This is a genomic window from Microbacterium galbum (assembly GCF_032464915.1).
Taxonomy (GTDB): domain Bacteria; phylum Actinomycetota; class Actinomycetes; order Actinomycetales; family Microbacteriaceae; genus Microbacterium; species Microbacterium galbum.
In genome coordinates, this window is sequence record NZ_JAWDIS010000002.1 from 114,702 (window position 1) to 227,262 (window position 112,561).

The 112,561-nt window shown below is 71.1% G+C and carries 109 protein-coding genes, 3 tRNA genes and 1 pseudogene (2 of these 113 only partly in view); 52 read left to right on the plus strand and 61 right to left on the minus strand.

From position 1 onward, the window contains the following. Position 1, plus strand: a 1-nt sliver of a protein-coding gene (locus tag RWH45_RS09675; protein ID WP_315994701.1) for an acyl-CoA dehydrogenase family protein. The gene continues 1,160 nt to the left of window position 1, outside the view; only 1 of the gene's 1,161 nt is visible here; its start codon lies beyond the left edge, outside the window; the stop codon is cut by the window's left edge — 1 of its three bases falls inside, at position 1. Beyond that, on the plus strand, positions 1–1,275 hold the full coding sequence (locus RWH45_RS09680) for a DUF445 domain-containing protein (RefSeq protein ID WP_315994702.1): 1,275 nt from the start codon (positions 1–3) through the stop codon (positions 1,273–1,275). The genes RWH45_RS09675 and RWH45_RS09680 overlap by 1 nt, the downstream gene beginning before the upstream one ends. Before the next feature lie 77 nt (positions 1,276–1,352). Next, positions 1,353–1,706, plus strand: coding sequence for a gamma-glutamylcyclotransferase family protein (locus RWH45_RS09685; RefSeq protein WP_315994703.1), 354 nt, complete (start codon positions 1,353–1,355; stop codon positions 1,704–1,706). Continuing rightward, positions 1,703–2,629, plus strand: coding sequence for an arginase family protein (locus RWH45_RS09690; RefSeq protein ID WP_315994704.1), 927 nt, complete (start codon positions 1,703–1,705; stop codon positions 2,627–2,629). Before RWH45_RS09685 ends, RWH45_RS09690 begins: the two co-directional genes overlap by 4 nt. Continuing rightward, positions 2,626–3,090, plus strand: coding sequence for a SixA phosphatase family protein (locus tag RWH45_RS09695; RefSeq protein WP_315994705.1), 465 nt, complete (start codon positions 2,626–2,628; stop codon positions 3,088–3,090). Before RWH45_RS09690 ends, RWH45_RS09695 begins: the two co-directional genes overlap by 4 nt. Here the strand turns inward: RWH45_RS09695 and hutI are convergent. The 3 genes from hutI to hutH all read right to left on the minus strand — a co-directional run bounded on the left by hutI (position 3,080) and on the right by hutH (position 7,610). Next, positions 3,080–4,249 carry an imidazolonepropionase gene (gene hutI, locus RWH45_RS09700; protein WP_315995260.1) on the minus strand — a complete coding sequence of 390 codons (1,170 nt, stop codon included), beginning with the start codon at positions 4,247–4,249 and terminating at the stop codon, positions 3,080–3,082. The two genes, RWH45_RS09695 and hutI, sit on opposite strands and share 11 nt — an antisense overlap. A gap of 101 nt (positions 4,250–4,350) precedes the next feature. After that, entirely contained in the window at positions 4,351–6,054 is a 1,704-nt protein-coding gene (gene hutU, locus RWH45_RS09705; RefSeq protein ID WP_315994706.1) for a urocanate hydratase, read from the minus strand. Beyond that, positions 6,051–7,610, minus strand: a complete 1,560-nt coding sequence (hutH, locus tag RWH45_RS09710; protein ID WP_315994707.1) for a histidine ammonia-lyase — start codon at positions 7,608–7,610, stop codon at positions 6,051–6,053. The genes hutU and hutH overlap by 4 nt, the downstream gene beginning before the upstream one ends. A gap of 61 nt (positions 7,611–7,671) precedes the next feature. On the opposite strand from hutH, the gene RWH45_RS09715 reads away from it, so the two are divergent. Further along, positions 7,672–8,445: an IclR family transcriptional regulator gene (locus tag RWH45_RS09715; RefSeq protein ID WP_315994708.1), complete on the plus strand. Its 774-nt coding sequence runs from the start codon at positions 7,672–7,674 to the stop codon at positions 8,443–8,445. A gap of 253 nt (positions 8,446–8,698) precedes the next feature. On the opposite strand, the gene RWH45_RS09720 is transcribed toward RWH45_RS09715, so the two are convergent. Beyond that, on the minus strand, positions 8,699–9,703 hold the full coding sequence (locus tag RWH45_RS09720; RefSeq protein ID WP_315994709.1) for a LacI family DNA-binding transcriptional regulator: 1,005 nt from the start codon (positions 9,701–9,703) through the stop codon (positions 8,699–8,701). 229 nt (positions 9,704–9,932) lie between these two features. Between RWH45_RS09720 and RWH45_RS09725 the strand changes: the two genes are divergently transcribed. From RWH45_RS09725 to RWH45_RS09740, 4 genes are all read left to right on the plus strand, one after another. Beyond that, the gene (locus RWH45_RS09725) at positions 9,933–11,171 is read left to right on the plus strand and encodes a sugar ABC transporter substrate-binding protein (protein ID WP_315994710.1); all 1,239 of its coding nucleotides are present in this window, start codon (positions 9,933–9,935) and stop codon (positions 11,169–11,171) included. A 2-nt stretch (positions 11,172–11,173) separates the two neighbouring features. Beyond that, positions 11,174–12,289, plus strand: a complete 1,116-nt coding sequence (locus RWH45_RS09730) for a carbohydrate ABC transporter permease (RefSeq protein ID WP_315994711.1) — start codon at positions 11,174–11,176, stop codon at positions 12,287–12,289. Positions 12,290–12,366: 77 nt separating this feature from the next. Next, on the plus strand, positions 12,367–13,200 hold the full coding sequence (locus RWH45_RS09735; RefSeq protein WP_437127341.1) for a carbohydrate ABC transporter permease: 834 nt from the start codon (positions 12,367–12,369) through the stop codon (positions 13,198–13,200). After that, a complete protein-coding gene (locus RWH45_RS09740; RefSeq protein WP_315994713.1) occupies positions 13,197–15,149 on the plus strand; it encodes a glycogen debranching N-terminal domain-containing protein in 1,953 nt (650 codons plus the stop codon). The genes RWH45_RS09735 and RWH45_RS09740 overlap by 4 nt, the downstream gene beginning before the upstream one ends. Positions 15,150–15,384: 235 nt before the next feature. Here RWH45_RS09740 and RWH45_RS09745 read toward each other — a convergent pair whose 3' ends face one another. After that, a complete protein-coding gene (locus RWH45_RS09745; protein ID WP_315994714.1) occupies positions 15,385–15,861 on the minus strand; it encodes a YbaK/EbsC family protein in 477 nt (158 codons plus the stop codon). 179 nt (positions 15,862–16,040) lie between these two features. On the opposite strand from RWH45_RS09745, the gene RWH45_RS09750 reads away from it, so the two are divergent. Then, positions 16,041–17,114, plus strand: coding sequence for a Glu/Leu/Phe/Val dehydrogenase family protein (locus tag RWH45_RS09750; RefSeq protein WP_315994715.1), 1,074 nt, complete (start codon positions 16,041–16,043; stop codon positions 17,112–17,114). A gap of 62 nt (positions 17,115–17,176) precedes the next feature. Here RWH45_RS09750 and RWH45_RS09755 read toward each other — a convergent pair whose 3' ends face one another. The 3 genes from RWH45_RS09755 to RWH45_RS09765 all read right to left on the minus strand — a co-directional run bounded on the left by RWH45_RS09755 (position 17,177) and on the right by RWH45_RS09765 (position 18,707). Beyond that, positions 17,177–17,515, minus strand: a complete 339-nt coding sequence (locus tag RWH45_RS09755; RefSeq protein ID WP_315994716.1) for a histone-like nucleoid-structuring protein Lsr2 — start codon at positions 17,513–17,515, stop codon at positions 17,177–17,179. Between the two features lie 75 nt (positions 17,516–17,590). Beyond that, a complete protein-coding gene (locus RWH45_RS09760) occupies positions 17,591–18,289 on the minus strand; it encodes an acetolactate decarboxylase (protein WP_315994717.1) in 699 nt (232 codons plus the stop codon). A 70-nt stretch (positions 18,290–18,359) separates the two neighbouring features. Beyond that, entirely contained in the window at positions 18,360–18,707 is a 348-nt protein-coding gene (locus RWH45_RS09765) for a histone-like nucleoid-structuring protein Lsr2 (protein WP_315994718.1), read from the minus strand. 183 nt (positions 18,708–18,890) lie between these two features. Between RWH45_RS09765 and RWH45_RS09770 the strand changes: the two genes are divergently transcribed. The 7 genes from RWH45_RS09770 (at position 18,891) to RWH45_RS09800 (ending at position 26,822) form a co-directional block, all read left to right on the plus strand. Continuing rightward, entirely contained in the window at positions 18,891–20,390 is a 1,500-nt protein-coding gene (locus RWH45_RS09770) for an amino acid permease (protein ID WP_315994719.1), read from the plus strand. Between the two features lie 213 nt (positions 20,391–20,603). Next, the gene (locus tag RWH45_RS09775) at positions 20,604–21,656 is read left to right on the plus strand and encodes a permuted SH3 domain-containing protein (protein ID WP_315994720.1); all 1,053 of its coding nucleotides are present in this window, start codon (positions 20,604–20,606) and stop codon (positions 21,654–21,656) included. After that, on the plus strand, positions 21,653–22,531 hold the full coding sequence (locus RWH45_RS09780; protein WP_315994721.1) for an ABC transporter ATP-binding protein: 879 nt from the start codon (positions 21,653–21,655) through the stop codon (positions 22,529–22,531). The genes RWH45_RS09775 and RWH45_RS09780 overlap by 4 nt, the downstream gene beginning before the upstream one ends. Then, complete coding sequence (locus tag RWH45_RS09785; RefSeq protein WP_315994722.1) at positions 22,531–23,829, plus strand: ABC transporter permease; 1,299 nt, start codon at positions 22,531–22,533, stop codon at positions 23,827–23,829. The genes RWH45_RS09780 and RWH45_RS09785 overlap by 1 nt, the downstream gene beginning before the upstream one ends. 171 nt (positions 23,830–24,000) lie before the next feature. Then, positions 24,001–24,744 carry an ABC transporter ATP-binding protein gene (locus tag RWH45_RS09790; RefSeq protein WP_315995261.1) on the plus strand — a complete coding sequence of 248 codons (744 nt, stop codon included), beginning with the start codon at positions 24,001–24,003 and terminating at the stop codon, positions 24,742–24,744. Then, on the plus strand, positions 24,726–26,312 hold the full coding sequence (locus tag RWH45_RS09795; protein ID WP_315994723.1) for a hypothetical protein: 1,587 nt from the start codon (positions 24,726–24,728) through the stop codon (positions 26,310–26,312). The genes RWH45_RS09790 and RWH45_RS09795 overlap by 19 nt, the downstream gene beginning before the upstream one ends. Positions 26,313–26,384: 72 nt before the next feature. Further along, the gene (locus tag RWH45_RS09800; protein ID WP_315994724.1) at positions 26,385–26,822 is read left to right on the plus strand and encodes a VOC family protein; all 438 of its coding nucleotides are present in this window, start codon (positions 26,385–26,387) and stop codon (positions 26,820–26,822) included. A 144-nt stretch (positions 26,823–26,966) separates the two neighbouring features. Here RWH45_RS09800 and RWH45_RS09805 read toward each other — a convergent pair whose 3' ends face one another. The 5 genes from RWH45_RS09805 to galU form a co-directional block, all read right to left on the minus strand. Beyond that, on the minus strand, positions 26,967–27,614 hold the full coding sequence (locus RWH45_RS09805; protein WP_315994725.1) for an alpha/beta fold hydrolase: 648 nt from the start codon (positions 27,612–27,614) through the stop codon (positions 26,967–26,969). 135 nt (positions 27,615–27,749) lie between these two features. Continuing rightward, a tRNA-Ala gene (locus RWH45_RS09810) sits at positions 27,750–27,825 on the minus strand. A gap of 144 nt (positions 27,826–27,969) precedes the next feature. Then, a complete protein-coding gene (locus tag RWH45_RS09815; protein ID WP_315994726.1) occupies positions 27,970–29,025 on the minus strand; it encodes a large exoprotein in 1,056 nt (351 codons plus the stop codon). Between the two features lie 168 nt (positions 29,026–29,193). Further along, positions 29,194–29,817: a GNAT family N-acetyltransferase gene (locus RWH45_RS09820; protein ID WP_315994727.1), complete on the minus strand. Its 624-nt coding sequence runs from the start codon at positions 29,815–29,817 to the stop codon at positions 29,194–29,196. Between the two features lie 14 nt (positions 29,818–29,831). Continuing rightward, positions 29,832–30,722, minus strand: a complete 891-nt coding sequence (gene galU / locus RWH45_RS09825) for a UTP--glucose-1-phosphate uridylyltransferase GalU (protein WP_315994728.1) — start codon at positions 30,720–30,722, stop codon at positions 29,832–29,834. A gap of 63 nt (positions 30,723–30,785) precedes the next feature. Here galU and RWH45_RS09830 point away from each other — a divergent pair, with 63 nt between their 5' ends. Genes RWH45_RS09830 through mscL form a run of 3 tightly spaced genes read left to right on the plus strand, consistent with a single transcriptional unit; the run spans position 30,786 to position 32,124 of the window. Further along, positions 30,786–31,382 carry a 5-formyltetrahydrofolate cyclo-ligase gene (locus RWH45_RS09830; RefSeq protein ID WP_315994729.1) on the plus strand — a complete coding sequence of 199 codons (597 nt, stop codon included), beginning with the start codon at positions 30,786–30,788 and terminating at the stop codon, positions 31,380–31,382. A gap of 18 nt (positions 31,383–31,400) precedes the next feature. Continuing rightward, on the plus strand, positions 31,401–31,670 hold the full coding sequence (locus RWH45_RS09835; protein WP_315994730.1) for an FmdB family zinc ribbon protein: 270 nt from the start codon (positions 31,401–31,403) through the stop codon (positions 31,668–31,670). 34 nt (positions 31,671–31,704) lie between these two features. Beyond that, a complete protein-coding gene (gene mscL, locus RWH45_RS09840; protein ID WP_315994731.1) occupies positions 31,705–32,124 on the plus strand; it encodes a large conductance mechanosensitive channel protein MscL in 420 nt (139 codons plus the stop codon). Between the two features lie 436 nt (positions 32,125–32,560). On the opposite strand, the gene RWH45_RS09845 is transcribed toward mscL, so the two are convergent. After that, complete coding sequence (locus RWH45_RS09845; protein ID WP_315994732.1) at positions 32,561–36,259, minus strand: AAA family ATPase; 3,699 nt, start codon at positions 36,257–36,259, stop codon at positions 32,561–32,563. 226 nt (positions 36,260–36,485) lie between these two features. On the opposite strand from RWH45_RS09845, the gene RWH45_RS09850 reads away from it, so the two are divergent. Continuing rightward, the gene (locus RWH45_RS09850) at positions 36,486–37,019 is read left to right on the plus strand and encodes a methylated-DNA--[protein]-cysteine S-methyltransferase (protein WP_315994733.1); all 534 of its coding nucleotides are present in this window, start codon (positions 36,486–36,488) and stop codon (positions 37,017–37,019) included. A 79-nt stretch (positions 37,020–37,098) separates the two neighbouring features. Here the strand turns inward: RWH45_RS09850 and RWH45_RS09855 are convergent, their stop codons facing one another. Next, complete coding sequence (locus RWH45_RS09855) at positions 37,099–38,715, minus strand: monocarboxylic acid transporter (RefSeq protein ID WP_315994734.1); 1,617 nt, start codon at positions 38,713–38,715, stop codon at positions 37,099–37,101. Next, on the minus strand, positions 38,712–39,065 hold the full coding sequence (locus tag RWH45_RS09860; RefSeq protein WP_315994735.1) for a DUF485 domain-containing protein: 354 nt from the start codon (positions 39,063–39,065) through the stop codon (positions 38,712–38,714). Before RWH45_RS09860 ends, RWH45_RS09855 begins: the two co-directional genes overlap by 4 nt. A 140-nt stretch (positions 39,066–39,205) precedes the next feature. Here RWH45_RS09860 and RWH45_RS09865 point away from each other — a divergent pair, with 140 nt between their 5' ends. Both RWH45_RS09865 and RWH45_RS09870 read left to right on the plus strand, forming a co-directional pair. Next, positions 39,206–40,057, plus strand: a complete 852-nt coding sequence (locus tag RWH45_RS09865) for a helix-turn-helix transcriptional regulator (protein WP_315994736.1) — start codon at positions 39,206–39,208, stop codon at positions 40,055–40,057. 113 nt (positions 40,058–40,170) lie between these two features. Next, positions 40,171–40,458: a Fe-S cluster assembly protein HesB gene (locus tag RWH45_RS09870; RefSeq protein ID WP_315994737.1), complete on the plus strand. Its 288-nt coding sequence runs from the start codon at positions 40,171–40,173 to the stop codon at positions 40,456–40,458. A gap of 125 nt (positions 40,459–40,583) precedes the next feature. Here the strand turns inward: RWH45_RS09870 and RWH45_RS09875 are convergent, their stop codons facing one another. The 7 genes from RWH45_RS09875 to paaA all read right to left on the minus strand — a co-directional run bounded on the left by RWH45_RS09875 (position 40,584) and on the right by paaA (position 46,206). Further along, the gene (locus RWH45_RS09875; RefSeq protein ID WP_315994738.1) at positions 40,584–41,342 is read right to left on the minus strand and encodes a hypothetical protein; all 759 of its coding nucleotides are present in this window, start codon (positions 41,340–41,342) and stop codon (positions 40,584–40,586) included. 130 nt (positions 41,343–41,472) lie between these two features. Further along, entirely contained in the window at positions 41,473–42,243 is a 771-nt protein-coding gene (locus RWH45_RS09880; protein ID WP_315994739.1) for an enoyl-CoA hydratase/isomerase family protein, read from the minus strand. 73 nt (positions 42,244–42,316) lie between these two features. Beyond that, positions 42,317–43,492 (minus strand): 1,2-phenylacetyl-CoA epoxidase subunit PaaE, encoded by a 1,176-nt coding sequence (gene paaE, locus RWH45_RS09885; RefSeq protein ID WP_315994740.1) that lies wholly within the window; start codon positions 43,490–43,492, stop codon positions 42,317–42,319. Continuing rightward, complete coding sequence (paaD, locus tag RWH45_RS09890) at positions 43,492–43,977, minus strand: 1,2-phenylacetyl-CoA epoxidase subunit PaaD (protein ID WP_315994741.1); 486 nt, start codon at positions 43,975–43,977, stop codon at positions 43,492–43,494. The genes paaE and paaD overlap by 1 nt, the downstream gene beginning before the upstream one ends. Beyond that, positions 43,971–44,807, minus strand: a complete 837-nt coding sequence (gene paaC / locus RWH45_RS09895) for a 1,2-phenylacetyl-CoA epoxidase subunit PaaC (RefSeq protein WP_315995262.1) — start codon at positions 44,805–44,807, stop codon at positions 43,971–43,973. Before paaC ends, paaD begins: the two co-directional genes overlap by 7 nt. A 107-nt stretch (positions 44,808–44,914) precedes the next feature. Continuing rightward, complete coding sequence (gene paaB / locus RWH45_RS09900; protein ID WP_315994742.1) at positions 44,915–45,220, minus strand: 1,2-phenylacetyl-CoA epoxidase subunit PaaB; 306 nt, start codon at positions 45,218–45,220, stop codon at positions 44,915–44,917. Then, on the minus strand, positions 45,220–46,206 hold the full coding sequence (gene paaA, locus RWH45_RS09905; RefSeq protein WP_315994743.1) for a 1,2-phenylacetyl-CoA epoxidase subunit PaaA: 987 nt from the start codon (positions 46,204–46,206) through the stop codon (positions 45,220–45,222). Before paaA ends, paaB begins: the two co-directional genes overlap by 1 nt. Before the next feature lie 133 nt (positions 46,207–46,339). On the opposite strand from paaA, the gene RWH45_RS09910 reads away from it, so the two are divergent. Beyond that, complete coding sequence (locus tag RWH45_RS09910; RefSeq protein ID WP_315994744.1) at positions 46,340–47,002, plus strand: HAD family hydrolase; 663 nt, start codon at positions 46,340–46,342, stop codon at positions 47,000–47,002. Positions 47,003–47,051: 49 nt separating this feature from the next. Here RWH45_RS09910 and RWH45_RS09915 read toward each other — a convergent pair whose 3' ends face one another. Then, a complete protein-coding gene (locus RWH45_RS09915) occupies positions 47,052–47,759 on the minus strand; it encodes a helix-turn-helix transcriptional regulator (RefSeq protein ID WP_315994745.1) in 708 nt (235 codons plus the stop codon). Between the two features lie 160 nt (positions 47,760–47,919). Here RWH45_RS09915 and RWH45_RS09920 point away from each other — a divergent pair, with 160 nt between their 5' ends. From RWH45_RS09920 to RWH45_RS09940, 5 genes are read left to right on the plus strand one after another with little or no spacing between them, the layout of a single operon-like run. After that, the gene (locus RWH45_RS09920; RefSeq protein ID WP_315994746.1) at positions 47,920–48,882 is read left to right on the plus strand and encodes an ABC transporter substrate-binding protein; all 963 of its coding nucleotides are present in this window, start codon (positions 47,920–47,922) and stop codon (positions 48,880–48,882) included. 2 nt (positions 48,883–48,884) lie between these two features. Next, positions 48,885–49,859: an amino acid ABC transporter permease gene (locus RWH45_RS09925; RefSeq protein WP_315994747.1), complete on the plus strand. Its 975-nt coding sequence runs from the start codon at positions 48,885–48,887 to the stop codon at positions 49,857–49,859. Next, the gene (locus RWH45_RS09930; RefSeq protein WP_315994748.1) at positions 49,856–50,638 is read left to right on the plus strand and encodes an amino acid ABC transporter ATP-binding protein; all 783 of its coding nucleotides are present in this window, start codon (positions 49,856–49,858) and stop codon (positions 50,636–50,638) included. The genes RWH45_RS09925 and RWH45_RS09930 overlap by 4 nt, the downstream gene beginning before the upstream one ends. Next, positions 50,635–51,759: an aminotransferase class V-fold PLP-dependent enzyme gene (locus RWH45_RS09935; protein ID WP_315994749.1), complete on the plus strand. Its 1,125-nt coding sequence runs from the start codon at positions 50,635–50,637 to the stop codon at positions 51,757–51,759. Before RWH45_RS09930 ends, RWH45_RS09935 begins: the two co-directional genes overlap by 4 nt. Continuing rightward, on the plus strand, positions 51,756–52,148 hold the full coding sequence (locus RWH45_RS09940) for a RidA family protein (protein WP_315994750.1): 393 nt from the start codon (positions 51,756–51,758) through the stop codon (positions 52,146–52,148). Before RWH45_RS09935 ends, RWH45_RS09940 begins: the two co-directional genes overlap by 4 nt. Before the next feature lie 12 nt (positions 52,149–52,160). Here the strand turns inward: RWH45_RS09940 and paaK are convergent, their stop codons facing one another. The 8 genes from paaK to RWH45_RS09980 form a co-directional block, all read right to left on the minus strand. Next, positions 52,161–53,471, minus strand: a complete 1,311-nt coding sequence (gene paaK, locus RWH45_RS09945; protein WP_315994751.1) for a phenylacetate--CoA ligase PaaK — start codon at positions 53,469–53,471, stop codon at positions 52,161–52,163. Next, a complete protein-coding gene (gene paaI / locus RWH45_RS09950; RefSeq protein ID WP_315994752.1) occupies positions 53,468–54,010 on the minus strand; it encodes a hydroxyphenylacetyl-CoA thioesterase PaaI in 543 nt (180 codons plus the stop codon). The genes paaK and paaI overlap by 4 nt, the downstream gene beginning before the upstream one ends. Further along, positions 54,007–56,052, minus strand: a complete 2,046-nt coding sequence (gene paaZ / locus RWH45_RS09955) for a phenylacetic acid degradation bifunctional protein PaaZ (protein WP_315994753.1) — start codon at positions 56,050–56,052, stop codon at positions 54,007–54,009. The genes paaI and paaZ overlap by 4 nt, the downstream gene beginning before the upstream one ends. Then, positions 56,049–56,975 (minus strand): 3-hydroxyacyl-CoA dehydrogenase family protein, encoded by a 927-nt coding sequence (locus tag RWH45_RS09960; RefSeq protein ID WP_315994754.1) that lies wholly within the window; start codon positions 56,973–56,975, stop codon positions 56,049–56,051. Before RWH45_RS09960 ends, paaZ begins: the two co-directional genes overlap by 4 nt. Beyond that, positions 56,972–57,847 carry an enoyl-CoA hydratase/isomerase family protein gene (locus tag RWH45_RS09965; RefSeq protein WP_315994755.1) on the minus strand — a complete coding sequence of 292 codons (876 nt, stop codon included), beginning with the start codon at positions 57,845–57,847 and terminating at the stop codon, positions 56,972–56,974. Before RWH45_RS09965 ends, RWH45_RS09960 begins: the two co-directional genes overlap by 4 nt. After that, positions 57,840–59,030 carry a thiolase family protein gene (locus tag RWH45_RS09970; RefSeq protein WP_315994756.1) on the minus strand — a complete coding sequence of 397 codons (1,191 nt, stop codon included), beginning with the start codon at positions 59,028–59,030 and terminating at the stop codon, positions 57,840–57,842. The genes RWH45_RS09965 and RWH45_RS09970 overlap by 8 nt, the downstream gene beginning before the upstream one ends. 336 nt (positions 59,031–59,366) lie before the next feature. After that, a tRNA-Arg gene (locus RWH45_RS09975) sits at positions 59,367–59,442 on the minus strand. Positions 59,443–59,456: 14 nt separating this feature from the next. Beyond that, positions 59,457–60,191 (minus strand): NRDE family protein, encoded by a 735-nt coding sequence (locus RWH45_RS09980; RefSeq protein ID WP_315994757.1) that lies wholly within the window; start codon positions 60,189–60,191, stop codon positions 59,457–59,459. Positions 60,192–60,528: 337 nt separating this feature from the next. Here RWH45_RS09980 and coaBC point away from each other — a divergent pair, with 337 nt between their 5' ends. After that, positions 60,529–61,740 (plus strand): bifunctional phosphopantothenoylcysteine decarboxylase/phosphopantothenate--cysteine ligase CoaBC, encoded by a 1,212-nt coding sequence (coaBC, locus tag RWH45_RS09985; protein WP_315994758.1) that lies wholly within the window; start codon positions 60,529–60,531, stop codon positions 61,738–61,740. A gap of 64 nt (positions 61,741–61,804) precedes the next feature. Here the strand turns inward: coaBC and RWH45_RS09990 are convergent, their stop codons facing one another. From RWH45_RS09990 to imuA', 4 genes are all read right to left on the minus strand, one after another. Next, the gene (locus tag RWH45_RS09990; RefSeq protein ID WP_315994759.1) at positions 61,805–63,007 is read right to left on the minus strand and encodes a DUF2510 domain-containing protein; all 1,203 of its coding nucleotides are present in this window, start codon (positions 63,005–63,007) and stop codon (positions 61,805–61,807) included. A 66-nt stretch (positions 63,008–63,073) separates the two neighbouring features. Beyond that, entirely contained in the window at positions 63,074–66,604 is a 3,531-nt protein-coding gene (locus RWH45_RS09995) for an error-prone DNA polymerase (RefSeq protein ID WP_315994760.1), read from the minus strand. A gap of 66 nt (positions 66,605–66,670) precedes the next feature. After that, positions 66,671–68,215: a DNA polymerase Y family protein gene (locus tag RWH45_RS10000; RefSeq protein WP_315994761.1), complete on the minus strand. Its 1,545-nt coding sequence runs from the start codon at positions 68,213–68,215 to the stop codon at positions 66,671–66,673. Beyond that, the gene (imuA', locus tag RWH45_RS10005; protein WP_315994762.1) at positions 68,215–68,931 is read right to left on the minus strand and encodes a DnaE2-dependent mutagenesis accessory factor ImuA'; all 717 of its coding nucleotides are present in this window, start codon (positions 68,929–68,931) and stop codon (positions 68,215–68,217) included. Before imuA' ends, RWH45_RS10000 begins: the two co-directional genes overlap by 1 nt. A gap of 304 nt (positions 68,932–69,235) precedes the next feature. Here imuA' and RWH45_RS10010 point away from each other — a divergent pair, with 304 nt between their 5' ends. From RWH45_RS10010 to RWH45_RS10025, 4 genes are read left to right on the plus strand one after another with little or no spacing between them, the layout of a single operon-like run. Next, on the plus strand, positions 69,236–71,152 hold the full coding sequence (locus RWH45_RS10010) for a glycosyltransferase family 2 protein (RefSeq protein WP_315995263.1): 1,917 nt from the start codon (positions 69,236–69,238) through the stop codon (positions 71,150–71,152). Position 71,153: 1 nt separating this feature from the next. Beyond that, positions 71,154–71,489 carry an STAS domain-containing protein gene (locus RWH45_RS10015; protein WP_315994763.1) on the plus strand — a complete coding sequence of 112 codons (336 nt, stop codon included), beginning with the start codon at positions 71,154–71,156 and terminating at the stop codon, positions 71,487–71,489. Beyond that, positions 71,482–71,898 carry an ATP-binding protein gene (locus tag RWH45_RS10020; protein WP_315994764.1) on the plus strand — a complete coding sequence of 139 codons (417 nt, stop codon included), beginning with the start codon at positions 71,482–71,484 and terminating at the stop codon, positions 71,896–71,898. Before RWH45_RS10015 ends, RWH45_RS10020 begins: the two co-directional genes overlap by 8 nt. Further along, positions 71,895–74,504 carry an OpgC family protein gene (locus RWH45_RS10025; protein ID WP_315994765.1) on the plus strand — a complete coding sequence of 870 codons (2,610 nt, stop codon included), beginning with the start codon at positions 71,895–71,897 and terminating at the stop codon, positions 74,502–74,504. The genes RWH45_RS10020 and RWH45_RS10025 overlap by 4 nt, the downstream gene beginning before the upstream one ends. A gap of 58 nt (positions 74,505–74,562) precedes the next feature. Here the strand turns inward: RWH45_RS10025 and RWH45_RS10030 are convergent, their stop codons facing one another. From RWH45_RS10030 to RWH45_RS10045, 5 genes and pseudogenes are all read right to left on the minus strand, one after another. After that, positions 74,563–75,744 carry a SpoIIE family protein phosphatase gene (locus RWH45_RS10030; RefSeq protein ID WP_315994766.1) on the minus strand — a complete coding sequence of 394 codons (1,182 nt, stop codon included), beginning with the start codon at positions 75,742–75,744 and terminating at the stop codon, positions 74,563–74,565. 246 nt (positions 75,745–75,990) lie between these two features. Next, positions 75,991–76,137: pseudogene (locus RWH45_RS16280) on the minus strand (IclR family transcriptional regulator domain-containing protein); the annotation flags it as partial. 8 nt (positions 76,138–76,145) lie between these two features. Next, positions 76,146–76,643 (minus strand): HNH endonuclease, encoded by a 498-nt coding sequence (locus RWH45_RS10035; RefSeq protein WP_315994767.1) that lies wholly within the window; start codon positions 76,641–76,643, stop codon positions 76,146–76,148. A gap of 352 nt (positions 76,644–76,995) precedes the next feature. Further along, positions 76,996–77,811 carry a M23 family metallopeptidase gene (locus RWH45_RS10040; protein WP_315994768.1) on the minus strand — a complete coding sequence of 272 codons (816 nt, stop codon included), beginning with the start codon at positions 77,809–77,811 and terminating at the stop codon, positions 76,996–76,998. Positions 77,812–78,150: 339 nt separating this feature from the next. After that, positions 78,151–78,849, minus strand: coding sequence for an iron-dependent transcriptional repressor DtxR (locus RWH45_RS10045; RefSeq protein WP_315994769.1), 699 nt, complete (start codon positions 78,847–78,849; stop codon positions 78,151–78,153). Positions 78,850–78,948: 99 nt separating this feature from the next. On the opposite strand from RWH45_RS10045, the gene serC reads away from it, so the two are divergent. Next, a complete protein-coding gene (gene serC / locus RWH45_RS10050; RefSeq protein WP_315994770.1) occupies positions 78,949–80,070 on the plus strand; it encodes a phosphoserine transaminase in 1,122 nt (373 codons plus the stop codon). A 63-nt stretch (positions 80,071–80,133) separates the two neighbouring features. On the opposite strand, the gene RWH45_RS10055 is transcribed toward serC, so the two are convergent. Both RWH45_RS10055 and RWH45_RS10060 read right to left on the minus strand, forming a co-directional pair. Then, complete coding sequence (locus tag RWH45_RS10055; RefSeq protein WP_315994771.1) at positions 80,134–80,772, minus strand: DUF3027 domain-containing protein; 639 nt, start codon at positions 80,770–80,772, stop codon at positions 80,134–80,136. Then, positions 80,756–81,139 (minus strand): cold-shock protein, encoded by a 384-nt coding sequence (locus RWH45_RS10060; RefSeq protein WP_307454093.1) that lies wholly within the window; start codon positions 81,137–81,139, stop codon positions 80,756–80,758. The genes RWH45_RS10055 and RWH45_RS10060 overlap by 17 nt, the downstream gene beginning before the upstream one ends. Before the next feature lie 106 nt (positions 81,140–81,245). Here RWH45_RS10060 and RWH45_RS10065 point away from each other — a divergent pair, with 106 nt between their 5' ends. The 5 genes from RWH45_RS10065 (at position 81,246) to RWH45_RS10085 (ending at position 87,534) form a co-directional block, all read left to right on the plus strand. Next, positions 81,246–81,527 carry a multidrug ABC transporter ATPase gene (locus tag RWH45_RS10065; protein ID WP_315994772.1) on the plus strand — a complete coding sequence of 94 codons (282 nt, stop codon included), beginning with the start codon at positions 81,246–81,248 and terminating at the stop codon, positions 81,525–81,527. Between the two features lies 1 nt (position 81,528). Then, positions 81,529–83,259, plus strand: coding sequence for a helicase-associated domain-containing protein (locus RWH45_RS10070; RefSeq protein ID WP_315994773.1), 1,731 nt, complete (start codon positions 81,529–81,531; stop codon positions 83,257–83,259). Positions 83,260–83,306: 47 nt separating this feature from the next. Next, entirely contained in the window at positions 83,307–84,956 is a 1,650-nt protein-coding gene (locus tag RWH45_RS10075) for a DNA repair helicase XPB (protein WP_315994774.1), read from the plus strand. A 69-nt stretch (positions 84,957–85,025) separates the two neighbouring features. Then, positions 85,026–85,718 (plus strand): response regulator transcription factor, encoded by a 693-nt coding sequence (locus tag RWH45_RS10080; protein WP_076676776.1) that lies wholly within the window; start codon positions 85,026–85,028, stop codon positions 85,716–85,718. A 136-nt stretch (positions 85,719–85,854) separates the two neighbouring features. Beyond that, entirely contained in the window at positions 85,855–87,534 is a 1,680-nt protein-coding gene (locus RWH45_RS10085) for a sensor histidine kinase (RefSeq protein ID WP_315995264.1), read from the plus strand. A gap of 303 nt (positions 87,535–87,837) precedes the next feature. Here RWH45_RS10085 and groL read toward each other — a convergent pair whose 3' ends face one another. From groL to RWH45_RS10110, 5 genes are all read right to left on the minus strand, one after another. Further along, the gene (groL, locus tag RWH45_RS10090) at positions 87,838–89,457 is read right to left on the minus strand and encodes a chaperonin GroEL (RefSeq protein ID WP_315994775.1); all 1,620 of its coding nucleotides are present in this window, start codon (positions 89,455–89,457) and stop codon (positions 87,838–87,840) included. 172 nt (positions 89,458–89,629) lie between these two features. Then, complete coding sequence (locus RWH45_RS10095; protein ID WP_076676782.1) at positions 89,630–89,830, minus strand: cold-shock protein; 201 nt, start codon at positions 89,828–89,830, stop codon at positions 89,630–89,632. 130 nt (positions 89,831–89,960) lie between these two features. Beyond that, entirely contained in the window at positions 89,961–90,563 is a 603-nt protein-coding gene (locus tag RWH45_RS10100) for a LytR C-terminal domain-containing protein (RefSeq protein ID WP_315994776.1), read from the minus strand. Between the two features lie 35 nt (positions 90,564–90,598). Then, positions 90,599–90,853, minus strand: coding sequence for a DUF3263 domain-containing protein (locus RWH45_RS10105; protein ID WP_315994777.1), 255 nt, complete (start codon positions 90,851–90,853; stop codon positions 90,599–90,601). Between the two features lie 9 nt (positions 90,854–90,862). Then, positions 90,863–91,852, minus strand: a complete 990-nt coding sequence (locus tag RWH45_RS10110) for a DUF2332 family protein (RefSeq protein WP_315994778.1) — start codon at positions 91,850–91,852, stop codon at positions 90,863–90,865. A gap of 72 nt (positions 91,853–91,924) precedes the next feature. On the opposite strand from RWH45_RS10110, the gene msrB reads away from it, so the two are divergent. Together msrB and RWH45_RS10120 are read left to right on the plus strand one after the other, a co-directional pair. Beyond that, complete coding sequence (gene msrB / locus RWH45_RS10115) at positions 91,925–92,344, plus strand: peptide-methionine (R)-S-oxide reductase MsrB (protein WP_315994779.1); 420 nt, start codon at positions 91,925–91,927, stop codon at positions 92,342–92,344. Then, positions 92,341–92,910 (plus strand): nitroreductase family protein, encoded by a 570-nt coding sequence (locus RWH45_RS10120; RefSeq protein WP_315994780.1) that lies wholly within the window; start codon positions 92,341–92,343, stop codon positions 92,908–92,910. Before msrB ends, RWH45_RS10120 begins: the two co-directional genes overlap by 4 nt. Positions 92,911–93,052: 142 nt before the next feature. Here the strand turns inward: RWH45_RS10120 and RWH45_RS10125 are convergent, their stop codons facing one another. After that, positions 93,053–94,027 (minus strand): DMT family transporter, encoded by a 975-nt coding sequence (locus RWH45_RS10125; protein ID WP_315994781.1) that lies wholly within the window; start codon positions 94,025–94,027, stop codon positions 93,053–93,055. A gap of 103 nt (positions 94,028–94,130) precedes the next feature. On the opposite strand from RWH45_RS10125, the gene RWH45_RS10130 reads away from it, so the two are divergent. The 3 genes from RWH45_RS10130 (at position 94,131) to RWH45_RS10140 (ending at position 96,862) form a co-directional block, all read left to right on the plus strand. Continuing rightward, positions 94,131–96,020, plus strand: coding sequence for an alpha-amylase family protein (locus tag RWH45_RS10130; protein WP_315994782.1), 1,890 nt, complete (start codon positions 94,131–94,133; stop codon positions 96,018–96,020). Positions 96,021–96,034: 14 nt separating this feature from the next. Beyond that, positions 96,035–96,316 (plus strand): hypothetical protein, encoded by a 282-nt coding sequence (locus tag RWH45_RS10135; protein WP_315994783.1) that lies wholly within the window; start codon positions 96,035–96,037, stop codon positions 96,314–96,316. Between the two features lie 72 nt (positions 96,317–96,388). Further along, the gene (locus RWH45_RS10140; RefSeq protein WP_315994784.1) at positions 96,389–96,862 is read left to right on the plus strand and encodes a nucleoside deaminase; all 474 of its coding nucleotides are present in this window, start codon (positions 96,389–96,391) and stop codon (positions 96,860–96,862) included. 43 nt (positions 96,863–96,905) lie between these two features. Here RWH45_RS10140 and RWH45_RS10145 read toward each other — a convergent pair. The 3 genes from RWH45_RS10145 to RWH45_RS10155 all read right to left on the minus strand — a co-directional run bounded on the left by RWH45_RS10145 (position 96,906) and on the right by RWH45_RS10155 (position 98,409). Continuing rightward, positions 96,906–96,978, minus strand: a tRNA-Thr gene (locus RWH45_RS10145). Between the two features lie 48 nt (positions 96,979–97,026). Next, positions 97,027–97,401 (minus strand): hypothetical protein, encoded by a 375-nt coding sequence (locus RWH45_RS10150; RefSeq protein ID WP_315994785.1) that lies wholly within the window; start codon positions 97,399–97,401, stop codon positions 97,027–97,029. Positions 97,402–97,455: 54 nt separating this feature from the next. Then, positions 97,456–98,409: a DsbA family protein gene (locus RWH45_RS10155; protein WP_315994786.1), complete on the minus strand. Its 954-nt coding sequence runs from the start codon at positions 98,407–98,409 to the stop codon at positions 97,456–97,458. A 213-nt stretch (positions 98,410–98,622) separates the two neighbouring features. Here RWH45_RS10155 and RWH45_RS10160 point away from each other — a divergent pair, with 213 nt between their 5' ends. Then, positions 98,623–99,726, plus strand: a complete 1,104-nt coding sequence (locus tag RWH45_RS10160; protein WP_108317795.1) for an ABC transporter ATP-binding protein — start codon at positions 98,623–98,625, stop codon at positions 99,724–99,726. 81 nt (positions 99,727–99,807) lie between these two features. Continuing rightward, positions 99,808–101,130 carry a DUF4032 domain-containing protein gene (locus tag RWH45_RS10165; RefSeq protein ID WP_315994787.1) on the plus strand — a complete coding sequence of 441 codons (1,323 nt, stop codon included), beginning with the start codon at positions 99,808–99,810 and terminating at the stop codon, positions 101,128–101,130. 187 nt (positions 101,131–101,317) lie between these two features. Here the strand turns inward: RWH45_RS10165 and RWH45_RS10170 are convergent, their stop codons facing one another. The 3 genes from RWH45_RS10170 to cysS are packed head-to-tail and all read right to left on the minus strand — an operon-like array spanning position 101,318 to position 104,364. Continuing rightward, positions 101,318–101,959, minus strand: a complete 642-nt coding sequence (locus RWH45_RS10170) for an NAD(P)-dependent oxidoreductase (protein WP_315994788.1) — start codon at positions 101,957–101,959, stop codon at positions 101,318–101,320. 19 nt (positions 101,960–101,978) lie between these two features. Further along, positions 101,979–102,977 carry a 23S rRNA (guanosine(2251)-2'-O)-methyltransferase RlmB gene (gene rlmB, locus RWH45_RS10175; RefSeq protein WP_315994789.1) on the minus strand — a complete coding sequence of 333 codons (999 nt, stop codon included), beginning with the start codon at positions 102,975–102,977 and terminating at the stop codon, positions 101,979–101,981. Further along, positions 102,970–104,364: a cysteine--tRNA ligase gene (gene cysS / locus RWH45_RS10180; protein ID WP_315994790.1), complete on the minus strand. Its 1,395-nt coding sequence runs from the start codon at positions 104,362–104,364 to the stop codon at positions 102,970–102,972. Before cysS ends, rlmB begins: the two co-directional genes overlap by 8 nt. Before the next feature lie 68 nt (positions 104,365–104,432). Here cysS and RWH45_RS10185 point away from each other — a divergent pair, with 68 nt between their 5' ends. Further along, the gene (locus RWH45_RS10185; RefSeq protein ID WP_315994791.1) at positions 104,433–104,894 is read left to right on the plus strand and encodes a GNAT family N-acetyltransferase; all 462 of its coding nucleotides are present in this window, start codon (positions 104,433–104,435) and stop codon (positions 104,892–104,894) included. A 9-nt stretch (positions 104,895–104,903) separates the two neighbouring features. On the opposite strand, the gene ispD is transcribed toward RWH45_RS10185, so the two are convergent. Then, positions 104,904–106,103 (minus strand): 2-C-methyl-D-erythritol 4-phosphate cytidylyltransferase, encoded by a 1,200-nt coding sequence (gene ispD / locus RWH45_RS10190; RefSeq protein ID WP_315994792.1) that lies wholly within the window; start codon positions 106,101–106,103, stop codon positions 104,904–104,906. Between the two features lie 89 nt (positions 106,104–106,192). Continuing rightward, on the minus strand, positions 106,193–106,675 hold the full coding sequence (locus tag RWH45_RS10195; protein ID WP_013585821.1) for a CarD family transcriptional regulator: 483 nt from the start codon (positions 106,673–106,675) through the stop codon (positions 106,193–106,195). Between the two features lie 172 nt (positions 106,676–106,847). Between RWH45_RS10195 and RWH45_RS10200 the strand changes: the two genes are divergently transcribed. Further along, the gene (locus RWH45_RS10200) at positions 106,848–107,411 is read left to right on the plus strand and encodes a DNA modification methylase (protein ID WP_315994793.1); all 564 of its coding nucleotides are present in this window, start codon (positions 106,848–106,850) and stop codon (positions 107,409–107,411) included. A gap of 67 nt (positions 107,412–107,478) precedes the next feature. Here RWH45_RS10200 and RWH45_RS10205 read toward each other — a convergent pair whose 3' ends face one another. Both RWH45_RS10205 and RWH45_RS10210 read right to left on the minus strand, forming a co-directional pair. Next, positions 107,479–108,162, minus strand: coding sequence for a response regulator (locus RWH45_RS10205; protein WP_315994794.1), 684 nt, complete (start codon positions 108,160–108,162; stop codon positions 107,479–107,481). Beyond that, on the minus strand, positions 108,159–109,373 hold the full coding sequence (locus RWH45_RS10210) for a sensor histidine kinase (protein ID WP_315994795.1): 1,215 nt from the start codon (positions 109,371–109,373) through the stop codon (positions 108,159–108,161). The genes RWH45_RS10205 and RWH45_RS10210 overlap by 4 nt, the downstream gene beginning before the upstream one ends. 172 nt (positions 109,374–109,545) lie before the next feature. Between RWH45_RS10210 and phoU the strand changes: the two genes are divergently transcribed. Further along, the gene (gene phoU, locus RWH45_RS10215) at positions 109,546–110,229 is read left to right on the plus strand and encodes a phosphate signaling complex protein PhoU (protein ID WP_315994796.1); all 684 of its coding nucleotides are present in this window, start codon (positions 109,546–109,548) and stop codon (positions 110,227–110,229) included. A 57-nt stretch (positions 110,230–110,286) separates the two neighbouring features. Here phoU and RWH45_RS10220 read toward each other — a convergent pair whose 3' ends face one another. After that, entirely contained in the window at positions 110,287–111,033 is a 747-nt protein-coding gene (locus tag RWH45_RS10220; protein WP_315994797.1) for a phosphoglyceromutase, read from the minus strand. Between the two features lie 60 nt (positions 111,034–111,093). Here RWH45_RS10220 and RWH45_RS10225 point away from each other — a divergent pair, with 60 nt between their 5' ends. Continuing rightward, positions 111,094–111,882, plus strand: a complete 789-nt coding sequence (locus RWH45_RS10225; protein ID WP_315994798.1) for a class I SAM-dependent methyltransferase — start codon at positions 111,094–111,096, stop codon at positions 111,880–111,882. 84 nt (positions 111,883–111,966) lie between these two features. On the opposite strand, the gene RWH45_RS10230 is transcribed toward RWH45_RS10225, so the two are convergent. Then, positions 111,967–112,561, minus strand: partial view of an FUSC family protein gene (locus RWH45_RS10230; protein ID WP_315994799.1) — the 3' portion only. 515 nt of this gene lie beyond the right edge of the window; only the last 595 of its 1,110 coding nucleotides appear in the window; its start codon lies off the right edge, out of view; it ends in the stop codon at positions 111,967–111,969.

The window sequence follows — 112,561 nt, forward strand, 5'->3', positions numbered from 1 at the left end:
ATGGCCCGCACACCCACGGCCGCCCTCAGCCCGGCCGACCAGGAGCGTCGGCGCGCGCTGCGCGTGATGAAGGGAGTGGCCCTCGGGGCGCTGCTGGCGATGGCCCTCGTCTTCGCCGTCTCCTTCTCGCTGCAGCGCGAGGTCGAGTGGTTGCAGTACGTGCGCGCGGCGGCGGAGGGCGGCATGGTCGGCGCCCTCGCCGACTGGTTCGCCGTCACCGCTCTCTTCCGGCATCCGCTGGGACTGCCCATCCCCCACACCGCGATCATCCCGCGCCGGAAGGACGAGATCGGGCGGCAGCTCGGCGAGTTCGTCGAGACGAACTTCCTCGAGGGCGACGTCGTGCGCACGAAGCTCGAGTCGACCCCGCTGTCGGCGCGGGCCGGAGCATGGCTGGCCGATCCTGCCCACGCCGACCGCGTCGCCGCGGAGGGGGCCACGCTCGCCACCAGCGTGCTCACGGCCCTCGACGACGACGACGTGCAGGGCCTGATCGAAGACCTCGCGCGCGAGCACCTGCTCTCGCCCGACTGGGGCCCCTCGATCGGTGGGTGGTTGCAGCGCGTGGTCGGCTCCGGCGCGCACCACGGCGCCGTCGACCTGGCCCTCGACAACATCGCCGTGTGGCTCGCCAACAACCGCGACACGTTCCAGGGGCTCGTGTCGCGGCGTCTGCCCTCGTGGGTCCCGAGCATGGCCGCGCGCCTCGTCGACGACACCGTCTACCGCGAGGCCGTGCAGTTCGTCGACGCCGTGCGCGCCGACCCCCGCCACCAGGCGCGCGGCGCCATCGACGGCTACCTCGCGCGCCTCGCCGACAATCTGCAGCACGACCCCGCCACCATGGTGCGCCTCGAGGAGGCCAAGGCCGCCGTGTTCGACAGCCCCCGGGTGCGCCAGCTCGCCGCCGACGCGTGGAACACCGCCAAGGCCGGACTGCTGCGCTCCCTCGCCGACCCCGAGAGCGCCCTGCGCCGACGGGCCTCCGCCGCGTTGGCCGAGGTGGGCGAGCGACTGCAGCACGACGAGACCCTGCAACGGCGGGTCGACGGCTGGGTCACCGATGCGGCGGTCTTCGTCGTGGGTCGGTACCGGCACGACATCGCCTCGATCATCACCGACACCGTCGAGCGGTGGGATGCCGAGGAGACCACCGAGAAGATCGAGCTCATGGTGGGCCGCGACCTGCAGTACATCCGCCTGAACGGCACGATCGTGGGGGCCCTGGCCGGGGTCGTCATCTTCACCGTGGCCCACTTCATCTGGGGCTCGTGATGATCCGCGGCCGGGAGCGCACATTCGTGTCGCGTCGCACCGCCCGCCGACACGCCGCGCTGGGTAGCCTGAGCCTCGTGAGCGACGGTTCGGGGCCGGCGGAGTGCCTCTTCACCTACGGGACGCTGCAGCTGCCCGACGTGCAGCTCGACACGTTCGGCCGTCTGCTCGAGGGAGAAGACGACGCGCTGCCGGGCTACCGTCTCGAGTGGACCGACGTGGGTGATGAACGGGTCGCCCAGCTGTCGGGGCTCGACACGCATCCGATCCTTCGCCGCACCGACGATCCGCGCGACCGCGTGTTCGGACGCGTCCTCCGCCTCACGCCCGATGAACTCGACGCGGCCGACGAGTACGAGGTCTCGCTCTACCGTCGCGCGTCGGTCTCGCTGGCGAGCGGCCTGCGCGCCTGGGTCTACGTGGCCGCATGAGCGCGCTGTCGGTCGATCCCCTGTGGCCCCGGGCCGGTGACTGGCCGTCACCGACGGAGGGGACGGATGCCGTCCTCCTCGGCGTGCCTGCCTGGCGCACCTCTCTGTCGCCCACCGGCGCCGGCGAGACCCCGGCGGCGGTCCGCGCCGCCCTGCGCCGCTTCTCGCCGACGCTGATCGGCCCGCCCGCGATCGACCTGACCGCGCACCTGCGCATCGCCGACGCGGGCGACGTCGACGAGCCCGACGGCCGCGACGGCGAAGCTCGGGTGCGCGCAGCCGTCGCCGCGCTGGCGTCGTCGCGACTCGTCATCGCCCTCGGCGGAGACAACTCCGCGACGTACGCGGTGGCGCAGGGCCGCGGCTCACAGGGTCTCATCACCCTCGACGCGCACTTCGACCTGCGCGACGGCGAATCCAACGGCTCGCCCGTCCGCCGTCTCATCGCCGACGGTCTCGACCCTCACCGCATCGTGCAGATCGGGATCGCCGACTTCGCCAACTCGGCCGCGTACGCGCGCCGCGCCGCCGACGCCGGTATCACCGTCATCACCCTCGACGAGGTGCGCCGCCGCGGCATCGACGAGGTCGTGTCGCACGCCCTGCGCGTGGCCGGCGCGGCAGAGGCGCGCCCCACGGACGAGGACGCGGACGCCGCGGCCGCCGCCGGCGGCATCCACCTCGACATCGACGTCGACGTGTGCGACCGCGCCGTGGCGCCCGGATGCCCCGCGAGCGTGCCCGGCGGGCTGGCCGCGTGGGAGTTGCGCGCTCTCGTGCGCGGGCTCGCCCGAGACCCCGGCGTGACCAGCGCCGACATCGTCGAGGTGGATGCCACGGCAGACACCGACGACGCCCGCACGGTGCGACTCGCCGCCCTGTGCGTTCTGGAGCTCCTGGCAGGAATGGCGGAAAGACGATGATCCAACTCGTGCTCGCGCGTCACGCGAAATCCGACTGGGCCGATGAAGGCCTCGACGATCACGACCGGCCCCTCAACGATCGCGGCCGGCGCGACGCCCCGACGGTCGCGCGCGCAGTGCTGCGGGCGGGAGTGCGTCCCGAGATCCTGCTGTCGAGCACGGCCCTGCGGGCGCGCGAGACGGCTGCGGTGTTCGCGCGCACCTTCGACGCCGAGGTGACCGAGCAGGCCGAGCTCTACCTCGCCGAGCCGGATGGACTGCTGGCGGCGGCGCGCGACGCGGGTGGCGACGAGGTCATGGTCGTCGCGCACGACCCCGGCATGAGCGCCCTCGTCTCCCGTCTCGCCGATCGCGACGTGCGCATGGTCACGTGCGCGGTCGCCGTCTTCACGTGGCACGACGGAACCTGGGACGACGTGGATGCCGTCGCCCCCGACGAGTTCGAACTCTTCACGCCATAGGCCGTGGCTCCACGCCGTCCTTCCAGACACGGCGCACGAGCGGCACACCCGGCCGATAGGCGAGATGCACGCGGCTCGGCGCGTCGAGCAGCACGAGGTCGGCCCGCATCCCGGGCGCGATCGCACCGACGTCGGTGCGACGAAGCGCCCGCGCTCCCCCGGCTGTCGCCGCCCAGACCGCTTCGGCCGGCGTCATCCCCATCTCCCGCACCGCGAGGGCGATCATCAGGGGCATCGAGCTGGTGAAGCTCGACCCGGGGTTGCAATCGCTCGCGAGCGCCACGGTGGCGCCGGCGTCGAGCAACCGCCGGGCGTCGGGATACGGCTGCCGCGTCGAGAACTCCACCCCGGGCAGCAAGGTCGCCACCGTGTCCGAGGCGGCGAGCGCCTCCACGTCGGCGTCGCTCAGGTAGGTGCAGTGGTCCACGGCGGCCGCACCGCACTCGACGGCGAGCCTCACCCCGTCGCCGTGACCGAGCTGGTTGCCGTGCACCCGGATGCCGAGACCCGCCGCCCGACCCGCCTCGAGCACCGGCCGCGCCTGGCCGGCCGTGAACGCGCCGTCCTCGCAGAACACGTCGATCCATCGCGCGGCGGGTGCGACCGCAGCGAGCATCGGACCGGCGACGAGATCGACGTAGGCGTCGGCCCGGCCGTCGAACTCCGCGGGCACCACGTGCGCGCCGAGGAAGGTGACCTCCTCGGTCACCTCGGCGGCGAGGCGGGCGAGGCGCGTCTCGGTCTCGACGTCGAGGCCGTAGCCGGTCTTGACCTCGATCGTGGTCGTCCCTTGTGCACGGCACTCGTCGACGAGGCTCCGCAGGCGCACGCGCAGATCGTCGTCGGACGCGGCACGGGTCGCGGCGACGGTGGTGCGGATGCCCCCCGCGGCATACGTCTCGCCCGCCATGCGCGCCGCGAACTCCTCCGCGCGATCCCCCGCGAAGACGAGGTGCGTGTGACTGTCGACGAAGCCCGGTATCACCGCGCGGCCCCCGGCATCGATGACGGGGAGACCATCGGGGCCCGGTAACGCCGAGCCGTCGGCCCCACCCGGCCCGACCCACGCGACGCGCCCGTTGCGGACGAGCACGCCCGCGTCGCAGATCGTGCCGCAGGGATCACCGCCGACGGCGACGTTGGTCGTCAGCTCGCCGATGCCGGTGAGCCAGAACGACCCTCCGGCGTCGACGGCCCCGGCCGACTCCGTCGCCGCCGATGCACCATCGACCGGCTCGACAGTGCCCCGCGCGGACGCGTTCACCACATCGGCACCGTCAGGCCTCGTTCGGCGGCGACCTCGCGAGCGCGGTCGTACCCGGCATCCACGTGGCGCATGACGCCGGTGCCGGGGTCGTTGACGAGCACGCGCGCGAGCTTCTCCGCGGCCAGCGGCGTGCCGTCGGCGACGCACACCTGTCCGGCGTGGATGCTGCGGCCGATACCGACGCCTCCGCCGTGGTGGATCGACACCCACGACGCTCCGCTGGCGGTGTTGAGCAGCGCGTTCAGCAGCGGCCAGTCGGCGATCGCGTCGGATCCGTCGGCCATCGCCTCGGTCTCGCGATAGGGCGAGGCGACCGAGCCCGCGTCGAGGTGATCACGGCCGATCACGATCGGCCCCGACAGCTCGCCCGACGCGACCATCTCGTTGAACTTCAGCCCCGCCAGATGCCGCTCCTGGTAGCCGAGCCAGCAGATGCGCGCGGGCAGCCCCTCGAAGTGCACCTGCTCTCCGGCCTTCTCGAGCCAGCGGTGCAGGGCGGTGTCGTGCGGGAACAGTTCCGCGACAGCGCGGTCGGTCTTGGCGATGTCGTCGGGGTCTCCCGACAGCGCCACCCAGCGGAACGGCCCCTTGCCCTCGGCGAACAGCGGGCGGATGTAGGCGGGCACGAAGCCCGGGAAGGCGAAAGCGCGGTCGTAGCCGCCGAGCTCCGCCTCGCGACGGATCGAGTTCCCGTAATCGAACACCGCGGCCCCGGCATCCTGGAAGCAGACCATCGCTTCCACGTGCGCGGCCATGCTCTCGCGCGCCCGGCGGGTGAAGTCCTCGGGGTCGCGGGCCGCCTCGGCCTGCCACTGGTCGACCGAGACGCCGGCGGGGAGGTACGACAGGGGGTCGTGCGCGCTCGTCTGGTCGGTGACGATGTCGATCCGGATGCCACGGGCCAGCAGCTCCGGGAAGACCTCCGCCGCGTTGCCCGCGACGCCGACCGACCGGGCCTCGCCCGCCTCGCGGGCGGCGCTCACGCGCGCGATCGCCGTGTCGAGATCGACGGCGACCTCGTCGAGATAGCCGTGGGCGACGCGGCGGTCGAGGCGCGCGCGATCGACGTCGACGATGAGCACGGCACCGCCGTTCATGGTGACCGCGAGGGGCTGCGCGCCGCCCATCCCCCCGCACCCGGCAGTGAGCGTGAGGGTGCCCGCGAGCGACTCCCGGCCGAGCGAGCGGGCGACGGCCGCGAAGGTCTCGTATGTGCCCTGCAGAATGCCCTGCGTGCCGATGTAGATCCACGACCCGGCCGTCATCTGGCCGTACATCGTCAGTCCGAGCTCCTCGAGCCGGCGGAACTCCGGCCACGTGGCCCAGTCGCCGACGAGGTTCGAGTTGGCGATGAGCACGCGCGGCGCCCACTCGTGCGTGCGGAAGACGCCCACGGGCTTGCCCGACTGCACGAGCAGCGTCTCGTCGGGCTCGAGCTCGTCGAGCGTGCGCACGATCGCGTCGTACGCGGCCCACGAACGCGCGGCGCGTCCCGTCCCGCCGTACACGACGAGGTCGTCGGGGCGCTCGGCCACCTCGGGGTCGAGGTTGTTCATGAGCATGCGCTTGGCGGCCTCGGCTCCCCAGCTCTTCGCGGTGCGGGTCGCGCCGCGGGCGGCCCGGATCCCGGATGCCGCGCGGCCGGCAACCGCATCGGACGGGGTCGCGAGAGCCTCGGTCGTGGGGGTGTCGGTCATGCGTGATCTCCTTCGATCAGGGCGAGGGCGGTCCGGGCGACTGCTCCGGAGGCGACGAGTTCGGTGACGGCCTCGATCTCGGGCGCGACGAAGCGGTCGGGTCCCGGTCCCTGCACGCGCGCGCGCACGAGGTCGCGCACGGCTCCCGTGGCCGCCGCGGGCTGCAGCGGCGCGCGCAGGTCGAGAGCGCGGCATCCCGTGAGCACCTCGATGGCGAGCACGCGCGCGAGGCCGTCGACGGCGCGACGGAGCTTTCGGGCCCCGGCCCATCCCATCGAGACGTGGTCCTCCTGCATCGCGCTCGAGGGGATCGAGTCGACCGACGCGGGCGCCGCGAGCCGCTTGAGCTCCGACACGATGCCCGCCGCCGCGTACTGCGCGATCATCAGGCCCGAGTCGACGCCGACCTCGTCGGCCAGGAACGGCGGCAGACCATTGCTGCGCGCCACGTCGAGGGCCCGGTCTGTGCGCCGCTCCGACATGGATGCCACGTCGGCCACCGCGATCGCGAGGAAGTCGAGCACGTACGCCACCGGAGCGCCGTGGAAGTTGCCGTTCGACTCGACGCGTCCGTCGACGGTCACGACGGGATTGTCGACGGCGGATGCCAGCTCGCACTCGGCGATCTGCGCGGCGTGGGTCAGGGTGTCGCGGGCGGCGCCGTGCACCTGGGGCGCGCAGCGCAGCGAGTAGGCGTCCTGCACGCGCGTGCACTCGGGGCCGCGGTGGCTCGCGACCAGCGGTGAGCCGGCCAGCAGCGCACGGAGGTTCGCCGCGGAGGCGGCTTGACCCCGCTGCGGCCGCAACGCCATGAGGTCGGCCGCGAAGACGGCATCCGTCCCCAGCTGGGACTCGATCGAGATCGCCGCGGCGACGTCGGCCGTGGTCAGCAGCGTCTCGAGGTCGTGCACGGCGAGCAGGAGCATGCCGAGCATGCCGTCTGTGCCGTTGATGAGCGCCAGCCCTTCCTTCTCGCGCAGCACGAGCGGCTCGATCCCGGCGGCGGCGAGGGCATCGGCGGCGGGGCGGATCCGCCCCGCGGCGTCCCGGACCTCCCCTTCGCCCATCACGGCGAGGGCGACGTGCGAGAGCGGAGCGAGGTCGCCCGAGCAGCCCAGCGAGCCGTACTCGCGCACGACGGGGGTGATGCCCGCGTTCAGCAGCGCCGCGTAGGTCTCGACGACGGCGGGGCGCACGCCCGTGCGTCCGGTCGCGAGGGTCTGCAGGCGCAGCAGCATGAGGGCGCGGACGACCTCGCGCTCGACCTCCGCTCCGGTGCCGGCCGCGTGCGAGCGGATGAGGCTCGCCTGCAGCTGCGCGCGGCGGTCGTCGGCGATGAAGGTGGTCGCGAGTGCCCCGAACCCGGTCGAGATGCCGTAGTGCGGCTGCGGGTCGTCGGCGAGTGCTTCGATGAGGGCGCGCGTGTCGGCGACGCGCCGCAGAGCATCTTCGTCCACGACCACCCCGGCGCCGTGGCGGGCGACGTCGACGACGTCGTGGGGGCGGAGGGTGGTCGATCCGACGGTAACGGATCCGACGGTGAGGCTCGTGTGCATACGCCGATTCCATCGCGTCCCCTGTCGCGGAACGGCGGGGTTCTGGCATCCTGTGTCTGTCATGCCAGACAATGTCCGCCCGCAGGTGCCCGCCGCCGATCAGACGCTGCGGATCCTCTCGCTGCTCGCGCGGCAGCCGGGCCCGATGGCCGCTCAGACGATCGCGACGACTCTCGGGCTCCCCCGTTCCAGCGTCTACCACCTGCTGGCGACCCTCGAGCAGCACGGCTACGTCGTGCACCTGCCCGGAGAGCGTCGCTGGGGGCTGGGCACCGCCGCGTTCGAGCTGGGCGGCGGCTACGCCCGCCAGCAGCCGCTCGCGCGCCTCGGGCGTCCCCTGCTCGCCGCCCTGTCGGACCGCGTCGGCGAGAGCGCGCACCTCGCCGTGCTCGCCGGTCGCGACGTGCTCTACATCGTCGAGGAGCGCGCTCCGCGGCGCCCGGCGCTCGTGACCGACGTGGGCGTGCGGCTTCCCGCCCACCTCACGGCCACGGGCCGGGCGATGCTCGCCGCCCTCCCCCGCGAGCAGGTGCGGGCCCTGTTCCCGGATGCCACCGCCCTCACGCAGCGGCACGGCGTGGGCCCCGCGACCCCGCGCTCCCTGCGCGAGCTCCTGCGCGAGGTGCGCGCGGCCGGTCACGCGAGTGAGAACGGCGAGGTCACCCCCGGATTCCGCTCCGTCGCCGCCCCGGTGCTCGACCACGCCGGCTGGCCGGCCGCCGCGGTCGCGATCACGTGGCCGGCCGAGGGGCCGCTTCGCGACGCCGACGCGCTGGCGGAGGCCGCGATCGTCTCCGCCGCCGAGCTCGCCCGCCGCATCGGCCGCCCCGCCTGACGCGGCCGCACACTCCGACGAGTGTCCACGACACGCCGCAGGCACCCGCGCCGGTACGGCGTTTCTCGAACACTCGAGCGGGCTTCAAGCGATCCGCGCGGTTTCTCCGTCACGCGCGCCGACGCCCCCGGCAGCCCCACGCCCCGCACGGCGCGTCGATCGTCCACAACACCCGGACGGGTCTCGGAGACGTCCGGGGGTTCCGGACACTCGACAGCGGACTGCGGCCGCGAGACGGAAAACGCCCCGCGCGTCAGCGCACGATGAGCCGCGGCTCCACGAGCACGTGCGCGGCTCCCGCCGTCGCGGGGCGGGGCGCCACCACCGTGCCGTTCTCGCCCATCAGCAGGTCGAGGGCTCCGGATGCCACCCGCTCGGGCAGCTGTTCGACGCTCGAGAGCCCCAGGGCCTCGGCCGCGGGGGTGTTGTCGAACCCGATGACGCGGATGTCGGGGCGGCCGGTGAGGGCGGTCGCGAGGTGCGCACCGATGGCGAGAGAGTCGCTCGCGCACACGATGGCGGTGACGTCGGCATCGACGCGCAGGCCCGCCTCGACCGCGTCACGGGCGAGGGCGACGCTGTCTTCGACGACCCAGCGCGGTCCGCGCGCTGCTCCGACGCTCTCGCTCCATCCGCGCTCTCGTTCGTCGCCCGTCCCCGACCCCTCGGGCCACCCGAGGAACGCGACGCGTCCGGTCGCGCGCTCGAGCGCGTGGACGGTCGCCGCCCGCGTCCCCGCCGCGCCGTCGACATCGACCCACAGGTGGGCGGGCGCCTCGACGTCGTCCTCGCCCCACGGCCGACCGAACGACACGAACGGCAGACCCCGGGCGTTCAGCCACCCGGTGCGGGGGTCGCCGTGGAAGGTGCCGGTGATGACGACGGCATCCACCTCTCCCCCCTCCAGCAGATCGGCGAGCCGGTCGATCTCCTCCTCCGCGGTCCGCGCGGCGTACAGCAGCACGCGCATGTCTCGCTCGCCGGCGCTCTCGGTGAGGGCGTGGACGAATCGGTCGAGCACGACCCCGGCGATGCCGCCGGCGTAGGGATCGAGATGGATGCCGATGGTCGAGCTGCGCCGCGTCCGCAGGCGCCGCGCGGCGGCATGGGGGCGGTAGCCGAGCTCGGCGATGGCGGCCTCGACGCGCCGGCGAGTGGCCTCGCGGACGATGTCGGGAGTGTTCACGACGTTCGACACGGTCTGCCGCGAGACGCCCGCGATGCGCGCGACGTCATCGATGGTGGGCGCCTTGGTCATGTCTTCCTCCCCCCGGGGTGTCAGCCGTCGATCACGTCGGGCGGCCGGATCGGATGCCCTGCCGGCCCCCGTGGACGTGGCGGACGCCCGTCAGCCTAGGCCGCGTGTCGACGGCTTGACATCGCGCCCCGCCGTTCCTTACCGTAGTCGAACCGTCATTTGAACGTTCAAAAAGACGGCCCTCCGCGCACTCGGAGGGGTCGCATGCCTCATCGAAGGAGAGAGACACATGACACGGCACCCTGTCCGCCTCTGGCTCACCGCCGGCGCCCTGCTCGCCACCGGAGCCCTCACGCTCACCGCGTGCGGGTCGGGCTTCACCGACACCCCCGGCGAAGGTCAGGCCTCGGGCGGCGGCAAACTCACGCTGCTCATCGGCTCCTCAGGCGACGCCGAGACCACGGCCGTCACCGACGCCGTCGCCGCATGGAGCGAGCAGTCCGGCGTCGAGGCCGAGGTCCAGACCGCCAACGACCTCCCCCAGCAGCTCTCCCAGGGCTTCGCGGCCGGCTCGCCGCCGGACCTGTTCTACCTCGCCCCCGAGGCCCTCGCCGGCTACGCCGCGAACGGCTCGATCCAGGCGTACGGCGACGACCTGTCGAACAAGAGCGACTTCTACCCCTCGCTCGTCGACAACTTCACCGTCGACGGTCAGTTCTTCTGCGCTCCCAAGGACTTCTCCACGCTCGCGCTGATCATCAACACCGACCTGTGGGCGGCGGCGGGACTCACGGATGCCGACATCCCCACGACGTGGGACCAGTTGGCATCCGTCGCTCAGAAGCTCACCACCGACGGTCGCGTGGGTCTGGCCTTCGGCGCCGAGTACCAGCGCGTGGGCGCCTTCATGGCCCAGGCCGGCGGCGGTCTGGTCACCGACGGCACGGCCACCGCCGACAGCGCCGCCAACGTCGAGGCGTTGACGTACGTCAAGACGCACCTCAACGACGGCACCTTCGCCTTCGCGTCCGACGTGGGCGCGGGCTGGGGCGGCGAGGCGTTCGGCACCCAGAAGGCCGCGATGGTCATCGAGGGCAACTGGATCTCGGGCGCGATGTCCGCCGACTACCCCACCGTGAAGTACCAGGTCGCCGAGCTCCCCGCGGGCCCCGGCGGCAAGGGAACGCTGCAGTTCACCAACTGCTGGGGCATGGCCGCCGACAGCGCGAACCAGGAGCAGGCCCGTTCTCTCGTGGAGTACCTGACCGGCACCGAGCAGCAGCTGGCCTTCTCGAAGGCGTTCGGCCCGATGCCCTCGATCCAGTCGGCCGCCGATGCATGGTCGACCGCCAACCCCGACAAGACCGCATTCCTCGCCGGTGCCGACTACGCGCAGTTCCCGCCGAACATGGCCGGGGCGGCCGACGTCATCACCGACTTCAACGCCCAGCTGGAGTCGCTGAAGACCGGTGACCCGCAGGCGCTGCTGTCGACGGCGCAGTCCAACCTCGAGGCCATCGTCAAGTAATCATGAGCGCTCTCACCGCAGCGCCTCGTCGGGCCGGATCCCCCTCCGCGGGGATCCGGCGCGGCGAGGCCGCCGCCGGCTGGCTGTTCACCGCCCCGGTGCTGATCATCCTCGGCGTGTTCCTCCTCGTCCCCGTGCTCATGGCGCTGTGGGTGAGCTTCTCCGACTGGACCGGGCGCGGCAGTCCGTTCTCCTCGAACGTCGGCTTCGTCGGCCTCGACAACTACGCCGCCGTCACCACCGGCGGCGGGCTCGCCGAGCGCGACTTCGGCACGGCCCTGCGCAACAATGCCTGGTACGTGCTGCTGGTCGTCCCGCTGCAGACCGCCCTCTCGCTCTTCCTCGCGGTGCTCGTCAACCGCGCCGTGCTGCGCGGTCGCGGCCTCTTCCGCACCGCGTTCTACTTCCCCTCGGTGACCAGCTCGGTCGCGATCACTGTGCTGTGGCTGTTCCTCTTCTCGGCATCCGGGGCGGTCAACGAGGTGCTCTCGTGGCTCGGCATCAACGGGCCGAACTGGTTCAGCGACCCCTCGGGCGTCGTGCACAACCTTCTCGGCGCGCTGGGCGTGACGAGCGGCCCGGCCGTCCTCACCGGCAACACGATGCTGGGCGTGTCGTGGTGGGACTGGCTCGCCGGTCCGTCGGTGGCGATGTCGGCGTTCATCCTCATGGCCGTCTTCACGACCTCGGGCACCTTCATGCTCCTGTTCATCGCGGGGCTGCAGAACATCGGCGCCGACGTGCAGGAAGCCGCGATGATGGACGGCGCGAACGGCTGGCAGCGCTTCTGGCGCGTGACCCTGCCGCAGCTCAAGCCCGTGCTGTTCACCGTGCTGACCCTCGGCCTCATCGGCACCTGGCAGGTGTTCGACCAGATCTACACCGGCACCCAGGGCGGCCCCGGCAAGACGACCCTGACCCCGGCCTACCTCAGCTACTCGTCCGCGTTCCTCTCGCAGCAGTGGGGACAGGGTGCGGCGATCGCCTTCGTGCTGTTCGTCATCATCGTGGCCCTCACGATCCTCCAGCGCTTCGTGCTGCGCGACCGCCCGGTCTCGCGCCGGCGCCTCCGTCAGTACGAACTGCCCCGCGAGGGCGCGAAGGGAGCGAAGCGATGACCGCCACGGCATCCCCGCAGACGACGGTGCTCGCCGAGCAGCGCGTCGACGGCCCCACGCGCCCCGCGAAGCACCGCATGTCGGCGAAGACCCTGCGCTGGCAGATCGGCCTGTACGTGCTGCTGCTCGTGCTCGCCCTCGTGTACATCTATCCGTTCCTGGTGCAGGTGGCGACCTCCTTCAAGACGGATGCCGCCGCCGCGGCCGACCCGATCTCGCTCGTCCCGCAGCCCTTCACGTGGGCCGCGTACGAGCGCCTGTTCCTGAACTCCGACTTCCCCGTGTGGTTCGGCAACTCCGTCGTCGTGACGGTGTTCGTCACCGCGGGCCGGGTGTTCTTCAACTCCCTCGCCGGTTACGCCCTCGCGCGCCTGCAGTTCCGCGGTCGCGGCATCGTGTTCGCCGGCCTCGTCGCGGTCATGGCCGTTCCGGCTGTGGTGCTGCTGATCCCCAAGTTCCTCGTGATCAATCAGCTGGGCATGTACGACTCGTACGCCGGCATGATCCTGCCCCTCCTCGTGGATGCCGCGGGCGTGTTCATCATGAAGAACTTCTTCGAGTCGATCCCGCCGTCCGTCGAGGAGCAGGCCCGCATCGACGGAGCGGGGACCTTCCGCATCTTCTGGTCGGTCGTGCTGCCGATGGCGCGCCCCGCGCTCATCACGATCGTGATCCTGTCGTTCCAGGGGTCGTGGAACGAGCTCAGCCACTTCGTCATCTCCACCCAGTCGCCCGAGCTGACCACGCTGACCAAGGGCGTGGCATCCCTCGCCAGCGGGCAGCTCAGCCAGGGCAGCCAATTCCCCCTCAAACTCGCGGCCGCGGCCCTGATGACGATCCCGGTCGCCGTGGTGTTCTTCATCTTCCAGCGCCGCATCATGAACGCCAGCGAAGGAGCCGTCAAAGAATGACCACCGCCCCCACCACCTCGCCGAACGGGACGACCACCGAAACCATGCCCCTGCAACCGCTCCTCAACGACGCCCTCACCGTGCTGCGCGCCCCCACCCAGGTGTGGTCGGACGCGACGGGCGCCATCGGCACGGCCGCCGTTCACGGGGTCTACCACGGCGACGTGCGTCACGTCAGCGCGCTCACGGCCTCGTGCGACGACTCGCCGATCGAGTGGATCTCGACCGCCCCCGACGGCGCCTCGCGCGTGGTCTTCGGCGGGCTCCTCCGCGGAGTCGACGACACCACCCCCGACCCGAAGGTGCGGCTGGTGCGCGACCGCCGGGTCGACGACGGTCTCGTCAGCGAGTCGTGGATCATCCGCTCGCGCGTCGACCGGCCCCTCCGCACCACCCTGCGTCTGCGCCTGACGCCGGAGTTCGCCCAGTTGCACGAGGTGAAGTCGGGCCACGCCCACCCCCGGGCCGCCGAGACGGTGCCCGAGCGAGAGGGCGTGCGCGTCGACGCCGGGGCCCAGGGACTCTCCCTCCACGCCCCCGGGGCCGGGATCTCCCTCGGCGACGCGGGCGTCGAGGCCGCGTGGGACGTCGACGTGCCCGCCTTCGGCGCGGTCCAGGTGGGCTTCACGCTGAGCCTTCGCGACGACACGCTCGTCGTCGACTCGCCCGCCGTCCCGGCCCGCTGGGACGCCGCCGCCGTGTCATCCGCCGCCGCCGACCCGCGCCTCGCCCGATGGCTGCGGACGGCGCTCGACGATCTCGACGCACTGCGCCTCGTGCTCCCCGACCACCCCGACGACGAGTTCTTCGCGGCCGGTGCGCCCTGGTTCTTCACGCTCTTCGGACGCGACTCGATCTGGGCCGCCCGCCTGGCCCTCCCCCTCGACCGCGAGATGGCGGCATCCACCCTCCGCGTGCTCGCGCGTCTGCAGGGGACCGACGACGACGCCCAGACGGCGCAGGAGCCGGGCAAGATCCTGCACGAGCTGCGGGCATCGTCGCTGGAGATCCCGGGCGAGGGCATCGTGCTGCCGCCGAAGTACTACGGCAGCGTCGATTCCACCCCCCTGTGGATCTGCCTGCTCGCCGATGCGTGGCGCGCGGGCATGCCCGAGGCCGAAGTGCGGGAACTCCTGCCGGCGCTGCGCGCGGCGCTCGGCTGGATCCGCGACAGCGGCGACAGCGACGGCGACGGCTTCCTCGACTACATCGACCGCCTCGGCACCGGCCTGTCGAACCAGGGCTGGAAGGACTCCGGCGACTCGATCCAGTGGCGCGACGGAAGCCTCGCCGAGGGTCCGATCGCCCTGTGCGAGGTGCAGGCGTACGCCTATGAGGCCGCCCTCGCCGGCGCCGATCTGCTCGAGGCCTTCGGAGCGGACAGGGATGCCGACGACATCGCGTTCTGGCGCACGTGGGCGCTCGACCTCAAGGCGCGCTTCGCCGACACGTACTGGGTGCAGACGCCGGAGGGCCGGTACCCCGCCGTCGCCCTCGACAACGCCAAGCGGCCGGTCGACACCCTCACCAGCAACATCGGGCACCTGATCGGCACCGGCATCCTCTCCCCCGACGAGGAACGGCACATCGCGTCGCTTCTGCTGGGCGAGAGCATGTCGAGCGGGTACGGCATCCGCACGATGTCGACCGGCGCCGACGGGTACTGGCCCCTGTCGTACCACGGCGGCAGCGTCTGGGTGCACGACACCGCGATCGCCGCCTACGGCATGCTGCGTGCGGGCCTGACCACCGAGGCCCGGGCCGTCGTCGACGGACTCCTGGATGCCGCCGAGGGCTTCGCATACCGCGTGCCCGAGCTGCACAGCGGCGACCGGCGCACCGACTCCTCCGTGCCCACGCCGTACCCCGCGGCGTGCCGCCCGCAGGCGTGGTCGGCCGCGGCCGCCGTCGTCTGCCTCACCGCCCTCACGCCGTCCCCCCTGGCGTGAGCCCGCCGGGCGGCGCGGACCCCCCGCCGCGCCGCCCGGCCCTTCCCCCTCCGGTCGGGGCGCTCGAGGTGGCCCCGGGGCGTCGGAAATGGCCCCGGGGCCACCCCGCGACCCGCTCCATCCCGCGCCGCGCCAGCCAATCGCTCCGCCACGTGGCCCCGGGCGCCGGAACTGGCCCCGCGGCCACCCCGCGCCGCGTCGCGCTACCCTGACGCCGCGAATCTCCGGCGTGACCTCAGGCGACCCGCGCCACTGTGCCGCCCGTCAGCCGCACGAGCTCGTCGAAGGTCAGCGGGAACACCGTGTGCGGCGTCCCGCCCGCGGCCCAGATCTGCGGGAACGCGGCGAGGTCCTCGTCGACCACGGTCGTCAGCGCAGCGGGGTGCCCGGTCGGCGCGACTCCCCCGATCGGCTGACCGGTCGCGGCGAGGACCTGTTCCGGCGTCGCCCGCCGGATCACGCCGCGCCCGAGTCTCTCGGCCAGCGCCGTCGTGTCGACGCGGTGCGCTCCGCTGGTCATCACGAGCAGCGGCTCGTCGTCGCTCCAGAACACGAGGCTGTTCGCGATCGCGCCCACCGCGATGCCGAGGGCTGCGGCCGCCAGGGCGGCCGTCGATGCGGCATCCGGCAGGACGACGATCTTCCCGGGGATGCCGGCCTCCTCCAGCGACGCGGCGACGAGGCGGCTCCGGGCGGGCAGGGCGTCGGTCATGCCCGTCAGCCTAGGCCCGTCGTCGCGCCGCTCCGGCGCCGAGCGGGGGATCTCGGCGGTCACCCGCGCGCGGCGGCGTCGCGCTCGGCGGCGGCGCGCGCCAGAATGGAGGGTGGATGCCGCAACGCCGCGGCGTTCGAAACGTGCCGCCCACAAGGCGACCGACGACAAGGAACGCGATGACCAACGCCCTGCCCCTGCCCGATTTCGCTCACGAGCGCGTGGAGGTGATGACGGGGCGCCGCAGCGGCCTGTTCATCGCCGTCGCGCTGCACTCCTCGGTCCTCGGCTCCGCCCTCGGCGGAGCGCGACTGTGGACCTACCCCTCCTGGACCGACGCCCTGGGCGACGCCCTCCGCCTCTCGGCGGCGATGACGCTGAAGAACGCGGCCGCCGGACTCGACGCCGGCGGCGGAAAGAGCGTCATCGGCCTCCCCGAGGGCACGGTCCTCGACGCCGAGCGCCGCCGTGCCGCCTTCCTCGACCTGGGCGACGCCGTCGAGAGCCTGGGCGGCCTCTACCGCACGGCCGAGGACGTGGGCTCCACCACCGACGACATGCTCGTGGTGAGCGAGCGAACGGCGCACGTCGTGGGCCTGCCCGACACCGTGGGCGGGTCGGGCGAGCCGGCCGGGCCCACGAGCCTCGGCGTCTACGCCTCCCTCGTCGCGACGCTGGAGCGGGCGGTCGGCACGAGCGACGTGTCCGGTCGCCGCATCACGATCGCCGGTCTCGGCCAGGTCGGCAGCCGGCTCGCCGAGCGCCTCGCGACCGAGGGCGCGACGCTGACCGTCACCGACGTCAACCCCGCCAAGCGCGCGCTGGCCGCCGAGCTGGGCGCCGCGTGGGTCGAGCCGAGCGAGGCGCACCTCGTGCCGGCCGATGTCTTCGTTCCCGCCGGGATCGGCGGTGTGCTCACCGACGCGGTGATCGACGCCCTCGACGCGCGCGCGGTCTGCGGCCCCGCCAACAACCCGCTCGCCGAGCGTTCGGGTGCCGAGCGGCTTGCGCGGCGCGGCATCCTGTACGCCCCCGACTTCGTGGTGAACGCGGGCGGCGTGATCTACCTCGACCTCGTGGCCAAGCAGCGCGGGACGCTGGAGCAGATCATGGGGCGCGTGGCCGACATCGGCGACACCGTGCGCCGCGTGTTCGACGAGGCGCAGTCGCGCGGGGTCACCCCGCTCGCCGCCGCCGAGGGACTCGCCGCCGAGCGTCTCGCTGTCGGAGCGGGCGACGGCGCCTTCGTCTGACACGCCCGGGACGAAGAAAGCCGGATGCCGTTTCCCACGGCATCCGGCTTTCTTTCGACCACTCAGTGTGCAGCGTCGTACGCCGCGAGGACGACCTCCGAAATACGTCCGCGTGTATTGATGGAATAGCCGTTCTTCTCGGCCCACGTGCGGACGTCGACCAGGTCGCGGGTGGGCGCGGGGCGGCGCCGCGATTCCTTGCGGGCGGACGGCGAAGAAAAGCCGACGGCGCGACCGGCGGAGATGAAAGGCGAAAGAGCCTCGCGAAGCTTGTCGGCATTCTCACTAGAGAGATCGATCTCGTACGAACGCCCTTCGAGGGAGAAGTGGACGGTGGTTCCGTCATCGATGACCGAACCGTCGAGATCGTCGATCACCTGCGTGATGTGCTTTTTCGCCATGCGCCGATCGTAAGACGGCAATTTGCGCCTCCCCGGGGCGCGATATTACGAATTCACCCGCTTCATCGTCAGCTTTCACCGGTTTCCGGAACGGCCGGCCCGACTCTCGACCGCGACGATCCGATGATCCTTGTCGTGCGTGAGTTCCGTGCGCCGGAATTGCTCGTCGTCCGGCAACCGGAGCGCGAAACGCGCATATGCCGTCATGCGCAGGCTGCCCTCGCGCACGCGCACGTCGAGAACGTGGCCGCCGACGGTGCGATCGTCGGCGAGGAAATGCAGGTGGAGCCCGGCGACCGTGATGCCCTGATAGATCCGGGGCATCCAGAACCCGACCAGAGAACCCGTGCAGTCGCACGCCACCGTTTCGATCTGCTCCGCGGCGACGTCCGCGAGCGGGCGGAACGGCGGCTCCTGCCGTCGCGTGACGCGCGTGCGCACCCGCGCCATCACGCCGTCGAGGCGCACGGCGTGGAAGAGGTTGCGGCTGGCCAGCCGGGCGTCGACGTGGCTCTCGAGGTCGGCGAAGTCGGCGTCGCGCACCACGGTGGCGACCCCCTCGCCCATCGCGCACACGTCGACGAAGGGCAGCGTCTCGCTCGGCTCCATCCGGCGCGGCGGGGCGTCCGGCGTGCACTCGAACGGCGTGCCGTCGAGGATGACGACTTCGCCGCCGAGACCTTCGCAGCAGCCGATCCCGGTGTCTCCGAGCTCCACCGCATCGGAAACCGGAATACCCGCCGAATACACGCCCGCCATCAGCGCGTCGAGCACGGCGAATTGGGTCACCGCGCTCGACGCGATGTCGGCCGTCGGCGAACCGACCGGCGAATCCGGAGCGACCTCAGGAATTCGCGTCGGCGTACGCGTCGAGAATGGTCGAGGGAACACGGCCGCGGTCGCTCACCGTGTGTCCGTTCGCCCGCGCCCATTCGCGGACGGCACCGAGGTCGACGTCGCTGGAGCGGCGGGGGGCGCGTGATCGACGCGTCGTGGAGGCACCGCGCGAGACCGAGCGAGCGGCATCCACGAAAGGTGCGATCGCCGAATAGAACTTGTCCGCATTCCGGTCGGAGAGATCGATCTCATAAGCACGGCCTTCGACCGAGAAAGTGATCTGCTTTCCTTGTCCGTCTTCGAGGACCGTTCCGTCGAGATCGTCGACGAGGTGCGTGATGTGCTTCATAGCCATAATACGAAAAACCTTACACCGGCATTCGATGAATTACCCGCACGACTATCCGTGTGATAGCACCGGGACGGCGGGCCGCGTCACCGATAGGCGCGGGGGCGGCGAGGGACTATTCTCCGGGGGTGGTGTTCGCTCCGGGGACACCACCTGAGACAGACATCCGTCGAGACAGGGAAGCGTCGCGTGAGCCTTTTCCGTACCAAGTCGGTGGAGCAGTCCATCGCCGACACCGATGAACCGGAGTTCCGGCTCAAGAAGTCCCTGAGCGCGGTCGACCTGACCGTCTTCGGCGTGGGCGTCGTGATCGGCGCCGGTATCTTCACCCTCACCGGGCGCGCCGCGCACGACGTGGCGGGTCCCGCCGTGGTGATCAGTTTCGTGATCGCCGCGATCGCGTGCGGCCTCGCGGCCATGTGCTACGCCGAGTTCGCCTCGACCGTCCCCGTGTCGGGATCGGCGTACACCTTCTCCTACGCGTCGCTCGGCGAGCTGTTCGCCTGGATCATCGGGTGGGATCTGATCCTGGAGATGTTCCTCGGCGCGAGCGTCGTCGCCCAGGGCTGGAGCGCGTACCTCGGGACGTTCCTCGAACAGATCGGCATCGTGCTCCCGCCGGCCATCTCCTACGGCGGTGTCGTCGATCTCCCCGCCATCCTGCTCGTGCTGGTGCTCGGCGGCCTGATGACCCTGGGCATCAAGGAGTCGCTCCGCGTCAACCTCGTCCTCGTGGCGGTGAAGCTGTTCATCGTGCTGTTCGTCATCATCGCCGGCATCCTGTTCATCAACCCGGCGAACTACAGCCCCTTCGTGCCCGACTCCGTGCCGACCGAATCCACGTCGGGACTGACGCAGCCGCTGCTGCAGTTCCTCTCGGGTCTGGAGCCCGCGACCTTCGGTGTCGGCGGCATCCTCGCGGGAGCCGCCCTCGTGTTCTTCGCCTACATCGGCTTCGACGTCGTGGCGACCACCGCCGAGGAGACCAAGCGCCCCCAGCGCGACCTGCCGATCGGCATCATCGCGTCGCTCGTGATCTGCACGATCCTGTACTGCGCGGTCGCCGTCGTGGTCACGGGAATGGTCCCCTACTCCGACCTCAACCCCTCCGCGGCCCTCGCGAACGCGTTCGCCTTCCACGGCCAGACGTGGATGGCGACCGTCATCGCGGCCGGCGCGGTGGCGGGCCTCACGACCGTCGTGCTGACCCTGCTGATCGGTGCCACGCGCATCATCTTCGCGATGTCGCGCGACCGCCTGCTCCCCGGCGGTCTCGCCAAGGTGCACCCGCGCTTCCGCACCCCGTGGGTCATCTCGATCATCGTCACGGTCATCGTGGCGATCGTCGCCGGACTCACCCCCATCGGCGTCCTCGAAGAAATGGTGAACATCGGCACGCTCTCCGCCTTCGTGCTGGTCTCGATCGGCGTCATCGTGCTGCGGCGCAAGCGCCCCGACCTGAAGCGCGGGTTCCGCGTGCCCTTCAGCCCGGTGCTGCCGATCCTGTCGGCGCTCATCTGCACCTATCTGATGCTCAACCTCTCGGTCGAGACCTGGCTGCGCTTCCTCATCTGGCTCGCCCTCGGGTTCGCGATCTACTTCGCCTACTCGCGCAGCCACGCGCGCCTCGCCACCGGCGCCCCGCTCGATCCCACGAAGCCGCACGTCGTGGCGCCGCCGAAGGACTGAGCCTCGCCCACCGGATGCCGCGGCCCCACCGTCTCGAACGGTCGGGGTCGCGGCATCCGCGCCTCCGTCATCCGAGGGGATGACATCGCCGATCGACGTCATCCCATCGGATGATCTCCGGCTCCCACGGCGCCGGGCGATACGTGGGCGATACACGCACCCCCCTAGGGTGGAGACGTTCGATGACGACGATTTCCGTTCCGGGGGGGTTTCATGGGGATCGCACGCACGTGGGTCTTTCCGATTCTGCGTATCCTTCTCGTCGCCCTGGTGGCGGCGGCACTCATCAAGCTCGCGTTCTTCCCTGATCGCCCCGCCGACGCGTCTCCCGCGATCCCGACGGGGACCATCGTCGAACCGACGACCGTCGCGGCGCTCGGCACGATCACGAACGACGTGGTCGTCTCGGCTACCGTGTCGGCGGATCCCGCCCTGCCGATGAAGGCCACGGCCGCCGGCACGGTGAACAAGATCTTCATCGCCCAGGGCGCGAACGTGAACCAGGGCGACGTCGTCTTCGACGTCAAGGTCCCCATCGAGCGCGATCCCGCCGACAGCGTGGATGCCGAGGGCAAGCCCAAGCCGGCGATCTTCCGCTACGAGGACGTCACGGCGCCGGCGACCGGCATCCTGAGCTCGCTCTCGGTCATCTCGGGGCAGGACATCACGATCGGGATGACGGCGGGCACCGTGGCCCCGCCGACCTTCTCGGTCAGCGGCTCGCTCGAGCCCGCGCAGCAGTACCGCTTGCTGGACCGCCCGACCGAGGCCACGGTGACGATCACCGGCGGGCCCGCCGCCTTCGCGTGCGGGAACCTCCGCATCACCACTCCCCTGGCCGGGAGCACCGGCGGGAGCACGAGCGACGACACGTCCGCCACGGGCGGAGCGAGCACCGGTGGTGCGGGCGGATCATCGACGACGGCCACGTGCACCGTGCCGGGCGAGGTGACCGTCTTCTCGGGGCTCGCCGCCGAGATGACGATCGCCGGAGGTCGCGCCGAGAACGTGCTCGTCGTGCCGACCACCGCGGTGCGCGGGGCGGCTCAGAGCGGCACGGTGTGGGTGATGAGCGCGGACGGTGCCACCGAGGAGCGCCCGGTGGCGCTGGGCCTCACCGACGGCACGCAGGTGCAGATCACGCAGGGGCTGGCCGAGGGCGACGAGATCCTGGAGTTCGCCCCAGGCGCGATGGCCCCGGCGAACGACGGGTGCACGACCTATCCCGACGGGTCGATGTACTGCGAAGCGGCCCTCGGCGGATGAGCCTGCTCGCGCTGCGGGCGGTCACCCGCACGGTGATCCCGCAGGATCAGCCCGCGCTGACGATCCTGAACGGCGTCGACCTGCAGATCGAACCGGGCGACCACGTGTCGATCGTCGGACGGTCGGGCTCGGGCAAGTCGACGCTGCTGAACATGCTGGGGCTTCTCGACCTGCCCACCAGCGGCGAGATCCTCTTCGACGACCGCCCGGTGCGGTCGTACTCGTCGGCGCAGCGCGATCGTCTGCGCGGAGCGGCGATCGGCTTCGTCTTCCAGCAGTTTAACCTGCTGCCCGGACGCACCGCCCTCGAGAACGTCACGATGCCGCTCCTCTACGCGTCGGGGAGGACGTTCTGGCGACGCAAGAGGATCGCCGCCGACATGCTCGCCCTCGTCGGTCTCGAGCACCGACTGAACAGCATGCCCGATCGCCTGTCGGGCGGTGAGCAGCAGCGGGTGGCGATCGCGCGCTCGCTCGTCCGCGGGCCGCGCCTGATCCTCGCCGACGAGCCCACGGGCGCCCTCGACCTCGACACCGGTCAGAGCGTGATGGAGCTGATCGACGAGGTCGCCGTGCAGACGGGCGCCGCACAGGTCATCATCACCCACGACCCGACCATCGCCCGGCGCGCGCGTCGGCACTTCCGGCTCGACCGGGGCGTTCTGACCCCGGTCGACGATCCGTCGCTGGAGCCGCTGACGAGACGCGACCGGCGCGAGATGGCTCCGGCGCCGGAGGAGGCGGCGTCGACCGGCACGGACGAGCTCGCCGTCCTCGGGCTCGGCACCGCGACGGCGACCGCCACCCTCCCCGACCCCGCCGACAGCGGACCCACCGACGACGCGCGCCTCGACGCGCCGGAGGGCGAGGACTGATGCGCGGCGTCAGCGCCGTGGTCGGCGCGCTGCTCGAGGCCTGGCAGGAAGTGCGGGTGCATCGCACGCGCGTCCTGCTCTCGCTCGTGGGCGTGGCCGTCGCCGTGTGTTCGCTCACGACCGTCGTCGCCCTCGGCGCGATCGTGCAGCAGGCGAACCAGGAACTCAGCGAGCGGCAGTCCGGGCGCCCGGCGAGCCTGTCCGTCTCGGCCTACCGCACCGACGGCGGCACCCTCGCCCCCGAGGCGATGGATGCCGCGTGGAGCGACGTCGTCGAGCGCTACGACATCTCCTACGCCACCCGCGTCGTGCAGACCACGCAGTCGGTGCCGTTCCGCGACGGCATCGTGCAAGTGCCGACGCAGGCCGTCGACCAGCCGTTCGGCGAGATGCACCGGGTGCGCATGGCCGAGGGCGAGTGGTTCACCGAGCGGGACGTGCAGCAGCTGGCTCCTCGCCTCATCGTGAACGAGATCTTCTACGACCGCATGGGCCGCCCGCCCCTCGAGACCCACCCGATGGTGGCGCTCGGGGGCCAGGGCCTGCCAAACGCGGCATCCGGCATCCCCTCCGGCGGCGTGCGCGCCGTCGTCGTCGGCGTGACGCCCTCGGCCACGTGGGAGATCGAACCGTCGATGTACATGCTCGGCTCTCAGCTGCAGGCGATGCAGGCCGCGGCCGCCGGCGAGCGCGGAGACGCCGCCGCCGCGCCGAGCGATCCGTACGGCGGCGGGGGTCCCGTCATCCCGTCCTACGAGATGTGGGTGCCGCCCGAGATCGCCGACCAGCTCACCGAGGTGGTGAAGCGCGATCTGCGCGCGGCCCTGGGCACCGGTGTCGAAGTGACCGCCGATCGACGCGATTGGGCGACGTACGGCGACGATCCGTTCCTCGTCACGAAGATGGTCGTCATCGGCATCGCCGTGCTCGTGCTGCTGCTCGGCGCCCTCGGACTGGTGAACATCGCGCTCGTCACGGTGAAGCAGCGTGTTCGCGAGATCGGCATCCGCCGCAGTTTCGGTGCGACCGCGAGCCGGGTGTTCTTCGCGGTCATGCTCGAGAGCGTCGTGGCGACGGTGGTCGCAGGGGCCGCGGGAGTGACCGTGTCGATCCTCGTGGTGCAGTCGCCGGCCGTGCGCGAGCTCATCGGGCAGGGGATGGTCACCGACTTCCCCCCGTTCCCGGTGGACGCCGCGGTCACCGGCCTCGTCGCCGCCACGGCCGTGGGCGCGATCGCCGGGCTGCTCCCGGCCCTCGTCGCGGTGCGCGTGAAGGTCATCGACGCCATCCGATATTGACCCCCATTCCCCGCGGAGCCTGGTAAGGGTCCGCACCACGCAGATAGGTTCGAGATCGTGACCGACCACTCCCGCGAGACCTCGCAGACCGTGCCCCCGCAACCCGTCGCGCTGCCGGCCGTCCTTCCGGATGCCGTCGTGCCTCCGGTCGCGACCGATCAGCAGCCCGCGATGCAGCTGAGCGGACTCGCCAAGCGCTTCGGCGAGAAGACCGCCGTCGCAGGTCTCGACCTGACCGTGCCGACCGGGTCGTTCTACGGCCTGGTCGGGCCCAACGGAGCGGGGAAGACCACGACGCTGTCGATGGCCACCGGCCTGCTGCGACCGGATGCCGGGACCGCGCGCATCCACGGCGTCGACGTCTGGGCGCACCCCGTCGAGGCCAAGAAGCTGATCGGCAACCTCGCCGACGGCGTGCGCCTGTTCGACCGGCTCACCGGGGAGCAGCTGGTCACCTACACCGGCATGATGTTCGGCCTCCCCCGCGACGAGGTCGCCTCGCGGACGGCCGACCTGCTGCGCATCATGGACCTCGGCGAGGCCGCCGGCACCCCCGTCGTCGACTACTCCGCGGGCATGACCAAGAAGGTCGCCCTCGCGTGCGCCCTGGTGCACGCCCCGCGGCTGCTCGTGCTCGATGAGCCCTTCGAGTCGGTCGATCCGGTGTCGGCGGCGAACATCGAGGACATCCTCCGCGGCTACACCGCCTCGGGCGGGACGGTCATCGTGTCGAGCCACTCGATGGACCTGGTGCAACGCATGTGCGACCACGTCGCCGTCATCGCGCAGGGCCGGCTGCTGGCGTCCGGGACCGTCGACCAGGTGCGCGGCACCCAGACCCTGCAGGACCGCTTCGTCGACCTCGTGGGCGGTCGCCACCACTCGGAGGGGCCGCAGTGGTTGCGACAGTCCTGAAGATCCGGTTCCGCGTGCTGGGCAACACCCTCATGCGGAGCCCGATGCAGTTGGTCGGCTTCATCCTCGGCGTGCTCGGCGCGCTGTGGATGCTGCTGCTGGTGGGAGCGGGGCTGTTCTTCGTGGGCACCCTCGACGCCGGCATCGCGCGCGCCGCGGTGACGGCCGCGGGCGCCCTGCTCACCCTCGGCTGGGTCATCGGACCGGTGTTCGCCGCGGGGATCGACACCACCCTCGATCCCGCCAAGCTCGCACCGTTCCCGATGACGACGCGCCAGATGATGCTCGCCATCACCGCCGGCGGCCTCACCGGCGTGCCCGGCATCGCGACGACCCTCGGCGCGCTCGCGACGTTCCTCGTGTGGGGTCGCGACCCGGTGTCGGCGATCGCCGCGGTCGTGTGCGTGCCGCTGGGCGTCCTCATCTGCGTCGTCGCGTCTCGTGCCGTGTCGGCTCTGGCGGCGGGCGTGGGCGGCGGCCGACGCACGCGCGAGATCATCGGTCTCGTCGGTTTCGCGGTGCTGATCTTCGCGAGCCCGCTCTTCATCGTGCTCACCAACGGCCTCGTCGCGGTCAGCGGACAGGGCACGCAGCTGCAGAGCATCGTGACCGCGGTGTCGTGGACGCCCATCGGGGCGGTGTGGGCCGCGCCCGGCGACCTCGCCGCCGGCTCCTGGCTGCCCGCGCTGGGGAAGTTCGCGATCGCCCTGGCGACCCTCGCCCTGCTGTGGTGGTTGTGGCGGCGGAGCCTGTCGGCCTCGGTCGTCGCACCGCCCGCCCGTTCCGCTGCGCGCCGCAGCGCCGGCTCGCTCGGATGGTTCGGCGTCATGCCCTCCACCCCCGCGGGCGCCACCTGGGCGCGAGCGCTCACCTCGTGGACCCGCGACTTCCGCTACCTGCGGCAGCTGTTGCTGCTCCCCTTCGCCCCCGTCCTCGTGCTCATCTACGCGGGGGGCGACATCACGGGTCCGTTCTTCGTGCTCTCGGGCGTGCTCGTCGGGTTCTTCGCCGGCACGATCGTCTACGCCGACGTCTCGTACGACGGCACCGCGTTCGCGACCGTCATGCAGACCGGCATCCGGGGGCGCGCCGATCGTCTCGGCCGCATGCTCGGGGCGGCGAGCGTCGGCATCCCCCTCACCCTGCTGGCGGATGCCGTGATCCTGGCGATCGCGAACCGCTGGGACCTCCTACCGGCCGTCGTCGGCGCCTCGGTCGGCGTCGCGCTCGTGGGCTACGGCGTCAGCGCCGTCACGTCGGCGCTGCTCGTGATCCCCACGCCTGCGCCCGGTGATTCGCCGTTCAAGCGCGTGCCGGGGACGACCTTCACGATGACGCTGCTGTTCTTCCTCTGCTGGATCGTCGCGGCGGTCATCGCCCTGCCGGCCGTGATCCCGGCGGGGATCGCGGCCTTCGGCGGCTCGACGCTCGCGGGGTGGCTCGCCCTCGGGATCGGGCCGGTCTGGGGTGTCGCCGTGTTCGTCGTCGGTGTCGTCGTAGGGGGTCGCACCTTCGACGCGAGCGCGCCCCGCCTGCTCGCGCAGCTGCGTCAGTACCAGGGCGCGTGACGCACCTTCCCTCTCCCCCGCCGCGGGACTAACGTGAGGGCCGATCCGCTCTCGAAGATGAAGGATGCCACCATGTCGACCTCTCTCGTCGTCTACATCTCGTTCGCCGGCGCCGCCCGCGAGGCGATGACCTTCTACCAGTCGGTCTTCGGCGGCGAGTTGACGATCAACACGTTCTCCGACTTCGGCATCCCGGACGCCCCCGCCGACGGGGTCATGCACGCGGAGCTGCGCGCCGAGGGGTTCACGGTGATGGGCGCCGACGGCTTCGACGAGCCCGCCCAGGGGTGGGGCGCCAGTCGCACGCACGCCGCGTTCATGAGCGACGAGTTCGACCGCGTCCGCGGCTTCTACGACGGCTTCGTCGAGCGCGGCGCCGAGGTGAAGCAGCCGCTCGAGAAGCAGGTGTGGGGCGACTTCTACGGCGAGGTCGTCGACCCGTGGGGCGTGGCGTGGATGTTCAACGTGGCCGCTCCCGGCGGGTGGGCGGGGGGCGCCGCGGCGGACTGACCCGGACGAGCGCACCCGGGCCCGACGGCCCGGTGGTCAGCGCGCGAACGCCTCGATACGCGCGACGAAACGGGCTGGATCGATGAGGTGCGGGTAGTGCGTCGCCGGCTGCCACACCTCGTGGACGCTGTGCGGGATGGTCTGCTACAACCAGGCGGCGTAATCCGGCCCCGCGTCGAGTCCGGTGATGACGAGATAGGGAACGTCGGCGGGCACCGCCGTGAGCCGGTCCACGAGCGCCGCCAGCTCTTCGGGCGAGTCGTCGAGCAGAGGACGCCACATCCCGAGCACCACATCCTGTTTCGGCGCGCGGAGCGCGTTCACGCGGTCGAGCTCGGCGGCATCCAATCCTCCCGCCATCTGCGCGAACATGCCGCCGATGAACACGGGGAACTGCTCGCCGCGCAGCATCGCCTCGGCCTGCTGGATCTGCTGCTGCATCCCGGCCAAGTGGAGCGGCTGGTCGACGTTCACGATCGCGCGGGCCGGGAAGAGCGCTCCGTACGCGGTCGCGACGATGCCGCCCAGGGAGTGCCCGACGACGATCGGCGGGCCGTCGGGAACGACGCCCTGTTCCTGCAGCTGCATGACGGTGTCGTGGATGTCTGACGCCAAGGTGGGGATGTCGTAGGGCTCGGCGGCGGCCGACTCGCCGTGGCCGCGCACGTCGACGCGCACCACAGTGGATGAGCCGGTGAGGTCGACGGGGTCCCAGCTGCGGCGGTCTTCGGTGATGCCATGCACCAGCACCAGGAGCGGGCCGGAGCCGGCGATGTCGTGGGCGAGGATCATGGCGCGGCTCCCGTGCTCGGAGGGTCTGGGTGAGCGAGAGCCTAGCGGGGCCGACGACGCCCCCGGGAGCGCGGACGGAACCACGCCCGGGAAACGAGAACGGCGCCCCTCTGAGGAGGGACGCCGTTCGGGAAGTGGTGGACCTGAGGGGATTCGAACCCCTGACCTCCTCGATGCGAACGAGGCGCGCTACCAACTGCGCCACAGGCCCGGAAACCTCGTCAACACTATCACGTCACGCGCCCGTCACCTGACGCGAGACGCAGCCCGGGCGCGCCGCGCGCCGTCGCCGCGGAAGGATATGCCGCCACGCGTATGAGGCCGCGACGAACGGCCCGGCCCGAAACGCCGGTACTCACTCCCCCGACGCACGGCGCGTCAGGAGGCGCTGGACGTGGCTCTCGATCTCGCTGTCGTCGACGTAGCCCATCGCCGCGTAGGGCGAGGCGACAGGGGCGACAGCGGCCGGGCGGGCCGTCTCGATGGGCGTGGGAGCCAGCTCGGCGGCGATGTGCCGGGCGGCCTCCTCGCGGGCCGCGGCCCGCAGGGCCTCGCGGGCGAGCTGCTCGTCGACGGTCGCGGCGGCGCGAGAGCCGACCGACGCGACGAGGGGGCGGGGCAGCTCACGCGGCGTCCACGTCGGGCGCGGCTCGGGCACGAGGGCGACGTCCTGCACCTCGCCCATGGCCCGGCGCACCGACACCTCGGCCGGACGCGCCGCGGTGCGGGTGGCCACGACCGAGATCCGACGCAGGATGACGAGGGATGCCACGACCACGGCCGCTCCGGCGACGAGGACGATCGGGGACGCTCCCCCGACGATCTGCACGGCACCGAAGCCGGAGGCGATGAGCCCGGCCAGGAGCGCGACCGAGACGGTGAAGCGGAAGCGACGACGCACACGCGAGCGACGAGCCGCCGGGACGGCGACCGCGGCAGCCTGTTCGGCACGCGCGCGCTCCACGGCGGAGGCGCGTTCCGCACGCGTCTTCTCGAGAGCCGCGGCGCGCTCGGCGCGAGCGACCTCGACGGCGGCGGCCCGTTCGGCACGGGCCAGCTCGATCGCGGCCGCGCGCTGCTCCTTCACGACATCGCGGTCACGCGCACTCTCGAGCTTCGCCACCTCGAGGCGCGCCTTGGCGGCGGCGAGCTCGGCCTGGGCCTTCTGCGCCTGCACCTGACGGGCGAGCTTCTGCTGCTGGTGCGCGGTGCGGGTGGTCAGCTCGAGGTGCACTTCCCGCGGCGTCTCGGCCGTCTCGGCGAGCACGCGAAGGGCCTGGTTGAGGCGCACGGCGTTGCGTTCGGCGGAGGTGAACCGATGCCGGCTCTGCCACGACGGCAGGAGATAGACCAACCACAGCGCGACCGCCACGAAGACGATCACCCCGCCGCTCAGCACCTGGCCACCCATGGGACAAAGGTAGGTCACCGAGAGATCACACCTCGGCATCCTCCCGCGTGTCGTCACGCCCGATCGCGAGAATGGTGTCCGGCTCCGGGCGTGCGGGGCGCTGACGAGCGGGCGACATCCTGCCGCCGAGATATCAGCGGGGTGCCGTCCCGCCGCGCCCCAACGCGCTCAGAGGCGGTCGGCCGGCGGGATGCGCGCCGCGTCGGGCGGCACCTGCCCCCGCGCCCAGCGGTCGAGCACGCCGTGCGGCACCTCTTCGCGCACGAGCGCGAAGGCGTAGTGGTCTCGCCAGTCGCCGTCGATGTGGATGTAGCGGCGACGGAGTCCCTCGTAGCGGAAGCCGAGCTTCTCGACCACGCGCAGACTCGCGTGGTTCTCGGGACGGATGCAGATCTCGATCCGGTGCAGGTTCAGCTCGGTGAAGCACACGTCGGTGGCCATGGCGACGCCGACCGTCGTGATGTTGCGACCGGCGAATTCCTCGGCCACCCAGTAGCCGATCGTGGCCGAGGCCAGCGAACCGCGCGAGACCCCCCACACGTTGAGCTGCCCCGCGACCTCGTCGTCCCACGCCATCACGAAGGGGACGCCGAGGCCGTCGCGGTACTGCTGGAGGAGGCGACGGATGCCGAGCCGCATGTCGAAGGACACGGGGCCGTCGGGGCTCGTCGCCTCCCACGGTCGCAGCCACGAGCGGTTGTCGATCAGCTGCTGCTGCAGCACGCGCGCGTCGCGGTTGCGGATGAGACGGATCGACACCTCGCCGTGCCGTCTCGGGATCGATAGATCCATAGTGCTCCGCCGGGTCAGAGACCCTGCGCGAACTCCTTGAACCACGGACGCAGCGCGGGGCCCAGGTCGTCGCGGTCGGCCGCGAGCTGCACGATGGCCTTGATGTAGTCGACGCGGTCGCCGGTGTCGTAACGGCGTCCGCGGAACACGACGCCGTACACGCCGCCCCCGTCGCCGCCGCCGGTCGCGAGCTCCTCGAGCGCGTCGGTCAGCTGGATCTCGCCGCCCTTGCCGGGCTCCGTGCGCTCGAGGATGTCGAACACGTCGGGGCCGAGCACGTAGCGGCCGATGATCGCGAGGTTCGAGGGCGCGTCCTCCGCCTTGGGCTTCTCGACGAGCTGCGTGACCTTGACGACACCGTCGTCTTCGGTGGGCTCCACCGCGGCGACACCGTAGAGGTGGATCTGTGAGGGGTCGACCTCCATGAGGGCGATGACCGTCGCGCCGCGCTTGTCGTACTCGGACATCATCTTCTCGAGCAGCGGGTCGCGCTCGTCGATGAGGTCGTCGCCCAGGAGGACCGCGAAGGGGTGGTCGCCCACGTGGCTGCGCGCGCGGAGCACCGCGTGACCCAGACCCTTGGGCTCGCCCTGACGCACCATGTGCACGTCGGCCAGGTCGGAGGAGTGCTCCACCTTGGCGAGCTTGTCGTGGTCGCCCTTCTCGCGGAGCTTCGTCTCGAGCTCCGGCATCGAGTCGAAGTGGTTGGCGATGTTGTTCTTGTTGCGTCCGATGATGATCAGGACGTCCTGGATGCCGGCACCGGTCGCCTCTTCGACGACGTACTGGATGGCCGGCTTGTCGACCACCGGCAGCATCTCCTTGGGCATGGCCTTGGTGGCGGGGAGGAAGCGAGTACCGAGTCCTGCGGCCGGAATCACGGCCTTGAAGGGCTTATGAGGCATGGGCATACCCTAGCGGGAGCGCGGGTCGTCGTCGTCAACACGCGCGCACGTAGACTTACCCGCATGCCGGATCGCATCGAGCAGGCCAAGCGCGCACTGCGCGCCGATCTGCGCGAACGTCGCCAGACCGTGTCGTCCCACGCCCGCGATGTCGCGGAGGCCGGCGTCAAGGAGCAGCTCGACGCCCTCGTCGATCGACTGGGCGCCCGCAGCATCTCCTGCTTCCTCTCGACGCCGACCGAGCCGGGCACGCACGCCTTCGTGTCCGCGGCGGTGGAACGCGGCATCCGCGTGCTCCTTCCCATCACGCGCGAAGACGGGCTGCTCGACTGGAGCGTGGCCACTGCCGACACCGAGATCGCGGAGGGACTGTTCGGTCTGCCCGAGCCCGTCGGCGACGTGCTCGGCCCGATCGCCGTCAACGACGTCGACCTGCTCGTCATCCCCGCCGCGGCCGTCGACCGGCACGGGATGCGCCTGGGCTGGGGACGCGGCTACTTCGACAAGACCCTGGGCTCGATGGAGAAGTGCCCGCCCGTGTATGCGGTGATCTTCGACTCCGAGTTCGTCGACGACGTGCCCCGCGACGTGCACGACCAGCCCGTCACGGGCGTGGTCACGCCGACGCGCACCATCGCGCTCGACTCTCACCACGCCTGAACACCCGAAGGAAGACCGATGCCCACCTACTCCTACGCCTGCAAGCAGTGCGGCCACCGCTTCGACGCCGTGCAGTCCTTCTCCGACGCGGCCCTCACCGAGTGCCCGGAGTGCGGCGGCGAGGTGCGCAAGCAGTACGGCTCGATCGGCGTCACCTTCAACGGATCGGGGTTCTACCGCACCGATTCCCGCGGGTCGAGCTCGTCGTCCTCCGCTGGCGCGTCGTCGGGTTCTTCGACATCATCGAAGTCGGAAACGACGTCGTCCGCTCCCTCTTCGGTCTCCTGAGTCCGGGGCGGCGCGGCAGAAGGGGAGCCAGCGCATGATCAAAGGATTCAAGGAGTTCATCCTCCGCGGCAACGTCATCGACCTCGCGGTCGCCGTCGTCATCGGAGCGGCCTTCACGGCCATCGTCAACGCCCTCGTGCAGGGTCTGATCAATCCGTTGATCGGGTTCCTGTTCCAGGTCGGCGACCTGAGTGACCTGAACGTCACCGTCCCGACTCTGCTCGGCGGCACGTCCACGTTCGAGTTCGGCGCGATCCTCGTGGCGATCATCAACTTCGTCGCGGTCGCCGCGATCGTCTACTTCGTGTTCGTGTACCCCATGAACCGCTGGAAGGCCCGCGCCGCGGCTCGCGCCGGAGTGAACGAGGCGGCATCCGAAGAGCCGAACCTGCCGACCGAGCAGGAGCTGCTCGTGCAGATCCGCGATCTGCTGGAGCGCCAGAACAAGATCTGAGCGGCCTCGAGCCGACGACGCGGCGTCCGCGCCGGGACCACGGGATCCGGCACGGGCGCCGTCGCCGTTCCTGGTCAGTAGTGCGGGGGGACCTCGCGCATCATGCGCTCGTCGTTGGGCCCGGATGCCGTGGGTCGGGGGCCCGTGCCGCGTGCGGGGTCGTGGGCGGGCGCCGGCTCGGCCGTCGTCCCCGGCGCAGCGAGCAGCCGTGCGCGGCGGGCGCCACGGACGCGGACGACGGGCTGACGATCCGCCGGCGTGTCCGCAGAGCTCCTCGGGCCGGTCGAAGCGACCGGGCCCGACGCGGCGTCCGGGGCTTCGACGGGCTCGGCCTCCGGAGAGGTCCCTGAGCCCGTCGACGGGACCGCACCCGACTCCGACTCGGAGGGTTCGACAGGCTCAGCCGGTGGCATCCGGATTCTCGGTCATCAGGGGATCAGCCGGGCAGGTCGAGGGGCTCGGTCGTCGAGTCGGGGGTGGCGGCGTCGTCGGGGGCGATGCCGAGCAGCTCCGCGATGCGCACGGCGACGCCGGCGGGATCGCTGTACAGGTCGAACGCGTGCACCCGCACGTAGTGCCAGCCGAGGCGCCGGAGGATCTGCGGGCGCAGACGCAGCGTCTCGCGCAGGGACTCCCCGATGGTCTCGGGGTCGCTCTCGGCGACGACCGCCTTGCCCTTGTAGCGGGCGACGAGCGGTAGCAGACCGCGGTAGTCGACGTCGACCTCGACCCCCAGACGGCGCAGCTCCCGCGCCAGCGCGCGGGTGAGCGGATCGGCGAGGTCTTCGAGGCGGCTCTCGCGGCCGCGGGCGGCGACGTTGCCGAGGATGCCCATGAGGGTTGCGGCTCCGTGCTCGAGGCGGCCGTCGTCGAACGCCGAGGGGCGGATCGACGACACGATCACCATCGAGCGGCGGGCGCGGGTCATCCCGACCGTGAGCAGGCGCTCCCCGTCGGGCGTCGACAGATCGCCGAAGTCGCTGAGCACGCGCCCGTGACGCGTGAGACCGAAGCCGAGCGAGAACACCACGCGGTCGCGGCTCTCGGCCACCGACTCCTCGAGGGTGAGCACGGCGAAGGGCTCGGCGGCATCCCGTGACACGAACTCGGCGACGTCGGAGCGGCCGGCCAGCGCCGCCACGACCGAGGCGCGCACGCGCTCGGCGTGCTTGCGGCTCGCGGTGACGACCATGAGCGATTCCGAAGCGCGATTCACGGCGTGCTCGACCACCAGGGTGACGACGCGGGCGACCTCGGCGTCGGGGCTCTCGACGGCACCGCTGACGGGGTCGGGGGCGCCGACACCACCCTCGACGTAGTCGACGCTCAAGCTGCCGCGGCCGAGGTACGAGCCCGCCCAGGGCAGCGACACGATCTCTCCGCCGTAGAAGGCGTCGTTGACCAGCTGCGAGAGATCTTCTCCGCCGGCGCGGTAGCTGCGGGTGAGCGTCTCGACGGGGAGCAGCTCGGCGATGCGTTCGAAGACCGAGGTCTCGTCGAACGGCACCTCGTCGGCGTCCGCGTCGGCCCCGGCGGACTCGGGCGCGGCGGCGATCGCCGCACTCACGCGGAAGGGCGTCGGCTTCTGTACGACCGGGTCGCCGAACAGCACGACCTGACGCGCGCGGCGCAGCGCCGGGGTCGCCTCGGCGAGGCACAGGGCGGCGGCATCCGCGATGATCACGACGTCGAACGCGAGATCGTGCGGCACGTCGGGCACCTCGTAGGGCGACGCCAGCCACACCGGCGCGAGCGTGCGCAGCAGCGTGGGGGCGGCATCCGAGATCTCCTGCGCCGTGTGCAGGCCGTCCTTCAGCGAACGCTTGAGGGCGGCGGCCTCGTCGGCGTGGTCGACGATGCCGATACGCCACTGCGTCGCGAGCTGGGCGGCGAGCAGGGGCCCCGCGGCGGCCGCGTGCGCCTCGTCGACGAGCCGGAAGTCGCGCTCGAGGCGGTCGACGACGCTCGTGTTGGCTCCCAGCAGGGCCTTGTCGGTGCGCAGCAGGTGCTCGAGGGCGGACTGCCACCACGCGAACTCGAGTTCGGCGCCCACGCGCTCCTCGGGCACGTGCCGCACCGACAGTTCGACCAGGAGCTGCTCCAGCCCCAGGCGCGCGAGCTCGGAACGCAGCTGCGCGCGCTCGACGAGGTTGTCGAAGAACGTCGACTCGGCGGCGAGTCCGGCGAGGGTGCGGACGAGACGCTGCACGGGAAGGGTCGCCAAGCGGTCGGAGCCCTGGCGGCCGAGGATCTGGTCGAGCTCGCCGAGCAGCGCGTCGGTGCGCTGCCACGAGACGTGCACGTCGGCCAGGCCGAGCGGCACCTCGGGGGTGACGCCGGCCTCGACGACGCGCTGCCACTCGGTGCGCTGCTGCTGGATGCGCACGAGCGCCTCGTACATGTCGGGCACGTGCACGCCCGGGCGCACGTACTCCTTCGAGAGGCGCTTGAGCCGACGGCGGTTCGGACCGCTCATCGCCGAGGCGTCGCGGCGCGGGGAATGCGCGTCGATCAGCTCGCCGAGGGGGCGTTCGAACACGCTCGGGCTGAAGCGATCGAGCGACTCGCGGATGCCCTGCAGGAGCTTGAGGTACGCGCCGAGCTCGGAGACCGTCTGGAACGGCCGCATGCGGGTCTGCGCGATGAGCTCGTAGCCGCGCTCGAGCAGGCGCGGAACCTCGTGGGCGTGCAGTTTGCCCGCGAGATCGTGCGCGGCGCGCGCGTCTTCGGTGCGGGTGAAGCTGACGCCGTACCACGGCGAGTCGTCTGGGCCGAAGCGGAACTCGCCCAGGCGTGCCGCCATCGCCAGGGCGCGGGCCGCGGCGTCGCGGCGACCGGCGAGGCGTTCGAGCGTGGCGAGATCGAACCGCGCCTCGGTCGAGGGGGCGGGGGACGTGGATGCCAGAGACGTCAGCGCGCGAAGGACGTCGAGCGCGGAGACGCCCAGTGCCAGGTGCGGCTCGGTCACGGCCGAGCGGTAGTCGCGCAGCACGGTGCGCAGACGCACGAGAGCGTCGTCGATCTCGGCGACCTTGGGCTGCTCGGCCTTCTCGTTTCGGCCGATCGCGCGGATGAGGTCGCGGCGCACGTGGTGCGGCGAGACGGCGAGCCCGGTCAGTCCGACGCCGGCGAGACGGTGACGGATGCCGTCGAGCGTCGAGCGACGGGCGCTGACCACGAGCACGCGCTTGTTGTCGTGGACGAGCTGACCGATCGCGTTGATGACGGTCTGCGTCCCTCCGGTGCCGGGCAGCGTGTGCACGGCGAGGGAGTGACCGGCGGCGATCCGGGCGAGCACCCGCTCCTGCTCGGCGTCGGCGTCCAGCAGCAGGGTGTCGGCGGCGGGCGCACGCTCGTCCGGGCCGACGATCACGGGGTCGGCACGGCGCACGCTGACGCGGGCACGGTCGTCGGGATGCCCCGCGAGGGCGTTCAGCAGCGGGTCGTCGAGGTCGTGCGTGTCGCGCGCCATGCCCGAGCCCACGTCGGCGAACGACGAGATGACCAGGCGCGGGTGCACGACGAAGGTCGGCACGTGCGAGGTCAGGCGGCGGATGTGGTCGATGACCGGCTGCGGTTTGAACACGCCCTGGTCGTACGCGAGACCTGCGAGGGCGGCGCTGTCGATCTGGATGCCGAGATGCGTGCGGAACGCGCGCGAGAGCTCGGGGTTCATCACGAAGGCGCCGTGCAGCTTGAGCTCGAAGTCGCCGTGGTGCCGGCGGATGGCGAGGGGCCGCAGCAGCACGGGGGCCGACCACTCCACTCCCCCGATCTTCCACGCGGAGAGGCCGACGGCCAGATGCACGGGCTCGAGACCGCGGGCGGTGCGCAGCTCGACGTTCTTCGAGGTGATGCGGTCGGCGGCCATGCGTGCCGTGCGCAGGGCGACCTCGTCGCGGAAGAGGTTGGAGAGCATCGTCGCGCGCCCCGTGATGAACTGCGGGAGAGAGCCCGGGTGCGCCTTGGTGATATCGATGCCCGCGTCAAGCGCGTCGTCGAACCGCAGCAGTGTCGACCGGCCGCCCAGGGCTGCCGCCTCGGCGCGGATGCGATCGCGCTCGGGGTCGGCGACGTGGCGGACCACGATGCCGGGCTCCGACAATCGCAGCTCGCCCGGATCGACGGACGACATCGAATCGTCTCCGTCGGCACCGATCACGGTACCGTCCTCAGCTCGCCACACACCTGTCAGACTAAGCCGGTCGATCGGGTAACCCCCGTAGCGGCGGCGAGTTTCGCGACAATCGGCGACACGCCGCACCACCGGCGCTTCCTCCCCAGGCGGCGGATCAGCGGCATCCTCCCCTCTTCCGGGCGGCGGCCCCGCGGGGCTCCCCGACGGTGAAGAGGATGAGGGCATGAGCACAGTCACCAGCACCGAATACGACGGTCCCCTCGGGCCGATCCTGCTGACGTTCATCGACGACGCCCTCGTGCGTCTCGACGTCGCGCACGACGGGATCGACCTCGCCCGCGCCGAGATCTCGCACCGCCTGGGCGTCGTGCCGGAGCCCGACCCGTCGGTCGGCGACGGCCTCGTCGCGCAGCTCGACGAGTATTTCGCCGGCGAACGACGCGCGTTCGAGGTCGCCCTCGACTGGCGCCTCGTGCGCGGATTCACGCGGACGGCGCTCGAGGCGACGCTCGGCATCCCCTACGGAGAAGTGGCGTCGTACGGAGAGGTGGCGCTGATGGCCGACGCTCCGCGCGCCGCGCGGGCGGTCGGCACGGCGTGCGCGTCGAGCCCGTTCTCGATCGTCGTCCCCGTGCATCGGGTGGTGCGCGCCGACGGATCGATCGGCGAGTACGGCGGGCACCCCGAGGTCAAGGAACAGCTGCTCGACCTCGAGAGCAGGGTCGTGCTCGGCGAGAGGCTGCGCGCCGCGGGGTAGGGGGACGCGCCTCTGTGCGGCGCCGGGGCCGCGCGCGACGACGCCCGGCCCCGCCGGAGCGGGACCGGGCGCGGCCGGATCAGTGGTTCGACGCCTTCTCGGCGCCGTACCCGGTGAGGGATCGCACGTCCATCTCGGCCGCCTTGCGGCGGTCTTCGGCGGTGCGCGAGGTGATCGAGCCCAGCCATCCCAGCAGGAAGCCGAGCGGGATCGACACGATGCCGGGGTTGTTCAGCGGCCAGATGGCCACCCCGGTGTTCACGAACACGCTCGTGGGCGTTCCCCAGAAGACCGGCGAGAGGAAGATGAGCACGAGCGCCGAGCCGAGCCCGCCGTACATGCTCCACACCGCGCCGCGGGTGGTGAACTTGCGCCAGAACAGCGAGAACAGGATCGTCGGCAGGTTGGCCGAGGCCGCGACCGCGAACGCGAGGGCGACCAGGAAGGCCACGTTCTGGCCCTGCACGCCGATCCCGCCGAGGATGGCCAGGATGCCGATGACGATGACCGTCCGCCGAGCGACCTTGACCTCGCCGTCGGGCGGCACGTCGCCCTTCTTCACCACGTTGGCGTAGATGTCGTGCGCGAACGACGCGGCCGCGGTGATCGTCAGCCCCGCCACGACCGCCAGGATCGTCGCGAACGCCACCGCCGAGATGAAGCCCAGCAGCAGCGGCCCGCCGAGGGCGAAGGCGAGCAGGGGTGCCGCGGCGTTGACCCCGCCGGGGGCCGCGAGGATCGTGTCCGCCCCGACGAGGGCTCCGGCACCGTACCCGAGCACGAGCGTGAGGATGTAGAACAGTCCGATCAGCCAGATGGCCCAGACCACCGAGCGCCGCGCCTCCTTCGCCGTGGGCACCGTGTAGAAGCGCATGAGCACATGCGGGAGTCCCGCGGTGCCGAGGACGAGTGCGAGGGCGAGCGAGATGAAGTCCCACGGGTTCTTGCCGTACTGCAGTCCCGGGGCGAGGACCGCGTCGCCCTTGGGCGAGGCCGCCACCGCGCTCTCGAGAAGGGTGTTCAGGCTGAAGCCGTTGATCGCGAGCACCCAGACCGTCATCACGACGGCACCGCCGATGAGCAGGAAGGCCTTGACGATCTGCACCCAGGTCGTTCCCTTCATCCCGCCGATCAGCACGTAGACGATCATCAGGATGCCGACCACCGCGACCACGATCGACTGGCCGACCCGCTCGGTGATGCCGAGCAGCAGCGAGACCAGTCCGCCGGCACCCGCCATCTGCGCGAGGAGGTAGAAGAAGCACACCGCGAGCGTCGTGATCGCGGCGGCCATGCGCACGGGGCGCTCCTTGAGGCGGAACGAGAGCACGTCGGCCATCGTGAACTTGCCCGTGTTGCGCATGAGCTCCGCGACGAGCAGCAGGGCCACGAGCCACGCCACGAGGAAGCCGATCGAGTACAGGAACCCGTCGTAGCCGTTGATCGCGATGGCGCCGACGATGCCGAGGAACGACGCCGCCGAGAGGTAGTCGCCGGCGATCGCGAACCCGTTCTGCGGTCCGGTGAACGATCGCCCGGCGGCGTAGTAATCGGCCGCGGTCTTGCTGTTGCGACTGGCCCGGATGACGATGAACAACGTCACGGCCACGAATGCGCCGAAGATCGAGATGTTCAGCACCGGGTTGTTCTCGACCGTCTGGACGGCCGCGTCGAGGGCGGCGAGCACGTCGTTCAAGCGCGTCCCCCCTCAGCCTGCTCGAGCTCGTGACGAAGCTGTTCGGCTCCGGGGTCGAGTTGCCGGTTGGCGTACGCGACGTAGCCCATGGTGATCGCGAACGTGGTCACGAACTGCCCGAGTCCCAGCAGCAGGCCGACGGTGATCGCTCCCGACACCGGCTGGGCCATGAACTCCGGGGCGAACGACGACAGCAGCACGTAGGCGAAATACCAGACGAGGAACACCACCGCGAGCGGGAAGACGAAGCGGCGTTGGCGCCTCTTCAACTCCTGGAACGGGGCGGACTCCTCGACCGCGATGTAATCGACGCCGCCCGTGTGGGCGTCGTCGATGCGACGGTCCGTCATGTGGCCTCCTTGCCTCATGAGTACGGCGCAACGCTGCGCCGTTCGGGGGAAAAGTCCGGGTCGGCTGGCGCTTCCCCGGTGGTAGGGTCGACGCTACGAAACGCGGCGACGAAGCCGTCACCCCCGGAAGTAGGTAGTGCGTGGCTGCACCGTCCACACTTCGAGACGACACGCGACTGGTCTCGCACGCCGTGAGCGAGCTCGCCCGGCGCACGCATTTCCCCGTGGCCTTCGGCGGGCTCGAGCACGACGGGGCGGTGCACGTGTCGACCATCGTCGGCGCCCGCACGCGGAGCATCGAGGGCCTGGTGGTCCATGCGACCCGCGGACTCGGTGGGCGGGCCCTCGTCGAGCGGCGCCCCCGCATGACCCTCGACTACCGCACGTCGCGGTCGATCACGCACGATTACGACCGCGCCATCCTCGGGGAGGGCATCGCCACGCTGTTCGCCGTGCCCGTGCTGGTCGGAGGTGCGGCCCGCGGCGTACTGTACTGCGGCTCCTGGGCGCAATCCCAGGTCGGCGAGGTCGAAGCTCGACCGGCGTTCGATGTGGCGGGCGAGCTCGGCACCGAGCTGCGCGTGCGGGCCGAGGTCGAACGCCGGATGGCGGCTGCGCCGACGCCGGAGGGCGGCCTTAGCGCGGGCGCGCGCGAGGAGATCCGGGAGAGCTACGCGCAGCTGCGGAGCCTGGCCGCGACCGTCGGAGACGACGCCGTGCGCCGACGACTCGAGGACATCGAGGCGCGACTCGCCGCGCTCACCGGCGACAGTCCTGCCACGGGCGCCGAAACGGACGTCCACCTGTCGCGACGCGAGATCGACGTGCTCGCCTGCGCCGCGGTGGGCTCGACGAACGGGGAGATCGCGGCATCCCTCGGTCTGCGTGAGACCACGGTGAAGTCGTACCTGGCCTCGGCGATGTCGAAGCTCGACGCCTCCACCCGACACGCGGCAGTGACACGCGCACGACGGGCCGGGCTCCTCCCCTGACGTCTGGACGACCGGTGGGAAACCCCTGGAAATGGCGGCGAGGAGTTGAGAGCCGCCGCGATTCTCGGCATCGTGGCTGACTCCTGTCGTCGATCAGAGAAGGAGAGTCACCCATGCTGACACTCACCGAAGAGGCCACGACCGCCGTCAAGACCATCACCGCGCAGTTCCCCGACGCCCCGCAGGGCGGCGTGCGCATCGCCGGAGCGGGTTCGCCCGAGTCGCAGTTCGCGCTCTCGGTCGTCGACGCGCCCGAGCCCGCCGACACCGTCGTCGAGAACTCCGGAGCACGGGTCTTCCTCGACACCGACGCCGCCGCGGTGCTCGACGACCGCGTTCTCGACGCGCAGATCGACCCGCAGCAGGGATCGGTGCAGTTCGCCGTGACCACCGCTGCGTGACGCATGTGACACGCTGACGCGTTTCGACGATGCCCCGGCCGGTGTGCCGGGGCATCGTCGTGTGCGGCGGGGGCTTGCGTCCGACGCGGTTCTCGCGCGGCCGCGATCCCCGAGCAGCCTCGCCGTCAGCCGCGGAAGACCACGATCTCGTCTCGTCCCTGGTCGTAGACGAACTGCAAGGACGTGTCCGCGGGCAGATCCGTCGGCTCCCGCTCGGGGGTGTCCTCGGCGAGCAGGATCGTGAAGGTCGCCGGGAACGGGCCCGCCGCACAGGAGGGCAGGAGGAACTGCCCGTCGTACGAGAAGGCATCGTCACCGGTGTCGAGCAGGTCGGGTTGATACACCGTCATGCACCGGGCCGCGCCTTCGCCGGCGCGGAACGAGGGATAGGAGATGACGCGGAAACCCTCGAAGGCTGTATAGGCCTTCACGTTGCCGGTGATCCCGCGGTACAGGGAGCTGGGAATGTCGAACGAAGGGTCCTCCGTGAGCCGGGCGACCTGCGTGGCACCCACCTGGAGGGGATCGGTCTGCACGCGCTGCACGAGCACCAGAGCGGTCAGCAGTGTCGCCACGACGAGCCCGGCCCCGGCGAGCATCACCACCGTGGAACGCCGCAGACGCGGCATCCGCCGGCGGGCCGGGCGGGCCGACTCGCCGTCTTCTCCCCCCGCCTCCGCACCGACGGATGCCGCCTCGGGCTCCGTCTGTTCGCCGTCCGGCGCCGCACGGTCGTCCGCCGCGCCGCCGTCTCTGTCCGCCGCGCGCTGCTCGAGCTCGATCAGGCGCTCCAGCGCCGAAGGGTCGGCGGAGATGTCGGCGCCGGGCGCGTAGGCCCGGCGGCGGAGGGTCGCGAGTTCGTCGTCGTCGTCGATGCGCGGCATGGTCTGATTCAAGCAGGGCGACGACGAGGGATGCGCGACGACGACGCACGCCCTGCGCGCGGCGCGGAGCCGACTGCGCGCGCTGTCCGGCGCCCGGGCGGGGGCGCCGACGTGCGGTTCTCGCGCGGCGTCAGTGACCCGTGAACGACGGTGCGCGCTTGGCCTGGAACGCCGCGAACCCCTCGCGATAGTCGTCGGTGGCCGCGAGGGCCGCCTGGGCGCGGTTCTCGAGCGCCATGGCGTCCCACAGCCCCAGCCGCTCGTCGCGGATCGCCGAGACGATGCGCTTGCTCGCCCGGAAGGCGGCGGTGGGCCCGGCCGCCGCGCGGACGGCGGCGAGGCTCGTGGCATCCTGCACCTCGGCGGCGGGGAGCACGCGCGAGAAGAGGCCCGCCCGCACCGCTTCCTCGCCCGACAGCAGGCGACCGGTGTAGATGAGATCAAGGGTCGCGTGGATGCCGAGCCGCTCGGCGAACAGCGCGTGGCCGCCGGAGTCGAGGGTCGCTCCCAGGGCCGCGAAGGGCGAACCGATCCTGGCGGTGTCGGCGACGTAGACGACGTCGGTGGCGATGAGCAGGCCGAGGCCGACGCCCAGGCACGCGCCGTGGGCGACCGCGAAGGTGGGTGCGGGGAAGGCCGCCATGCGACGCAGCAGCGGCGCCAGCGTCTCGTCCAGGTAACCGCCGACGTCGTCGGTCGACGGGTCGACGCCGGAGATGTCGCGACCGGCGCAGAAGGACGGCCCCTCACCCCGCAGCAGAACGGCGCGGGCGCCGTCCGCCTCAGCGCGGTCGTAGGCCGCGGCCAGGGCGTGCAGATCGTCGAGACCGACGGCATTGCGGCGTGCGGGGGCGTTCAGGACGATCTCGGCGACACCGTCGGCGCCGGTGTACTCGATCATGCGACTCCCCCGCGGGCGCGCCCGGGTGACGGATCGCCTATGGAGATGCGGTGCGGGGTCATGGCATCCTTCGTCATCCGTCGTAGTCGACGCGAACGGCGTCGGAGGTCGGGTGGGACTGGCAGGTCAGCACGTAGCCGCGGGCGATCTCGTCGGGCTCGAGGGCGTAGTTCTCGGTCATCGACACCGCCCCCTCGATCACGCGGGCGCGGCAGGTTCCGCAGACACCGCCGGCGCACGCGAACGGCACGTCGGGCCGCACGCGCAGGGCCGCGGCCAGGATCGTCTCGTTCGCGGCGATCGGGCTCTCCACCGACGCCGACTGGCCGTCGAGGGTGAAGTCGATGCGGCGTACCGGCTCGTCGGCGCGCACGCGCACGGGGCGCGCTCCCCCGGTCTGCGCCGGCGCGTCGCCGTCTCCGGCGGTGAACAGCTCGAAACGCACGCGCTCGCGCGGCACACCGACCTCGGTGAGCGCCTCGCGGCACAGCTCGACGAGGGCGAACGGCCCGCACAGGAACCATTCGTCGACGGATGCCGGATCGATCAGGCGCGACAGGATGAGGCGCAGTCGCTCGTCGTCGATGCGTCCCGAGAACACCGGGGCCGCCCGCTGCTCGCGCGAGAGCACGTGATGCAGCGTGACGCGGGCGGGGTACCGGTCCTTCAGGTCGGCGAGCTCGTCGACGAACATCACGTCGGTCGAGGACCGGTTGGCGTAGACGATCGTCATCCGACTCTCGGTCGAGCGTTCGAGCACATCGGCGGCGAGCGCCATGATGGGGGTGATCCCGGAGCCGGCGGCGATGGCCACGACGTGTCCGGTCGCCGTCGAGGCTCGCGAGACGAAGGTGCCCTGCGGGCTCATCACGTCGATCTCGTCGCCCGGGCGCAGGTCCTCGTGCGCCCAGGTCGAGAACCGGCCGTCGGGGTCGCGCTTGATGCCGACGCTGATCGTCCCGCGCGTCGGAGGTCGGCAGAGCGAGTACGACCGCCGCAGGTCTTCGCCGTCGACGCGCGCTCGAAGGGCGACGTACTGGCCCGCGGCGTAGTCGAAGGCGTCGACGAGCTCGTCGGGGACGGCGAAGGTCACCTCGATCGCGGTCGGAGTGAGGGGGCGGACGTCCGCGACCCGCAGGGTGTGGAACCGGGCACGGGCACGACCCCCGGTCTCGCGCACGGCACCGAGGGTCGGGCTTCCCGCGAACGCCGGGGTCACGGCATCCGCAGCCGTGTCGGTCGTCGTCATCAGAGGGCCTTGAAGTGGTCGAAGGGTTCGAGGCACGCCCGGCACTCCCAGTGCGACTTGCACGAGGTCGACCCGAAGCGCGAGACCTCGCGGGTGTCGAGGGAGCCGCACCGGGGGCACGCGACGCTGAGCTTCACGCGGATGGGGCCCGCGGGAGCCCGGCCGGACGGCGGGGCGATGCCGTACTCGGTGAGCTTGCGTCGTCCCGCGTCGCTCATCCAGTCGGTGGTCCACGCGGGTGTCAGCGTCGTCGAGACGACGACGTCGTCGAAGCCGGCGGAGGTGAGGGCGAGCACGATGTCGTCGCGGATCGCATCGACCGCCGGGCACCCCGAGTAAGTCGGGGTGATCGTGACGGTCACGGTCTCCCCGTCCAGGCGGACGTCGCGCAGCACTCCGAGATCGTCGATCGTGAGCACGGGCACCTCGGGGTCGACGACGGCCGCGACGATCTCGCGAGCACGGTCCCGCGTCGCGGTCACCATGTCGCCCCCGGATGCCGGCGGGCCAGCACCTGCAGCTCGGCCAGTAGCGGCCCGAAGGCGGGGTGATGCCGCCCCCGGCGTCCCCCCGCGGAGGACGAGGCGATCGCGGGGACCGGGACGTCCTCCTCCGCAAGCACCTCCGCGAGCACCTCGTCGACGCGGCCGCGCAGGATGGAGGGGCGCACGGCGATGCCCTCGAGACGGTCGTGCAGCGGCAGATCGCGGAACACCTCGTCGAGGTACGGCCAGGTGTCATCGAGGGCGACGAGGAAGCGGCGACGCGACTCGTCGGTACCGCCGGCGAGACGGAGCGTCCACTGCACGGCGTGATCGCGGTGGTAGTCGACCTCCTTCTCGGCCTTGGCGGCGACGGCGGACAGCACGGGATCGGTGGATGCCGACAGGTCGCGGTACAGCTCGAGGAGGTACGCGGATGCCAGGAGCTGGCGGGCGATCGTGTGCGCGAAGTCGCCGTTCGGAAGCTCGAAGAGCCACGCGCTGCGGAAATCGCGCTCGTCTCGCCAGTATGCGAGATCGTCTTCGCTGCGCCCGTCGTGGCTGCCGGCGTAGCGCAGCAGCGAGCGGGCGTGGCCGAGGAGGTCGAGGGCGATGTTGCCGAGGGCGACGTCCTCCTCCAGCTCGGGGGCACGGGCGACCCAGCCGCAGAGGTTCTGCGCGAGGATGAGCGCGTCGTCGCCCAGGTGCATCGCGTACGCGGCGACGTCGGGATCGGTCGCCCGGTCCTCTCCCCCGGCGAGTTCGGCGGCGAGCTCGCGCGCGTCGAGCGAGACGTCGCCGTGGGTGCCGGTGGGTTCGACGGGCTCAGCCACCGGCGCCGTGGCCCCGGCCTGCGGCGCTGCGGCTCCGGTCACCGGGGCTGCGACCCCAGGTCCCTGAGCCTGTCGAAGGGACCGGTCCCCCTGATCGGTCGAGATGCTCACAGGTGCGGCACCCCCTCGGAGGCGGTGTAGTACACGGCGTGCCGATAGTTCTTGCCCGCCGGGGACTCGAAGAACGCGCCCTTGGCCCCCGGGTCGCTCGTGGTCACGGCATCCGAGGGCACGACCCACACCGAGACGCCCTCGCCGCGCCGGGTGTACAGGTCGCGCGCGTTGCGGACGGCGAGTTCGGCGTCGGGTGCGTGGAGCGAGCCGACGTGCACGTGACTGAGGCCGCGGCCTGCGCGCACGAAGACCTCCCACAGGGGCCAGGTCTCCGCGGGGCTCCCGCCGGGCGTGGCCATCAGGCGGCCGCCGTCGTCTCGGCGCGGGCGGCGCTCTTCTTCGCGGCGTAGGCCGCGGCGGCCTCGCGCACCCAGGCGCCTTCCTCGTGGGCGTCACGGCGGTGCTGGCGGCGCATCGTGTTGAGCGGACCGCGTCCGGCGAGCACCTCGTGGAACTCGGTCCAATCGATCTCGCCCATGCGGTACTCGCCGGTCGCCTCGTCGAACCGCAGCTCGGCGTCGGGCAGCGTCACGCCCAGCACGGCCGCCTGCGGCACGAGCATGGACACGAAGCGCTGACGCAGCTCGTCGTTGCTGAAGCGCTTGATGTTCCACGCCATCGACTGCGCCGAGTTGGGCGAGTCGTCATCGGGGGGTCCGAACATCATCAGGCTCGGCCAGTACCAGCGGTTCACGGCATCCTGAGCCATCTCCCGCTGCTCCTCTGTTCCCTGCATGAGGGTGAGCAGGATCTCGAAACCCTGGCGCTGGTGGAACGACTCCTCTTTGCAGATGCGCACCATCGCGCGACCGTAGGGCCCGTACGAGGCGCGGCACAACGGCACCTGGTTGCAGATCGCGGCGCCGTCGACGAGCCAGCCGATCGCGCCCATGTCGGCCCAGGTGGGGGTCGGGTAGTTGAAGATCGACGAGTACCGCGCCTTCCCGTCGACGAGCTGCTGCGTCATCTCGTCGCGCGTGATGCCGAGGGTCTGCGCCGCGGAGTAGAGGTACAGGCCGTGACCCGCCTCGTCTTGCACCTTCGCGAGCAGGATCGACTTGCGCTTCAGGCTCGGTGCCCGCGTGATCCACGCCCCTTCCGGCTGCATGCCGATGATCTCGGAGTGCGCGTGCTGCGAGATCTGGCGGATCAGCGTGCGGCGGTAGGCGTCCGGCATCCAATCGCGCGGCTCGATGCGGCCGTCGGCCTCGATGAGGGCGTCGAACGTCGCCTCGCCATCGAGGGCGTGGGCGTGGGCGTCCGCGGGGGGTACGGTCATCGTCATCGTCGACTCCTTTTACAGACCGATCGTTCAGTAAAACTGTAGCCGAGGGCGCCCGGGACCGCAATGGGACTGACCTCGCGCGCGGCGGCGTGTGGGCTGCATGCACCCGACCACGACCGGAAGACGGAACCCCATGGCAGACACCGCGATCTTCGACGTCGACGGCACCCTCGTCGACACCAACTACCAGCACGCCCTCGCCTGGTACCGGTCATTCCGCCGCTTCGACATCGTGCTGCCGATCTGGCGCATCCACCGCGCGATCGGCATGGGCGGCGATCAGCTCGTACCCTCCCTCACCGACGACAGGGTCGAACGCGCGCACGGCGACGACCTGCGTGCCGCGTGGGCCGAGGAGTTCGAACCGCTCATCGACGAGGTGCGCCCCTTCGACGGAGCGCACGATCTGCTCCTCGAGGTCAAGAAGCGCGGATTCCAGGTCGTGCTCGCCAGCTCCGGCAAGAGCGACCACGTCGAGCATTTCCTCGACCTCGTCGAGGCGCGCGACATCGCCGACGCATGGACGACCTCCGACGACGTGACCGCCAGCAAACCCGCCCCCGACCTCGTGCAGACGGCCCTCGCCCGCGTGTCCGGCACGGGCGGGATCATGATCGGAGACTCCCCCTGGGATGCCGTGGCGGCCGGCGACGCCGGCGTCGACACGGTCGCGGTGCGCACCGGCGGGTTCTCCGTCGACGAGCTTCACGACGCAGGCGCCGTCCGGGTCTTCGACAGCCTGCGCGATCTCATCGACGGCCTCGACGGCACCCCGCTCGCGCGGCCCGGCGTGTGAGCGGCGACCGCGCGGTCGCCGGCCGAGATCGAGTCGTCGTGGGGAACGCTCAGACCCGGGAGCGTCGCACCTGCGCGAGGTAGCGGTAGACCGTCGGCTCCGACACCTGGAGGGCGGTCGCCACCTGCGCCACCGCGCCCTTCAGCAAGAAGACGCCCGCGCGCTCCAGCTCACCGACCGTCGAGGTCTTCTCCTGCACGCTCATGCGATGAGGCTCGACACCTCGAGCGGCGACGATGCGATCGATGCCGTCCAGGGCCAGCTCGTCGACACTCGCGCTGAGTCGCTCCGCGACGGGCGCGGCGGTGCCGACACCCGGGTCCACCACCGCTTTCGGCACGCCGGTGGTCGCCGTGATGGCCTCGAGGAGATCACGCGCGCGGCGGAGCGGCTCATCGTCGACGTTGACGCAGAGCATGCCGACGACGGCACCCACCCTGTCGCGGATGAAGAACGTGGAAGAGCGGAAGGCGCCGCCCGTCCGCGAGACGGCCAGGTAATTCGCGAGGAAGTCCCGATCGTCGTGCTCGTGATTCTGCAGCACCTTGAGCACGAGATCCGTCGCCGGGCCGCCGACGGAACGGCCGCTCACGTGACCGTTGGTGAGGGCGACGATGGAGCGGCTCACGTCGCTGGTGTCGTGCAGGACCACCTCGGTGCGGGGTCCGAGCAGCTCCGCGAGGAAGTCCATCATCGGCAGATAGGGCGCGAACTCCGGCCGCATCACTCGCGTCTCATCGACGACCGTCCGTCTCATCACCGATCTCCTCCCCCGCCGCGTCTTCCGCATCGACGTGATGGTCAATTTAGATTGCGCGCACGTAACAATTCTGCTTCATCATGATAATATTCTCTTATTATCGCCGCGGAGTCGATAGCTTCCGATGACAACGACGTTTGGAAAGGCCCCCCCCTACATGACCCGTCACGCCCGCACCCTCACCGCCATCGGCGCTCTCGCCGCGAGCGCCGCCCTCACCCTCTCGCTCTCCGCGTGCGGCGGCCCGAGCGCACCCCAGCCCGGTGATGCGCAGACCGACGGCGCCGCATCGTCGATTCCCGACACGTCCGCGCTGCTCGACGGCGTCGGCGCCGACGACGCACTCGTCGCGATGGTCCCGAGCACGATCAGCGACGCCGGACAGCTCGTCGTCGGCTCGAACGTGCAGTCTCCCCCGAACAACTTCTACGCCGCAGACGGTTCCACCGTCGTGGGGTCGGACCACGACCTCATCACCGCGATCGCCAAGAAGCTCGGCCTCGACGTGCAGTACGAGAACCAGGACTTCGGCTCGCTCATCACGAGCCTGCAGTCGGGACGCGTCGACGTCACCATCGCCGCGATGAACGACACAGCCGAGCGTCAGCAGGCCATCGACTTCGTCGATTACCTGACGTCCGGCATCACGATCATGGTGCAGAAGGACAACCCCGCCGGGATCACCGGACCCGACACGCTGTGCGGTCACTCCGTGGCCGTCGTCACAGGCACGAGCCAGCAGGAGTTCGCCGAGTCCACCAGCGCGGACTGCACCGCCGACGGCAAGGAGGCCGTGGAGGTCGTCGTCACCGACAGCGACAGCCAGAACCAGACCCAGCTGCGCACGGGACGGATCGACGCGATCGTCAACGACCTCCCGAGCGCGGTCTACATCTCGCAGACCACTCAGGACGGAAACGCGTTCGAGGTCGTGCCGGGCGACGTCATCGACGGAGCCCCCTACGGCATCGGCGTCACCAAGGACAACGCCGGCCTGCGCGATGCGATGGCCCAGGCGCTCGATGCGCTCATCGACGACGGCACCTACGCCGAGATCCTCGACTCCTGGGGGATCTCCTCCGGCGCCGTGACCGAGGCCGTCGTCAACGGGGGCAAGTGACGGTGTCGATCTCCACATCCCGGCTGGGCGATGGACGCGGTCCGTCGCCCGCCGCGGGCGGGGAACGGCCCCTCCTCCCCCAGGTCCGACTGAAGCACTGGGGGCGGTGGGTCAGCGGAGTCGTCATCGTGCTCCTGCTGGTCGCCCTCATCGCCGCCGCCTCGCAGGGTGACATCTCCTACGGCGACATCCCGTACTACGTGATCTCGCCGATCATCCTTCAAGGTCTCGTCGGCACCATCGTGCTCGCGGTCGTCGCCCAGCTGAGTGCGATCGTCATCGGTGTCGTCATCGCTCTCATGCGCATCTCGAAGAACCCCGTCGCCCAGGCTTTCGCGGCCGGGTACACCTGGTTGTTCCGCGGATTGCCGGTACTGCTGCAGATCCTGCTCTGGTACAACCTCGCGCTGATCTTCCCGCGCCTGCAGGTCGGCATCCCGTTCACCGACGTGCTCTTCGTCGACGTGAGCACGAATGCCGTCATGACCACCTTCATCGCGGCGTTCCTGGGCCTCGCGCTCAACGAGAGCGCGTACATGGCGGAGATCGTCCGCGCGGGCCTCAAGAGCGTCGACCGTGGCCAGATCGAGGCCGCGCAGTCCATCGGCCAGACCCCGATGCAGCGCATGGCGCGGATCGTGCTCCCCCAGGCGATGCGCATCATCATCCCCCCGACCGGCAACGACTTCATCAACATGCTCAAGGGCACGGCCATGGCATCCGTGATCGGGTACGTCGAGCTCATCCGTGCCGCCAACAACATCTCGTCGTTCAACCTGCAGGTCATGGAGACGCTCATCGCCGCGGCCATCTGGTACATGGTGATCGTCAGTGTCGCCAGCGTCGGGCAGTTCTACCTCGAGCGCGCCTTCGACCGTCAGGATCGCCGGCCCGGCGGTCCGCGCAACGCACGCGCCCTTCGCCGGAAGATCGTCGGCGATCTCGGCCGTCCCCCGCTGATGAGGAGCGAGAAATGACCGTCACCCCCGACGCCGCACCTGTTCTCGAAGCGGTGCGCATCACGAAGTCCTACGGACACAATGTGGTGCTGAGCGACGTGTCGCTCACCGTCCGCAGCGGCGAGGTCGTCTGCATCATCGGCCCGTCCGGCGCCGGGAAGTCCACGTTCCTGCGCACGCTGAACCGTCTCGAGGAGCCCGACAGCGGCGAGGTCTGGGTGGGCGGCGAACCCATGGGCTACGAGCTCCGCGACGGCAAACTGCACGAGTTGACGGAGCGCCGCCTGTCGGCGCAGCGCGCGAAGACGGCGATGGTCTTCCAGCACTTCAATCTCTTCCCGCATCTCACGGTGCTCGGCAACGTGATGGAGGGGCCGGTGCGCGTGCAGCGTCGACCGTCGAAAGAGGTGCGGGCGGAGGCCGTCGCGATCCTCGAACGGGTCGGCCTAGGCGAACGGATCGACGCGTATCCGAGCCAGCTGTCGGGCGGTCAGCGGCAACGCGTCGCGATCGCCCGGGCGGTGGCCATGAAGCCGCTGTTCCTGTTGTTCGACGAACCGACCTCGGCCCTGGACCCGGAGCTCGTCGGCGAGGTCCTGACGGTGATGGGCGACCTCGCTCGGGAGGGGATGACGATGCTCGTCGTCACGCACGAGATGGCGTTCGCCCGCGAGGTCGCGGATCGCGTGGTGTTCATGGCCGATGCCGGCATCGTCGAGGAGGGGCCGGTGGAGCAGGTGCTCGGCGACCCTCGCGAGGCGCGGACGCGGCAGTTCCTGCAGCGGGTGCTGGCATGAGCTCGACGGCCTGGGAGAGATACCTCGCAGCGTTCCGCGAACCGAGCGGGTATCTCAACTTCGCCAGCTACGGTCCTCCGTCGCAGGCCGTGGTCGACACGATCGGCGGGCTCGCCCAGGCGGCCGCGGACGGCGAGGCCTCCGCACGGCTGCATGCCGAAGACCGGCGCGCCCTCGCGGCAGTCTCCCGTCTGAGCGGCTTCGCTCCGGATGCCGTGACCCTGACCAGCAGCACCTCCCTCGGGCTGTTCCAGATCGCCTTCGGATTGCCGCCGGGCGAGGTCCTCGTCAGCGCGGCGGAGTTCCCCTCCAACCTGTACGCGTGGTGGCGGTCGGAGGAGGCGGGCCTCACCCGGGTGCGGACCCTGCCTCCCGTCGCCGGAGTCCCCCTGGCCCCGGTCACCGCCGCGCGCGTCGCCGAGGCCGTCACGGCCGATACCGTGGCCGTCGCCGTCAGTGCCGTCGACTTCCGCACCGGAGCCCGTGCGGACCTCGCTGCGCTCCGCGACGCCGTTGGCGACCGGCTTCTCATCGTCGACGGCATCCAGGGGTTCGGCGTCATCGAGGCCGATTGGACGCTGGCGGATGCGCTGGTCGTCGGCGGACAGAAGTGGCTCCGAGCCGGATGGGGAACCGGCTTCCTGGCGCTGTCCCCGCGGGCGCTGGAGCGCCTCCGTCCCCTTCTCGGCGGCTGGACCGGCGTCGAGGAGGCGGGGCTCTACGACGGACGTCCGCACCCGGCTCTTCCCGGAGCGCAACGCCTGTCGATCACCAACGCCTCCCCGTTCAGCTCAGGTGCCCTCGCGACCGCTCTCGAGCTGCTGGAGAGCGTCGGCGTACCGACCGTCGGCCGGCGCATCGCCGACAGGACCGGTCAGTTGTCGACCGCGCTGACGGATGCCGGTTTCCCCGTGCTGTCACCACAGGAGGACGGTGCGCGCGCCGGCATCGTCGTGGCGCACGTCGCCGACCGATCGGCCCCCACGACCGTCGCGCGTCTCGCCGAGCGCGGTGTGACGGCCACCGCGCACGGTTCCGACCGTGTGCGCTTGAGTGTGCACGCCACCACCTCGTCGTCCGCGGTCGACGCCGCCATCGACGCCCTGAAGGGAACCCCATGACCATCATCTCCACCGTGACCTCGCCCGAAGCCCCCGCCGCCATCGGCGCCTACTCGCAGGCCGTCCGCACCGGGGAACTCGTCTTCGTCTCGGGACAGCTGCCCCTCGACCCCGCGACGGGAGAGCTCGTCGGCGCCGACGTGCGCGCCCAGGCCGCGCAGTCGCTGAGCAACGGCGCCGCCATCCTCGCCGCCGCCGGCTCGAGCATGGACCGCGTGGTCAAGACCACGATCCTGCTGACCGACATCGCCGACTTCGCCGCGGTGAACGAGGTCTACGGCGAACGCTTCACCGGCGCGGTGCTGCCCGCTCGTGCGGCCTACCAGGTCGCCGCCCTCCCCCGCGGCGCGAAGGTCGAGATCGAATTCATCGCCGTCTGCGGAGACTGAGGGCCCCGCGGATCAGCGCAGGTCGTAGACCCGCTTGTACTTGCCCTCGCTGCGGGGAAGGACGCCCGGCTCCTCGACGCGCACGTCGACCGTCGTGCCGATGAGCACCTTGATGCGCTGCTGCAGCACGAGGCCGGCGGCTTCGCACACCTCGCGTTCCAGGGCCGGATGCCTCTCGATGCGGACGGTCATGGCATCCATCCGCCCCTCGCGCCGCAGCTCGAGCACGAAGTGGGGCGTGAGGGTCTCGATGCCCATCACGATCTCCTCGATCTGCGTCGGGAAGAGGTTCACGCCGCGCAGGATGATCATGTCGTCGTTGCGGCCGGTGATCTTCTCGATGCGGCGCATCGACGGGAACGCCGTGCCGGGGTGCAGCCGGGTGAGGTCGCGGGTGCGGTAGCGGATGACCGGGAACGCCTCCTTTGTGAGGGAGGTGAAGACGAGCTCGCCGAGCTCGCCGTCGGCGACGGGCTCGCCGGTCTCGCCGTCGATCGTCTCGGGGAGGAAGTGGTCCTCCCACACGTGCGGGCCGTCTTTGGTGAGGGCGCTCTCGGATGCCACGCCCGGGCCCATCACCTCGCTCAGGCCGTAGATGTCGACGGCGACGAGGTCGAGCCGGCGCTCGATCTCGCGTCGCATCTCGTTGGTCCAGGGCTCCGCGCCGAGCACGGCGACCTTGAGCGAGGTGGATCGCGGGTCGACACCCGCGGCCTCCAACGCGTCGGCGATCGTCAAGAGGTAGCTGGGCGTGCAGAGGATGGCATCCGGTTCGAAGTCCTGGATGAGCTGGGCCTGGCGCGCGGTCTGCCCACCCGACATCGGGATGACGGTCGCCCCGAGCCGCTCGATGCCCGCGTGCGCGCCGAGGCCCCCGGTGAACAGGCCGTAGCCGTACGCGTTGTGCACGCGATCGCCCGCGCGGATGCCGGCCGCGCTCAGCGAGCGCGCGACGAGGTCGGCCCAGCGGTCGAGGTCGCCGGCGGTGTATCCGACCACCGTGGGACGCCCGGTCGAGCCGGAGGAGGCGTGGATGCGGCGGACATCCGACATCGGCACGGCGAACATCCCGAAGGGGTAGGTCTCACGGAGGTCGGCCTTCGTCGTGAACGGCAGCAGGCGGATGTCGTCGAGCGAGCGGATGTCGTCGGGGTGCACACCGGCCTCGTCGAACGTCCGGCGGTACAGCGCGACGTTGTCGTACGCGTGGCGCACGGTCCACTGCAGGCGCTCGAGCTGCAGGGCGCGGAGCCTGTCGAGCGGGATGCCGGTGGGATCGACGGATGCCAGGAAGTCCGGGCGCGATGCGGTGGTCAGGGTCATCGGGACACCTCCGTGGTCGTGAGCGCGGCGTTGCGCTGGGGGTCGTTCGCGGGTCGGGGGCCGGAGGCGTCGACAGGCTCAGCCACCGGCGCGTCAGAGCTCACCGCCACGTCAGAGGTCCCTGAGCTCGTCGAAGGGACCGGAACCGGCGGACGCCGGTCCGTCGTGATGCTGCGGCCGCGCACCTCGGCGACGAGGTCGCCCGTCTCATCCGTCACCCGGATGTCGTACAAGCCTGTCCGGCCGCTGCGGGCGCGGCGCGCAGCCGTCGCCGTGAGCGTCTGCCCGGCTGTCGTGGACTTCAAGAACGTGATGTCGGCGCCGCCGGCGACCGTCACGCGCTCGTCCTCGTTGCAGGCGATCGCGAAGGCCGTGTCGGCGAGGGTGAAGACGAGCCCGCCGTGGGTGATGGCGAAGCCGTTCAGCATGTCGTCGCGCACGGTCATCGACACCCGCGATTCTCCGGGCGCGTCGTGTTCGACGACCATGCCGAGCATCGCGGATGCCTGATCGCGCTGCATCATCGGCCGCAGACTCATGCCGGCACCGCCACCGGAGCCCACGTCTTGGCCACGAGCGTGAGCACGTCGTACTGCGCGACGATCTCGTCGTCCTGGTTGCGGATCACGGCATCCCACCGCACCTCGCCGTACTCGTCGGTCTCGCGCGGGGTGATCTGCTTCGCCGTGAGCGACACGCGGATGCGGTCGCCGGGTGAGACGGGGGTGACGAAGCGGAGGTTCTCGAGGCCCGAGTTCGCCAGCACGGGACCCGGCGCGGGGTCGACGAAGAGCCCTGCCGCCCACGACACGAGCAGGTACCCGTGCGCGACGCGTCCCGGGAAGAACGGGTTCGCCGCGGCCGACTCCTCGTCCATGTGCGCGTAGAACGTGTCGCCGGTGAATCTCGCGAACACCTCGATGTCGTCGAGGGTGACCTCTCGCTCGGCCGACTCCACGGCATCCCCGATCCGGAGATCCGAGAGGGGTTTGCGGAACGGGTGCGTCCCCGTGGAGTCGGTCTCGGCTCCCGGATGCCACACCCCGGTGAGCGCGGTCAGCATGCGCGGCGAACCCTGAATCGCGGTGCGCTGCATGGAGTGGAGGACGGAGCGGATGCCGCCGAGCTCCTCGCCGCCACCCGCCCGACCGGGCCCGCCGTGCACGAGGTGCGGCACGGGGGCGCCGTGGCCGGTCGAGGTGCGCGCATCGTCGCGGTCGAGGAAGAGCACGCGGCCGTTCATCGCGCCCATGCGGGTGAGCAGTTCGGTCGCGACGTCGGGGTCGTGGGTGGCGATGCTCGTGACGAGCGAGCCGCCGCCCCGGCCCACGATGGTCGCGGCCTCGGCGACGTCGGCGTATTCGACGATGCTCGCGACCGGCCCGAACGCCTCGATGTCGTTGACGGCCGGGGTCGCGGCATCCGCGAAGGCCAGGAGCATGGGCCGGAGGAACGCCCCCTCTTCGGGTGTGCCCTCGGGCGCCTCGGCCGAGCCGACGACGAACCGCCCTCCTGCCGCCTGGAGCGCCGTCACCTGCCGCAGCACCTCGTCGCGCTGCTCGCGCGAGACGACCGGGCCCATCGTGACGCCCTCGGCGCGCGGGTCGCCGACGACCACGCGCTCGGCGATCTTGTCGCGCAGCGCCTCGGCCACGGCATCCGTCATTCCCGCCGGCACGATCGCGCGGCGGATCGCGGTGCACTTCTGCCCCGCCTTGGTCGTCAGCTCCACGAGCAGCTGCTTCACGTAGGCGTCGAACTCGGGGGTGCCGGGTACCGCGTCGGGGCCGAGGATCGAGGCGTTGATCGAGTCGGTCTCGCTCGTGAACCGCACCCCGGGCCTCGCCTGGGCGCGGAGGCGCTGGGCGGTGGAGGCGCTGCCGGTGAAGCCGACGGTGTCGCCGAGGTCGAGGAGGTCGAACAGGCCCGGGACGCTCCCGCTGATCAGCTGCAGGGCACCCTCGGGCAGGAGGCCGGTCTCGACGACCATCCGCACCCACGCCTCGGCGATGTACGCCGTCGGGGTCGCGGGCTTCACGATCGTCGGGAGCCCGGCGAGGAACGCGGGGGCGAACTTCTCGAGCGCCCCCCACATCGGGAAGTTGAAGGCGTTGATCTGCACCGCGACACCGGGCAGGCGCGTGTACACGTGCCGACCGAGGAAGGAGCCGTCCTTCGACAGCGGCTCGACCGGTCCGTCGAGCACGACCTTTCCGGCGGGGAGTTCGCGACGGGCCTTCGACGAGAAGGTGAAGAGCACGCCGATGCCGCCGTCGACGTCGCTGAGCGAGTCGCGGCGGGTCGAGCCGGAACGCTCCGAGAGGGCGTAGAGCTCTTCGCGGCGGTCGTTCAGCGCGATCGCGAGGTTCTTCAGCACCATCGCGCGCTGGTGGAAGGTGAGGGCGCCGATGCTCTTCTGGCCTTCGCGCCGTGCGTAGGCGACGGCACCCTCGAGGTCGAGCCCGCGCGTGCTGACCCGCACGATCTCCTCCCCCGTCGACGCGTCCCGCACGATCGCCGCGTCGGGGTCGCCGTCCGGCGTCCACCACGCACCCTTCACGTAGCTCGGCAGAAACGTCATCGTTCGCTCCATTCGTAGAATCCGCGGCCGGTCTTGCGACCCAGGTGCCCCTGGGCGACGAGCTCTCGCAGCAGCGCGGGCGGGGTGAAACGCGCGCCGAACGCGCGCTCGAGTTCTTCGGCGATGCCCAGGCGCACGTCGAGCCCGACGATGTCGGTCGTGCGGAGGGGGCCCATCGGATGCCGGTACCCCAGCTCCATCGCCGTGTCGATGTCGTGCGCCGACGCGACGCCTTCTTCGAGCATGCGGATCGCTTCGAGCCCCAGGGCGACGCCCAGGCGGCTGGACGCGAAGCCCGGCGCATCGCGCACGACGACGGCGGTCTTGCCGATGGCCTCGACCCAGTCGGTCGCCGCGCCGACGACCTGCGGTTCGCTGCGCGACCCGGTGACGACCTCGACCAGCGCCGATGCCGGGACGGGGTTGAAGAAGTGCAGGCCGAGGAACCGCTGCGGGCGGCGGAGCGCGGCGGCGAGCGCATCGATCGAGATGGAGGAGGTGTTGGATGCCACGACCGCGTCGTCGTGCACGGCCCCCTCGATCCGCGCGAGGGCGTCGACTTTGAGCGCGCGATCCTCGGGGACGGCCTCGATCACGAGGCCCGCGTCGGCGAACGCGGCGGTGTCGACGCCGGTGGTCAAGGTGTCGGCATCCGGGATCTCGATGCCCTTCTGCGCGGAGCGGGCCAGAGCGGTCTCGACGCGCTCGCGGGCGGCCTCGGCGGCCGCGGCGTCGCGCTCGACGACGTGCACGCGGGCACCGGCGAGCAGGAACGCGTGCGCGATCCCGGCTCCCATGCGGCCCCCGCCGAGCACGCCGACGCTGGTGGGCACGGACGCGGGGACCCGGTCGGTCGAGGGGCGCGGCGCGGCGGCGGTTCCGGCGAGGGCGTGGGCTGGAGACGTGGTCTCGGGGAGGGTCACTTCTTCTTCCTCTCGAGGAACGCGGTCATGCGCGCGCGCTTGTCGGCGCTGTCGAACAGCTCGGCCTGGAGTTCGCCGTCGATGGCGGGGTGCTCCGCGCGGGGCGCGAGCAGGGCGCGCTTGGTGAGGATGGTCGCGCGCGCGGAATTCGCGGCGATGCGGTCGGCGATCGCGTGGGCGGCGTCCAGCAGCGCGTCGGGCTCGTGCACGCTCGACAGCAGTCCCCACGCGAGGGCCTCGTCGGCGTCGATCACCCGCGCCGTCAGCAGAAGCTCGCTCGCGCGGGCGTGGCCGACGATCTCGGGCAGCCGCCACGACGCTCCGGCCGCGGCGATGATGCCGAGCCCCGGCTCGGGGTTGCCGAATCGCACACGCGGGGTGCCGATGCGGATGTCGGCCGCATAGGCGAGCTCGGCTCCCCCGCCGAGCGCGAAGCCGTCGACGGCCGCGATCACGGGCATCGGCAGGCGGCGGATGCGATCGAACGCGGTCGCATTGATCCCGCGGCGCGCGTCGTCGCCGGTGCGTTCGCGCAACTGCGCGATGTCGGCCCCGGCGGCGAAGATCCCCCCGGCGCCGGTGATGATGAGCGTGCGCGGGCGCTCCTCCAGCTCCTCACAGAGGGCGTGGAATTCGTCGATCATCGCCTGGTCGATCGCGTTGCGGCGCTCCGGCCGGTCGAGGGTGGCGACGACGCGATCGGCGCGGTCGTCGATGCGGATGCGCGGTGTCGAGCCCGTCGCCCCGGTGGCTGAGCTCGTCGAAGCCCCCGGCCCCAGGTCTCCGCCGGCCCGGGTCCCTTCGACAGGCTCAGGGACCTGCGCTGGCGCATCGACCTGGGCCGAGGTTGCCGGCGTGTGCGTCTCAGCCATCGACCCGCTCCACGATCATCGCCGTGCCCTGCCCGACGCCGACGCACATGGTCGCCAGGCCGTAGCGCGCGTCCTCGCGCTCGAGCCGACCGAGCAGCGTCACGAGAAGCCGCGAGCCGCTCGACCCCAGCGGATGTCCGAGAGCGATCGCCCCGCCGTCGGCGTTGACGATCTCGGGGTCGAGCCCCAGCCGACGCATGCACGCGAGCGACTGCGACGCGAACGCCTCGTTGAGTTCGACCGCCCCCAGATCGGATGCCGACAGCCCTGCCTTCGCGAGAGCCTTCTCGGTCGCGGGCACGGGGCCGAGCCCCATGATCTCCGGCGCGAGACCGGCGGAGGCGTGGGCGACGATCCGCGCGCGGGGGCGCAGGCCGTAGCGTTCGACCGCGTCGGCGCTGGCGACGACGATCGCGGAGGCTCCGTCGTTGAGCGAGCTGGAGTTGCCCGCCGTCACGACCTCCCCGCCCTTCACGACGGGTCGGAGCCCGGCGAGCGCATCGAGCGAGGTGTCACGCCGCGGTCCTTCGTCGGTGTCGATGAGGCCCCGACCGGTGTCGACGGCGACGATCTCGTCGCGGAAGTGCCCGGCATCCTGCGCCCGCACCGCCCGCTCGTGACTCCGCAGCGCGAACGCGTCGGCGTCGGCGCGCGAGATGCCGTCGACGCGCGCGACCTCCTCGGCCGTCTCGGGCATGGTGAACGTCGCTTTGTCGCGCGCGGCGAGACGCGGGTTGGTGAAGCGCCAGCCGATCGAGGTGTCGAAAGCGTCGCCCGGCTTCGCCCATGCTTTCGAGGGCTTCGCCTGCACCCAGGGCGCGCGCGTCATCGACTCCACCCCGCCCGCAACGACGATGTCGGCGTCGCCCGCCCGCACGGCCTGGGCGGCGAGCGCGATCGCGCTCATCCCCGAGGCGCAGAGGCGGTTCACGGTGAGGCCGGGGATGGCATCCGGGAGGCCTGCGAGCAGCACGGCCATGCGCGCGACGTTGCGGTTGTCCTCGCCGGCCTGGTTCGCCGCGCCGAGGATCACCTCGTCGATCGCCTCGGCGGGAACACCCGCGCGGGTCACGGCCTCACCGACCACGAGGGCCGCGAGATCGTCGGGACGAACGGATGCCAACGACCCGCCGTACCGCCCGACCGGGGTGCGCGCACCGCCGATGAGAAACGCCTGCGACATCGCCATCCTCTCCCCCGCCGGCTCTGGCGGGGTCGCGTCCACCTCGACTGCGAGGTTTTCCGACCGATCGTTCAGTAATAATGCCATGCGGCGGACGCGGGGGCAACGGGGCGACTGAGGTCGAGGGCGAGGGCGGGGGGCGAGGGCACGGCCTCGACCACTACGCGAGAGAGACGACGGCCTCGACCTCGACGCGAGCGACGCGGGCGAGGCCCAAGCGATGTCGCAGACGCCGCGGATGGCCCCGGGGCCACCTGCGGGCACACGTCGTACGGCCAGTCGAGAGGGACGCCGGAACGAGGGGCGCGCGCCCGGAGAGCCGACCGCGGCGCGAGATGGTGCCCCCGACAGGATTCGAACCTGCGACGCCCGCGTTAGGAGTGCGGCGCTCTATCCCCTGAGCTACGGAGGCGGGATGCCACCAGCCTACCGCCGCGACAGCGGGTCGCCCGTGAGCAGCCGGGACGGGAGCCCGGCGTCCCAGTGCCCCGGCTCCGCCAGGCGCGCTTCGCGCATCTCGACGCCGTCCGGGCCGATACTCGCGGCACAGACGAGCAGCGACTCGAGAACGAGGCCATCGTGGGCGTCGCGGCGGAGGATCGATGACGCGGGGTCGTGCGTCGACTGTTCCACGACGCGCATCCACGGCTCCCACCACGCGGAGTCGGCTGCGAGTCCTGCGCCGCGAAACTCCGCGAGCCACCGTGCGATGCGCGGGGTCCCGGCATCGTCCACCGCGTGGTGAGCGACCATGTGCGTACCGGGGCTCAGCGGCGTACGCCGCACCGCGAGTCCGTCCCACTCGACGAGGCGGGCACCCGTGGCATCCACCTCGACGAGGTTGAACCCGCGGGTCGGAGGATGATCCGGGATGCCGTCACCCAGCGCATCGAGGGCGATCGCGCCGCGGCTGACGACCTCGTCATCCGCGCGCGTTGAAAGGTCCTCGCGGTTGAGGAGCACCGCCAGCCGACGTCGATCGGGATCGACCGTCAGCCACGCACCGCCCGCGCGGTCGTCGCGCACACCGAGGACCCCGGGGCGGTCGGGCCACCACGGTCCGAGGCCGCGCCACGGGCGGTCCCGGTCCTCATCGCGGACCGCGAGGAGGCGTACGGGGTCACCGGGCGCGGCGGGGACATCGATGACGACGGTGCACACCCGCTCTACGCTACCCGCGCCGTGAAAACAGGGGATGCCACGAGAACAGGGCGCACGGCGCCACATCGGCCTGTTCTCGTGGCATCCCCTGTTCCGGTGTCGGCGGTGACCCCCGCGTCGGCACCGACGTCCGCACCCGCACCTCCGAGCCCCGACGCACCCGGACCCGCCCCACGCCTACCGCGCCCTGAAAACAGGGGATGCGACGAGAACAGGGCGCACGGCGCCGTATTGGCCTGTTCTCGTCGCATCCCCTGTTCTGGTGACGGCGCCACCTGTGCCGGTCGCCGTGCCCGCACCACCCCCGCCGACCGGTGCGACCTGGAAGACTGGGGCGATGTTCGTCGTGGTGGGAGTGACCGGGGGCATCGCCGCCTACAAGACCGTCGGCCTCGTGCGCCTGCTGGTGAAGGCCGGGCACGACGTGCACGTGATCCCCACCGACGACGCCCTGCGGTTCGTGGGACTGCCCACCTGGGAGGCGCTCAGTCGCCATCCCGTGACCACGTCGGTGCATGACGACGTCGCCAAGGTTCGTCACGTCGCGCTCGGCCAGTCGGCCGACCTCGTGATCGTCGCTCCGGCGACGGCCAACACCCTTGCGGCGATGGCCGCGGGGCTCGCCTCCGACCTGCTCGGCACGACGCTGCTCGCGACCACCGCCCCCGTCGTGGTCGCTCCGGCCATGCACACCGAGATGTGGCGGCATTCGGCGACCGTCCACAACATGGAGGTGCTGCGCGCCCGCGGCGTGCACGTCGTGGGACCGGCTGACGGTGAGCTCACCGGCGGCGATTCCGGTCCGGGCCGCATGTCGGAACCCGAGGAGATCGCCGCCGCGGCCCTCGCCCTCGTCGAACGCCCGCGTGACCTCGACGGCGTCTCGATCGTGGTGAGCGCCGGGGGCACGCGCGAGCCGATCGATCCGGTCCGCTTCCTCGGCAACCGCTCCAGCGGACGGCAAGGTGTCGCGATCGCCCGCGCGGCCGCCGACCGCGGCGCGCGGGTGACCCTCGTCGCCGCGCATCTCGACGCCGACGTGCGCCCCGACCCCCGCGTCGAGGTCGTGGCGGTCGGAACCGCCGACGAACTCGGACGGGCGATGGATGCCACGGCTCCCGACGCCGATGTGATCGTCATGGCTGCGGCGGTCGCCGACTACTCCGTGGCCGAGGTGTCGGCGCACAAGCTGCGCAAGCAGGACTCCCCGGGTGGACTGACGCTGCACCTGACCGAGAACCGCGACGTCGTGGCCGGGCTCGTCGGAGCCCGGCGTGCGGGTCAGACGATCGTCGCTTTCGCCGCGGAGACCGTGGCCGATGACGACGAGCTCCTCGCGCGCGCCCGCGCCAAGGCCGCGCGGAAGGGCGTCGACCTCCTGGCCGCGAACGCCGTGGGGTGGACGCGGGGCTTCGAGGCGGCGGACAACGCCCTCACGATCGTGGATCGCAACGGACGCGTCGTGGCGACGGCATCCGGATCGAAGGATGACACCGCGCACGCGCTTCTCGACGCGATCGCGGCGGTGCGGGCGACGTCGCACGACTGACGGGCCTCGCCCGGAATCGCCGCGAGCCGGGTGAGGACGCCCTCGCCCTCACCCGCCCGCCGGCTCAGTATCCGTAGTACTGGAGCTCCTCAATCAGCGGGATGATCTGCCAGAGCAGGAAGATCCCCCACGCGATGATGGCGATGAGCGCCACGACGTTGACCGCGACGGCCGCCCACATCGGGGCGAGACCGCTCCGTGTGCGTTTGCGCAGGATCACGGCGCGACCGATGACGTACACCAGCCCGCTGCCGATGAGGAAGACGAAGAAGCTCCACGCCCAGTGGAACGGCCGCTCGACCCCGCGAGCGCGCAGCACACGCCAGTCGAGGAACGCGAAGAGCACCGTGACCGCCGAGAAGACGAGTCCCAGCACGGTGGTGACGGCAGACACCACCGCTTCGACGGGCGACGTCCCGCCGCCGTAGACCTGCGCGTAGAACGACTCCTGGATGAAGGTCGACCAGTCGAACAGGAACAGCGAGAGAACCCCGACCAGCGGGAGGAGTGCCACCAGCCAGACCCAGACGGTGTTGGTGCGGATGTCGGTGCGCGGGGCGGCATCCGGCGAGGCGGAGGCGCTCGAATACGCCGGAGCTCCCGGGTAGGCGGGCGGACTCGCATACCCCGCGGCGCTCGGCGAGCTCGTCGCGGTCGGATACGCGGGCGCGGGCGCCGGCGCCGACACGGGCGCTATGGGCGGGGCGACGGGCGGCACCGCAGAGGCTGCCGCAGGAGCCGGATCGGTCGCGGCGCCATGGTCCGGGGCCACGACAGGATCCGGGGTCGCCGACGGCTCCGACGCGACGACGGGCTCCGGTGCAGCCGGTGCACCCGTCGCGAGGTCGCGCTCCAGGGTCGCCGACGGCTCCGACGCCGCGGACGGCTCCGAAGCGACGACGGGCTCGGGTGCGGTCGGCTCCGGGCTGCCCGCGTGCGCCGGCGCGGCCGGCTCCGGGCTACCCGCAGACTCCCCCGCGAGATCGGGCTCCGACGCCACGACGCGGTCACCGACCCCCGGCTCCGACGCGGTCACGGCCTCCTGCGGTTTGGCCGAGGCGAGGGGCTCGCGCGCGTGTGGGACCGCGTCGTGCGCGACGGCGCTGTCCTCGCTCGTCGGCGCGGCCGTGGCCTCGGGCGCGGTGTGCGCCGACCCGTCGACCGTGCGCACCTCGTCGGTCCAGCTCGTGCCGTCCCAGCGGCGCAGGCCGCCGCCTCCTGCGGGGTCGGGGTACCAGCCGTCGGGCGGTGTGGGCGTGTCGGTCATGGTCGTTTCCCCTGTCTGGTGCGGAACCGGGCGAGATCGCCCCGAGTCTAGTGAGGGCGCTCGAGGTCATCGGAAGTCCCTCGATGCGTGCGCGACCCCGACGCGCAGATCCGTGAACCCGTCGGCGACCACGTTGGTGACCCCCTCGACCGAGCGCTCGAGCATTCCGCGCACGATGAGAGCGGGCGATTCCCGGGCGACGCGCCGGTACCTGTTCCACACCCCCACCGAGCAGATGATGTTCATGAGCCCGTGTTCGTCTTCGAGGTTGAGGAAGGTGATCCCGGATGCCGTGGCCGGCCGTTGCCGGTGGGTCACCAGGCCCGCGACCTCGATGCGTCGGCCGGTCTCGAACGTGCGCAGTTCCCGCGAGGTGATCACCCCGCGAGCGTCGAGCGCGGAGCGGAAATGGGTCAGCGGATGGTCATCTGCCGAGAGGCCCGTCGCCCACAGGTCGGCGGCGAGCACCTCGTAGCTGGAGGGGTCGGTGAACAGAGGCGGCTGAACCGAGACCAGCGAGTCGGGGAGGAACTCGGGGCGATCCATCGCGGCCGATCCGGCGAGCCAGATCGCCTCGCGGCGGGTGTGCCCGAGGCACTCGAACGCCCCCGCCGTGGCGAGCGCCTCGATCTGCGCGGTGACGAGTCCCGTGCGCCGAACGAGGTCGCGCAGGTCGCGGTACGCACCCCCGCTCTCACGCTCGGCGACGATGCGCTCGGCGACCTTGACCCCGATTCCGGTGACCTCCGCGAGCCCGAGCCGCACGGCGAACCCCCCGTCTCGACGGTGCGCGAGGGTCTCGTCGGGGTCGGAGGGGTCGAACTCCCCCGTCGGCGGCTGATCCGCGTGCGTGCACGCGGGGCGTCCGGTCGGCGCCCCGGCCCCGCGGCGGGGTGCGTCGTCCGCATCGGGGGCTCCCCCGGCATCCCCCGGCCCGCGCCGCGTCTCGCCGACCGACGCCCCCGCCGGAGCCCCGGCATCCCCTCCGTGCTGCGAACCGGCGTCGTCGTCGAGCACCTCGAGCGAGGCCTGGACCTTCGAGCGCAGCAGATCGGGCCGACGCACCACCACACCGTGACGGCGGGCGTCGGCGGTGAGGGTCGCGGGCGAATAGAACCCCATCGGCTGCGCGCGCAGGAGCCCCGCGAGGAACGCCGCCGGGTAGTGCAGCTTGATCCACGAGCTCGCGTAGACCAGGAGAGCGAACGACAGCGAGTGCGACTCCGCGAAGCCGAAGTTCGCGAACGCCTGGATCTTCGCGTACAGCTCGTCGGCGACCCGACCGACCAGGCCGTTCTCGGCCATGCCGGCGTACAGCGTCTCGCGGAGGGAGTCGATGCGTTCGAGTCCGCGCTTCGACCCCATCGCCCGGCGCAGCAGGTCGGCGTCTTCGGCCGAGCAGTTGCCCACGGCCACCGCCATCTGCATGAGCTGCTCCTGGAACACCGGGACACCCATCGTGCGTGACAGCACCGGCTCGAGCTTGGGGTGCACGTAGGTGATCTCCTCCTGGCCGAGCTTGCGCCGCACGAAGGGGTGCACCGCCCCGCCCTGGATGGGCCCGGGACGGATGAGGGCGATCTGCACGACGAGGTCGTAGAACTTCCGCGGCTGCAGGCGCGGCAGCAGACCCATCTGCGCACGTGATTCGACCTGGAACACCCCGATCGAGTCGGCCCGGCACAGCATGTCGTACACGGCCTTCTCTTCTTTGGGCAGGGTCGACAGCTCCCACTCCTCCCCCGTGGCATCCCGGATCAGATCGAAGCAGTACTGCAGCGCCGCGAGCATGCCCAGGCCGAGCAGGTCGAACTTCACCAACCCCATCCAGGCCGCGTCGTCTTTGTCCCATTGGATGACCGTGCGGTTCTCCATGCGCGCGTGCTCGATGGGCACCACCTCGCCCACCGGCCGGTCGGTGAGCACCATTCCCCCCGAGTGGATCCCGAGATGCCGCGGCGCCTTGAGCAGCTCCGACGCGAACTCGATGACCTGATCGGGGATGTCGTGATCCGACCCGGTCTCGAGCGTCGCCCCCCAGCGCTCGACCTGCTTCGACCAGGCGTCCTGCTGACCCGGGGAGTGCCCGAGAGCGCGAGCCATATCGCGCACCGCGTTCTTCGGGCGGTACTGGATGACGTTCGCCACCTGCGCCGCCCGCTCGCGCCCGTACTCGCCGTAGACCCACTGGATGATCTCCTCGCGCCGGTCGGAGTCGAAGTCGACGTCGATGTCGGGCTCCTCGTCGCGCAGGCTCGACAGGAACCGCTCGAACGGCAGCTTGTAGAAGATGGAGTCGACCGCGGTGATGTTCAGCAGATAGCAGACGGCGCTGTTCGCGGCCGAGCCCCGCCCCTGACACAGGATGCCGCGACGACGGGCCTCGGCGACGATGCCGTAGACGATGAGGAAGTAGCCGGGGAAGTCCTTCATCTCGATCACCTCGAGCTCGCGCTCGATACGGCGACGGTCGTCGTCGGAGAGGTTCGGATACTTCGTCGGCACCGCCTTCCAGACCAGGTGCCGCAGCCACGACATGGGCGTATGCCCCTCGGGCACTTTCTGCTTCGGCAGGGCCGGCTTGGCCCGACGCAGGGGGAACGCGATCTCGTCGGCGAGCGCCACCGTGCGCGCCACGGCTCCCGGATACCGGGCGAAGCGCGCGGCCATCTCGGCCCCCGAGCGCAGGTGCGCCCCGGCGTGGGCGGGGAGCCAGCCGTCGAGCTCGTCGAGGCCGCGGTTCGCCCGCACCGCGGCGACGGCGGCGGCGAGGAGCTGCTTCTGCGGGGCGGCGTAATGCACGTTGTTGGTCGCCAGGGTCGCGAGCCCCCGTTCGGCCGCGAGCCCGGCGAGCACGTCGTTGCGGCGCGAGTCGAGCGGGTCGCCCTGATCCATCAGCTCGACGTAGACGGCCTCGGCCCCGAACAGGTCGACGAGGGTGTCGAGCTCTCGCGCCGCACCCGCCGGCCCCTCGAACGCCAGGGCCTGACGCACCGCCCCCTTGCGGCATCCGGTGAGCACCGCCCAGTGCGGATCGCGCGGACCCCCGGCGCGTTCGGCCAGGTCGTCGAGATCGTAGACCGGGCGTCCTTTCTCGGCGCCCTCGAGCTGCGCGTGGGTGATCGCGGCGGCGAGGCGGTGATACCCCTCTTCGCGCCGCGCGAGCACGAGCAGGTGCGAACCGGTCGGGTCGGCCTCGCCGTTCTGCGGGCCGCGGAGGCCCAGCGACAGTTCCGCGCCGAACACCGTCTTCACCGCGCGCGCCTCGGCGGCCTCGGCGAAACGCACGATGCCGTAGAACCCGTCGTGATCGGTGAGCGCGAGGGCGTGCAGGCCGAGGCGTTCGGCCTCTTCGACGAGCTCCTCGGGCGACGACGCCCCGTCGAGGAACGAGTACGACGAGTGGGCGTGCAGTTCGGCGTACGGCACGGTGTCGGCCGGACGCTCGATCGTCGGAGGCACGTAGGCGCCGCGCTTGTGCGACCACGCCGGACTGTCACCGCCGTCGCCGTTCGGCGGGGCACCGGTGGGGCGCCGCGCGTCGCTGAGCAGTCGTTCGAGCTCCGACCACTTCACCGGCGGATTGGTCCAGCCCATCACGCACCTCCCGATCCAAGGGGCGACGACCGAGCGGCGAGCGCGCGCGAGGAGAGCGGACGGGGGTCAGTCATAGCGCCCCTCCGCTCGCCATTCCCCCTCTTCGACGACGAGCAGCCACGCACCCCCGTCGGCGTCGACGACCTGGAACCGGTGCGCCCGCCGAGCGCGCAGGGGGTCCCACCCGCGCTCGCTGATCGGCCAGGGACCCGCCCACTCCTGGATGCGTCGACGCTGCCCCGCCGTCTCGAGCACCGCGGGTGGGGCGCTCAGCGCGTCTCGCTCGCCCACGGTCACGGGCGCCCCCGCGATGTCGGTGACCCCCACCAGGCGAGGCTCGGGATAGACGGTCGCCGGCAGGGGGTCGGGAAGACTCCCCGGCCAGGGGCGCGTGCGCTCCTTCGCCGTGACGGCACGGTCGCCCCACGGCACCAGCACCTGCCGTTCGGCGAGCCACCGCCCGCCGCCGATCACCGGCGTGAGCACCGCGCGATGGCCGAGCATCGCCTGCACGCGCGAGAGGGCGTGGTGCACGCGTTCGTCGGGCCCCGCACCGAACAGACCCCGGGCGTGGTGCGCGGCGGCATCGACGGCCTCGGGCTCGATGTGCACGCCCGCGACCCCGCTGCCGAAGATGCCCTGCGCGTCTTCGGCGAGCTGCCACCGCACGCGGTCGACCACTCCCGCCGCGTCGAACGAGCCGGGGTGCAGCCACACGCGTTCGCTGCGCTCGCCCCGATCGCCGGTGAGGACGACACGCAGTTCGGTGCACACCAGGTCGTGCGCGCCGAGGCGCGCGATGAACTCCTCGGCCGCCACGCGCATGCCGAAGGCGATCTGGTCGGCCAGCTCGAGCGGGGGCTCGAAGGCGACGTCGCGATGGAGCTCGGGCGGGGGCGTGCGCGGCAGCACCGGCTGGGAGTCGAGACCCCCCGCCAGGGCGTGCAGACGCACCCCCCGTTCGCCGAACCTCTCCCGCATCCTCTCGACCGGCAGGCCGGCCAGCTCGCCCAGGGTGTGCACCCCGAGGCGCGAGAGGAGGCTGCCGAACTCGTCGTCGTCGAGGGTCGTGATCGACAGCGGCGCGAGGAACGCGCCCGCCTCCCCCGGCGGTACGACGCGCACGGGCTCGTCGACGTCGGCCGTGCGGGCCGCCTGCTCCGCGGTGAAGACGCCGTCGGCCACGCTCGCCCGCACTCCGGCGAACCCGTCGTCGTCGAGCAGGCGGATCAGCATGCGGGCCGCCTCGAGCTCGCCGCCGTAATAACGGGCCGGGCCCCGGGCCTTCACGGCGCACAGCCCCGGCCGCACCACGTGCACGCCGGGGGCGTGCTCCTCGACGCGAGCGACGACGGGGGCGAAGGCTCGGGCGTCGCGCACAGCGTCGGCGGGCACCACCTGCAGCCCCGGGCACAGGGCCTGCGCATCGCGCCGCTTCTGCCCGCGCCGCACGCCGTGCGCGCGAGCCGCCCACGAGCACGCGACGACGACGTTGTTCGCGAACACCGCCACGGCGGCATCCGGCTTCGGAGGAGACACGGCCTCGCGCACGAACGCCGTGATCGGCCAGTCGGGGAACCACAGCACGAGACTGCGCGTCGGCGCCGTCATCAGCCCACCGCCCGCACGGGATAGGCCTCGCGCTCGCGGGGCACGAGACGTTCGGTGGGGGCGCCGAGCAGTTCGATCGAGCCGTCGGCCGCGGGCAGCATCATGCGGGCGCGGCGGGCGTTCGGCGAGCGACGACTGCTGACCGACACCGTCAGTTCGCGCCCGGCCAGGTAGCCGTGCCCCTGCCCGAGCCCCGTCCAGTGCGGGTCGGCCACGTCGATCACGGCCTCCGCCTGCGGCCAGGCGCCCTGCACCAGCAGCACCGATCCGCGATCGCGCAGGCGCGCGGCCAGGCGGGTGGTCTCGGCCCCTCCCCGCGCGGCCGGGGAGCCGAGGGGCGGACGCACGGCCACCACGGGGAGCACCTCGGTGATCGTCGCTGTCACCGCGAGCCAGCGCGGTCCGGGATCGGGGATGAAGACGAGCCGGTCGAGGTCGAGCCCGTACTTCTCGGCCGCCTCGGCTCCGAGCTCGGGCATGCCGATGACCCCGCACCATGCTCCGTCTTGGGAGGGACGCGCCATCAAGGCCAGCAGAAGGGATGCCGAGCGGGCGAGCGCATATGCCGACCCCGAGCGCAGACCCCCGCCGGGCAGCAGCGACGAGAACGCCGGATGCGTGGGCAGCACGGGGGCGTCCATGCGCCGCCCCTGCATGCGCTCGAGGCGATCGCGCAGCGCGGTGATGTCGGGTACGGCCTGTACCTGGTCTCTCACGATCGCCCTCACTCCCACAGGTTAGAACATGTGTTCTAGTGTCTCAATCCCTGTGGTCGAAGATACGATCGACCTCCGACATCGTCGGCCGGCGACCCCGTCACGACGAACCCGCGCCCGCGGGAGCGTACCTTCTCGACTCGACGACGCGCGCGTCAAGGATCGACGCGAAAGCCCGTCTTCATAGAAGATGAAAAGCGACGAAAGGTCCCCCCAATTGGTCGTCGAAACAACGATCCGTCGCGATGATCTGCGACGGGATGCACGACGTCGCGACGTCTCGCGCACACGACGTCTCGCTCTGGTGCGCGTGATCGTCATCCTGTCCGCCGCGACGGGCCTCAACTACATCACGTGGCGCTGGCTGGCGTCGGTGAACTGGGAGTCCTGGTGGATCGCCGTCCCCCTCGTGCTGGCCGAGACCTACAGCCTCATCGACTCCCTCCTCTTCGGCCTCGGCGCCTGGAGGCTGCGCGAGCGCCACGACGCACCCCCGCTGAAGCACGAGGTGACGGTCGACGTCCTCGTGACGACGTACAACGAGCCCCTCGACCTCGTCATGGAGACCGCTCGAGCGGCCAAGGCGATCCGCTACCCGCACGAGACCTGGATCCTCGACGACGGCGACCGCCCCGAGCTGCGCGCCCTCGCCGAAGCCGAGGGCATCGGCGTGATCACCCGTTCGGAGGCGTGGCGCGATCGCCCGCGTCACGCCAAGGCCGGCAATCTCAACAACGCGCTGATGGTGACCGAGGGCGAGTTCTTCCTCATCCTGGATGCCGATCAGATCCCCTCCCCCGACATCCTCGACCGCACGCTCGGATGGTTCGAGGACGACCGCGTCGCCCTGGTGCAGACCCCGCAGTGGTTCACCAACGTCCCGGCCAGCGACCCCCTCGGCAGCCAGGCGCCCCTGTTCTACGGGCCGATCCAGCAGTCCAAGGACGGATGGAACGCCGCCTTCTTCTGCGGCTCCAACGCGATCCTGCGCCGCGAGGCCCTCATGCAGCTCGGCGTCTCGCGCTACGTCGGCGAGGTCACCCTCGCCGTCAACCGCGGCATCCGCTCGTCCCGTCGCGTGCTCGCCCGAGCGCGACGCGAGCACGCGACCGACGCCCGCATCGTGGCATCCCTCGATCGCGTCTCCCGCGCGCTCGACGACCTCAAGGCGGGCATCGCGCGCGGCGACGCCCTCGCCGATCTCACCTACGGGTTCCAGCGGCAGATCATGGCGGTGCGCCGCGAGCTCGCCGATCAGGACATCGCCGAGGTGCGCGCCGAGCTCGCCGAGCTGGCAGAGGTGACGGGAGACCCCGCCGCCCTCGCCGCGATCGACGACCTCGCCCTCGAAGCCCTCGGCGAGCGCAGCCTGTCGCCCCTGGCCGCGGTCGAGTCGGTCAGCATGCTGGTGGAGTCCTTCGACGTCGGGCGCGAAGAAGAGGCGCAGGCCATCATGCCCCTCGCCACGATCTCGGTCACCGAGGACATGGCGACCTCGATGCGCCTGCACGGCCTCGGCTGGAAGTCGGTCTACCACGACGAGGTGCTCGCGAAGGGTCTCGCCCCCGAGGATCTCCCGACCATGCTCACCCAGCGCCTGCGCTGGGCGCAGGGCACGATGCAGGTGATGTTCCGCGAGAACCCGCTCGTGCAGAAGGGCATGAGCTGGGGTCAGCGGCTGATGTACTTCGGCACGATGTGGAGCTACCTGTCGGGCTTCGCCGCGATCGTGTACGTCGCCGCCCCCGTGCTGTACCTGTCGTTCGGGGTCATGCCCGTCCAGGCATGGAGCGTGGACTTCTTCGCGCGCTTCATCCCGTTCTTCGTCATCAACCAGGTGCTGTTCCTGGTGGTGGCCAACGGCCGACCGACCTGGCGGGGCGCGCAGTACTCGCTCGCCCTGTTCCCCGTGTGGATCCGCTCCGTCACGAGCGCGTTCGACAACGTCTACCGCGGGCGTTCGCTCGGGTTCTCCGTCACCCCGAAGACGCGCTCGCTCGAGAACCGCCCCCGCTGGGACCTCGTGAAGCCGCAGCTGTGGGTCATGGGCGCCCTCGTGGCCTCGCTCGGCGTCGTCGCCGTGCGCTACGCCGCGGGGCAGGCCGAGGGCATCGCTCCGCTCATCAACATCGCGTGGGTCCTGTACGACCTCGCCGTCTTCAGCATCATCGTCCGCGCGGTGCTGTACTCCGCCTCCGATCACCAACCGAAGGGTTACTGACATGCTCCAGGTCGACATCGACTCCCGCCCCGACGGAACGGTCGTCACGCCGCGCGGCCGTCTGACCATGGTGTCGGCGAAGTCGTTCCGCGAAACGGTCACCGCCGAGATCACCCGAGGGAAGGGCGACATCGTGGTCGTGGACCTCTCGGAGACCGAGTTCGTCGACTCGTCGGGACTCGGCGCGCTCGTCGCCTGCCTGAAGACGGCGCGCCAGGCCGGCGGCGACCTGCGCCTCGCGGCCCCGAGCGAGCAGGTCACGATGGTGCTCGGCCTCACCAACCTCGACCGGGTGCTGCGTCCGCGTCCGAGCGTCGACGAGGCCCTCCGTGACTGAGCCCGCGGCGCGCCGCTCCCTCGACGCCGCCGTCGTCCCGGCGAGCCTCGACGCCATCTTCGACCTGCTCGCCGGGTGGTGGGACGAGGTGGGCGAGGTGACGCCGATGACGCGATTCGGCTTCGAGACGGCGGTGATCGAGATCGCCGGTAACATCGTCGAGCACTCGCGCGGCGAGTCCGACGAGCGCCGGTTCACCCTCGACCTCTTCGCCGATGCGCAGCGGCTCGTCGCGACGTTCCGCGACGACGGCGACCCTCCTCTGCTCGACCTGGCATCGGTGCGCATGGCGGATGCCGACGAGGAGAGCGGCCGCGGCCTGGCCCTCGCCAACGCGGGGGTCGACGACGTCGACTTCCGTCGCGACGGCGACCGGAACGTCTGGACGTTGGAGACGAGACGAGAGTGAGGCACGCGGGACGACGGATCGCGGCGGCCGTGGGGGCCACCGCCGCACTCCTTCTAATCGGCGTCTCCCCCGCCCTGGCCGCGGTACCCGCGCCCTCGGCGGCATCCGGCACGGTCGCGGCGCCCGCGACGCCGGATCCCCGCGCGACCCCCGACGCGCCCGGGGCATCCGTCACGCCCTCCGCCACCCCGACCGCGACGCCGCCCGCCCCGGCGACCGACGGCGTACGTTTCGGCCCCGAGCTCGACTGGGGCGACGACGGACCCGACGGCTACCGCACCCGCCTCGGCGAGACCCCGGCGATGTACAGCGTGCGCCTGTCGTACCCCCTCGACGCGCGTTCGATCTCGGAGTGGCAGCACGCCGCCCTGCAGGTCGCCGGGCAGGGGGCCTCGCTGGTGCTCACCCTGGAGCCCTCGGTCGAGCTCGAGACCCTGACCGACGCCGACGCGGCCGAGCTCACCATGCGCCTCGAGCGTTACCACTCGCAGTACGGCACCGAGCAGTTCGTGCGTTTCGCGCCCGAGATGAACGGCTCGTGGGTGTCGTGGGGGCAGCAGCCCACGGCCTACGTGGCCGCGTTCGACGACGTCGCCGCTGCCGTGCACGCCGGCACCTCCGGCGCCGAGATGCTGTGGAGCCCCTCCTACGGCGCCGGATACCCCTTCGAACGCGCCGACGGCCGCCTCGACGCCATCACCGCGCGCGACCGCGTCGCGATCGACACCGACGGCGACGGGCTGTTCACCGAGGCCGACGACCCGTACGGTCCGTATTTCCCGGATGCCGACTCCGTCGACCGCGTGGGACTGTCGCTGTACTACTTCGGCAAGGGCGAGGCGGCGGCCGCCGCCGGCCGCGACGTGCCGCTCGAGGAGAACGCCGCCCCGGAGGACGGCGAGGTCGCCGCACGGCTGGACGAGAGATGGGGCTACACGACCGGTCAGCGCTCGTCGTTCTACGACCGCTTCGCCGTCGGCCAGGGCAAGCAGCTCCTGCTCGACACCGGCGCGCTGTACGACTTCGGTCGCGAGGGCGACTCCGAACTGGCGGTGAAGCGCGGCTGGTGGACGCAGGTGCTCGCCGAGCTCGGCGACCACCCCCTCATCACCGGGATCACCTGGCTCGAGGTGGTCCGCGAAGAGGCCGAGGCCGGTGGACGCGAGGTCGACTGGCGCGCGACGGCGAACGGCGAGCTGGCCACCGCGCTGCGTGACGACCTGCTCTCGACGGGCCTCATCCGCTGGGGACCGGTCTCCGATGTCGTCACGCCCGAGCAGGGGGTGGCCGCCACGGTGCAGGTGCGTCAGGGCGGCGCGGATCCGAACGAGGAGATGAACTGGATCACCGGCAGCGCAGCCGTCCTCGCGGTCGCGTTCCTGGCATCCGGGATCATCGGTCGCGCGCTGCCGAAATGGCGCTACGACGACACCTCGGCCAGCCGCGACCTGCGCATCGACATGGTGCGCGGCTTCATCATCGTGGTGGTGGTCGTGACGCACATCGAGGTCACGAGCCCGTTCGCCTACGCCTCACTCAAGGCGATCGGTGCGATCACCGGGGCGGAGTTGTTCGTGCTGCTCAGCGGCATCGTGCTGGGCATGGTGTTCCCCGCGGCGGTCGCCCGCGCGGGCGAGTGGGGCGCGGCGGTGGCGGCGTGGGGACGCGCGCGCAAGCAGTACCTCGTCGCCCTGGCCGTGATTCTGCTGGTCTTCGCGATCGGCTTCCTCCCCTTCGTCGACGCCTCCGCGGTGACCACCTTCACCGATCGCGGGACGGGCGAAGGAGGCTCCGGCGACAGCGGACGCGTGTACGACCTCTATCCCAACGGCGAGCGCCTGCTCGACTATCCGCCGCCGTGGTACGCCGTCCGCCAGTTCCTCCTGCTCGAGATGGGCCCGTGGCCCTTCAACATCATGGGCCTGTTCGTGGTGCTGAGCCTGGCGTATCCCGCGTTGATGTGGCTCATCAAGAGGCGCCTGTGGTGGCTCGTGCTCGCTCTCAGCTGGGGCATCTACGTTCTGCACGGCATCGCCCCCGACGTCCTGCGCCTTCCGTCGCAGTTCGACGCGGTGTTCCCCCTCGCGCTCTGGCAGGTGCTGTTCACGCACGGCCTCGTGATCGGGTACTACCGTCGCCGGATCATCCGCGCACTCACGTCGCTGCCCGGCAAGATCGGTGTCGGTGTCTTCGTGGTCGGCTATGCCGGCATCCTGGTCTACCTGTGGGCGGGGCAGACCTACGGCTTCACCCCCGTGCCCTTCCCGGCCGACCTCTACGCGGGTCTCTACGACTCCGGCTACCAGCGCATCTTCCTCGAGTGGGGGCGTCTGCTCGACCTGCCGCTCGTGCTGGTGTGCACCTACGCGGTGCTGACGGTCGCCTGGAAGCCGATCGAGAAGAGCATGGGCTGGCTCTGGATCCCCCTCGGCCAGGCGAGCCTGTACGTGTTCATCGTGCACGTGTTCTTCGTGCTCGCCGTGGCGAACATCCCGGGGCTGGACCGCGGGAGCTTCTGGCAGGGGACGCTCATCCACGCGGCGGTCATCGGGATCATCTTCGTCATGGTCCGCAAGCGCTTCCTGTTCACCGTCATCCCACGCTGAGGCCGCAACGACGGATGCCGGGTCCTCGCGCCACGCGAGGACCCGGCATCCGGAGTGCTCAGTGCACCGATAGCACGACGGCGGTGACGTCGTCGTCGACCTCGTGGGTGGAGACCTTCAGCGCGAGCTCGTCGAAGAACCCGCCGGTGTCGGCGGCGGCGCGCAGATCGTCGCCGATCATGCGGAGACTCTCGAGCGTGGAGTCGTAGGCGTCGAGCGCCCCATCCGAGACGCTGACGAGCAGGTCGCCGCGACCGACCCGCACGCGACCGGGCTCCCAGGTCACGTCGGCCGGACGCAGCCCGAGCGGGAGGTTGCGCGAGTCGAGCCTCTCGCTCGTCCCGTCGGCGTGCAGCACGAGGGTCAGGCCGTGACCGGCGTCGACGAAGTCGACCGTGCCGGAGGCGGCGTCCACGACGGCATGGAAGACGGTCGCGAACACATCGCGGTAGCGGCCGTCGGCGCGGGCCTCGTCCTCGACCGAGAGCATCGCCTGCACGGGGTCCATGTCGCGCCGGGCCTGCAGGGCTCCGAGCAGCGCGTCGGCGACGGCCCCGGCGGCCTCGCCCTTGCCCATCACGTCGGCGAGGGTGACCACCACCCGTCCGCCCACCTGCTGCCAGCCGCTGCTGTCTCCGCTGACGACCCCGTGCGGGATGGCGAGGGATGCCAGGCCCACGCCGTCGGCGCTGCCCCGCTTCTCCCGTCCGGTCGCCGGGCCCGCTGCAGCGGCCGGATCGGCGGGCGCGGCCGGGGCGGACGCGTCGGCCTCGCTCTGCCGCACCTCCGCCTGGGCCCAGCGGCCGAACTGCTCGAGGCTGCGCCGCTGCGCGTCGCTCAACGACCGGGCGTCGGAATCGAGCAGGCACAGCGTGCCCACGGCATCGCCGTCGTCGGTGCGCAGAGGGAAGCCCGCGTAGAAGCGCATCCCGAACTCCGTGACCGACGCGATGTCGCGGAAGCGCTCGTCTGCGGTCGCGTCGTCGACCTCGAGCAGACCATCCTGCTTGACCGTCTCGCCGCAGAACACCGCCTCGCGCGGCGACCGGCCGAAGCGCGGTCCCTCAGGTTGCGACTTCGTGTAGACCTCGTCGGTGTCGACGATGTTCACGAGCGCGTAGTCGACGTCGAAGAGCTCGCGCGCGAGGCGCGTGATGCGATCGAACCGTTCCTCGGGGGGCGAGTCCATCAGCCCTGTGCGCTCGACGGGGGATTCGGGGGTGGGCGTGTCGAAGGTCATCGGGGGGTCTGTCCTTCCGCGGGGCGTGACACCGCACGGATGAGCGGCGACCGACGCGCTCTCGCGGACGCGGACAGCTTCGACTCGGAAGACTCCCCCACGTCGTCGCGGAATCGATCGCGCCGACTCTTCGACTCTAGCGAGTGAGGGGCGATGCCGGGCGGAGTCGCCGCACGATCCCCGTTCTCGCCGGAGCGACCGGAGGTCCGCCTCCCTCGCCGCGACCTCGCCGATCACCGTCGGCACGAGGCGGTCGAGCACCGTCGCACGGGAACGCCGCCCACTGCTCCTTGAGACGTTCACCGCCGCGGCGACCGCACCGTTCCGGTCGCGCACGGGCACCGCCACCGAGGTGAGCCCGGGCGCGAGCTCGACCTCGACGACGGCCCCCACGCGTCAGATCATGCGGCGAGCGCCAGGTACGGCTCCCAGCGCGGGTCGCTCTTGTCGACGCCCCGCACCGTCCACGACGAGCCGCGCGGGGGCGCGGGCACGAGTCGCAGCTCCCACCGCATCTCCTGCGGGGTGCGATCGCCCTTGATGTTGTTGCAGGCCAGGCAGCAGGCCACGAGGTTCTCCCACGTGTCTTTCCCGCCGCGAGAGCGCGGCAGCACGTGGTCGATGGTCGACGCGGCCTTGCCGCAATAACCGCACCGGTGCGCGTCGCGCCGCAGGACCCCGCGGCGCGTGACCGGCACCTGACGCGCCCCCGGCACCCGGACGTATCGCGTCAGGATGATCACCGCCGGGCGGTCGTAGGTTCCCGCCGCCGCCCAGACGGGGTCTTCCTCGATGCGTTCGATGACCGTGGCCTTCTCGTTCATGACGAGCACGAGCGCTCGTTTGAACGACACGACCGCGAGGGGCTCGTAGCCCGCGTTCAGGACCAGTGTGCGCATTCCGCTTCCTCTCGAATGGCCGAGACGGCTTCTCGGATGTTCGACTCGCGACGACGGCTGAGGCGCAGGGGTATGAAAAAAGGCGCTGTCTAGGCAGACAGCGCCTGGGTGATCGCGGCGAAACCGCGGCATCCGAACACACGATGCCGAAGAACGAGCAGCCCGAGCGCATCCATGGTGCGGATGCGCGGGCTGGTGTTCATCGGCGTTCCCTCCGGTTCTTCCGACGTCGCTGACAGGCTAACCCACTGCGACACGCCCGGGGTCGGGTGCGGGGGGAAACAGGAAGCGGCGTGTCGGAGAACGATCGTCTCCGGCACGCCGCTTCAGGTCGCGATCTCCGCGACGAAGGTCAGCCCGCGTTCTGCTGCAGCCAGGCGTAGGGGTCGACGACCGAGCCGTTGATGTGCACCTCGAAGTGCAGGTGGTTCGCGGTCGAGCTGCCCGTCGAGCCGACGAGGCCGATCAGCTGGCCTGCCGCGACGGTCTGGCCCGCCTGCACCTGACGGCTGCCGTACGTCATGTGACCGTAGGTGGTCGACACCTTCTGGCCGTTGATCACGTGCTCGATGACGATGCCGACGCCGTAGCCGCCGTAGCTCTCGGACGAGACGCTCACGACACCCGCCGCGGCGGCGAAGATCGGCTGACCGCCGGGGGCGAGCAGGTCGACGCCCTGGTGGTAGCCCGAGTCCCAGAGGCCACGGCCGAGGATGTAGCTGGTCAGCGGCCAGCGCACCTCGCCCGAGCCGGGAGCGGTCATCGTGAGGTCGATGTTCGAGACCGACGAACCGGCGGTGGATGCCGACTGGCGGGCCCGCTCCGCGGCTGCCGCCGCGGCGGCTGCAGCCGCCTCCTCGTCCTTCTTCTTCTGGATCTCCTCCGCCGTGGTGGCGGAATAGCTGCTGCGGTCGAGGCTCTCGGCCGTCGCGTCCGACGCGACGACGAGCGACTGGTTGTCGGGCGCCGACATCTGCTGCAGCGACATCGTCTGGGCCGCGGGCACCGTGGCCGCGTACGCCGGGATCGCGACGGTGGCGACGAGCCCTGCGACCATCGACAGGATCACGGCGCTGCGCAGCGGCTTGACCCCGCGCCGCCGGGCGGCGCCGGTGGGGGCGGGAGCGGTACGGGCGACGGGTGCGGTCGCCGTGGAGCGGGACTGCATCGGGCGGCGGGTGGGTCGAGCGACCTCAGCGCGCGCGCTCTTGCGGGTGGGACCCGTTGCGGGGACCTCGGGTAGGTCCGCAGCGGGATCGTTGTGTTCAGCCAAAGTTCCTCCGGCGCCTCTGCGTCTGGGACGCTGGCTCGTCAGCACTCGATGGTTGGGGGCACGATGTGCGGGCTTCACCCTCTGCGGACGACGAGCCGATGAGGCAAACCGCGAGGGGTCCGACGGCGGGCTTCTCGCCTGTGGACCCTCAGAGGCTACCCGAAGATAACGAACAAGTCACGCTCTGCATCGAGTGACGGCCCAATGCCCGGCGAAGGCTCAGCCTCGGTCGACTCAGCTCTCGGCGACGAGGAAGATGTGCGACGCGACCTCGACCGGGAGTTCGAGCCCCTCGTCGACGCCCTCCATCTGCACCAGCACGTACCCCTCGTTGAAGCGGTAGTCACCGCGCGCTCCGGGCAGGACCCCCGCCGCCTTCAGCTGCTGCAGGAGCTCGGGGTCGACCTGCGCCGGCTCGGCGAGCCGACGGACCGTGCCCGAGATCGGACCGCCCGCGTCGGTGAGCTTGCGCACCAGACCCACGACCCCGTCGTCGAACGTGGCGCTCGCGGTGTCGCCGAGCTGGTCGAGACCGGGGATCGGGTTGCCGTAGGGAGACTCGGTGGGGTGGCCGAGCAGCTCGACGAGCCGGCGTTCGACCTGCTCGCTCATGACGTGCTCCCACCGGCAGGCCTCGTCGTGCACGTAGGCCCAGTCGAGACCGATGACATCGCTCAGCAGCCGCTCGGCGAGACGGTGCTTGCGCATGACGTCGACCGCCTTCTGACGACCGTCGGAGGTCAGCTCGAGGCGCCGGTCCTCGGACACCACCACGAGGCCGTCGCGCTCCATGCGTCCCACGGTCTGCGACACCGTCGGACCCGAGTGGCCGAGGCGCTCGGAGATGCGCGCGCGCAGCGGCACGATCTTCTCCTCCTCGAGCTCCAGGATGGTGCGCAGATACATCTCGGTGGTGTCGATCAGGTCGGTCATTCAGCAGTCCTCGATGTCGCGCGGCAGGTCCTCCCAGCCTACCGACCCCCTCCGACATGAGCACCGGAGGGCCGGGACCGGGACCCTAGAATCGGTCCCATGCCGCACGTGGAACTGCCCAGTGACCTCCTGCCCGCCGACGGCCGCTTCGGATGCGGCCCTTCGAAGGTGCGCGGTGCGCAGCTCGAGGCCCTCGTCACCCGCGGGGCGTCGATCCTCGGCACTTCGCACCGCCAGGCGCCGGTGAAGAACCTCGTCGCCAGCACGCGCGAGCGCCTCGCGCAGCTGTTCCGCCTCCCCGAGGGGTACGAGATCATCCTGGGCAACGGCGGATCGACCGCGTTCTGGGATGCCGCGGCCTTCGGCCTCATCGAGAACCGCAGCCAGAACCTCGTCTTCGGCGAGTTCGGCGGCAAGTTCGCCTCCGCGGCCGCAGCCCCCTGGCTGCAGGCGCCCGACGTCCGCAAGGCCGAGCCGGGCACCCGCACGGTCGCCGAGGCCGTCGAGGGCGTCGACGTGTACGCGTGGCCGCACAACGAGACCTCCACGGGCGTATCCGCGCCCGTCCAGCGCGTTCAGGCGGATGCCGGCGCGCTCACCGTGATCGACGCGACCAGCGCCGCGGGCGGCATCGACTTCGACGTGACGCAGGCCGACGTCTACTACTTCGCCCCGCAGAAGAACCTCGGCTCCGACGGGGGCCTGTGGTACGCCGCCGTCTCGCCGGCCGCGATCGAGCGCATCGAGGGCATCGCGGCATCCGACCGCTACATCCCCGAGTTCCTGAGCCTGAAGAACGCGCTCGACAACTCCCGCCTGCAGCAGACCCTCAACACCCCGGCCCTGGCCACCCTGCTCCTGCTCGACGAGCAGCTCGGCTGGATCCTCGACAACGGCGGCCTGTCGTGGGCGGCCGGCCGAACGGCGGAGTCGTCGGCGGCACTGTACGACTGGGCGGATGCCAGCACGGTCGCGACCCCGTTCGTCGCCGACCCGGCCGACCGCTCCCCCGTCGTCGTCACGATCGACTTCGACGAGAGCATCGACGCCGCGGCGATCGCGAAGAGCCTGCGCGCCAACGGCATCGTCGACACCGAGCCTTACCGCAAGCTCGGCCGCAACCAGCTGCGGGTGGCGACGTTCGTCTCGATCGAGCCCGACGACGTCCGCCGCCTCATCGGCGCGATCGACTACACGATCGAACGCCTTCCCGGCGCCTGAGCCGGTCACGACGAAGGCCGCCCCGCATCACGCGGGGCGGCCTTCGTCGTTCGGGGCTGCGCGTCAGTAGCTGCGGTCGCCCTCGTCGCGATCGTCGTCGTACGCCTCCGCGTCGTCGTCGTCGTCATCATCCGCGTGGTCGTCGTCCGCGTCGTCGCCATCCGCGTCGTCGCCGTCCGCCCGATGGTCGGGGGCGTGGTCCGCGTCGAGTTCGTCGATGTCCACGCCGTCGAGGTCGCCCGCGTGGAAGCGGGCCTTGGGCTCGTCCTCTTCTTCGTCGTCGTCGTCATCGGAATCGTCGTGCTCGTCGTCGACGTCGTCGTCATCCGCTTCGTCGTCGGCATCCTCTGCCGCCGCAGCGGCCTGGGCCGCCTGGTACTCGGCCAGTCGCGTCGCCCACGGCACCCAGTCGGGGGCGAGCAGCGCGCCGTCTCCGGGGAGCAGCTCGACCTCGAGCACCGTCGGCTCGGAGTCATCGACGACCGCCACGCTCACCGTCCAGAACCACCCCGGGTATCCCGACAGGCGCGTGTGGAAACGGAGCGAGACGACGCCGTCGTCTTCGAGGGTGTATCCCGCGGCGGGGCCGACGGTGTCGGCCGCGGTGATCTCGTGCAGGGCCGCGAGGGCGAGATCGTGCGCGCCGGTCAGCCGCTCGTCGGCGACCGGCGAGGGCTCACCCTGCTCAGGCTTCGAAGTCATCGGCGACCTTGCGCAGGACCGCGGCGATCTTCTGGGCGTGCGGGCCGCTGGGGTAGCGACCGCGACGCAGGTCACCGCCGATGCCGTCGAGGAGCTTCACGAGGTCCTCCACGATGATCGCCATGTCGTCGGCCGGCTTGCGCGACCGCTTCGACAGGCTCACCGGAGCGTCCAGCACGCGGACCGACAGCGCCTGCAGTCCGCGCTTGCCGTCGGCCACGCCGAACTCGAGGCGCGTTCCGGCCTTGGGAGCGGGGGTCCCGGCGGGCAGAGCCGTGGCGTGCAGGAACACGTCCTGGCCGTCATCGGTGCTGATGAAGCCGAAGCCCTTCTCGTCGTCGTAGAACCTGACCTTGCCGGTGGGCATGGACACCTCGCTGGATATGTGCGCGAACGCGCGGCGGAACGCGGGAACCGAGCGGATCCCGGTCTTCCAGCCTACGACACCGGCGCCAGGCAGTAGGCTGAGCGCGATGAGCACCCGCACCACCGGCGGCAGCACGCCGGGCGACGACGTTCCCGTCCGACGTATCGACCGCATCCTGGCGTTCATGTCGCTGGGGCTCCTCGTGCTGTCGATCGTGTGCTTCTTCGCGATCATCGTGGGCTCCAGCTCCGGAGCCGACATGGGCTCGGGCATCTGGCCGACGATCGGGGTCATCGTCTACATCGCCCCACCGGTCGCCTTCGTGTGCCTGCTGGCCGTGCTCATCATGAGCTTCGCCCGAAGGGCGCGGGCCAACAAGGCCCGCTGACGTGCCCGAGACCTCCGCACAACGCGCACTGGCGGTCTCGTTGGGCGCGCGCGACGACGCCTCCCTCGCACGCCTGTTCACGGGGCGGCACGTCGCTCCCTCGAGCGCCTGGCGCGACATGTTCGACGCCGCCGAGGCGCTTCTCGATCCGGCCTCGGTCGCTCGGGAGCTGCCCGCCCTGACGCGCGACGAGGCGATCGCGCTGCTCGACGCCGTCGCCGGCAGCCCGGCCACCGGCGCCGCGCGCGACGCGCTGATCGCGCGCGCCCTGGTCGGCGACGACGGCATCCCGTTCCCGACCGTCACGAGCGCGGTGCACGAGGCGCTCCCCGACGGACTGCCCGCGGCCCCGTCCGCGACGGCGCCCGCCCCGACCGCGGAGACGGCCTCGGCAGCGGCGGAGGCCGCTTTCACCAACGCCGCCTCGGTCGCCGACATCCTCATGCTCACGCTCGAGTCCCCCCTCGGCCGTATCGGGTCGGGGTCGCTCGGCGCGACGGAGCGGCGACGACTCGTCGACGCGGGGGCGGTGACCACCGCCGCCGAAGCGGACCTGCTGGTCGGCCTCGCCTCCGACGTCGGCCTCCTGGGCGCGAACGACCGAGCGTGGCTCGTTTCGCCCCGGGGCCGCGAATGGCTGCGCCTGCCGACCCTCGAGCGCTGGAGCCGCACGGCGGTGGCCCTGCGCGATGCTCTCCCCCGCGCGTATCGAGCGGATGACGGAGGCTGGATCCCCAGCGAGCACTGGGCCGACGCCACCCCCTTCGACCCCGAGGGGCCCGAGCGCGCGACGCTGTGGATCCGGCGGCTGGTGCGCTGGGGCCTGCTCGACGCGGCGGGACGCGTGGCGCCCTGGGCGGCCCCCCTCGCGGCCGGCGGCGAGCTCGACACCTCGGCGTTGAAAGAGCTGCTGCCCCCCGAGGTCGACCGCGTCTACCTGCAGAACGACTTGACCGCGATCGCGCCGGGACCCCTGGCGCCCCACCTCGACGTACGGCTGCGCACGATGGCCGCGCGCGAGTCCCGCGCCCAGGCCTCGAGCTACCGTTTCAGCGCCGGCACGGTGGGCGCGGCGATCACCGCGGGCGAGACCGCGGAGTCGCTCCGGAGCTTCCTCACCGAGATCTCCCTCACGGGCCTGCCGCAGCCGCTCGCGTACGTCATCGAACGCACCTCCGCCGAGCACGGCCGCGTGCGCGTGGGCGTCGACGCCGACACCTCTCTCACGCGGGTGACCACCGACGACGAGACCCTGCGACGCTCGATGGAGGTCGATCAGTCGTTGCGCTCGATCGCCCTGGCGCGCGACGACGGCGACGACCTCGTCTCCCACGTCTCGGCCGACGTCGTTTTCTGGGCCCTCACAGACGCGCACTATCCCGCTGTCGCCGTCGACGCCGACGGCCGCCCCCGCGCTCTCGAGCGCGCGAAGCTCGCCGGCGCCGAGCAGCCGGCATCCGACCCCGACGAGCTCTACGCCCCTCTCCTGGAGCGCCTGCGCAACGGCGCCCAGGACTCGGATGCCGCATGGCTCGAGCGCGAGCTCGATCACGCGGTCCGCGCCCGCGCCGTGGTCGACGTGACCGTGCGGCTGCCCGACGGGTCGGCGCGCGTGTTCCGGCTCGAGGCGACGGGTCTCGGCGGCGGACGCCTGCGCGGACGCGACCGCGCGGCCGACGTCGAGCGCACGCTCCCCCTCTCGCACATCGACGGGGTCGCCCCGGTCGACTGAGACCAGGGGACGCCGGGCTGCTTGCGACCCCGGTAGACTCGAACGCTATGTCTGACGGCCCCTTGATCGTGCAGAGCGACCGCACCGTCCTCCTCGAGGTCGCGCACCCCCAGGCGGAGACGGCGCGGCACGAGCTCGCGGTCTTCGCCGAGCTCGAGCGCGCACCCGAGCACATCCACACCTACCGGATCACGCGGCTCGGCCTGTGGAACGCCCGCGCGGCCGGCCACGACGCCGACGCGATGCTCGAGACGCTCGACACGTGGTCGCGCTTCCCCGTCCCCGCATCCGTCAGCACCGACATCCGCGAGACGGTCAACCGGTACGGGCGCCTCGTCATCGAGCGCAACGACGAGGGCGCCCTCGTCCTGCGGTCGACGGATGCCGCCGTCCTCGGCGAGGTCTCGCGCAACAAGCGCATCGCTCCCCTGCTGATCGGGCATCCCAGCCCCGACAGCTACCTCGTCGACGCATGGGCACGCGGTCACATCAAACAAGAGCTGTTGAAGATCGGCTGGCCCGCCGAAGACCTCGCCGGATACACCCCCGGCACCCCGCACCCGATCGACCTCGCCGAAGACGGCTGGAGCCTGCGCCCCTACCAGCGTCAGGCGGTGGACTCGTTCTCCGAGGGCGGGTCCGGCGTCGTGGTGCTCCCCTGCGGCGCCGGCAAGACGCTCGTGGGCGCGGGGGCGATGGCCGACACGCGCACGACGACCCTCATCCTCGTCACCAACACCGTCAGCGCCCGTCAGTGGCGCGACGAGCTGCTGCGGCGCACGACCCTGACCCCCGACGAGATCGGCGAGTACTCCGGTCAGGTGAAGGAGATCAAGCCGGTCACCATCGCGACGTACCAGATCCTCACCGCCAAGCGGAAAGGCCAGTACGCCCACCTCGCCCTGCTCGACGCCCTCGACTGGGGCCTCGTGCTGTACGACGAGGTGCACCTCCTCCCCGCCCCGGTCTTCAAGCTCACCGCCGACCTGCAGGCGCGCCGCCGCCTCGGCCTCACTGCGACGCTCGTGCGCGAGGACGGACGCGAGGGCGACGTGTTCAGCCTCATCGGCCCCAAGCGCTTCGACGCGCCGTGGAAGGAGATCGAGGCCCAGGGCTTCATCTCCCCGGCCGCCTGCTACGAGGTGCGCATCGACCTCCCGGCCGACGAGCGCCTCGAATACGCCGCCGCGGCCGACGAGGATCGCTATCGCCTCGCCGCCACCGCCCCCGCGAAGATCGACGTCACGCGCCGCCTGGTGCAGCGGCATCCGGGTGAGCGCGTGCTGGTCATCGGGCAGTACCTCGATCAGATCGACGAGCTCGCCGAGGCGTTGAACGCCCCGCAGATCACCGGCGCCACCCCGATCCCCGAGCGCGAGGAACTGTTCCAGGGCTTCCGCGACGGCAGCATCCCGCTGCTCGTCGTCTCGAAGGTGGCGAACTTCTCGGTCGACCTCCCCGAGGCGTCCGTCGCGATCCAGGTGTCGGGCTCGTTCGGCTCGCGGCAGGAGGAGGCGCAGCGCCTCGGACGTCTGCTGCGACCTAAGCAGTCGAACCACACGGCGAGCTTCTACACCCTCATCGCGCGCGACACCGTCGACCAGGATTTCGCGCAGAACCGTCAGCGCTTCCTCGCCGAGCAGGGCTACGCCTACACGATCCTGGATGCCGACGGGATCGACGCCGCGGCCGCCTGACGCATACCAGCACGCGGCTTTCCGTTCCATATCCAGGACATTGCGGGGTCGGATCACGATAATGAGGGGATGACAGCTCCTCGCATCCTCGTCGTGGACGACGAACCGAACATCCGCGACCTGCTCATCACGAGCCTGCGCTTCGCCGGTTTCCAGGTGCGAGCCGTGGCCAACGGCGCGCAGACGATCTCGGCCGTGCTCGAAGAAGAACCCGACCTCATCGTGCTCGACGTGATGCTGCCCGACATGAACGGCTTCAGCGTCACCAAGCGGCTGCGGGGTGCGGGCTACACCGCCCCCATCCTCTTCCTCACCGCGAAGGACGAGACCGAGGACAAGATCGAGGGGCTGAATGCCGGGGGCGACGACTACGTCACCAAGCCCTTCAGCCTCGATGAGATCGTCGCCCGCATCCAGGCGATCCTGCGTCGCACGATGCAGGCCGATGAGGAGTCGATCATCCGCACCGGCGAGCTGACGATGGACCAGGACACCCACGACGTCAGCGTCGGCGACGTCTCGATCGACCTCAGCCCCACGGAGTTCAAGCTCCTGCGTTACCTCATGCTCAACCCCAATCGCGTGCTGTCGAAGGCCCAGATCCTCGACCACGTCTGGGAGTACGACTTCAACGGCGACGCCGGCATCGTCGAGAGCTACATCTCGTACCTGCGTCGCAAGATCGACCCGCACTCCTCCGAGCCGCTCATCCAGACCAAGCGCGGCTTCGGCTACATGCTGAAGTCGGGCAAGAGCGCCTGAGCGGAAGGCGTCCGCCCTGTCGCCCTCCGACGATGCCCTGACGCGCTGGTGGCGAGGTCTGAGCCTTCGGACCAAGGTCACCGGTGTGACCGTCGCGCTGCTCGCGATCGGTCTGTTCACCGCGGGTATCGGCACCATGGTGTTCCTGCGCACCACGCTGGTGAACAATCTCGACGAGCAGTTGGCCCAGCAGGCGGCGGGCAGCATCGCCAACAGCATCTTCACCACGACACCGGTCGACGGCGGCATCGAGTTCACGCAGGTCGAGAACGCCCCGCAGATCGGGTCGATGGTCGTGGTCTACGGTCCTGACGGCCGACGCGAGGCTTTCTACAACGGCACGTCGTCGAAGGCGCTGCCGCAGCTGCCCGATACCTTCACCGTCGAGCAGACGTACGGCCAGATCGACCGTCGCATCGAACTGGAGGACCCGGACTCCGGAGCGCACTTCCTCGCACGCGTCGGCGTCCTGCAGGTGCCGGGCAACCCCGGCGTCTACACGCAGATGGTCGTGCAGCCCCTGGCGCCCACCGACCGCATCGTCGCCGCGTACGTCGGCATCTACGCGTTCGTCGCGCTGCTCATCCTCATCGCCACGGCCCTGCTCACGAGGTGGCTGGTGACGCTCGCCTTCCGCAATCTGCGCCAGGTCGAGACGACCGCGATGGACATCGCCGCGGGCGATTTCAGCCAGCGCCTCACCGACATCGTGCCCGACACCGAGGTGGGGCGGCTCAAAACCGCCATTAACGCCATGCTCGCGCGCATCGACGGCGCCCTCGGGCAACGGGATGCCACCGTGCGGCAGATGCGCCGGTTCATCGGTGACGCGAGCCACGAGCTGCGCACCCCGCTCGTGACGATGCGCGGCTATGCCGAGCTCTACCGCATGGGGGCGATCCGCTCCGACGAGGACGTGGCGCAGTCGATGGAGCGCATCGAGAAGGAAGCGATCCGCATGGGGGCGCTCGTCGAGGATCTCCTCGCGCTCGCCCGCCTCGACGAACGCCGTGATGTCTCGATCACCGAGCTCGACCTGCGTCCCATCGCACGTGACGCCGCCCTCGACCTGCGGGTGACCTCGCCCCAGCGCGAGGTCACGGTCGACGACACCACCTCTCGCGGTCCGCTCGTGCTGCCCACGATCACCCTCGATCCACTGCTCGACTCGGGCGGACACCCCGCTGAGGCCGCGACGCGACGCCGCACGGCTCCCACCACGTCGGCCATGGCGATCGCCGGAGCCACGCTGTCGCGCCTGCGCCGCCGCCAGAAGGACGGCACCGATCCCGCCACGACGACCGGGGAGGCACCGACGACCGAGCCGGCCGCACCGCCGGCCGGAGCGATGCGTCCCACACCGCGGCTGGCGCCGATCGTGCTGGGCGACGAGAACAAGGTGCGTCAGGTGGTGGCGAACCTCCTGGGCAACGCGCGTCGATTCACCGCCGACGACTCCCCCATCGGGCTGCGCGTGGGAGTGGATGCCGAGAACGACATGGGCTGGATCGAGATCATCGACCACGGCGAGGGCGTTCCCGAGCAGATCCGCGACCAGATCTTCCAGCGCTTCTGGCGCGCCGACACCTCGCGCACGCGCGAGACCGGCGGATCCGGCCTCGGTCTGTCGATCGTGGCATCCATCGTCGATCTGCTGCACGGTACGGTCGAGGTCGTCGACACCCCCGGCGGGGGCGCGACGTTCCGGGTGTCTCTTCCGCTGGCCGATCGTCGCGACGCCGCGGAGCATGCGCTGATCGAGACGCAGCCGCTCGAGCGCCTCCCCGACGATCACCGGCCCGACACCCCGGCCTGAGACGCCGCGCTCCGTTTCCCGGCGGGGATCGTCCGGCGGGGACCGCGTGAGCGAGTCCCTTCGGCAGATCACGCCGCGTGGTCGTCTCGCGACGTGGGCGAAACGATCCGCAGCACGCCGGAAGGACACGCGGCAGGCTCGAGCGCTCGCGCGAGCGAGAGGGCTCGGCGGCGTCGTTCGTCGACGCGCCGCCTCGAGCGACCGAGGCACCGTCATCGGCGTGTGAGACCGCGCCACCCGGACCGCCGGAACGGAGAACGCCCCCTCCCGGAGGAGGGGGCGTTCTCAGGCGTCAGGCGTGGATCAGAAGTCCATGCCACCCGTCGGGTCGCCCGCGGGAGCGGCGACCTTCTCGGGCTTGTCGGCGACGACGGCCTCGGTCGTGAGGAACAGACCGGCGATCGACGCGGCGTTCTGCAGAGCAGAGCGGGTCACCTTGGCGGGGTCGATGATGCCCTGTGCGAACAGGTCACCGTACTCGCCGGTCGCGGCGTTGAGGCCGTGGCCCACGGGGAGCTCCGACACCTTGTTCGCGACGACACCGGGCTCGAGACCGGCGTTCAGGGCGATCTGCTTGAGCGGAGCCTCGATGGCGACCTTGACGATGTTCGCACCGGTCGCCTCGTCGCCCGAGAGCTCGAGGTTCGCGAGAGCGTTCTTGCCGGCCTGGATGAGCGCCACGCCACCACCGGCGACGACACCCTCTTCCACAGCGGCCTTGGCGTTGCGCACGGCGTCTTCGATGCGGTGCTTGCGCTCCTTGAGCTCGACCTCGGTCGCGGCTCCGGCCTTGATGACGGCGACGCCACCGGCGAGCTTCGCGAGGCGCTCCTGGAGCTTCTCGCGGTCGTAGTCGCTGTCGGTGTTCTCGATCTCGCGGCGGATCTGGGTCACGCGACCCTCGATCAGCTCCGACTCACCGGCACCCTCGACGATCGTGGTCTCGTCCTTGGTGATGATGACCTTGCGAGCACGGCCGAGCAGGTCGACGGTCGCGTTCTCGAGCTTGAGGCCCACCTCTTCGGTGATGACCTGGCCGCCGGTGAGGATCGCGATGTCCTGCAGCTGAGCCTTGCGGCGGTCGCCGAAGCCGGGAGCCTTGACGGCGACCGACTTGAAGATGCCGCGGATCTTGTTCAGCACCAGGGTCGCGAGCGCTTCGCCCTCGACGTCCTCGGCGATGATGAGGAGCTCCTTGCCCTCCTGGATCACCTTGTCGACGATCGGCAGAAGGTCCTTGATGTTGGAGATCTTCTGGTTGGCGATCAGGATGTACGGGTCTTCGAAGACCGCTTCCTGACGCTCGGGGTCGGTGACGAAGTAGGGGTTGATGTAACCCTTGTCGAAGCGCATGCCCTCGGTGAGCTCGAGCTCGGTGCCGAAGGTGTTGCTCTCCTCGACGGTGACGACGCCTTCCTTGCCCACCTTGTCGATGGCCTCGGCGATGAGCTCGCCGATCGCGGGGTCGGCGGCGGAGATCGACGCGGTGGCGGCGATCTGCTCCTTGGACTCGACCTCCTTGGCGGAGGAGAGCAGCTCGTCGGTGACGGCCTTGACGGCCTTCTCGATGCCCTTCTTGAGCGAGATGGGGTCGGCGCCGGCCGCGACGTTGCGCAGGCCCTCGCGCACGAGCGCCTGGGCGAGAACGGTGGCGGTGGTGGTGCCGTCACCCGCGACGTCGTCGGTCTTCTTGGCGACCTCCTTGACCAGCTCGGCGCCGATCTTCTCGTACGGGTCGTCGAGCTCGATCTCCTTGGCGATCGAGACACCGTCGTTCGTGATCGTGGGGGCGCCCCACTTCTTCTCGAGCACGACGTTGCGACCGCGGGGGCCCAGGGTCACCTTGACGGCGTCGGCCAGCGTGTTGAGGCCGCGCTCGAGACCGCGACGGGCCTCTTCGTCGAAAGCGATGATCTTTGCCATAAGTGTGTCGTCCCTCCCGGACGGGTGACTTCCAGATTTTGGCACTCGACGAAAGCGAGTGCTAACTCATTCTGGCACTCGCCCCTGGGGAGTGCAAGCCGCGAGGCCGTCCGTGAGACGACGAACGCCGTGGCATCCCGGTGAGGGATGCCACGGCGTTCGAGCCAGCGGATCAGGCCAGTCGCACGGACTCCGCCTGCGGGCCCTTCTGACCGGTGCCGACGGTGAATTCGACCGCCTGACCTTCCTCGAGGACGCGGAAGCCCGACATCTCGATGCTCGAGTAGTGGACGAACACGTCCTGCCCATCGGACACGGTGATGAACCCGTAGCCCTTCTCGGCGTTGAACCATTTGACGGTGCCCTGCGTCATGCGAATCTCCTGTTGCTGGATGACTCGGTCATCGTAAGCACGCCGGATGCCGCCGAACCGGCCCCTCCGGGGATTGTTGACGCGCGTGCCCCCAACTTGTTACGCCGCGGAAACACGCGGCGCGAGAGGGTCACTGCGCGGTGGCGGAGGGGGTCGCGCCGGCGGCGCGGTCGAGGCCGATCACCACGACGAGTCGCTTGACGGCGCTCTCGTCGTCGGGGGTGTTCGGGTCGTCGGTCGGCTGCAGGAAGTCGCTCTGCGCGACCTCGGCGCCGCCGATGGTCTGCGCGAGGCCCCGCGCCGCCGCCTCGTCGCCGTCGCGCAGGTAGTAGATCGTGGTCTGAGCGAAATCGGTGGAGTCGGAGTCCCCCGTCTCGACGGTGTCACCGGCCCACCCCGCCGCCACGATCTGGTCGCGCACCGTCGCGGCGAGGCCGTCCTGGCCCGTGCCGTTCAGCACCACCACGGAGTACGAGGTGTCGACGACGACGGCCTCGGTCGGTTCTGCCGACACGGTCGGAACGGGTGCGTCATCGGCGCCGAGGCTGATGCGGCCCGAGGCCACGAGGGACCCGAAGATGCCCACGATGATGAGCACGAGCGTGGCGATGGCCGCCCACAGGAACACGATCCATCCGCGCGTGCGCGGTCGCTCTGCCCGGTGCGCCCCGACCCGGCCGGTGGAATCGGGCAGGTCGTCGAAGCGATCCCGAGGGAAGGTCGATCTGGCCATTGGACGATGCTATCGGTCGACGCCTGAGCACCCCGTCAGCGGGCCGCCGTCCGACCCAGCCGGGCGCGCTGCTGCGCCACTGCGTCGTCGCGTCGCCGCCGCAGACGGCGAACGAGCATCGGGTCGTGCGCGAGGGCGTCCGGCGTGTCGATCAACCGCCCCAGCAGCTGGTAGTAGCGCGCCGGCGTGAGCTCGAACTCCGCCCGGATCGCCTCCTCCTTCGCACCCGCGTGGCGCCGCCATTCACCCTCGAAGGCGAGGAAGGCGAGGTCGCGGTCCGAAAGAGGCACGGCGCCACGCTACTGCGCCGACGACGCCCCTCTCGGATGCCACGCCACCCACGCGCCGAGTGGATCCACCTCGGCCAGCACCTCCCCGTCCAGCGCCAGGGCGAAGCCGCCCCGTTTCACGCCCGGTGCTCCCGTCCATCCGTCGTGGAGGCCGGGGGCGTCGAGCGTCACCCAGCGTCCCGCGGTGCGGGCGGCGTCGATGACCGCCCCGCGCCGAGCGCGCGGCACGTGCGCGAGCACGCCCGGCGTCGTGACCACAAGCGTGGCGTCGGCGGGGGCCTGCGCGGCGAGCGCGGGCAGGGCGTCCGCGCCGTCGCCGGAGATCAGGAGCGGCGGATCGACGGCCGCGATGTCGAGAGCGGCGACGATGCGCTCACGTCGCCCCTCCTCCCCCGGCCACACGAGCCCCTCGAGCCACGCCCGGTCATCCGCGTCGCGGGCGTCGAGCGGGTTGAGGTCGATCCCGGCGCGCCAGACGATCTCGGGCATTCGAAGGACGGGGTCGCCGGTCAGGTCGCTGTGCAACTCGACCGTCGAGGGGCCGTCGACCGGGTCGAGGGCGATGAGCTCGTCGCCTCGGCGGTAGCGGTACGAGTACCGGTCGGGGTACAGGCACAGCCCGGCGCTCGCGCCGACCTCGAGCAGCGCGATCGGACCGTCGATGCGGGCGAGCGCCGGCAGCAGAGCGGCGCACCGGAGCGGCTCGTTGGTCTGCACGCTGCGCACCCGGCACTGCGCGGCGATCTCGTCGGCGTGTGCGACGACCCACGGGGCCCACGCGTCGACGTCGTCCATCGGCGCCCCGCGCACGCGCATCACCGCGAAGACGAGCGGGGGTTGACGGCGGGTCTCGGGAATCGGCGCGAGCGCCGCAGCGACCGTCCGATCCTCCGCCACGCGATGCGCCCAGGCCTCGTAGACCGCGGATCGGCCGGGCGCCTCATCGCGGGCGAACCGTCCATAGCGTTCGACGACGGCATCCACGGCATCCTGATCCACTCACGAATCATCGCAGCACGACCCGGTCGGCGCCGGGCACGAGACAATGGGAGCAGACGAAGGAGAGAACACATGACCTACGCCGTCGACAAGTCCGACGACCAGTGGCGCGCCGAGCTCAGCCCCGAGCAGTACGCGGTGCTGCGCCAGGCGGGAACCGAGCGCGCCTGGACCGGTGAGCTGCTCGACGAGAGCCGCGCCGGCCTCTACACCTGCGCCGCGTGCGGCAACGAGCTGTTCCAGAGCGGCACCAAGTTCGACTCGCACTGCGGATGGCCCAGCTTCTACGAGTCGGTTCGACCCGAAGCGGTCGAGCTGATCGACGACAACAGCCACGGGATGCAGCGCACCGAGGTGCGGTGCGCCAACTGCGGCTCGCACCTGGGACACGTCTTCCCCGACGGCTTCGGCACCCCCACCGGCGACCGGTACTGCATGAATTCGCTGTCGCTGAACTTCACCCCGGCCGACTCCCCCGCCGACGGAGCATGAGCGCCCTCGAAGCCATGCGCGACCGTCGGTCGTGGTCGAAGGTCACCGACCTCGCCCCGACCGGCCCCGAGCTCGAGGCCTTCGTCGCCGCGGCCGGTCGCGTCGCGGATCACAAGAGCTTGAAACCGTGGCGCCTGATCGAGATCCGCGGTGCGGATCGCGATCTCCTCGCGCGTGCGCTGAACAAGGCCGACGGCAAGAAGGGGTATTCCTCCAAGCCCCGGCGCGCTCCGCTCATCATCGCGGTCGTGGCCGATCTCGGCTCGAAGAAGATCCCCTCGTGGGAGCAGGAGGCCGTGGCATCCGGTGTCGCCCACATGCTGAGTCTCGTGCTCGACGAGGCGGGGTTCGGGGTGTTCTGGCGCACCGACGACAACACCCGTCACAAGGTGCTGGCGAAGGCTCACGGCCTGGCGAAGCACGAGGTGCTGCTGGGCTGGCTCTACGTCGGCGGCAAGCCGAAGACGTCGCGGCCGGTCCGGCGCAAGACGGTGGATGCCGCGAAGCACCTCTCGCGCATGCCGGGGGGCAAGAAGAAACGCACGGTCGACGAAGCGCGCCTCTGACGCGCGCGATGCCACGGCCTCGACGCCGCCGACTCCGGTCGGCGGCGTCGGCGTGTCTCCGGCGGGGCATAAACGCGCCGCGGGCGCGCGCCGTGAGCCGCGCGAACGGCCGACGTGTCGGGCCCGTCCGGGGGGAACGCTCCTAGCGGCTCCGGCGCCTCCACGGCACGGCGGCCACGGCGACCCCGGAGATCGCCACGGCGGCGGCGAGAAGCGCCACCGGGGTGGCGGGTGCGGCGGGGGCGGGCCAGAGGGCGTCGAGCAGCACCGAGGTGGTGAGCAGGCCGACCACCGACCCCAGACCCAGCAGCAGCACGCCCGTTCGACGCACGACCACCGCCGACAGGAAGATGTAGATCACGCCGACCGCCCCGCCGACGTAGAGCCACGGTTCCGTCGGCACGGCGCGGGGAGCGCCCACGACACCGACGTGAACGAACGCGGCCACGAGCAGCACCACGGTGCCGCCGATGAAGTTCACCAGCGTCGCCGTCAGCGGACTCTCCACGCGCACGCGCAGTCGCCCGTTGGTCCCCTGCTGCCAGGCGACGCCCGCTCCGGCGATCGCTGGAACGATGAGCATCCACAGCGGCACACCGTTGACGGCATCCCCCGACAGGCACACCACGACCCCGGCGATCGCCAGGAGCGCGCCGATGACGCGTCGCACCGTGACGGGCACGACGCCCGCCGGTCCGAAGCCGACGCGGTCCAGCACGAGCCCCCCGGTGGTCTGCCCGGCGACGAAGCCGACCGTGAAGAGGGCGACTCCGATGGTCGCCACGGTCAGCCCCTGACTCGCGACGGTGAACGCTCCCGCAAGACCGCCCAGCAGCATCCACGCGGGGATCGTTCGCGATCGGATGCCGGACACGAGGCGCTCGAATCCGCGGCGACCCTGCGGAACCAGGGCCGACAGCGCGATGAGGATGATCAATCCCGACCCGAACGAGATCGCGGCCGCGACGAACCCGTCACCGATCTCCGCCCCGAGCGTGCCGTTGATGCGGGCCTGGAGGGCCGTGAGGGCGCCGATGAGCACCGCTCCGGCGACGGCGAGGCCGACCGATCCGCGCTCCGCCACCGCTCTCCCCTCGTTCCCCCGCTCGGGGGCCACGGTCGATCGTAGGGGACGGCCGGTCGCGGCCGACGCGCGCCGATAGGTCACGCGCTCCGATCGTTGTCGACGGGAAACCCCGGCATGCGTCAGGATTTCCCCCGTGACACAGCTCCAAGGCACCTCCCACGACGTCCCCGCGATCCTCGCCGACCTCACCGCCGACCAGGTCGATCGCGAGTTCCTGGCGAACGCCGAGGTGCATCTCCCCCGCCTCCACGACCTGTTCGCCCAGCTCTACGGCGACCGCGCCGACGGCTTCGAGCGTCTGGCGTCCGTGGTCGACCTCGCCCGACGTTCCTGGGCGGCGCGTCCCGCCGACCTCAAAGCACTCGACCGCGCGCGAGAGAGCGAGCCGGAGTGGTTCGAGAGCGAGCGCATGGTCGGAGGGGTCTGCTACGTCGACCGGTACGCCGGCGGACTCAGCGGCATCCGGGACTCCATCCCGTATTTCCGCGAGCTCGGCCTGACCTACCTGCACCTCATGCCGCTGTTCGAGAGCCCCGAGGGCAACAGCGACGGCGGCTACGCGGTCTCGAGCTATCGCCGCGTCAACCCGAAGCTCGGCACGATGGCCGACCTCGCCGAACTCGCCGCCGAACTGCGCCGGGCCGGCATCTCGCTCGTCGTCGACTTCATCTTCAACCACACCAGCAACGAGCACCGCTGGGCGCAGAAGGCCGTCGCGGGCGAGCGCGGGTACGAGGACTTCTACCTCATCTTCCCCGACCGCGAGATGCCCGACGCGTACGAGCGCACCACTCGCGAGATCTTCCCCGACGACCACCCGGGCTCGTTCGTGCAGCTCGACGACGGCCGGTGGATCTGGGCGACCTTCTACCACTTCCAGTGGGACCTGAACTACGCCAACCCCGCCGTCTTCGAGGCCATGGCCGGCGAGATGCTGTACCTGGCGAACCAGGGCGTGGAGATCCTGCGGATGGATGCCGTGGCCTTCATCTGGAAGCGCCTCGGCACCACGTGCGAGTCGCTGCCCGAGGCGCACCTGCTGCTGCAGGCGTTCAACGCCGTGCTGCGGATGGCCGCTCCCGGGCTGCTGTTCAAGTCGGAGGCGATCGTGCACCCCGACGAGGTCGTGTCGTACATCTCCCCCGACGAATGCCAGATCTCCTACAACCCCCTGCAGATGGCGCTGACCTGGGAGGCGCTGGCCACCCGAGACGGACGCCTCCTCCAGCAGGCCCTCGAGCGGCGCCACGCCCTGCCCGCGGGCACGGCCTGGGTCAACTACGTGCGCAGCCACGACGACATCGGGTGGACCTTCGCCGATGAGGATGCCGCCGAGCTCGGGATCGACGGCTCCCCGCATCGCCGCTTCCTCAACGACTTCTACGTCGGCCGAGCCGAGGGCACCTTCGCCCGCGGCGTGCCGTTCCAGGAGAACCCCCGCACGGGCGATGCCCGCGTCACCGGCACCACGGCATCCCTCGCCGGGATCGAGGCGGGCGACGCCGGTGGCGAGGACCGCGTCATCCTGGCGCACGCGCTGGCCCTGTCCACCGGCGGCATCCCGCTGCTCTACCTCGGCGACGAGGTGGCCCAGCTCAACGACTACGGCTATTCCGACCGCCCGGAGGAGGCGGGCGACAGTCGATGGGTGCACCGCCCCTTCCGTCCCGCGCAGAACTACGCGGACCGGAGGGATGCCGACACCCCGGCCGGACGCGTGTTCGCCCGTCTCACGCGTCTGCTCGACGTCCGCCGCGCGACCCCGGAGTTCTCCGGCAACGAGCTGATCGCCTTCGACGCCCACGTCCCCTCTGTTGTCGCCTTCCTCCGCCCGGGCGACAACGGATTCGCCGTCCTCGTCCTCGCCAACGTCGCCGACTCGGCCGTCGAGATCGACGCGCTGACCCTGTCGGGCATGGCGCCCGAGGCGCTGGACCTCGTCTCGTCCGCGCCGATCTGGTTGGGAGTCGGTGTGACCCTCGCTGCGCACGGGACGCGGTGGCTGCGCGTGCGGCCGCGCTGACGAACGACGCGTCCATGAGCTCCGAAGCCGCCCCGCCTGGCAACCACGTCCGCCATGTCGTGGCGTTGCTCGCGGGGGTGGCGGCGATGGCGAGCGTCGTGTGGGCGCCGGTCGGTCTCGTGGGAGACCTCATCATGCTCGTCGTCGGCGTCGCGGCCCTCCTCTTCGCCGGGGAGGCGGGTACCCGCCCCGGCCCCCTGCGCGCCCTCGCCATCGCCGGTGCACTGCTCGCGGGGCTGGTCACGGTCGCCGCGGGGGGCGTCTTCCTCGTGGCGCTCGCGAACGCCCTGTCGTGAGCCGTCACTAGCACGGTTCTCCCCCGCCGCCCAGCCCCGGACCGCGGACGACCGGACGCCTAGCGTCGAGCCATGAACCACCAGGAGCTGTCCGCCCTCACCGTCTCGCGCGCGCACGAGAACGTCGATGCCGGAGGCAAGCCCTTCGCGTGTCTCATCGTCAAGGACGGCGAGATCGTCGTCGAGGCGGTCAATCACGTCGCCCAGGACGGCGACCCGACCGCGCACGCCGAGATCCGCGCCATCCGCGCGGCCGCCGAGAAGGGCATCCGCGACCTGGCCGGTCACGACATGTACGTCACGGCCTATCCGTGCCCGATGTGCCTGGGCGCCGTGTACTACGCCCAGCCGGACCGTCTCTTCTTCGCCGTCACGCGCGAGCAGGAGGGCGAGCACTACGAGGACGGCAACCGGCTCATGACGCTGGCGTCGTTCTACGACGAGTACACGATGGCACCCGAGGACCGTGCGCTGCCCGCCGAGCAGATCGAGGTGGATGACGCGACGGCGCCGTTCCGGGAGTGGACCACGCGTCACGGATCCTGAGCCCCGTGGCGTCGGCGGGCGGACCAGATCGTCACGGGCGACGTGCCGGCTACAGGACTTGAACCTGCAACCCCCGTATTACAAGTACGGTGCGCTACCAATTGCGCCAAGCCGGCGTGAGGCGCTCAGCGCCTCGGCGATCGAGTCTACGACGCGCGACGACCTCAGTCGTGCCGCCCGCTCTGGCGATCCCACTCCAGCGATTTGAACTGCAGGAAGGAGCAGAGATTGCCGGCGATGACCAATTCGGCGGCGAGGCTCGCCATGTCGTGGGGGCTGAGCGTGAGGTCATCGGGGCGCGCGGTGAGCGTCGCCTCCCACAGGGGGTCGTCGTAGCCGCGCGGCTGCATGTAGATCGACGCCTTGGTGTTGCGGAGGTTCATGACCACCAGCCCGGTGTCCTGACCGTCGGCATCTTCCTGGTCGACGACCTTGATGGTGCCGGCCACGGCGTGACCCTGAGTGAGGAACTCTTCGACCCACACCGTCAACTGACCACGGGACCGCCGCGGCGGGGAGTCCTCGATCTCGTCGTCCATGTCACCAGAATCTCATACGTCGGGTATGTCGCACGTGCTGCGTCGAGCGGCCGATCAACCCGCGGGAGTCGCCGAGGGGGTGGGCGTCGGAGTGGCCGTGGAGTAGTACGCGTTGCTGTCGACGGTGAGCACGAACTGCGCGAACTCCTTCGCGTCATCCATGTTCCCGACATACTCCGTGCCGTTCACGAGCACCGTCGGAGTCGCGGTGAGCGCGTGACCGTCGGTACCCGGCAGGCCCTTGATGGCGCGGTCGGTCGCCGCCTTCGCCCACGAGGTGTACGTCTCGTCCTCGATGCAGTCGCGCACGGTCGCCACGTCGCTGACGCCGGCGCCCTGGGCCATGTCGGCGAGCTGCTGGTCGCTGTAGCCGTCGGAGTCCACCGCGGGCTGGTTGGTCAACAGCTCGTGGTTGTAGGCGAAGAAACGGTCCGAGGCGTGGGTCGCGACGCACGCCGCCGCACCCGCGGCCCGCAGGCTATACTTCGTGCCGTTGGATTTCGAGGTCAGCATGGCGACCGGGTAGTAGGTGAGGGTCGCCGCGCCGTCGTCGACCCACTTCGACAGCTGGGTCGCATTGGCCGCCTGGAACTCGTGCGCCTCGGTCGACATGTAGTCGACGTACACGCGGATGTCGACCGGAGCGGCCGTTCCGGTCGGTTCCGGAGTCGCGGCGGGCGAGGGGGCGGCATCCGTCGACATCGTCGCGGCGCTGCCGTCGACGGTCTGATCGGCGAGGGGGTCGGCGACGCCCGTCGCGGAGGTCACCACGAAACCGTCGTCGGTCGCCGTGTCGGGCAGGGCCTGCGAGCGCGCCTCGCGCGAGTTCAGCGCGGCGGAGACCCCGACCGCACCCACGGCGATGACCGCGACGGCCCCGACGCCCAGCAGCGATCGACGCGCGATGCGCCAGCGCGTCTGCTTCGCCTTGACCTGCTGCGCCTTCTCACGCACCGCCTCGCGACGGTCGCGTTCGGCGGGAACGTTCGGGGACTGGTCGTGGGACATGAAACCTTCCGGGCATAAACGTCTGCCGCATGAAATCGGGGGGAACGCGCGGGTGGAGCGAACGATCAACGATGCTAACGAGGCTGGCTGAGAAATGACCAGACACGTGCGATACTGACCCTGCGTCCACTGTCGGGCGCACGGGGTCGCCCCCGTTCATTCCATTCACTACGGATCGTCCGGCACGTACCTGCCGGTGAAGGAGAAGAAAACATGGCGTCCGTCACCTTCGACAACGCAACCCGTCTGTACCCGGGCGGAACCCGCCCCGCCGTCGACAAGTTGAACCTCGACGTCGCAGACGGCGAATTCCTCGTCCTCGTCGGCCCCTCGGGCTGCGGTAAGTCCACCTCCCTGCGCATGCTCGCGGGTCTCGAGGAGGTCAACTCGGGTCGCATCCTCATCGGCGACCGCGACGTCACCGACGTGCCCCCGAAGGACCGCGACATCGCGATGGTCTTCCAGAACTACGCGCTGTACCCCCACATGACCGTCGCCGAGAACATGGGCTTCGCGCTCAAGATCGCCGGCGTCGGCAAGGAGGAGCGCGCTGCGCGCGTCCTCGAGGCCGCCAAGCTCCTCGACCTCGAGCAGTACCTCACCCGCAAGCCCAAGGCCCTCTCGGGTGGTCAGCGTCAGCGTGTCGCCATGGGCCGCGCGATCGTGCGCCAGCCCCAGGTCTTCCTGATGGACGAGCCGCTGTCGAACCTCGACGCCAAGCTCCGCGTCCAGACGCGCACCCAGATCGCCTCGCTCCAGCGTCGCCTCGGCGTCACCACGGTCTACGTCACCCACGACCAGACCGAGGCCCTCACCATGGGCGACCGCATCGCGGTCCTCAAGGACGGCCTGCTCCAGCAGGTCGGCACGCCGCGCGACCTGTACGAGACCCCGAAGAACGTCTTCGTGGCCGGCTTCATCGGCTCGCCCGCGATGAACCTCTTCACCGCCGACCTGGCCGAGGGTGGCGTGCGCTTCGGCGACCTCGTCGTCCCCGTCGAGGCCGACACCATCGGCAAGGCCCACGGCTCCGAGGTCACCATCGGTGTCCGCCCCGAGGACATCCAGGTCGCCCCCGCCGACGGCCGCGGCCTCTCGGTCGTCGTCGACCTCGTCGAGGAGCTCGGCGCCGACGGCTACCTCTACGGCCACACCGACATCAACGGCAAGCGCACCGACCTGGTCGCGCGCGTCGACGGTCGTCGTCACCCCAACGCGGGCGAGACGGTCGTGCTGGCCCCGGTTCCCGGACACGTCCACGTGTTCGACCTCGAGTCGGGCGAGCGCCTGACCGACCGGGCCATCGCCTCCGCCTGACCCTCGCACCGACGCGGCGCGTCCTCGATTCCCGACCTCGTCGGGTCGGGGGCGCGCCGCACCGTTTTCCCGGAGGTACCCGTGTCCGAATCGCTCAGCATCACGGCCAGCACCGTCGACCCGGGCCTTCTTCAGCTGCCGTGGTCGACCAGCCTCGCCGATTGGCCGAGCAGCCACATCGTCGCGCTGCCGAAGGGCATCTCGCGTCACCTGGTGCGCTTCGCGAACCTCTCCGGTCGCGTCGTGGCCATCAAGGAGACGACCGAGGAGATGGCCCGTCGCGAGTACGACATGCTCGGCAACCTCGACCGCCTCGACGCGCCGTGCGTCGATCGCGTCGCGGTGATCGCGGGCCGCACCGACGCCTCAGGGCGCCCCCTGCCCGCGGCCCTGGTCACCGCGCACCTCAAGTTCTCGCTCCCCTATCGCGCGCTCTTCACGCAGGTCCTGCGCCCTCACACCGCGACGCGCCTGGTCGACGCCCTGGCCGTCCTCCTCGTGCGGCTGCACAACGTGGGCTTCTACTGGGGCGACGTGTCGCTGTCGAACACCCTGTTCCGGCGCGACGCGGGCGAGTTCGCCGCCTACCTCGTCGACGCCGAGACCGGCGAACTGCACGGCAACCGCCTGAGCCCGGGTCAGCGGGCGCACGACCTCGACATCGCCCGCACCAACATCGCCGGCGAGATCATGGACCTCGAAGCCGGCGGGCGCCTGGAGGGCGGAGTGGACGCCATCGCCATCGCCGACGGTCTGGTCGCCTCGTATCACTCGCTGTGGGGTGCCCTCACCGACAAGGAGACCTTCGCCGTCGACGAGTCGTGGCGCATCACCGAGCGCGTGCACCGCCTGAACGCCCTGGGCTTCGACATCGGCGAGATGTCGATCCGCACCGCCAGCGACGGCACGCAGGTGTCGATCCAGCCGAAGGTCGTGGATGCCGGGCACCACCAACGCCGTCTCCTGCGGCTCACGGGTCTCGATGTCGAGGAGAACCAGGCCCGTCGCCTGCTCAACGACCTCGACGAGTTCCGCGCGCGCGTCTCGCGCCTCGGCGCCGACGAGGAGATGGTCGCCCACGAGTGGCTGACGCGCGTCTTCGAGCCGATCGTCATGGCGATCCCCTGGGACCTGCGCGCCAAGCTCGAGCCCGCCGAGGTGTTCCATCAGGTGCTGGAGCACCGCTGGTACATGTCGCAGGCGCGGGGCCGCTCCGTTCCCCTCGCCGAGGTCGTCAGCTCCTACATCGACGACGTCCTGCGCCATCGCCGCGACGAGGCGACCGTCATGGGCCCGCCGACCGACACCATGTCGCTTCCGACGGTGTCCGACGCCGACGCTCCGGCGACGGGCGAGGTCCCGACCACCGACACCGACCTCGTCGACTGGCGCGACCTGGTCTGAGACGCGGCGGTGTCGTAGACGTCCCCCACCGCCGAGGGCACGCGACCGCGTCGAGGTCACAGGGGTCGGCGTGTCACCTCCTCACGGTCACGTGATCCCGCGGGTGGGTCGACACGCTGGCGGAACGACCGAGGCCGTGGCATCCGGAATCAGGATTCGGATGCCACGGCCTCGGTGTCCAGCGGGTTCAGTACCCGACGGTGAAGCGCTCCCGCGAGTGCGCGGGGTTCTCGATCTCGTCGAGCACGGCCACCGCGAAGTCGGCCCCGCCGATGAAGGAGTCGCCCTCGTCGTCGACGACGAGCACGTCGCCGCCGTCGCGGTAGGAGCCGGTGCGCTCCCCCGGCGCCCACGAGCCGAAGCCGCCGGCCGGGTGCACGTAGAACCAGTCGCGCCCGGTGTCGTCGGCCTGCAGGTCCTCGAGGATGCCGATGGCCTCACGGGCCTCGGGCTTGTACTCCTCGGCGAAGCCCTCGGTGTCGATCAGGCGCGGGCCGCCCTCGGCGACCAACGATCCACCGGCACCGCCGACCACGCCCACGCGGACGTTCTCGGGCAGAGCCGTGACGAGTTCGGCGATGGCGGGGCGGAGCTTGCCCTCCATGTCGCCGCGGGGGGCGGCGGCCGACACGACCACGTCGACGCCCTCGAGCTGAGCGACGAGTCCGGGGACGTCGAGAACGGTGCCCTCGAGGTAGGTGGCCCCCTCGACGCGCTCGGCGGGGACCGAGCGGGCGATGGAGACGACGGTGTGACCGCGGCGGACGGCCTCGGTCACGATGTGGCTGCCGGCGTAGCCGGTGCCTCCGATGACGGCGATGCGGGGCATGAGCGTTCCTCTCGACGGGTCAGACGGTGCCGCGCAGCGTCGACACCTGGTACAGGGCGACGGATGCGGCGATACCGGCGTTCAGCGATTCGGTGGCGGCGGAGATGGGGATGGAGACGACCTGGTCGCACGTCTCGGTGACCAGGCGCGACAGGCCCTTGCCCTCCGAGCCGACGACGATCACGACGGGACGGTCGGCGAGTTCGAGGGCGGGCAGCGACACGTCGCCGTCGCCGTCGAGGCCGAGGACGAAGACGCCCTGCTTCTTGAACTCCTTCAGCGTCGCCGTGAGGTTCGCGGCGAGGGCGACCGGGATGCGGGCGGCGGCTCCCGCGCTCGTCTTCCACGCGGCGGAGTTGACGCTCGCCGATCGACGCTGCGGGATGATCAGTCCCTGACCGCCGAACGCGCCCGTCGAGCGGATGATCGCGCCGAGGTTGCGGGGGTCGGTCACGCCGTCGAGGGCCACGAGCAGCGGCACCTCGCCGCGGTCGATGATCTTCTCGAGCAGATCCTGCGGGTGCGCGTACGCGTACGGCGGCACCTTCAGGGCGACACCCTGGTGCACGCCGTCGAAGCCGGCCATGCGGTCGAGCTCGGGTCGGGTGACCTCGAGCACGGGGATGCCGCGGTTGGTGGCCATCGACAGCATCTCCTTGACGCGGTCGTCCATCTCGACGCGCTGGGCGATGTACATCGCCGTCGCGGGGATCTTCGCCCGCAGCGCCTCGAGCACCGAGTTGCGGCCGGTGACCGTCTCGGTGTCGTCGGCGGCCTTGGGACTCTTGCGGTTCGGGTTCCCGCCCACCGCGCGCACGCCGGGGCGCCCCTTTCCGCCCGCTGCGGCGTAACGCTCTTCGGCGGCCTTGCGCTTGCCGGCGGGGTGCCAGGCGCGGTCCTCGGCCTTCGGGGTCGGGCCGCGTCCCTCGAGCGCCTTGCGGGAGTGCCCGCCGGTGCCCTTGAGAGGGCCCTTCTTCTTGCCGGGGTTGCGTGCTCCCGGGCGTCCTGGCTTAGGCATCGATACTCCAATTGGTTCCGGCCGGAGTGTCCTCCAGCGTGATTCCGGCGGCGGCGACGGCATCGCGGATGCGGTCGGCGGCTGCCCAGTCCTTGTCGGCGCGAGCGCGGGCGCGCTGCGCGATCATCTCGTTCACGAGAGCGTCGAGGGTCGTGTCGACCGCCCCCGTCGCCCCGGTCGGCTCCTCGGCATCCAGCCCCAGGATGCCGAGCATCGCCACCACCGCGCGGTGAGCGGCGACGGCGGTCTCGAGGTCTCCCCCGTCGATGGCCGCATTGCCGGCGCGCACGGTCTCGTGCAGGGTCGCGATCGCCTGCGGTACCCCGAGGTCGTCGTCCATCGCCGCCGCGAAGTCCGTCGGCACCTCGCCGGGCACGACGACCAGCGGGTCGGCTGCGGCGGCACGCAGAACGCGCTGGCGGAAGGTCGAGATTCGCTCCAGCGCGCTCGCCGCTTCAGAGAACGCCTTGTCCGACACGTCGAGGCTCGAGCGGTAGTGCGCCGCCGCGAGGGCGTACCGCACGACCCGGGGGTCGTGCGTGGCGAGCACGTCGGCGGCCAGGGTGAAGTTGCCGAGCGTCTTCGACATCTTCTGCCCGTCGACGGTGACCAGGCCGTTGTGCACCCAGTACCGCGCGAAGGCGTCGCCCGCGGCGCTCGACTGAGCGATCTCGTTCTCGTGGTGCGGGAAGCGCAGGTCGAGGCCCCCGCCGTGGATGTCGAACTCGGGCCCGAGATAGCGGCGCGACATGGCCGAGCACTCGATGTGCCACCCGGGCCGTCCCGCACCCCACGGCGACGACCAGGTCGCCGAGGCGGGCTCGCCGTGCTTCGCGCCCTTCCACAGCGCGAAATCGTGCGGGTCGCGCTTACCCCGGGGATCCGCGTCGGCGGCGGGTTCCATGGCATCCAAGCTCTGCCGCGTCAGCTCGCCGTACGCGGGCCACGAGCGCACATCGAAGTAGACGTCTCCCGAGGCGGCGTAGGCGTGCCCGCGCTCGATGAGCTCGGCGATGAGCTCCTGCATCTGCGTCACCGAGGCGGTCGCCCGCGGCTCGTACGTCGGGGGCAGGATCCCGACGGCGGCATAGGCCCGCGTGAACTCGAGCTCCATGCGGTAAGCGAGCGCCCACCACGGCTCCTCGTCGGTGGCATTGGCGAGCACCTTGTCATCGATGTCGGTGACGTTGCGCACGAAGGTGACGCGCCCGAAACGGTGCTCGAACCAGCGGCGGAGAAGGTCGAACGCGAGGGCGGCGCGCACATGGCCGATGTGCGGACCGGACTGCACGGTCGGACCGCAGACGTAAAGGGTGACGTTCGAGGGGTCGAGAGGGACGAACTCGCGCAGAGCCTGCGCTTTCGTGTCATACAGCCGAACGGTCACCCTCCCAGCCTACCGGCCGCCCCTCCGCGCGACCCGTGCGTGAAACACGACCCGGCTAGGGTGCCGGAGTGCCTCTGCTCATCCGCCCCGACGACCTCTCCTCCGATGCCACGCGTGCCCTGGCGGCCGCGCACCTCGCGGGGATGCACGAGAACACCCCCGCCGAGAGCGTGCACGCCCTCGACCTCGACGGCCTCACCGCCGACGGCATCACGGTGTGGTCGGCGTGGGTCGACGACGAGCTCGCCGGGATCGGCGCGTGCAAAGACCTCGGCGACGACCGGGCGGAGCTGAAGTCGATGCGCGTGGTCGACGCCTTCCTCGGGCAGGGCATCGGTCGTGCGATCCTGCGACACATCGTCGAGGACGCCGACGAGCGCGGTATCCGCAGCCTCTGGCTCGAGACAGGCAGTACCGACGACTTCCTCCCGGCGCGCCGGCTGTATGCCAGCGAAGGGTTCGAGGAGTGCCCGGCGTTCCCGCCCTACGCCCCCGACCCGCTGTCGACGTTCATGACGCGACGGCTCTGACGCGCGCGCTCAGGCGGGGACCACGAGCGCCGTCGCGAAGGCGGCCACACCTTCGCTGCGCCCGGTGAAGCCGAGGCCGTCGGTGGTCGTCGCGCTGACGGAGACCGGGGCGCCCACCGCGGCGGAGAGGATCCGCTCCGCCTCGACGCGTCGCGCCGCGAACCGCGGCCGGTTCGCCTGCACCTGCACCGAGACGTTGCCCACCCGCCACCCTGCGGCGGAGAGCAGCCCGACGGTGTGCGAGAGGAAGGCATCGGCGTGGGCGCCGGCGAACTCGGGCCGGTCCGTCCCGAAGTGCGTTCCGATGTCGCCGAGCCCCGCGGCGGCGAGCAGGGCATCGACGATCGCGTGCGCGACCGCGTCCCCGTCGGAGTGCCCCGACAGGGCCACCTCGCCGGGCCATTCGAGTCCCGCGAGCCACAACGCGCCCTCCCCGCCGAACGCGTGGACGTCGGTGCCGATACCCACCTGGGGCCCCCGCGGAACCGGCGTCGGCGCGGCGACGGGCGACAGTCGTTCAGAAAGGAGCGCCCGTGCGCGGTCGAGATCGGGGGCCGTCGTGATCTTGAACGCCACCGCGTCCCCCTCCACCGTCGCGACCGGGTGACCGGCGGATGCCACGGCGGCGGCGTCATCGGTGTGATCCGCGTCCGCGTCCCGCAGCGCAGCCTCGAGCACGTCACGACGGAAGCCCTGCGGCGTCTGCGCCGCGGCCAACTCGGAACGATCGACCGCAGCGACTACGCGGCCGTCGGCGTCGACGCTCTTGATGGTGTCGACCACCGGCACGGTCGGGATGACGGCGACGGATCCCGCGTCGATCGCGGCCACGATCCGGTCGAACACCGCGGGCGGCGTGAGCGCGCGGGCCGCGTCGTGGACGAGGACGGTCTCCACATTGGCCCACAGCGCGGCCAGCCCGGCGGAAACGGACTCCTGGCGCGTCTCGCCGCCCGTCACGATCGTGACGAGGTCGGCGCGTCCCCCGGCGGCGTCGCGCGCATCGGTGAGGGCTTCGCCCTCGAACCCCCGAGGGACGACGACGACCACCTGCGCCGGCTCGGCCGCGAACACGCCGACGAGACAGTGGTGCAGGATGCTGCGCTCGTCGAGGCCGACGAAGGCCTTGGGCGCTCCGCCCTTCAGGCGGGTGCCGGAACCGGCGGCGACGACGATGACCGCGAGACGCGGAACCGGAGTGAGAGTCACCCGTTCACGCTAGCGCGGCCGTGCGCGCGCAGCGGCCGCGACGACGATCGGCGCGCGCCCGGGCAGGACGCGCGCCGATGTCGATGTCGTCAGGACGCGAGGACCTCGTCGAGCACGACGCTCGCACGGTCTTCGTCGGTCTTCTCGGCCAGAGCGAGCTCGGACACGAGGATCTGGCGCGCCTTGGCGAGCATGCGCTTCTCGCCGGCGGACAGGCCGCGGTCCTGGTCGCGGCGCCACAGGTCGCGCACGACCTCGCTGACCTTGATCACGTCGCCCGACGCGAGCTTCTCGAGGTTCGCCTTGTAGCGACGCGACCAGTTGGTCGGCTCCTCGGTGAAGGGCGCGCGCAGCACGTCGAAGACGCGGTCGAGACCTTCCTTGCCGATCACGTCACGGACGCCGACGAGGTCGACGTTGTCGGCAGGGACCTCGATGACGAGGTCTCCCTGGGTGACGTTGAGCTTCAGGTACTTCTTCGTCTCGCCCTTGATAACGCGTTCTTTGACCTCGATGATCGTGGCCGCGCCATGGTGCGGGTAAACGACGGTCTCGCCAACCTCAAAAAGCATGGAGTTATGTCCTTTCGGCAACATCCAGGATACCACAGGCCCGCATGCGCTAAGGTTCCGCCCACCGTCGCACCCCTCAGCCCTCTGCGCGCGCGAGGCCGAAGCGGGACCGGGGCGCCGCCGTGGACCGCGTAGGATGATTCCGATGTCGTCTGCCGTTCTTGGAGGATCCGTGAAAACGCGCCTGATCGCGTCCATCGCCGTGGGTGCCGCTGTCGTGCTGGGCACGACGGGGTGCAACCTCATCGCACCGCAGGCGACCACCATCGACTATTCCGCCTCCGACGGCGTGAACGTCCCGGCCGCCGCCGGTCCTCTGCACGTGCGCAACGCGCTCATCGTCGCCGACGAAGAGGGCACGACCGGCAACCTCGTCGCGGCCATCGTCAACGACACCACCGACTCGCTCACGCTGCGCGTCGAGGTCGGCGAAGGATCCTCGGCCGTGAAGTCGACCGTGATCGTGCCGGCCAACCGCACCGTCAGCCTGGGCGACCTCACGAGCGACACCGAGCCGCTCCGTCTCGACGGCATCGACGCGATGCCCGGCACCACGGTCCCCGTCTACTTCCAGTCCGGCGACGGCGAAGGCTCGCTCATGCAGGTGCCCGTGCTCGACGGCGCCCTCGAGTACCTCTCGCCCCTCGCCCCGACGCCGACGCCGTCCTTCTCGGTCACGCCGATCCCGGTCATGCCGACCGTGACGCCGTCGCCCTCCGCGACCCCCGCGTCCTGACGCGAACGACGAAGGCGCCGACGGTTCTCCGTCGGCGCCTTCGTCGTCCGCGGGGGCGGGTCGAGCGTCAGGCCTCGAAGCGGTAACCGAGACCGCGCACCGTGACGAGCATGCTGGGCTCGCTGGGGTTCTGCTCGATACGGGAGCGGATGCGCTTGATGTGCACGTCGAGCGTCTTGGTGTCGCCGAAGTAGTCGGTCCCCCAGACGCGGTCGATGAGCTGACCGCGCGTGAGCACGCGTCCGGCGTTGCGCATGAGCACCTCCAGGAGCTCGAACTCCTTGAGGGGGATGCTGATCTCGCTCCCGTCCACGGCGACCGTGTGACGGTCGATGTCGAGCACCACCCGTCCGCCCGAGAGCACACGGTCGTCGAGATCGGCGTCATCGGGGGTGCGGCGGCGCAGCACGGCCCGCATCCGCGCGAGGAGCTCGCGCGTGGAGTAGGGCTTCGTGACGTAGTCGTCGGCGCCGAGCTCCAACCCCACCACGATGTCGACTTCGGAGTCCTTCGCGGTCAGCATGATGATCGGCACCTGAGAGGTCAGGCGCAACTGCCGGCACACCTCCGTCCCCGGCATCCCGGGGAGCATGAGGTCGAGCAGCAGGATGTCCGCTCCGCGCTCGCGGAAGGCCGCCAGGGCGAGCGCGCCGTCTTCGGCGATCTCGACCTCGTATCCTTCGCGGCGCAGCAGATAGGCCAGCGGGTCGGCGAGGTCGGGCTCGTCCTCGACGATCAGAACGCGGGTCATGCGGTGTCTCCCTTCACGGGTGAGGCGATCGCTGCGGTGGCCTTTCGACCCTTGCGACGCGGTTTGGAACGGACGCTGTCGAGGTCGGGGGTCTCCGACAGCGGAAGGCGGATGGTGAACGTCGACCCGCGGGAGGGCCGGGACCACAGGCGCACCTCGCCGCCGTGCCGCTGCACCGCGTGCTTCACGATGGACAGGCCGAGACCCGTTCCCCCGGTGCGTCGCGAGCGGGCCTGGTCGGCGCGGTAGAAGCGTTCGAACACCCGGTGCTGGTCGCTCTCGGGGATGCCGATCCCCCGGTCGGTGACGGCGATCTCCACGACGCCGTCGTCGAGCTTGACCCCGACGCCCACCTTCGAGCCCTCCGGTGAGTACGCGATCGCGTTCGCGACGAGATTGCCGAGCGCCTCGGTGAGGATCTGCGGTTCCCCGCGCACCCACAACCCCTTCGTGCCGCCGCGCACCACGGTCACCTGCGCGGCGTCCGCCTGCACCGTGTAGGCCTCGACCGCGGCGGTCACCACTTCGTCGATCGAGACGTCGCGCACGTCGCGCAGCTCGTCGGCCGCCTGCAGGCGCGACAGGCTCAGGATGCGATTGACCAGCGCGCTCAACCGGGTCACCTCGGCCTGCAGACGCGTGGAGAAGTGCCGCACCTGTGCGGGATCGTCTGCGGCGGACTCGATGGCCTCAGCGAGCAGGCTCACCGCACCGACGGGCGTCTTCAACTCGTGGCTGGTGTTGGCGACGAAGTCTCGCCGCATCTCCTCGACGCGCTCGCGCTCGGTGATGTCGCGCAGCACCAGCAGCGTCAGGCGTCCCGAGATGGGGGTGGCGCGCACCGCGACCAGCCTGGGTTCGGCGGGGGCGGCACCTCGGCGCAGACGCAGATTCTCGGCGATGCCGGCGCCTGTGTCGCGGGCCACGCGGGCGACGCGCTTGAGCTCGTCGCTGGCGATCACCTCGCCCACCTGGACGCCGAACACCTCGGCCGCCGGCGAGAGCGCCAGCACCGTCGAGGAGGTGTCGCAGACGAAGGCGGGGTCGTCCATCGCATCCAGCATGGCCTCCACGCCCTCCGGAACCTCGGTCGAGGTCTGAGCCAGAGTGCGGTTCCGGGCGCGGATGGCTCCGGCGATGAGGCCGACCACCGCGGCCCCGATCAGCAGGCCTGCCAGGAGCGCGAGCAGCGAGAGCTGCGGTTGTTCCATATCCACAGCGTAAAGGGGTGGATGCGACGTCACCCGCCGTTCACCCCCGCCCGGGCCCGGGCAGCGGCTACTATTCACTGTCACAGCACCACTCGTTAACCTTCGCTGGGAAGAATCCCCGAGGGTTGCGGGACACCCATGTGCCGTGCCGCCGACGAGGAAGGTACCCGCGATGCGCGAAGTATTCCACCAGTCCCTCGAGGACGTCCAGAGCCGCCTGGTCGAGATCGCCGACCTCGTGACGGTCGCCATCGACCGCGCCACGCGCGCCTTCGGAACGAGCGACGTCGCCCTCGCCGAGGAAGTCATCGAGGCCGACGCGATCATCGATGAGAAGGCCGTCGAGCTCGACGAGCTGGCCATCGAGATCCTCGCCCGCCAGCAGCCCGTCGCCCGCGATCTGCGCATCGTCGTCACCGCCCTACGAGTGAGTGCGTCGCTCGAACGCATGGGCGACATGGCCGAGCACATCGCTCAGCTCGCCCGCTCGCGCTTCCCCGAGCGCGCCATCCCCAAGGGACTGCGCACGACGTTCACGCGCATGGGCGAGCTCGACGTCGAGGTGGCGCGCAAACTCGCCGAGCTGCTGCGCACGCAGGACCTCCGCATCGCCGAGTCCATCCGCGACACCGACGACGACATCGACGAGCTGCACATCAGCGTGTTCGAGAAGGTCCTCGGCGAGTCCTGGAAGGGCGAGGCCACCGCCACGGTCGACGCCACCCTCGCCAGCCGCTACCACGAGCGCTTCGCCGACCACGCGGTGTCCGTCGCGAAGAAGGTCGTCTACCTGGCCACGGGCGACTGGGCCGGTGCCGACGAGGAGGCCGAGCACGAGCCCAGCCCGGTCATCTGACCGCGTACACGACGAAGGGGTGGATGCCATGGCATCCACCCCTTCGTCGTGTCGGCGTCAGTGCTTGTTGCCCTGCGCGGCGACGGCGGCCGCGCCGGCGGCGGCGGCCTCGGGGTCGAGGTACTCACCCGGGCCGAGGGGCTTCAGGTCGTCGTCGAGGCGGTACACGAGCGGGATACCGGTGGGGATGTTGAGCTCGGCGATGTCGGCGTCGCTGATGCCCTCGAGATGCTTCACGAGGCCGCGCAGCGAGTTGCCGTGCGCCGTCACGAGCACGGTCTTGCCCGCCTGCAGGTCGGGCACGATGTCGGAGTGCCAGTAGGGCAGCATGCGGTCGATGACGATGGCGAGCGACTCCGTGTCGGGCACCTCGCCGTCGATGCCCACGTAGCGCGGGTCGCCGACCTGGCTGTACTGGTCGTCGGCGGGCAGCGGCGGCGGCGGAACGTCGAACGACCGGCGCCAGAGCATGAACTGCTCGTTGCCGAACTCTTCGAGGGTCTGCGCCTTGTCCTTGCCCTGCAGGGCGCCGTAGTGGCGCTCGTTGAGGCGCCACGAGCGCTTCACGGGGATCCAGAGGCGATCGGCTGCGTCGAGAGCGATGTTCGCCGTCTGGATCGCACGGCTGAGCACCGAGGTGTGCAGCACGTCGGGCAGCACGCCGGACTCGGCCAGCAGCTCGCCGCCGCGCTTCGCCTCGGCCTTGCCCTGGTCGGTGAGTCGCACGTCGACCCAGCCGGTGAACTGGTTGGTCTTGTTCCACTCGCTCTGCCCGTGGCGGAGGAGGATCAGCGTGTGAGGCATGACTCCATGCTATCGACGCGGGACCCGCGCTCTGCGAGTGGGTGCTGGCATCATGTCCGAGTGACACCCTCTCCCGTCGGACGCCCCACGCGCGGCACCACGGGGACCAATCGCCTGCGGCGCGTCGACCGGTGGATCGCGCGCCACCCCGTGCTCCGGCGCACCGACGACCCCCTCGTCGTCGACCTCGGATTCGGCGCGAGCGCGGTGACGCCCCTCGAACTCCTCGCCCGGCTGACGCGCCAGCGAACGGATGCCACCGTCCTCGGCCTCGAGATCGACCCCGAACGGGTCGCGCGTGCGCGGGAGCAGGCCGCGGGGGTCGCCGGCATCGCGTTCGCGCGGGGCGGCTTCGAGGTCCCCGTGTCGGACGGTCGACGCCCGGCCGTCATCCGGGCGATGAACGTGCTGCGCCAGTACGACGAGGCCGACGTCGCCGATGCGTGGGCACGCATGTGCGGCCGCCTGCAGCCCGACGGCATCCTCGTCGAAGGCACGTGCGACGAGATCGGACGCATCGCCACCTGGGCGGAGGTGGGGGCGGATGCCGTGCCGCGCAGCCTCACGGTGTCGCTGAGCCTGAGCCACCTGGACTCCCCCGCCGTCGCGGCGGAGCGACTGCCGAAGGCGCTCATCCATCGCAACGTCGCCGGAGAGCGCGTGCACGAGTTCGTGGCATCCCTCGATCGGGAATGGACGCGCGCGGCGGTGGTGGCGCCCTTCGGCCCGACCCATCGCTGGCGCACGGCGATGGCCGCCCTCGCCGCCGAGGGCTGGCCGCTGGTCCGGCGCGAGAGATGGCGACTGGGTGAGGTCGGGGTGGCGTGGGAGGCGGTCGCTCCGCGGTGAGTCGCGCGGAGCGCCCGATGGCGGCGGGATCGCCGACGACGACTGCGCCGAATCGCGACGAAGGGAGCCCGCCGGCGGCAGCTGTCAGATCCGCGGCAGGAGTGCGCGCGCCTCGGCTGAGGGCATCCCCGCCGCGACGAGCAGGTCGACGGCGAGCGGGCGCATCGCGGCGACGAGATTGAGCTCGCCGATGCCGCCGTCGGGCATGAGCCGCGCGGGGTCGAGGCGGCGGGTGAGGCCGGTGAGCGCCTCCCGCGCCGCGGGCTCCATCGAGATGTCGTCGAGGCCGTCGCGCACGAGGGCGGCCGCTCGAGCGAGCTCGGCGAGGAGGTCGGCGGGCACCGGGCGAGGCTGGCCGTCGGCGCAGAGGTAGGCGGCGCGCCGCGCCACGACGCGCAGGTTGCGCGTCGCGAGGTCGAGCGCCTCCCGCACGCGCTCGTGGCGCTGCAGCTCGGTGCGCTGACGGCGCAGGAACGGTGAGATCCTCGCCACCTCGCGGCCGGACTCCAGCGACCCGCTCCAGGCGTCGACGTAGGTCTGCAGTGAACGCGCCCGCTCCAAACCCCGCTCCGCCCGAGCGCGGTCGCCCTTGCGCAGGGCCCGGACGATCGTGGCCATCGCCGCATCCACGGCGTCGAACAGCTCGTCGGCGTCGCGCAGCTCCGTGCGCCGCAGCGTT

Coding starts and splice junctions, on each gene's coding strand:
- RWH45_RS09680 (WP_315994702.1), top strand. CDS start 1: ATGGCCCGCACACCCACGGCCGCCCTCAGCCCGGCCGACCAGGAGCGT.
- RWH45_RS09690 (WP_315994704.1), top strand. CDS start 1,703: ATGAGCGCGCTGTCGGTCGATCCCCTGTGGCCCCGGGCCGGTGACTGG.
- RWH45_RS09695 (WP_315994705.1), top strand. CDS start 2,626: ATGATCCAACTCGTGCTCGCGCGTCACGCGAAATCCGACTGGGCCGAT.
- hutU (WP_315994706.1), bottom strand. CDS start 6,054: ATGACCGACACCCCCACGACCGAGGCTCTCGCGACCCCGTCCGATGCG.
- hutH (WP_315994707.1), bottom strand. CDS start 7,610: ATGCACACGAGCCTCACCGTCGGATCCGTTACCGTCGGATCGACCACC.
- RWH45_RS09715 (WP_315994708.1), top strand. CDS start 7,672: ATGCCAGACAATGTCCGCCCGCAGGTGCCCGCCGCCGATCAGACGCTG.
- RWH45_RS09720 (WP_315994709.1), bottom strand. CDS start 9,703: ATGACCAAGGCGCCCACCATCGATGACGTCGCGCGCATCGCGGGCGTC.
- RWH45_RS09725 (WP_315994710.1), top strand. CDS start 9,933: ATGACACGGCACCCTGTCCGCCTCTGGCTCACCGCCGGCGCCCTGCTC.
- RWH45_RS09730 (WP_315994711.1), top strand. CDS start 11,174: ATGAGCGCTCTCACCGCAGCGCCTCGTCGGGCCGGATCCCCCTCCGCG.
- RWH45_RS09735 (WP_437127341.1), top strand. CDS start 12,367: ATGTCGGCGAAGACCCTGCGCTGGCAGATCGGCCTGTACGTGCTGCTG.
- RWH45_RS09740 (WP_315994713.1), top strand. CDS start 13,197: ATGACCACCGCCCCCACCACCTCGCCGAACGGGACGACCACCGAAACC.
- RWH45_RS09745 (WP_315994714.1), bottom strand. CDS start 15,861: ATGACCGACGCCCTGCCCGCCCGGAGCCGCCTCGTCGCCGCGTCGCTG.
- RWH45_RS09750 (WP_315994715.1), top strand. CDS start 16,041: ATGACCAACGCCCTGCCCCTGCCCGATTTCGCTCACGAGCGCGTGGAG.
- RWH45_RS09755 (WP_315994716.1), bottom strand. CDS start 17,515: ATGGCGAAAAAGCACATCACGCAGGTGATCGACGATCTCGACGGTTCG.
- RWH45_RS09765 (WP_315994718.1), bottom strand. CDS start 18,707: ATGGCTATGAAGCACATCACGCACCTCGTCGACGATCTCGACGGAACG.
- RWH45_RS09775 (WP_315994720.1), top strand. CDS start 20,604: ATGGGGATCGCACGCACGTGGGTCTTTCCGATTCTGCGTATCCTTCTC.
- RWH45_RS09780 (WP_315994721.1), top strand. CDS start 21,653: ATGAGCCTGCTCGCGCTGCGGGCGGTCACCCGCACGGTGATCCCGCAG.
- RWH45_RS09785 (WP_315994722.1), top strand. CDS start 22,531: ATGCGCGGCGTCAGCGCCGTGGTCGGCGCGCTGCTCGAGGCCTGGCAG.
- RWH45_RS09790 (WP_315995261.1), top strand. CDS start 24,001: ATGCAGCTGAGCGGACTCGCCAAGCGCTTCGGCGAGAAGACCGCCGTC.
- RWH45_RS09800 (WP_315994724.1), top strand. CDS start 26,385: ATGTCGACCTCTCTCGTCGTCTACATCTCGTTCGCCGGCGCCGCCCGC.
- RWH45_RS09805 (WP_315994725.1), bottom strand. CDS start 27,614: ATGATCCTCGCCCACGACATCGCCGGCTCCGGCCCGCTCCTGGTGCTG.
- RWH45_RS09815 (WP_315994726.1), bottom strand. CDS start 29,025: ATGGGTGGCCAGGTGCTGAGCGGCGGGGTGATCGTCTTCGTGGCGGTC.
- RWH45_RS09820 (WP_315994727.1), bottom strand. CDS start 29,817: ATGGATCTATCGATCCCGAGACGGCACGGCGAGGTGTCGATCCGTCTC.
- galU (WP_315994728.1), bottom strand. CDS start 30,722: ATGCCTCATAAGCCCTTCAAGGCCGTGATTCCGGCCGCAGGACTCGGT.
- RWH45_RS09830 (WP_315994729.1), top strand. CDS start 30,786: ATGCCGGATCGCATCGAGCAGGCCAAGCGCGCACTGCGCGCCGATCTG.
- RWH45_RS09835 (WP_315994730.1), top strand. CDS start 31,401: ATGCCCACCTACTCCTACGCCTGCAAGCAGTGCGGCCACCGCTTCGAC.
- mscL (WP_315994731.1), top strand. CDS start 31,705: ATGATCAAAGGATTCAAGGAGTTCATCCTCCGCGGCAACGTCATCGAC.
- RWH45_RS09845 (WP_315994732.1), bottom strand. CDS start 36,259: ATGTCGTCCGTCGATCCGGGCGAGCTGCGATTGTCGGAGCCCGGCATC.
- RWH45_RS09850 (WP_315994733.1), top strand. CDS start 36,486: ATGAGCACAGTCACCAGCACCGAATACGACGGTCCCCTCGGGCCGATC.
- RWH45_RS09860 (WP_315994735.1), bottom strand. CDS start 39,065: ATGACGGACCGTCGCATCGACGACGCCCACACGGGCGGCGTCGATTAC.
- RWH45_RS09870 (WP_315994737.1), top strand. CDS start 40,171: ATGCTGACACTCACCGAAGAGGCCACGACCGCCGTCAAGACCATCACC.
- RWH45_RS09875 (WP_315994738.1), bottom strand. CDS start 41,342: ATGCCGCGCATCGACGACGACGACGAACTCGCGACCCTCCGCCGCCGG.
- RWH45_RS09880 (WP_315994739.1), bottom strand. CDS start 42,243: ATGATCGAGTACACCGGCGCCGACGGTGTCGCCGAGATCGTCCTGAAC.
- paaE (WP_315994740.1), bottom strand. CDS start 43,492: ATGACGACGACCGACACGGCTGCGGATGCCGTGACCCCGGCGTTCGCG.
- paaD (WP_315994741.1), bottom strand. CDS start 43,977: ATGGTGACCGCGACGCGGGACCGTGCTCGCGAGATCGTCGCGGCCGTC.
- paaB (WP_315994742.1), bottom strand. CDS start 45,220: ATGGCCACGCCCGGCGGGAGCCCCGCGGAGACCTGGCCCCTGTGGGAG.
- paaA (WP_315994743.1), bottom strand. CDS start 46,206: ATGACGATGACCGTACCCCCCGCGGACGCCCACGCCCACGCCCTCGAT.
- RWH45_RS09910 (WP_315994744.1), top strand. CDS start 46,340: ATGGCAGACACCGCGATCTTCGACGTCGACGGCACCCTCGTCGACACC.
- RWH45_RS09915 (WP_315994745.1), bottom strand. CDS start 47,759: ATGAGACGGACGGTCGTCGATGAGACGCGAGTGATGCGGCCGGAGTTC.
- RWH45_RS09920 (WP_315994746.1), top strand. CDS start 47,920: ATGACCCGTCACGCCCGCACCCTCACCGCCATCGGCGCTCTCGCCGCG.
- RWH45_RS09930 (WP_315994748.1), top strand. CDS start 49,856: ATGACCGTCACCCCCGACGCCGCACCTGTTCTCGAAGCGGTGCGCATC.
- RWH45_RS09935 (WP_315994749.1), top strand. CDS start 50,635: ATGAGCTCGACGGCCTGGGAGAGATACCTCGCAGCGTTCCGCGAACCG.
- RWH45_RS09940 (WP_315994750.1), top strand. CDS start 51,756: ATGACCATCATCTCCACCGTGACCTCGCCCGAAGCCCCCGCCGCCATC.
- paaK (WP_315994751.1), bottom strand. CDS start 53,471: ATGACCCTGACCACCGCATCGCGCCCGGACTTCCTGGCATCCGTCGAT.
- paaI (WP_315994752.1), bottom strand. CDS start 54,010: ATGAGTCTGCGGCCGATGATGCAGCGCGATCAGGCATCCGCGATGCTC.
- paaZ (WP_315994753.1), bottom strand. CDS start 56,052: ATGACGTTTCTGCCGAGCTACGTGAAGGGTGCGTGGTGGACGCCGGAC.
- RWH45_RS09965 (WP_315994755.1), bottom strand. CDS start 57,847: ATGGCTGAGACGCACACGCCGGCAACCTCGGCCCAGGTCGATGCGCCA.
- RWH45_RS09970 (WP_315994756.1), bottom strand. CDS start 59,030: ATGTCGCAGGCGTTTCTCATCGGCGGTGCGCGCACCCCGGTCGGGCGG.
- coaBC (WP_315994758.1), top strand. CDS start 60,529: ATGTTCGTCGTGGTGGGAGTGACCGGGGGCATCGCCGCCTACAAGACC.
- RWH45_RS09990 (WP_315994759.1), bottom strand. CDS start 63,007: ATGACCGACACGCCCACACCGCCCGACGGCTGGTACCCCGACCCCGCA.
- RWH45_RS09995 (WP_315994760.1), bottom strand. CDS start 66,604: ATGGGCTGGACCAATCCGCCGGTGAAGTGGTCGGAGCTCGAACGACTG.
- RWH45_RS10000 (WP_315994761.1), bottom strand. CDS start 68,215: ATGACGGCGCCGACGCGCAGTCTCGTGCTGTGGTTCCCCGACTGGCCG.
- RWH45_RS10015 (WP_315994763.1), top strand. CDS start 71,154: ATGCTCCAGGTCGACATCGACTCCCGCCCCGACGGAACGGTCGTCACG.
- RWH45_RS10030 (WP_315994766.1), bottom strand. CDS start 75,744: ATGACCTTCGACACGCCCACCCCCGAATCCCCCGTCGAGCGCACAGGG.
- RWH45_RS10035 (WP_315994767.1), bottom strand. CDS start 76,643: ATGCGCACACTGGTCCTGAACGCGGGCTACGAGCCCCTCGCGGTCGTG.
- RWH45_RS10040 (WP_315994768.1), bottom strand. CDS start 77,811: ATGCAGTCCCGCTCCACGGCGACCGCACCCGTCGCCCGTACCGCTCCC.
- RWH45_RS10045 (WP_315994769.1), bottom strand. CDS start 78,849: ATGACCGACCTGATCGACACCACCGAGATGTATCTGCGCACCATCCTG.
- serC (WP_315994770.1), top strand. CDS start 78,949: ATGCCGCACGTGGAACTGCCCAGTGACCTCCTGCCCGCCGACGGCCGC.
- RWH45_RS10055 (WP_315994771.1), bottom strand. CDS start 80,772: ATGACTTCGAAGCCTGAGCAGGGTGAGCCCTCGCCGGTCGCCGACGAG.
- RWH45_RS10060 (WP_307454093.1), bottom strand. CDS start 81,139: ATGCCCACCGGCAAGGTCAGGTTCTACGACGACGAGAAGGGCTTCGGC.
- RWH45_RS10065 (WP_315994772.1), top strand. CDS start 81,246: ATGAGCACCCGCACCACCGGCGGCAGCACGCCGGGCGACGACGTTCCC.
- RWH45_RS10075 (WP_315994774.1), top strand. CDS start 83,307: ATGTCTGACGGCCCCTTGATCGTGCAGAGCGACCGCACCGTCCTCCTC.
- RWH45_RS10080 (WP_076676776.1), top strand. CDS start 85,026: ATGACAGCTCCTCGCATCCTCGTCGTGGACGACGAACCGAACATCCGC.
- RWH45_RS10085 (WP_315995264.1), top strand. CDS start 85,855: ATGGTGTTCCTGCGCACCACGCTGGTGAACAATCTCGACGAGCAGTTG.
- groL (WP_315994775.1), bottom strand. CDS start 89,457: ATGGCAAAGATCATCGCTTTCGACGAAGAGGCCCGTCGCGGTCTCGAG.
- RWH45_RS10095 (WP_076676782.1), bottom strand. CDS start 89,830: ATGACGCAGGGCACCGTCAAATGGTTCAACGCCGAGAAGGGCTACGGG.
- RWH45_RS10100 (WP_315994776.1), bottom strand. CDS start 90,563: ATGGCCAGATCGACCTTCCCTCGGGATCGCTTCGACGACCTGCCCGAT.
- msrB (WP_315994779.1), top strand. CDS start 91,925: ATGACCTACGCCGTCGACAAGTCCGACGACCAGTGGCGCGCCGAGCTC.
- RWH45_RS10120 (WP_315994780.1), top strand. CDS start 92,341: ATGAGCGCCCTCGAAGCCATGCGCGACCGTCGGTCGTGGTCGAAGGTC.
- RWH45_RS10135 (WP_315994783.1), top strand. CDS start 96,035: ATGAGCTCCGAAGCCGCCCCGCCTGGCAACCACGTCCGCCATGTCGTG.
- RWH45_RS10140 (WP_315994784.1), top strand. CDS start 96,389: ATGAACCACCAGGAGCTGTCCGCCCTCACCGTCTCGCGCGCGCACGAG.
- RWH45_RS10150 (WP_315994785.1), bottom strand. CDS start 97,401: ATGGACGACGAGATCGAGGACTCCCCGCCGCGGCGGTCCCGTGGTCAG.
- RWH45_RS10155 (WP_315994786.1), bottom strand. CDS start 98,409: ATGTCCCACGACCAGTCCCCGAACGTTCCCGCCGAACGCGACCGTCGC.
- RWH45_RS10160 (WP_108317795.1), top strand. CDS start 98,623: ATGGCGTCCGTCACCTTCGACAACGCAACCCGTCTGTACCCGGGCGGA.
- RWH45_RS10170 (WP_315994788.1), bottom strand. CDS start 101,959: ATGCCCCGCATCGCCGTCATCGGAGGCACCGGCTACGCCGGCAGCCAC.
- rlmB (WP_315994789.1), bottom strand. CDS start 102,977: ATGCCTAAGCCAGGACGCCCGGGAGCACGCAACCCCGGCAAGAAGAAG.
- RWH45_RS10195 (WP_013585821.1), bottom strand. CDS start 106,675: ATGCTTTTTGAGGTTGGCGAGACCGTCGTTTACCCGCACCATGGCGCG.
- RWH45_RS10205 (WP_315994794.1), bottom strand. CDS start 108,162: ATGACCCGCGTTCTGATCGTCGAGGACGAGCCCGACCTCGCCGACCCG.
- RWH45_RS10210 (WP_315994795.1), bottom strand. CDS start 109,373: ATGGAACAACCGCAGCTCTCGCTGCTCGCGCTCCTGGCAGGCCTGCTG.
- phoU (WP_315994796.1), top strand. CDS start 109,546: ATGCGCGAAGTATTCCACCAGTCCCTCGAGGACGTCCAGAGCCGCCTG.
- RWH45_RS10220 (WP_315994797.1), bottom strand. CDS start 111,033: ATGCCTCACACGCTGATCCTCCTCCGCCACGGGCAGAGCGAGTGGAAC.